103 protein-coding genes, 7 pseudogenes and 3 riboswitches are annotated in these 105,494 nt (G+C 39.5%); of the genes and pseudogenes, 77 read left to right on the top strand and 33 right to left on the bottom strand.

Annotated elements, in window-relative coordinates:
• Window positions 1-389: 389 nt before the first annotated feature.
• From LC033_RS04500 to LC033_RS16790, 3 genes are all read left to right on the top strand, one after another.
• Window positions 390-2,600, top strand: coding sequence for a PAS domain-containing sensor histidine kinase (locus tag LC033_RS04500; RefSeq protein ID WP_226567063.1), 2,211 nt, complete (start codon window positions 390-392; stop codon window positions 2,598-2,600).
• 1 nt (window position 2,601) lies between these two features.
• Window positions 2,602-3,093, top strand: a complete 492-nt coding sequence (locus LC033_RS04495) for a methylated-DNA--[protein]-cysteine S-methyltransferase (protein WP_226567062.1) — start codon at window positions 2,602-2,604, stop codon at window positions 3,091-3,093.
• 90 nt (window positions 3,094-3,183) lie between these two features.
• Window positions 3,184-3,318 (top strand): hypothetical protein, encoded by a 135-nt coding sequence (locus LC033_RS16790; protein WP_264188634.1) that lies wholly within the window; start codon window positions 3,184-3,186, stop codon window positions 3,316-3,318.
• A 132-nt stretch (window positions 3,319-3,450) separates the two neighbouring features.
• Here the strand turns inward: LC033_RS16790 and LC033_RS04490 are convergent, their stop codons facing one another.
• Together LC033_RS04490 and mtnK are read right to left on the bottom strand one after the other, a co-directional pair.
• A complete protein-coding gene (locus LC033_RS04490) occupies window positions 3,451-3,738 on the bottom strand; it encodes a translation initiation factor eIF-2B alpha/beta/delta subunit family protein (RefSeq protein ID WP_226567061.1) in 288 nt (95 codons plus the stop codon).
• Window positions 3,739-3,833: 95 nt separating this feature from the next.
• Entirely contained in the window at window positions 3,834-5,027 is a 1,194-nt protein-coding gene (gene mtnK / locus LC033_RS04485; protein ID WP_226567060.1) for an S-methyl-5-thioribose kinase, read from the bottom strand.
• An 80-nt stretch (window positions 5,028-5,107) separates the two neighbouring features.
• Window positions 5,108-5,265: riboswitch (SAM riboswitch) on the bottom strand.
• Window positions 5,266-5,431: 166 nt separating this feature from the next.
• Here mtnK and LC033_RS04480 point away from each other — a divergent pair.
• From LC033_RS04480 to LC033_RS04475, 3 genes and pseudogenes are all read left to right on the top strand, one after another.
• A complete protein-coding gene (locus LC033_RS04480; RefSeq protein WP_226567059.1) occupies window positions 5,432-6,622 on the top strand; it encodes a pyridoxal phosphate-dependent aminotransferase in 1,191 nt (396 codons plus the stop codon).
• A 44-nt stretch (window positions 6,623-6,666) separates the two neighbouring features.
• Window positions 6,667-6,768, top strand: a riboswitch (SAM riboswitch).
• A gap of 107 nt (window positions 6,769-6,875) precedes the next feature.
• Window positions 6,876-7,124: pseudogene (gene mtnW, locus LC033_RS17180) on the top strand (2,3-diketo-5-methylthiopentyl-1-phosphate enolase); the annotation flags it as partial.
• Window positions 7,125-7,707: 583 nt separating this feature from the next.
• Window positions 7,708-7,950, top strand: a complete 243-nt coding sequence (locus tag LC033_RS04475) for an aspartyl-phosphate phosphatase Spo0E family protein (protein ID WP_226567058.1) — start codon at window positions 7,708-7,710, stop codon at window positions 7,948-7,950.
• 47 nt (window positions 7,951-7,997) lie between these two features.
• On the opposite strand, the gene kinD is transcribed toward LC033_RS04475, so the two are convergent.
• On the bottom strand, window positions 7,998-9,503 hold the full coding sequence (gene kinD / locus LC033_RS04470) for a sporulation kinase KinD (RefSeq protein WP_281430307.1): 1,506 nt from the start codon (window positions 9,501-9,503) through the stop codon (window positions 7,998-8,000).
• Window positions 9,504-9,707: 204 nt separating this feature from the next.
• On the opposite strand from kinD, the gene mhqR reads away from it, so the two are divergent.
• Window positions 9,708-10,163: a MarR family transcriptional regulator MhqR gene (gene mhqR, locus LC033_RS04465; protein WP_226567056.1), complete on the top strand. Its 456-nt coding sequence runs from the start codon at window positions 9,708-9,710 to the stop codon at window positions 10,161-10,163.
• A 32-nt stretch (window positions 10,164-10,195) separates the two neighbouring features.
• On the opposite strand, the gene motB is transcribed toward mhqR, so the two are convergent.
• From motB to LC033_RS04450, 3 genes are all read right to left on the bottom strand, one after another.
• Window positions 10,196-10,960, bottom strand: a complete 765-nt coding sequence (gene motB, locus LC033_RS04460; protein ID WP_226567055.1) for a flagellar motor protein MotB — start codon at window positions 10,958-10,960, stop codon at window positions 10,196-10,198.
• Window positions 10,953-11,747 (bottom strand): flagellar motor stator protein MotA, encoded by a 795-nt coding sequence (gene motA, locus LC033_RS04455; protein WP_226567054.1) that lies wholly within the window; start codon window positions 11,745-11,747, stop codon window positions 10,953-10,955. Before motA ends, motB begins: the two co-directional genes overlap by 8 nt.
• Window positions 11,748-12,123: 376 nt before the next feature.
• Complete coding sequence (locus LC033_RS04450) at window positions 12,124-14,226, bottom strand: ATP-dependent Clp protease ATP-binding subunit (RefSeq protein ID WP_226567053.1); 2,103 nt, start codon at window positions 14,224-14,226, stop codon at window positions 12,124-12,126.
• Between the two features lie 245 nt (window positions 14,227-14,471).
• Between LC033_RS04450 and LC033_RS04445 the strand changes: the two genes are divergently transcribed.
• From LC033_RS04445 to queF, 5 genes are all read left to right on the top strand, one after another.
• Complete coding sequence (locus LC033_RS04445; RefSeq protein ID WP_226567052.1) at window positions 14,472-15,515, top strand: YkvI family membrane protein; 1,044 nt, start codon at window positions 14,472-14,474, stop codon at window positions 15,513-15,515.
• 72 nt (window positions 15,516-15,587) lie between these two features.
• Window positions 15,588-15,632, top strand: a riboswitch (PreQ1 riboswitch).
• A 150-nt stretch (window positions 15,633-15,782) separates the two neighbouring features.
• On the top strand, window positions 15,783-16,439 hold the full coding sequence (gene queC / locus LC033_RS04440) for a 7-cyano-7-deazaguanine synthase QueC (protein ID WP_226567051.1): 657 nt from the start codon (window positions 15,783-15,785) through the stop codon (window positions 16,437-16,439).
• Window positions 16,440-16,880 carry a 6-carboxytetrahydropterin synthase QueD gene (gene queD, locus LC033_RS04435; RefSeq protein ID WP_226567050.1) on the top strand — a complete coding sequence of 147 codons (441 nt, stop codon included), beginning with the start codon at window positions 16,440-16,442 and terminating at the stop codon, window positions 16,878-16,880.
• Window positions 16,873-17,604, top strand: a complete 732-nt coding sequence (gene queE, locus LC033_RS04430; protein ID WP_226567049.1) for a 7-carboxy-7-deazaguanine synthase QueE — start codon at window positions 16,873-16,875, stop codon at window positions 17,602-17,604. Before queD ends, queE begins: the two co-directional genes overlap by 8 nt.
• 15 nt (window positions 17,605-17,619) lie before the next feature.
• A complete protein-coding gene (gene queF / locus LC033_RS04425) occupies window positions 17,620-18,117 on the top strand; it encodes a preQ(1) synthase (protein WP_226567048.1) in 498 nt (165 codons plus the stop codon).
• 350 nt (window positions 18,118-18,467) lie between these two features.
• Here queF and LC033_RS04420 read toward each other — a convergent pair whose 3' ends face one another.
• Entirely contained in the window at window positions 18,468-18,923 is a 456-nt protein-coding gene (locus LC033_RS04420; RefSeq protein WP_226567047.1) for a GNAT family N-acetyltransferase, read from the bottom strand.
• A gap of 149 nt (window positions 18,924-19,072) precedes the next feature.
• A complete protein-coding gene (locus tag LC033_RS04415; RefSeq protein WP_003211747.1) occupies window positions 19,073-19,261 on the bottom strand; it encodes a YkvS family protein in 189 nt (62 codons plus the stop codon).
• A 208-nt stretch (window positions 19,262-19,469) separates the two neighbouring features.
• Between LC033_RS04415 and ykzS the strand changes: the two are divergent.
• The 6 genes and pseudogenes from ykzS to LC033_RS04390 form a co-directional block, all read left to right on the top strand.
• Window positions 19,470-19,623, top strand: a pseudogene (ykzS, locus tag LC033_RS17575) (protein YkzS); the annotation flags it as partial.
• Between the two features lie 266 nt (window positions 19,624-19,889).
• Window positions 19,890-20,558 (top strand): cell wall hydrolase, encoded by a 669-nt coding sequence (locus tag LC033_RS04410; protein ID WP_226567046.1) that lies wholly within the window; start codon window positions 19,890-19,892, stop codon window positions 20,556-20,558.
• Between the two features lie 113 nt (window positions 20,559-20,671).
• Window positions 20,672-21,988, top strand: a complete 1,317-nt coding sequence (locus LC033_RS04405; protein ID WP_226567045.1) for a polysaccharide biosynthesis protein — start codon at window positions 20,672-20,674, stop codon at window positions 21,986-21,988.
• 54 nt (window positions 21,989-22,042) lie between these two features.
• Complete coding sequence (gene stoA, locus LC033_RS04400; RefSeq protein WP_226567044.1) at window positions 22,043-22,531, top strand: endospore biogenesis thiol-disulfide oxidoreductase StoA; 489 nt, start codon at window positions 22,043-22,045, stop codon at window positions 22,529-22,531.
• Window positions 22,532-22,825: 294 nt separating this feature from the next.
• Window positions 22,826-24,745, top strand: coding sequence for a heavy metal translocating P-type ATPase (locus LC033_RS04395; RefSeq protein ID WP_226567043.1), 1,920 nt, complete (start codon window positions 22,826-22,828; stop codon window positions 24,743-24,745).
• 104 nt (window positions 24,746-24,849) lie between these two features.
• Window positions 24,850-25,944, top strand: coding sequence for a M24 family metallopeptidase (locus LC033_RS04390; protein WP_226567042.1), 1,095 nt, complete (start codon window positions 24,850-24,852; stop codon window positions 25,942-25,944).
• Window positions 25,945-25,995: 51 nt separating this feature from the next.
• On the opposite strand, the gene LC033_RS04385 is transcribed toward LC033_RS04390, so the two are convergent.
• The gene (locus LC033_RS04385; protein ID WP_226567041.1) at window positions 25,996-26,139 is read right to left on the bottom strand and encodes a hypothetical protein; all 144 of its coding nucleotides are present in this window, start codon (window positions 26,137-26,139) and stop codon (window positions 25,996-25,998) included.
• Window positions 26,140-26,232: 93 nt separating this feature from the next.
• Between LC033_RS04385 and LC033_RS04380 the strand changes: the two genes are divergently transcribed.
• From LC033_RS04380 to LC033_RS04335, 10 genes are all read left to right on the top strand, one after another.
• A complete protein-coding gene (locus LC033_RS04380) occupies window positions 26,233-27,222 on the top strand; it encodes a LacI family DNA-binding transcriptional regulator (protein ID WP_226567040.1) in 990 nt (329 codons plus the stop codon).
• A 61-nt stretch (window positions 27,223-27,283) separates the two neighbouring features.
• Window positions 27,284-28,132, top strand: a complete 849-nt coding sequence (gene glcT / locus LC033_RS04375) for a glucose PTS transporter transcription antiterminator GlcT (protein ID WP_226567039.1) — start codon at window positions 27,284-27,286, stop codon at window positions 28,130-28,132.
• A gap of 200 nt (window positions 28,133-28,332) precedes the next feature.
• Window positions 28,333-30,429 carry a glucose-specific PTS transporter subunit IIBC gene (ptsG, locus tag LC033_RS04370; protein ID WP_226567038.1) on the top strand — a complete coding sequence of 699 codons (2,097 nt, stop codon included), beginning with the start codon at window positions 28,333-28,335 and terminating at the stop codon, window positions 30,427-30,429.
• A 95-nt stretch (window positions 30,430-30,524) separates the two neighbouring features.
• On the top strand, window positions 30,525-30,791 hold the full coding sequence (locus LC033_RS04365; RefSeq protein ID WP_226567037.1) for a phosphocarrier protein HPr: 267 nt from the start codon (window positions 30,525-30,527) through the stop codon (window positions 30,789-30,791).
• Entirely contained in the window at window positions 30,791-32,500 is a 1,710-nt protein-coding gene (gene ptsP, locus LC033_RS04360; RefSeq protein ID WP_226567036.1) for a phosphoenolpyruvate--protein phosphotransferase, read from the top strand. The genes LC033_RS04365 and ptsP overlap by 1 nt, the downstream gene beginning before the upstream one ends.
• Before the next feature lie 121 nt (window positions 32,501-32,621).
• Window positions 32,622-32,849, top strand: coding sequence for a transcriptional regulator SplA domain-containing protein (locus LC033_RS04355; RefSeq protein WP_376776401.1), 228 nt, complete (start codon window positions 32,622-32,624; stop codon window positions 32,847-32,849).
• A 77-nt stretch (window positions 32,850-32,926) separates the two neighbouring features.
• Window positions 32,927-33,955 carry a spore photoproduct lyase gene (splB, locus tag LC033_RS04350; protein WP_226567034.1) on the top strand — a complete coding sequence of 343 codons (1,029 nt, stop codon included), beginning with the start codon at window positions 32,927-32,929 and terminating at the stop codon, window positions 33,953-33,955.
• Window positions 33,956-34,061: 106 nt separating this feature from the next.
• A complete protein-coding gene (locus LC033_RS17525; protein ID WP_226567033.1) occupies window positions 34,062-36,023 on the top strand; it encodes a methyl-accepting chemotaxis protein in 1,962 nt (653 codons plus the stop codon).
• Window positions 36,024-36,127: 104 nt separating this feature from the next.
• Window positions 36,128-36,364, top strand: a complete 237-nt coding sequence (locus LC033_RS17165; RefSeq protein WP_226567032.1) for an SDR family NAD(P)-dependent oxidoreductase — start codon at window positions 36,128-36,130, stop codon at window positions 36,362-36,364.
• A gap of 205 nt (window positions 36,365-36,569) precedes the next feature.
• A complete protein-coding gene (locus LC033_RS04335) occupies window positions 36,570-37,442 on the top strand; it encodes an NAD(P)-dependent oxidoreductase (RefSeq protein WP_264188639.1) in 873 nt (290 codons plus the stop codon).
• Window positions 37,443-37,473: 31 nt separating this feature from the next.
• Here LC033_RS04335 and LC033_RS04330 read toward each other — a convergent pair whose 3' ends face one another.
• A complete protein-coding gene (locus LC033_RS04330; RefSeq protein ID WP_226567068.1) occupies window positions 37,474-38,268 on the bottom strand; it encodes a CAP domain-containing protein in 795 nt (264 codons plus the stop codon).
• Window positions 38,269-38,606: 338 nt separating this feature from the next.
• Between LC033_RS04330 and LC033_RS04325 the strand changes: the two genes are divergently transcribed.
• Window positions 38,607-40,736 (top strand): peptidoglycan D,D-transpeptidase FtsI family protein, encoded by a 2,130-nt coding sequence (locus tag LC033_RS04325; RefSeq protein WP_226567031.1) that lies wholly within the window; start codon window positions 38,607-38,609, stop codon window positions 40,734-40,736.
• A 147-nt stretch (window positions 40,737-40,883) separates the two neighbouring features.
• A complete protein-coding gene (locus LC033_RS04320) occupies window positions 40,884-42,713 on the top strand; it encodes a PAS domain-containing sensor histidine kinase (RefSeq protein WP_226567030.1) in 1,830 nt (609 codons plus the stop codon).
• A gap of 25 nt (window positions 42,714-42,738) precedes the next feature.
• Here LC033_RS04320 and LC033_RS04315 read toward each other — a convergent pair whose 3' ends face one another.
• Window positions 42,739-43,911, bottom strand: a complete 1,173-nt coding sequence (locus tag LC033_RS04315; RefSeq protein WP_226567029.1) for an aminotransferase A — start codon at window positions 43,909-43,911, stop codon at window positions 42,739-42,741.
• Between the two features lie 294 nt (window positions 43,912-44,205).
• On the opposite strand from LC033_RS04315, the gene LC033_RS04310 reads away from it, so the two are divergent.
• Window positions 44,206-45,090 carry a cation diffusion facilitator family transporter gene (locus tag LC033_RS04310; RefSeq protein ID WP_226567028.1) on the top strand — a complete coding sequence of 295 codons (885 nt, stop codon included), beginning with the start codon at window positions 44,206-44,208 and terminating at the stop codon, window positions 45,088-45,090.
• Between the two features lie 94 nt (window positions 45,091-45,184).
• On the opposite strand, the gene LC033_RS17570 is transcribed toward LC033_RS04310, so the two are convergent.
• Window positions 45,185-45,307 (bottom strand): protein YkzT, encoded by a 123-nt coding sequence (locus LC033_RS17570; RefSeq protein WP_512699436.1) that lies wholly within the window; start codon window positions 45,305-45,307, stop codon window positions 45,185-45,187.
• A 279-nt stretch (window positions 45,308-45,586) separates the two neighbouring features.
• Between LC033_RS17570 and LC033_RS04305 the strand changes: the two are divergent.
• From LC033_RS04305 to LC033_RS04295, 3 genes and pseudogenes are all read left to right on the top strand, one after another.
• Window positions 45,587-45,670 (top strand): annotated as a pseudogene (locus tag LC033_RS04305) (RDD family protein); the annotation flags it as partial.
• 95 nt (window positions 45,671-45,765) lie between these two features.
• Window positions 45,766-47,076 carry an MFS transporter gene (locus LC033_RS04300; RefSeq protein WP_226567027.1) on the top strand — a complete coding sequence of 437 codons (1,311 nt, stop codon included), beginning with the start codon at window positions 45,766-45,768 and terminating at the stop codon, window positions 47,074-47,076.
• A 73-nt stretch (window positions 47,077-47,149) separates the two neighbouring features.
• Window positions 47,150-48,058: a chemotaxis protein gene (locus LC033_RS04295; protein WP_226567026.1), complete on the top strand. Its 909-nt coding sequence runs from the start codon at window positions 47,150-47,152 to the stop codon at window positions 48,056-48,058.
• Window positions 48,059-48,093: 35 nt separating this feature from the next.
• Here LC033_RS04295 and LC033_RS04290 read toward each other — a convergent pair whose 3' ends face one another.
• The 5 genes from LC033_RS04290 to LC033_RS04270 all read right to left on the bottom strand — a co-directional run bounded on the left by LC033_RS04290 (window position 48,094) and on the right by LC033_RS04270 (window position 51,688).
• A complete protein-coding gene (locus LC033_RS04290) occupies window positions 48,094-48,555 on the bottom strand; it encodes a YkyB family protein (RefSeq protein ID WP_226567025.1) in 462 nt (153 codons plus the stop codon).
• A 669-nt stretch (window positions 48,556-49,224) separates the two neighbouring features.
• Window positions 49,225-50,520: a M48 family metallopeptidase gene (locus LC033_RS04285; protein ID WP_226567024.1), complete on the bottom strand. Its 1,296-nt coding sequence runs from the start codon at window positions 50,518-50,520 to the stop codon at window positions 49,225-49,227.
• Window positions 50,521-50,554: 34 nt separating this feature from the next.
• Complete coding sequence (locus LC033_RS04280; protein WP_226567023.1) at window positions 50,555-50,824, bottom strand: hypothetical protein; 270 nt, start codon at window positions 50,822-50,824, stop codon at window positions 50,555-50,557.
• An 80-nt stretch (window positions 50,825-50,904) separates the two neighbouring features.
• Window positions 50,905-51,162 carry a hypothetical protein gene (locus tag LC033_RS04275; protein WP_226567022.1) on the bottom strand — a complete coding sequence of 86 codons (258 nt, stop codon included), beginning with the start codon at window positions 51,160-51,162 and terminating at the stop codon, window positions 50,905-50,907.
• A gap of 328 nt (window positions 51,163-51,490) precedes the next feature.
• The gene (locus tag LC033_RS04270; protein WP_226567021.1) at window positions 51,491-51,688 is read right to left on the bottom strand and encodes a hypothetical protein; all 198 of its coding nucleotides are present in this window, start codon (window positions 51,686-51,688) and stop codon (window positions 51,491-51,493) included.
• Window positions 51,689-52,548: 860 nt separating this feature from the next.
• Here LC033_RS04270 and LC033_RS17160 point away from each other — a divergent pair.
• Window positions 52,549-52,752, top strand: a pseudogene (locus LC033_RS17160) (hypothetical protein); the annotation flags it as partial.
• 52 nt (window positions 52,753-52,804) lie between these two features.
• On the opposite strand, the gene LC033_RS04260 reads toward LC033_RS17160, so the two are convergent.
• From LC033_RS04260 to LC033_RS04250, 3 genes are all read right to left on the bottom strand, one after another.
• Complete coding sequence (locus LC033_RS04260) at window positions 52,805-53,209, bottom strand: DUF3221 domain-containing protein (protein ID WP_226567020.1); 405 nt, start codon at window positions 53,207-53,209, stop codon at window positions 52,805-52,807.
• Between the two features lie 704 nt (window positions 53,210-53,913).
• Window positions 53,914-55,191 (bottom strand): Mef(A)/Tet(V) family efflux MFS transporter, encoded by a 1,278-nt coding sequence (locus tag LC033_RS04255; RefSeq protein ID WP_226567019.1) that lies wholly within the window; start codon window positions 55,189-55,191, stop codon window positions 53,914-53,916.
• Between the two features lie 73 nt (window positions 55,192-55,264).
• Window positions 55,265-55,762 carry a L,D-transpeptidase family protein gene (locus LC033_RS04250; RefSeq protein WP_226567018.1) on the bottom strand — a complete coding sequence of 166 codons (498 nt, stop codon included), beginning with the start codon at window positions 55,760-55,762 and terminating at the stop codon, window positions 55,265-55,267.
• Window positions 55,763-55,994: 232 nt separating this feature from the next.
• Between LC033_RS04250 and fadH the strand changes: the two genes are divergently transcribed.
• The 11 genes from fadH (at window position 55,995) to LC033_RS04195 (ending at window position 64,720) form a co-directional block, all read left to right on the top strand.
• Complete coding sequence (fadH, locus tag LC033_RS04245) at window positions 55,995-56,759, top strand: 2,4-dienoyl-CoA reductase (protein ID WP_226567017.1); 765 nt, start codon at window positions 55,995-55,997, stop codon at window positions 56,757-56,759.
• Between the two features lie 64 nt (window positions 56,760-56,823).
• Window positions 56,824-58,044, top strand: a complete 1,221-nt coding sequence (locus LC033_RS04240) for an EAL domain-containing protein (protein WP_226567016.1) — start codon at window positions 56,824-56,826, stop codon at window positions 58,042-58,044.
• A 260-nt stretch (window positions 58,045-58,304) separates the two neighbouring features.
• Window positions 58,305-59,201, top strand: coding sequence for a manganese catalase family protein (locus LC033_RS04235; protein ID WP_226567015.1), 897 nt, complete (start codon window positions 58,305-58,307; stop codon window positions 59,199-59,201).
• A gap of 182 nt (window positions 59,202-59,383) precedes the next feature.
• Window positions 59,384-59,626: a YkuJ family protein gene (locus LC033_RS04230; protein ID WP_226567014.1), complete on the top strand. Its 243-nt coding sequence runs from the start codon at window positions 59,384-59,386 to the stop codon at window positions 59,624-59,626.
• 142 nt (window positions 59,627-59,768) lie between these two features.
• Window positions 59,769-60,284: a ribonuclease H-like YkuK family protein gene (locus LC033_RS04225; protein ID WP_226567013.1), complete on the top strand. Its 516-nt coding sequence runs from the start codon at window positions 59,769-59,771 to the stop codon at window positions 60,282-60,284.
• 151 nt (window positions 60,285-60,435) lie between these two features.
• A complete protein-coding gene (abbA, locus tag LC033_RS04220; protein WP_003210802.1) occupies window positions 60,436-60,627 on the top strand; it encodes an antirepressor AbbA in 192 nt (63 codons plus the stop codon).
• Window positions 60,628-60,772: 145 nt separating this feature from the next.
• The gene (gene cbpB, locus LC033_RS04215) at window positions 60,773-61,216 is read left to right on the top strand and encodes a cyclic-di-AMP-binding protein CbpB (RefSeq protein WP_034281593.1); all 444 of its coding nucleotides are present in this window, start codon (window positions 60,773-60,775) and stop codon (window positions 61,214-61,216) included.
• Between the two features lie 99 nt (window positions 61,217-61,315).
• Entirely contained in the window at window positions 61,316-62,197 is an 882-nt protein-coding gene (ccpC, locus tag LC033_RS04210) for a transcriptional regulator CcpC (RefSeq protein ID WP_226567012.1), read from the top strand.
• 307 nt (window positions 62,198-62,504) lie between these two features.
• Window positions 62,505-63,215: a 2,3,4,5-tetrahydropyridine-2,6-dicarboxylate N-acetyltransferase gene (gene dapD, locus LC033_RS04205; RefSeq protein ID WP_226567011.1), complete on the top strand. Its 711-nt coding sequence runs from the start codon at window positions 62,505-62,507 to the stop codon at window positions 63,213-63,215.
• 33 nt (window positions 63,216-63,248) lie between these two features.
• Entirely contained in the window at window positions 63,249-64,427 is a 1,179-nt protein-coding gene (locus tag LC033_RS04200) for an N-acetyldiaminopimelate deacetylase (RefSeq protein ID WP_226567010.1), read from the top strand.
• 50 nt (window positions 64,428-64,477) lie between these two features.
• Window positions 64,478-64,720, top strand: coding sequence for a YkuS family protein (locus LC033_RS04195; RefSeq protein WP_226567009.1), 243 nt, complete (start codon window positions 64,478-64,480; stop codon window positions 64,718-64,720).
• Here LC033_RS04195 and LC033_RS17565 read toward each other — a convergent pair.
• A pseudogene (locus LC033_RS17565) lies at window positions 64,667-64,885 on the bottom strand (hypothetical protein); the annotation flags it as partial. The gene LC033_RS04195 and the pseudogene LC033_RS17565 overlap by 54 nt on opposite strands.
• Window positions 64,886-65,187: 302 nt before the next feature.
• Between LC033_RS17565 and ahpA the strand changes: the two are divergent.
• The 3 genes from ahpA to LC033_RS04175 all read left to right on the top strand — a co-directional run bounded on the left by ahpA (window position 65,188) and on the right by LC033_RS04175 (window position 67,529).
• Window positions 65,188-65,730 carry a biofilm-specific peroxidase AhpA gene (ahpA, locus tag LC033_RS04185; RefSeq protein WP_226567008.1) on the top strand — a complete coding sequence of 181 codons (543 nt, stop codon included), beginning with the start codon at window positions 65,188-65,190 and terminating at the stop codon, window positions 65,728-65,730.
• Window positions 65,731-65,812: 82 nt separating this feature from the next.
• A complete protein-coding gene (locus LC033_RS04180; protein WP_226567007.1) occupies window positions 65,813-66,271 on the top strand; it encodes a TlpA family protein disulfide reductase in 459 nt (152 codons plus the stop codon).
• Between the two features lie 676 nt (window positions 66,272-66,947).
• Window positions 66,948-67,529, top strand: coding sequence for a Rok-like winged helix domain-containing protein (locus LC033_RS04175; RefSeq protein ID WP_226567006.1), 582 nt, complete (start codon window positions 66,948-66,950; stop codon window positions 67,527-67,529).
• Between the two features lie 55 nt (window positions 67,530-67,584).
• Here the strand turns inward: LC033_RS04175 and LC033_RS04170 are convergent, their stop codons facing one another.
• Entirely contained in the window at window positions 67,585-68,502 is a 918-nt protein-coding gene (locus LC033_RS04170) for a V-type ATP synthase subunit I domain-containing protein (protein WP_226567005.1), read from the bottom strand.
• A gap of 84 nt (window positions 68,503-68,586) precedes the next feature.
• Between LC033_RS04170 and LC033_RS04165 the strand changes: the two genes are divergently transcribed.
• Genes LC033_RS04165 through moaD form a run of 6 tightly spaced genes read left to right on the top strand, consistent with a single transcriptional unit; the run spans window position 68,587 to window position 72,720 of the window.
• Entirely contained in the window at window positions 68,587-69,168 is a 582-nt protein-coding gene (locus tag LC033_RS04165; protein WP_226567004.1) for a molybdenum cofactor guanylyltransferase, read from the top strand.
• A gap of 29 nt (window positions 69,169-69,197) precedes the next feature.
• Entirely contained in the window at window positions 69,198-70,214 is a 1,017-nt protein-coding gene (locus tag LC033_RS04160; RefSeq protein WP_226567003.1) for a MoeB/ThiF family adenylyltransferase, read from the top strand.
• Between the two features lie 9 nt (window positions 70,215-70,223).
• A complete protein-coding gene (locus tag LC033_RS04155; protein WP_226567002.1) occupies window positions 70,224-71,501 on the top strand; it encodes a molybdopterin molybdotransferase MoeA in 1,278 nt (425 codons plus the stop codon).
• Window positions 71,483-72,010 carry a molybdopterin-guanine dinucleotide biosynthesis protein B gene (gene mobB, locus LC033_RS04150; protein ID WP_226567001.1) on the top strand — a complete coding sequence of 176 codons (528 nt, stop codon included), beginning with the start codon at window positions 71,483-71,485 and terminating at the stop codon, window positions 72,008-72,010. Before LC033_RS04155 ends, mobB begins: the two co-directional genes overlap by 19 nt.
• Entirely contained in the window at window positions 72,003-72,494 is a 492-nt protein-coding gene (locus LC033_RS04145; RefSeq protein WP_226567000.1) for a molybdenum cofactor biosynthesis protein MoaE, read from the top strand. The genes mobB and LC033_RS04145 overlap by 8 nt, the downstream gene beginning before the upstream one ends.
• Window positions 72,487-72,720, top strand: coding sequence for a molybdopterin converting factor subunit 1 (gene moaD, locus LC033_RS04140; RefSeq protein ID WP_226567067.1), 234 nt, complete (start codon window positions 72,487-72,489; stop codon window positions 72,718-72,720). Before LC033_RS04145 ends, moaD begins: the two co-directional genes overlap by 8 nt.
• A gap of 47 nt (window positions 72,721-72,767) precedes the next feature.
• On the opposite strand, the gene LC033_RS04135 is transcribed toward moaD, so the two are convergent.
• A complete protein-coding gene (locus LC033_RS04135; protein WP_226566999.1) occupies window positions 72,768-73,145 on the bottom strand; it encodes a Rok-like winged helix domain-containing protein in 378 nt (125 codons plus the stop codon).
• 512 nt (window positions 73,146-73,657) lie between these two features.
• On the opposite strand from LC033_RS04135, the gene yknW reads away from it, so the two are divergent.
• The 8 genes from yknW to lepB all read left to right on the top strand — a co-directional run bounded on the left by yknW (window position 73,658) and on the right by lepB (window position 81,969).
• Entirely contained in the window at window positions 73,658-74,284 is a 627-nt protein-coding gene (yknW, locus tag LC033_RS04130) for a YknW family membrane protein (protein WP_226566998.1), read from the top strand.
• Window positions 74,285-74,293: 9 nt separating this feature from the next.
• Window positions 74,294-75,400, top strand: coding sequence for an efflux RND transporter periplasmic adaptor subunit (locus LC033_RS04125; protein WP_226566997.1), 1,107 nt, complete (start codon window positions 74,294-74,296; stop codon window positions 75,398-75,400).
• Window positions 75,397-76,098, top strand: a complete 702-nt coding sequence (locus LC033_RS04120) for an ABC transporter ATP-binding protein (protein ID WP_226566996.1) — start codon at window positions 75,397-75,399, stop codon at window positions 76,096-76,098. The genes LC033_RS04125 and LC033_RS04120 overlap by 4 nt, the downstream gene beginning before the upstream one ends.
• The gene (locus LC033_RS04115; protein WP_226566995.1) at window positions 76,085-77,278 is read left to right on the top strand and encodes an ABC transporter permease; all 1,194 of its coding nucleotides are present in this window, start codon (window positions 76,085-76,087) and stop codon (window positions 77,276-77,278) included. Before LC033_RS04120 ends, LC033_RS04115 begins: the two co-directional genes overlap by 14 nt.
• Window positions 77,279-77,627: 349 nt before the next feature.
• A complete protein-coding gene (locus LC033_RS04110) occupies window positions 77,628-78,383 on the top strand; it encodes a DeoR/GlpR family DNA-binding transcription regulator (protein ID WP_226566994.1) in 756 nt (251 codons plus the stop codon).
• Entirely contained in the window at window positions 78,380-79,291 is a 912-nt protein-coding gene (pfkB, locus tag LC033_RS04105) for a 1-phosphofructokinase (RefSeq protein ID WP_226566993.1), read from the top strand. Before LC033_RS04110 ends, pfkB begins: the two co-directional genes overlap by 4 nt.
• Window positions 79,292-79,304: 13 nt before the next feature.
• A complete protein-coding gene (locus LC033_RS04100; protein WP_226566992.1) occupies window positions 79,305-81,188 on the top strand; it encodes a PTS fructose transporter subunit IIABC in 1,884 nt (627 codons plus the stop codon).
• 208 nt (window positions 81,189-81,396) lie between these two features.
• Window positions 81,397-81,969, top strand: coding sequence for a signal peptidase I (gene lepB / locus LC033_RS04095; RefSeq protein WP_226567066.1), 573 nt, complete (start codon window positions 81,397-81,399; stop codon window positions 81,967-81,969).
• Between the two features lie 29 nt (window positions 81,970-81,998).
• Here the strand turns inward: lepB and LC033_RS04090 are convergent.
• A pseudogene (locus LC033_RS04090) lies at window positions 81,999-82,273 on the bottom strand (hypothetical protein).
• Window positions 82,274-82,415: 142 nt separating this feature from the next.
• On the opposite strand from LC033_RS04090, the gene LC033_RS04085 reads away from it, so the two are divergent.
• Window positions 82,416-84,035, top strand: a complete 1,620-nt coding sequence (locus LC033_RS04085) for an ABC-F family ATP-binding cassette domain-containing protein (protein ID WP_226566991.1) — start codon at window positions 82,416-82,418, stop codon at window positions 84,033-84,035.
• Window positions 84,036-84,257: 222 nt separating this feature from the next.
• Here LC033_RS04085 and LC033_RS04080 read toward each other — a convergent pair whose 3' ends face one another.
• The 3 genes from LC033_RS04080 to mreBH form a co-directional block, all read right to left on the bottom strand.
• Window positions 84,258-85,490, bottom strand: a complete 1,233-nt coding sequence (locus tag LC033_RS04080) for an aminopeptidase (RefSeq protein WP_226566990.1) — start codon at window positions 85,488-85,490, stop codon at window positions 84,258-84,260.
• A 105-nt stretch (window positions 85,491-85,595) separates the two neighbouring features.
• Window positions 85,596-85,727, bottom strand: coding sequence for a protein YkpC (locus LC033_RS04075; RefSeq protein WP_226566989.1), 132 nt, complete (start codon window positions 85,725-85,727; stop codon window positions 85,596-85,598).
• 72 nt (window positions 85,728-85,799) lie between these two features.
• Window positions 85,800-86,807, bottom strand: coding sequence for a rod-share determining protein MreBH (mreBH, locus tag LC033_RS04070; protein ID WP_226566988.1), 1,008 nt, complete (start codon window positions 86,805-86,807; stop codon window positions 85,800-85,802).
• A 275-nt stretch (window positions 86,808-87,082) separates the two neighbouring features.
• On the opposite strand from mreBH, the gene LC033_RS04065 reads away from it, so the two are divergent.
• The 5 genes and pseudogenes from LC033_RS04065 (at window position 87,083) to ade (ending at window position 91,987) form a co-directional block, all read left to right on the top strand.
• Window positions 87,083-87,361 (top strand): AbrB/MazE/SpoVT family DNA-binding domain-containing protein, encoded by a 279-nt coding sequence (locus LC033_RS04065; protein ID WP_226566987.1) that lies wholly within the window; start codon window positions 87,083-87,085, stop codon window positions 87,359-87,361.
• A gap of 142 nt (window positions 87,362-87,503) precedes the next feature.
• Window positions 87,504-88,814, top strand: a complete 1,311-nt coding sequence (locus tag LC033_RS04060; protein WP_226566986.1) for an ATP-binding protein — start codon at window positions 87,504-87,506, stop codon at window positions 88,812-88,814.
• Between the two features lie 138 nt (window positions 88,815-88,952).
• A pseudogene (locus LC033_RS04055) lies at window positions 88,953-89,240 on the top strand (gamma-glutamylcyclotransferase); the annotation flags it as partial.
• A gap of 76 nt (window positions 89,241-89,316) precedes the next feature.
• Window positions 89,317-89,985, top strand: coding sequence for a potassium channel family protein (locus tag LC033_RS04050; protein WP_226566985.1), 669 nt, complete (start codon window positions 89,317-89,319; stop codon window positions 89,983-89,985).
• A gap of 271 nt (window positions 89,986-90,256) precedes the next feature.
• Window positions 90,257-91,987, top strand: coding sequence for an adenine deaminase (gene ade, locus LC033_RS04045; RefSeq protein ID WP_226566984.1), 1,731 nt, complete (start codon window positions 90,257-90,259; stop codon window positions 91,985-91,987).
• Between the two features lie 104 nt (window positions 91,988-92,091).
• Here ade and rnjA read toward each other — a convergent pair whose 3' ends face one another.
• On the bottom strand, window positions 92,092-93,759 hold the full coding sequence (rnjA, locus tag LC033_RS04040) for a ribonuclease J1 (protein ID WP_226566983.1): 1,668 nt from the start codon (window positions 93,757-93,759) through the stop codon (window positions 92,092-92,094).
• Between the two features lie 5 nt (window positions 93,760-93,764).
• Window positions 93,765-93,974 (bottom strand): DNA-dependent RNA polymerase subunit epsilon, encoded by a 210-nt coding sequence (locus LC033_RS04035; RefSeq protein WP_226566982.1) that lies wholly within the window; start codon window positions 93,972-93,974, stop codon window positions 93,765-93,767.
• 400 nt (window positions 93,975-94,374) lie between these two features.
• Between LC033_RS04035 and LC033_RS04030 the strand changes: the two genes are divergently transcribed.
• Window positions 94,375-95,154: a Cof-type HAD-IIB family hydrolase gene (locus LC033_RS04030; protein ID WP_226566981.1), complete on the top strand. Its 780-nt coding sequence runs from the start codon at window positions 94,375-94,377 to the stop codon at window positions 95,152-95,154.
• A gap of 37 nt (window positions 95,155-95,191) precedes the next feature.
• Here the strand turns inward: LC033_RS04030 and def are convergent, their stop codons facing one another.
• Window positions 95,192-95,749: a peptide deformylase gene (gene def / locus LC033_RS04025; RefSeq protein ID WP_226566980.1), complete on the bottom strand. Its 558-nt coding sequence runs from the start codon at window positions 95,747-95,749 to the stop codon at window positions 95,192-95,194.
• 112 nt (window positions 95,750-95,861) lie between these two features.
• Window positions 95,862-96,041, bottom strand: coding sequence for a YjcZ family sporulation protein (locus LC033_RS04020; protein WP_226567065.1), 180 nt, complete (start codon window positions 96,039-96,041; stop codon window positions 95,862-95,864).
• Window positions 96,042-96,266: 225 nt separating this feature from the next.
• Between LC033_RS04020 and LC033_RS04015 the strand changes: the two genes are divergently transcribed.
• The 5 genes from LC033_RS04015 to lpdA all read left to right on the top strand — a co-directional run bounded on the left by LC033_RS04015 (window position 96,267) and on the right by lpdA (window position 102,370).
• Window positions 96,267-96,935, top strand: coding sequence for a YkyA family protein (locus tag LC033_RS04015; protein ID WP_226566979.1), 669 nt, complete (start codon window positions 96,267-96,269; stop codon window positions 96,933-96,935).
• A 470-nt stretch (window positions 96,936-97,405) separates the two neighbouring features.
• Complete coding sequence (gene pdhA / locus LC033_RS04010) at window positions 97,406-98,521, top strand: pyruvate dehydrogenase (acetyl-transferring) E1 component subunit alpha (RefSeq protein ID WP_226566978.1); 1,116 nt, start codon at window positions 97,406-97,408, stop codon at window positions 98,519-98,521.
• 3 nt (window positions 98,522-98,524) lie between these two features.
• Window positions 98,525-99,502, top strand: a complete 978-nt coding sequence (gene pdhB / locus LC033_RS04005; protein WP_226566977.1) for an alpha-ketoacid dehydrogenase subunit beta — start codon at window positions 98,525-98,527, stop codon at window positions 99,500-99,502.
• Window positions 99,503-99,612: 110 nt separating this feature from the next.
• Window positions 99,613-100,953 (top strand): dihydrolipoamide acetyltransferase family protein, encoded by a 1,341-nt coding sequence (locus LC033_RS04000; RefSeq protein WP_226566976.1) that lies wholly within the window; start codon window positions 99,613-99,615, stop codon window positions 100,951-100,953.
• Between the two features lie 4 nt (window positions 100,954-100,957).
• The gene (gene lpdA, locus LC033_RS03995) at window positions 100,958-102,370 is read left to right on the top strand and encodes a dihydrolipoyl dehydrogenase (RefSeq protein ID WP_226566975.1); all 1,413 of its coding nucleotides are present in this window, start codon (window positions 100,958-100,960) and stop codon (window positions 102,368-102,370) included.
• Between the two features lie 154 nt (window positions 102,371-102,524).
• Here the strand turns inward: lpdA and LC033_RS03990 are convergent, their stop codons facing one another.
• Window positions 102,525-102,905, bottom strand: a complete 381-nt coding sequence (locus LC033_RS03990; RefSeq protein WP_226567064.1) for a hypothetical protein — start codon at window positions 102,903-102,905, stop codon at window positions 102,525-102,527.
• Between the two features lie 322 nt (window positions 102,906-103,227).
• Between LC033_RS03990 and LC033_RS03985 the strand changes: the two genes are divergently transcribed.
• Window positions 103,228-103,347, top strand: a complete 120-nt coding sequence (locus tag LC033_RS03985) for a GapA-binding peptide SR1P (RefSeq protein ID WP_003212464.1) — start codon at window positions 103,228-103,230, stop codon at window positions 103,345-103,347.
• A 41-nt stretch (window positions 103,348-103,388) separates the two neighbouring features.
• Here the strand turns inward: LC033_RS03985 and LC033_RS03980 are convergent, their stop codons facing one another.
• Window positions 103,389-104,861: an aminotransferase class I/II-fold pyridoxal phosphate-dependent enzyme gene (locus LC033_RS03980; RefSeq protein ID WP_226566974.1), complete on the bottom strand. Its 1,473-nt coding sequence runs from the start codon at window positions 104,859-104,861 to the stop codon at window positions 103,389-103,391.
• A gap of 177 nt (window positions 104,862-105,038) precedes the next feature.
• Between LC033_RS03980 and LC033_RS03975 the strand changes: the two genes are divergently transcribed.
• A complete protein-coding gene (locus tag LC033_RS03975) occupies window positions 105,039-105,308 on the top strand; it encodes a UPF0223 family protein (RefSeq protein WP_226566973.1) in 270 nt (89 codons plus the stop codon).
• The last annotated feature ends 186 nt before the right edge of the window (window positions 105,309-105,494 follow it).

Here is a 105,494-nt window from a genome sequence, read left to right as displayed (position 1 = left end):
AATATTGAAGTATACTTTTGTTCACGCCAATCTGTTTTGCAATTCTAAGCAAGCTCTCACGGTCAATGAGGTATCGTTTTACCGCTTTGATTTTATCTTCAATTGTAAATTTAGCCAAAGAAAAGCACCTCCAAATGTTAGACTGTGTCTAATATTTGGGGTGCACTTCACCTCATTTGCCCCATTTTAAAATAGATTTTGGCTCATTTCGCTATTTGATGTGAAATTGTAGAACGGTTGTAAAGACGGGTAAGAAAAGAGATTCATTATACAATCGTGTCATCCAAATGAAATAAAAAGTTATCTTTTTTTATGAGTCGAATGAAGGAACAATGAAAATATTGTAGAAATATTGTAGAGGAATGAGGCTGGAAAAGGGGTGTAAGAGAATGACTGAAACGCTCAATGGCAAGCAAGTAACCGCTGCGGAAGATACCAGAAAACTAGCAAAAGAGAATGAATATTTGCGAACTGAGTTGATGCAGCAGAAAAGGCTTTTAAATAAGACGTTAGATGCCATTTTTATATTTGATCAGCACCTCAACATTATTCAAGCCAATGAAGCGACATGCACGCTTGTACAGACACCGAAAGAAGACCTCCTCAATAAATCCGTTCTAGATTTCCTATACGGCATCCCGAAAAATAAAATTGATTGCTCACTCGAGATTTTTTTCCGAGAAGGAACATTGAAAAGAGAAATCTCCATTCAGCTTGAAAATAGGGAGACAAAATATATTGAATTTGTCGCAGAGCATGACATAGTGAATGAACAATATATTGTGATCATGCGAGATATCTCGTCAAAGAAAATTTTAGAACGAGAACGCTCCATGAATGAGCAGCTGTTCAAAGATTTATTTGACCGAGCAATTGATGGTATGGTCATTTTTGATCAGGATGGCTGCATGATTGACGCAAATCACTCTTTTTGTCAAAGCTTCGAGCTTCAAAAGACAGATTTAACAGATCGTTATTTAAATGAATTTGTTGAAGAAGAAAATCTTCCTGCCTTGCATCACCTTTTAACGTCACTAAAAGAAACGGGGAAAGCAAAGGGGGAGCTTCCCGTGACCCTTCAATCTGGTCAGCACAAATTATTCGAACTGACCATTACATCAAATGTCATGAGCGGTTTTTATATGTCCATCATGCGGGATATTACAGAAAAAAGATTAATGGAAGAGAAGCTGTTAAAAAGTGAAGAACGCTTTAGAGAAATATTTGAAAATGCGATGGATGCCATCATCATATGGGCGGACGATGGGGAGATTGTGAGAGCGAATCAATCAGCCTGCCGAATATTTGAATTACCGATGCATCAGCTGATTGGTAAGAAATTAACGGATTTTCTAGTCAAATCTGATAAGAGATATCGACCAACAATAAGACAATATATGAGAAATCATGAAATAAGAGAAGAACTATTGTTTAGAATGGCAAACGGTCAATTCAAAGAGCTAGAATTTACATCGAAGCATGCGGTATTTGAGGGTCAGCATTTAACCATTTTACGTAATGTTAGTGATAGAAAGCGAATGGAGCAGGAGCTGCGCGAAAGTGAGCTCAAATTCCGTAAAGTATTTAATGGGTCAATGGATGGCATTGTCCTTTTTGATAATCAATACCGCATGATTGATGTCAATCCCTCTGCGAGCGAGCTTCTTGGACTGAAGGATGATCATTTAACTGAAATGAGCCTTTTCCATATTCTTGCGCCATATCAGATCGAAAAATTGGCTCAGCCAGCTCAGACGATGTCATTAGATGAGATGGACAACGAAGTTCCGTTTGTGCTGAACCATCCAGATCAGCGCATACTGGAGTTCTCCTTTAAACGCAACATTATTCATAACATGAATCTGGCGATCTTTAGAGATGTGACAGAGCGGAAAGAATTAGAGGAGCGGGTGAGAAAATCAGATACACTTCATGTGGTCGGAGAGCTTGCTGCTGGAATTGCCCATGAAATTAGAAATCCGATGACGGCATTAAAAGGTTTCATTCAGCTGTTGAAAGGAAATATTGAAGGGGAGTATTCTCTCTATTTCAATGTCATCACATCAGAGCTAAAAAGAATTGAATCCATCATTACAGAATTTTTGATTTTAGCGAAGCCGCAAGCCATTGTGTATGAAGAAAAAAATGTGGTGCAAATTGTGAAAGACACGATGGATCTTTTGCACGCCCAGGCCAATCTTGGCAATGTCCAAATGCACCTGAATGTATTGGATGAGATTCCGCTTATCTACTGTGAACAAAATCAATTAAAGCAGGTCTTTATTAACATTTTAAAAAATGCGATTGAAGTGATGCCGCAGAAAGGAAATGTATACGTGAGTATTCAGCGGAAGGGCGACGAGCATATTGTCATCTCACTGCGTGATGAAGGATGCGGAATGACAGAGGATAAACTAAAGCGTCTCGGCGAACCATTTTATACAACGAAAGAAAGAGGAACTGGACTTGGTTTAATGGTCAGTTATAAAATTATTGAGGAGCATCAAGGAACCATTGAGGTTGAGAGTGAGGAAGGAGTAGGAACAGTTTTCCACCTCACTTTACCACTGAGACAACAAAGACAAGAAGGAGAGCTTTAATGTGTATTATACAGTCTATAGCGCACCAGTCGGGGAAATATACATACTAGAAAAAGACGGTTTCATCGTCGAAGTAATGTTTGATGATGAGCCGTTTATGACAAAAAAGCAGGTAGCCCATCTAAAAAAAGAAGATACGTCTGTATTACGAGAAGCGAAAAAACAGCTTCATGAGTATTTTCACGGTCATCGTAAAGTATTCGATCTTCCTCTCAAGCAATCAGGCTCTTCGTTTCAAGAGCAAGTATGGGAGGCACTTTCTGCTATTCCGTATGGTGAATCAAGAAGCTATGCAGATATTGCAGAAGAGATCGGCAATCCAAAGGCTGTCAGAGCTATAGGACAAGCCAATCGGCGAAATGCATTGCCTATTTTTATTCCGTGTCACCGGGTTATTGGTAAAGACCGGTCATTGACAGGCTATGCAGGAACGAAGACGGATATGAAAGCAGTTCTGCTTGAATTAGAAGGCATCCCTTTTGTTAAAAAATAAATCGATTGACCTGTTCCAAATGTTTGATAAGCGACATATCCTTTTATTAAGCTAAAAAAGTTGGTTGAGGGAAAAAGGAGGGATGCTAGGATGTTTTTGGGAAAAAAAGATAAAATGTATGCCGTGACGTCACTATGTGTCAAAATGAACGTCTTGACGGAGGAACAGAAGAAAGAAATATTAGCTAAAACGATCGAAACAAAAGAGCATGGTGCTCTTAAATGACAAGAACATGGCGCTTTTTTATATTAGAGTGTGATGCTTTCCGTGAAAAGAGCATAGATCTCCTCTGTATAATGCGAAGTGATGATTCCTTTCTTTGTAATCATACATGAAATGAGATGATGAAGAATAACATCAAAGGTCGAAAGCGGTGCTGCCACAAAAAATGGAATTTGCATTTTTATTCGCTGAAACGGTATCTAATGCCCAGGCAAGATTAACGGCTGTTGGACGAGCACGATATAAATATTCCTTTAGTCGAGCTACTACTTTTTTAAAGACATCAATCTCTTCTGTTTTAATCTCTTGGGCACTGAGTGCCAGCCTGAAAGCTTTTGTAATGCCAATAGCAGGTGCTCCGCACACTTTTAATGTCACGATTGCATAATAGACATCTTCTTTTGTATATAAGTGCTCAAACACAGTTTCCAGCCGGTCATATTTGTTGATTCAGAAATTTTAATTCGGTTTTCCCAATCGACGGAACGAAGAACTTCAAATTCTTTAGACAAAACCCGTCACGCCTTTACAGATTGCTGGAATAATGCGACGAGGTCAGACGCAGTTTCCACTGCAAGGTATTGTTTGATGAATGTTTTTCCGAGGGCCAGAGCTCCTTTTTTCTTCTGAAGCCTTCTAGATGTTGATGGAATCGTATCAAGATCAGCCGCATGAGCAAAACCAATTGTTCGTCGAACAAGCTCACAGCCAGCAAAGCCTGTCGCTTCTTTTAAAATACGGTCAAAGGTTGTGTCTAAAAAGCTGTTTGATCCACTGAACGCTTCAATGCTGTCTTCTTTCCAAGCTTTTGTGAACACTTCTTTGAATGTAGCCCATACATTGACAACATGGTTAAAAAGAGGCTGCTGTTCTTGTTCATTCTCACGAGATAAAGCATTCAAGAGTAGATTAGCAATAAAGTGACCGATATCAAATCCAAAAGGGCCATAAAAAGCGAATTCTGGATCAATAATCTTTGTTTCACTTTCACTTGTAAAAATACTGCCTGTATGAAGATCTCCATGAACAAGTGTTTCAGTTGAGGTTAAGAAGATGCGCTTCAGCTCTGCTGCTTTAACTTGCAGTTCAACATCAGCCCACAGCGCTTTCGCATCTTCTCTTAATTCCTCTTCGAAGTCATTTGTTTCGCTATCAAAGAAAGGGTCTGTGAAGACAAGCTTTTCAGTGATGTCACATAAATCAGGATTGGTAAACAGCTTTACGAATTGTTTTTTGATTTTAGGATTCGTAACAAAATCAGATGTGTAAAATAGTGTTTTGCCTAAAAACTCTCCGACATGACGGGATAAATGCGGATAATGTTTTCCGGCAATTAGCCCTTTTCTGACGATTTCTAAGTGTGATAGATCTTCCATTGCTGTCACAGCAAGAGCAGTATCGGAATAATAAACTACTGGCACGAAGTGCGGCGCAAACTCTGACTGCTTGATCAGTGCAGCACTTTCAATTCTTGCACGGTCTAATGTAAGAGGCCAGCTCTCCCCGACAACCTTTGCATAGGGCAAAGCTTGCTTCATAATCAGCCCTTTTTCGTGTTTGTGATCAAAAATATGAAAGACGTAATTTAAATTCCCGTCACCAATTTCGGTACATGTCAAATGACTGCTTTCTTGGATTAATCCAAGTCTAATTGCTAGTGCAACTGCCGAACTCTCTGTTAATTCTTCATATGATGCCGTAAGTGTAACCAATTACTTCCCCTCCAAATCATATAAAAAAGCCTCTTTCTCTTGAGAGAAAGAGGCTTGATGGCGTGTATACTCTAAGCCTCTCTTATCTCTCAGCACATACGACTGATGGAATTAGCACCGTGCCCTATAAGACAATTGTCTTGGCGCTTTACTTGCTGCGCCCCACTTCACAGTGGTATTAACGGTCGGTTGCTGTTGGGGTCAAAAGGCCAAATCCCTCGCCCAACTCTCGATAAGAGAAATCAATTATGTAATTGTTTCATGTCTGCATGTATTTCTTAATTCAAGATATTATCAGAGCTGCTCTTTACATGTCAATCTTTTTTCCGAAATGGCTTTACAATTAATAAAACAATCTATTACAGTGAGTGTATTGTCAAGTAACTTGAATAGAAGGTGAAGAGATGGAATTTCAACAATCAGATGTGTTGAAACATTTACCGAAACAGTTTTTTGCAGCGCTTGTCCAAAAGGTACAGAAAAAAGTGCAGGAAGGGGTAGATGTGATTAATTTAGGCCAGGGAAATCCTGATCAGCCAACCCCGTCACATATTGTGAAAGCCATGCAGGAAGCTGTAGCAAAGCCTGAAAATCATCAATACTCCTCATTCCGTGGAACAGCAAAATTAAAAAAAGCCGCCGCTGTCTTTTATGAAAGAGAATATGGCGTCACGCTTGACCCAATGACGGAGATTGCGATTTTATTTGGCGGGAAAGCGGGACTTGTTGAGCTGCCACAATGCTTACTGAATCCTAATGATACGCTACTTGTTCCGGACCCTGGTTATCCTGATTATTGGTCAGGTGCCGTGCTTGCTGGAGCCAACATGGTCACCATGCCTCTGCTTGAAAAACATCAATTTTTACCTGATTACAATCTATTGTCAGAGGATGATAAGAAAAAGGCAAAATTGATGTACTTAAATTATCCAAACAATCCGACTGGCGCCACTGCAAGTCGTGCATTTTTTGAAGAAACTGTTACTTTTGCGAAAGATTACAGGATGTGTGTTGTTCATGATTTCGCATATGGCGGTATTGGATTTGATGGTGAAAAGCCTATCAGCTTCTTGCAAGTAGAAGGAGCGAAAGAGACAGGAATCGAAATTTATACATTGTCTAAAACATTTAATATGGCAGGCTGGAGAGTAGGTTTTGCTGCAGGTAATCCGTCTGTGATTGAAGCCATTGAGCTTTATCAGGAGCATCTGTTTGTGTCACTTTTTAAAGCGACACAAGATGCAGCAGCAGAAGCACTTTTAGGTGATCAAACGTGCGTAAAGGTGCAAAATGATCGATATGAGAAAAGACGTAATACGTGGATCGCTCTATGCAAGGAGATTGGCTGGGACGTATGTGTACCGAAGGGGTCGTTTTTTGCTTGGTTAAAAGTGCCTGATGGGTATACATCTGAATCTTTTTCTGACTTATTATTAGAGAAAGCGCATGTAGTCGTTGCGCCGGGGAATGGCTTTGGTACACACGGTGAAGGCTACGTCAGAGTAGGCCTTTTAACAAGTGAGGAGCGGTTAAAAGAAGCTGCTGATCGAATCGCTTCATTGCAGTTGTTTGAAAAAAAGTCATTGTCAACGTAAAAAAATGGTGCGATAATTCAGCCAATATTTAAGAAAATTGAATATTCTTATTAAGCATAGGCAGAGGGACTAGCCTAATAAAGCCCGGCAACTGACTTCCATGAAGCATGGTGCTAATTCTTGCAGCAAGCGCTGAGAGATAAGATTCGGATGAATGAGACGAAACCTCTTTAAGGTGCTGACCAAGCACTTAAAGAGGTTTTTTTATTGACATAAGCAGGAAGCAATCGAAAAGGGGATTCCTAGTGAGTGAATTACAGCAACATATGTACAAACACACCGAGCGGATGAACAAATTGACCGAAAAGCGGAGCATATCGCGTTTGGATTAACGATCGGGTGAAAATGGCCTTTATCAATTAGAGGTGAAAATTGCTTGCCCTGAGGCAACTTTTCAGCTGACATACCCGCCGTTTTAACGTCGATTTTTGGAAAACTTTCACTAGATAGAAAAAATAAAGCTTGTCGGTATAGACTTTTCGGCAGATTTAAAAGAAGTCTGACTATTTAAAAAAAACATATGAAGAGAAAGGGTTCGCACGTTATATGCAGTCAATTTAGCTGGTAGAACCTTCGATTTTAAAGGTCGAGCAAGGAAGGCCGATTGGAGCTGATGCGAGAACACATTACTTGAGAACGAACAAGAGGCGGCAGTTTATTTAGAAAAGCAAGGGGTTATTTATGAACATTGGGATATTGAAAAACTACTAAATCAGTTATCATAAAAGTATAATTTAACATAACAGTAAAAATAAGTAATTTTGGCTGTTTTGCAAAAGGAAATTCGAGACATATACAAAGCGCAAGACGTGATCTCTTAATCTGCTTTTTTAGGAAATTAGGTATAAAATGAGAAAGAAAATAGTTGATATTGATCTTTTGCATAGGATAAAATTCTGTTTAATCCAATATGTCAGTCCTGCCTGTTCAAATTTGAAGTTTACCCAGATATGTTTGGGTAAAAGTTCTTTGGCTGTAAAAAATTAAATAAAATAAGCACATTTTATTTAATTTACAAATAAGGTATAATTTTGGTGTCGGAAATTTAGAGAGTAGCAGATGAATTCATTGCGGGAGCTGAGATAATGAATATGTATGTAAGGAAAGAACAGTTGCTAATGTCAATTGATGAGAAGAGAAAACAGATGGTAGAAGCTGCTCAAGTGGAAGGGTATACTGGTGAGACGACAATCAAATACAGTCAAGAACTGGACAATCTGATGAATGAGTACCAGCATCTTCTTTTTCATGAGAAACATTCTGTTACCTCCTTTCATGATCTTGTGTCCCAAATGAGTCTCTTATCTGTGAATCGTCCCTCTTACTGACATGAAAAAACCGGTCTTGCATAAGCAAAACCGGCTGTATGCTTCAGCTAAAAGGATTGAGCGGAAGGGAGAATGATCATAACCGTTGTTCCTTTATTCACTTCGCTATGAATATCGATTGTCCCGCCATACATCGAAATGATTCGCTTACACACGACAAGCCCAAGGCCGGTTCCTTTTTCCTTCGACGTAATAAATGGCTGGAAGATATGCTTTAGCATCTCTTCTGGAATGCCTTCACCCGTATCTTTCACTTTAATGATGACATGTTCTTTCTCAGCTTCAATCACAATCTTCAAATGACCGCCATTTGGCATAGCTTCTAGAGAATTTTTTGCTACATTTAATACGACTTGTTTAATGTGATCCTTCGTGCAATATACACCAACATCTTGAATTGTATTGATTTGCAAATCAACCTCGACATTATAAAGGTTAGCCTCAGAGAAAACGATCGGCATAATTTCACTCACAATTTCTTTCACCGAATTATTCTGCCATTTTTCTGCAGTTGGTTTTCCTAACACAAGAAACTCACTGACTATTTGGTTAATCCGTTTAATTTCTTCCTCTATAACAGAAAAATAGAGCTGATCTTCTTCTGAATGATACTTCTTTTGCAGTAGCTGTATAAATCCGCTGATGCCTGTTAATGGGTTGCGGATTTCGTGCGCCGTACTTGCTGCGAGTGTTCCAATCAATTCAAGCTTTTGCGCTTCATTTTGATGACGCTCCTGCTGGGTTTGCCTTCTTAAAATGATATATTGGACAAGTGTGAATAGAATATTTAATAAAATAAATGCACTGGATAAGGGAAACAACATAACAGACAGCACTTCACTTGTTGTAGCACGCTGAGGATAAACCTCTAGCTTCCAGCTGTTTTCATCTAAATATGTAGACACGGTGCTGCCTTTTTCTGATGCTGGCTGCGGTCCACTTGTAAACACAACATGGCCATTCTGGTTCAGCATCTTAAAATGAAGCTCTGGATTCAATACATTCATAATGTTTTTTAAATAATCAATTTGAATGGCTGCGACTAGCACATTTGTGACTTGTTCGTTTTCATCCAAAACTGGTACACAAATGGAGAGAATCCGCTGTTTTGTAATTCTACTCACATAGTTATCCGTGATCACGGTCTGCTTTGTCACTTGAATGCGCTTAAAATAATCTCTGAAGGATAGATTGATTTTTTCCTTTAACGGTGTGGTGCTTGCTGTTACATTTCCTTTTTTGTCTAGGAGATACAAGCCTGAAAAACGAGGTTCTTGTTTATAAATTTTATCTAGGATGTTCTTTACTTTTTTCGTTTCCAATGGCTGGTCAAATCCCATGGAAAGGGATGATAATCTCGCTTCTGTTTCACTAATTAAATAATTCATTTGGTTTTTGTGAATATTTAACATAATTGTAGCGGTTTGTTTGTTTTTTAAATCAATTTTTTCCGTTTCTTTTTCGTAGATAAAATAACTAATGATTAGGGTTGGAATCATCACCAAAATAAGGTATAGTCTGACCTTCTTCCAAAACCCTTTCAGTATTCTCATCATTCATCGCTCCAACGTTTTACCTAATAGACTTATTATAGCATTGAAACTATCTATATTACGATCACTTGTGTAATTTTTAAAAAATTAGGTGATTCGTTCTGGTCTCATTTTCATGCTAATAAAGAATCAAGATGTTGACATTTTACTTATTCTTTATTAATGTCACATTAGTGGGGTGCATTTTATAAAGGATGATAAAGAATGGAAAATCTTAATGTTGAGAAATCTTTGAAATTATTTATTGTATTATCACGTGCCTATCGTTCAATTAATCATCACATGAACAAACATATAGTTAAGCACGGTCTGAATCCGACTGAATTTGCTGTACTAGAATTGCTATATCATAAAGGTGATCAGCCGCTACAGCATATTGGCGATAAGATTCTACTAGCAAGCGGAAGTATCACATATGTGGTCGATAAATTGGAGAAAAAAGAACTTCTAAGTCGTAAGGATTGTGCGGATGACCGCAGGGTGACATTTGCACATATTACGGAACAAGGACGAGCTTTGCTTGATGACATCTTCCCAGATCATGCGAAAGAAATCCATGAGATGATTAGTGTGCTAAGTGAAGAAGAGCAGGATGCCTGTATTGATATGCTCAAACATGTGGGACTGCGTGCAAAACATTTATATGATCATAAAGAATAAACATATAAAAAAGAAGCCACTGGCTTCCTTTTTTATTTCCCTTTTTTCTCAATTGGTAAAATGAGTACTTCTACGCGTCTGTTTTTACTTCTGCCTTCCGCTGTATTGTTTGAGGTAATCGGCTTAAATTCACCGTACCCTTTTGTACTAAAATTCTCTTGGTCTAGGTTGCTGTTCTCTAGTAGAATATTTAAGAAGTTGACAGCACGAATGGCGCTTAAATACCAGTTGGATTTAAATTCTGAATTTCTGATGGGTACATTATCTGTATGTCCGCTAATGACAATGTCATGTGCGGGGTTAATGACGAGCAGCTTTGAAATTTCTTTTGCTAACGGGACATCTTGTGGACGAATGACCGCTCGGCCAGAATCAAAGAAAATACTGTCTTCAATTGTAATAAGCAAACCTTCATCTGTGAGCTTTGTTTCAAGTTTAGACTCAAGGTTTTTATTTGCAATGAATGAATCCACTTGTTTTTTTACCTTTGTGAGTACCGCGTGATCTCGGGATTTCGCTTTGGCTTCTTCATCTTCCTCTGCTGATTTCTTGATTTGATTACTGTTTTCGGTTTCCTCAGTGCTTTGCATGCTTGATTGATCCATAACACCAGTACCACCAGTAAAGACAACATTAAAAGACTTGGCCATCTGTTCATATTTTGCAGCATCAATGGAACTAGATGCAAAGAGCACAATGAAGAGGGCGAGAAGAAGCGTCAGAAGATCGGCATAAGGGATAAGCCAAGACTCATCTACATGTTCATCGTGATCATGTTTTTTACGTTTCCTAGCCATTCTGTTTTTCTCCTTCTTCAATGACAAAATTTGCACGTTCATTCGCTGGTAAGTACATCGAAAGTTTTTGTTCAATGACTTTTGGAGATTGCCCTTCAAGAACAGAAAGAATGCCTTCAATCATAATAAGACGAAGTTTGACTTCTTCTTTGGATTTACGTTTAAGCTTGTTCGCAAATGGATGCCATAAAACATACCCAGTAAAAATCCCAAGCAGTGTGGCAACGAAGGCAGCACTGATGGCGTGTCCTAGTTGTTCAATATCTCCCATGTTTGCAAGTGCAGCAATCAACCCAACAACTGCGCCAAGTACACCAAGAGTTGGTGCGTATGTTCCTGCTTGTGTAAAGATTAATGCACCTGACTGATGTCTTTCCGACATCGCATCGACTTCTTCTGTTAATACGTCTCGAATAAATTCTGCACTTTGGCCATCAACCGCCATGCTTAAGCCGTTATTTAGGAAATCATCATCTACTTCCTCAAGATTTGCTTCTAATGCTAAAAGACCTTCACGACGAGCAATTTGTGCCCAGTTTGAAAAAAGAGGGATCATTTCTTGAATCGTTGGTAGCTGGCTGTCTTTGAAAATTTTTCCGAACAATTTTGGCGTTTTCTTAATCTCACTAGATGGGAATGCAATGACAACAGCTGCAATGGTCCCGACAATAATTATCAATATAGCCGCCGGGTTGATAAGAGCGGTTAGACTCACACCTTTCAAAACTATACCGACACTCAGTGCAATAAATGCTAAAATAATACCAATTAACGATGTTTTGTCCATTATCTCACCAAATCCTTTAACTATCTTTTTCTATAGTTAATATCGGTGTGTTCTAGAAGGGTTTTAGTCAGAATATAAAATTAAGACAGTTTCTGTGAAGAAATTTTGACGAAACCGCTTTCTATACACCGTAAAAAGAAACCCCTTCTTTAATAGAAGGGAATTTCCAGTTCATTAATTTGAGTCGCTTTTATTTAAAAGTAGTTCTTTTAATTTTTCTTCATACATGATTTTGATAAGGTCATAACTCCAGTTCATCATGTGATCCACCTCCTTTTCTTTTATCGTAAAAGAAAAGAGCCAGGTGAGCGTCAGCTTACAGGTGGAACTTAGCCATCACAATATGATGGAGCTTTTCATCCTCCTTAGGATGTACTTATCCTTTTTTCACAACAATTTCATCATGTTCAACATCAACTGTAAAACCAGAAAGATGTTCTTCTTCAAGCAAGATCTCAGTCATTTGATCCTCGACGTGCTCTTGAATGGTTCTTCGTAATGGACGGGCACCAAATTGAGGATGATATCCAAGCTCTGCTATTTTTGCTTTTGCTTCGTTTGTAACGTGAACGGTTAGATTTTGCTCTTTTAATTGCTCTGATAGCTCATTGAGCAGAAGATCAACAATTTGAACTAAATCGTTTTTGTCTAATGAGACAAAATGAATGATGCTATCAAAACGGTTCAAAAATTCTGGTTTGAAATAGGTGCTGAGTGAATCAATTAGTAATGGTTCCTCAATCGATTCTTTCTGATCAGACTGGAAGCCGACTTTGACTGTTTTATCATTGCTGCCTGCATTACTTGTCATGATGATGACCGTGTCTTTAAAGCTGACGGTTCTACCTTGGCTATCTGTTAATCGGCCATCCTCCATGATTTGCAAGAACATGTGCTGGACATCAGGATGTGCTTTTTCGATTTCATCAAGCAAAATAATGCTATATGGTTTTCTGCGGACCTTTTCAGTGAGCTGACCAGCTTCATCATGCCCAACATAACCAGGAGGGGAACCGATGATTTTGGATACGGAATGTTTCTCCATGTACTCACTCATATCTAAACGTATGATGGCATCTTTTGAACCGAATAATTCTTCAGCTAACGTTTTGGATAATTCGGTTTTCCCGACACCTGTTGGTCCAACGAAGAGGAAGGAGCCAGTCGGTCTATGTTTTGCCTTTAAGCCAGCTCTGCTTCTTTTTACAGCTTTCGCCACTTTTTCAACCGCATGTTCTTGACCAATGACTCGCGCTTTTAGGCGGATGTCAATTTCTTTCAATTTTGTTTGTTCGTCTACTAGCAGTTTGCCGACTGGGATGCCTGTTTGTTCTTCCACAATGGCTTGAATGTCTTCAGTTGTGACGACATGTTCTTTGTGATTTGTTTTATTTTGAAGTCTTGATTCAATCGCTTCTTCTTCATCTCGAAGCTTCGCTGCTTTTTCATATTGTTCTTCTTTTAAAGCAGCTTTTTTTTCTGCGGCGATTTGCGCAAGACGGTTTGTCAGTTCATCTTCACTTGTTACATCAAGGGTGAGGTTCGCTTTTGAACCTGCTTCATCCATTAAATCAATGGCTTTATCCGGTAAATGGCGGTCTTGAATATACTGTGAAGATAACTGAACGCACGCCTTAATGGCTTCGTCAGAATAGGTGACACCATGATAGGCTACATATTTATCTTGAATTCCCTTTAAGATCTCGATTGCTTCGACCTGTGTTGGCTCGTCAACGATAACTGGCTGAAAGCGTCGTTCAAGTGCGGCATCTTTTTCAATTTGGCGATACTCTTTTAACGTGGTCGCACCTACTAGCTGCAGCTCGCCTCGTGCAAGGGCTGGTTTTAAAATGTTTCCAGCATCCATTGATCCTTCGGCAGAACCTGCGCCTACAAGAAGATGAATTTCATCTACAAACAAAATGATGTTTTTACGACTTTGCAATTCTTTGATTACCTGCTTCATTCGTTCCTCAAATTGACCACGTACACCTGTGTTAGCGACAAGTGAGGAAACATCTAATAAATAGATTTGTTTGTTTTTTAATTTATTTGGTACATCGCCATTTGCAATTTTCAGTGCAAGTCCTTCGGCGATTGCTGTTTTACCTACACCTGGTTCACCAATGAGAACAGGGTTATTTTTATTTCTTCTATTTAAAATCTCGATGACTCTTGCGACTTCTTTATCACGGCCAATGACTGGATCAATCAGACCAGCATGTGCGCCATTAGTTAAGTTCCGGCCAAGCTCGTCGAGTAAGCCTTTTTGTTTAGGCTGCTCTTGACTTGAGGCATGTCCTGTTGGTTGAGAGAAGAATGAACTTCCTCCGAACAGGTTAGGTCCCATTTTCATTTTTGACTGCTCCATCAAAGAGGTGTAGCAGTCTTCACATAAAGCCATTTGGCTGCGGGAAGAATTCACTTGCATATTCAGGCGAATAGTTGCTTCATTTACTTGACAATGTTGACAACGCATTTGCCATGACCTCCTTAAAATAAAGTTTGACCTTATTTGACCAATTAATGTTAAATAAAATGGTCTAATGTTTGACCATCTTTGACTATAGTATACTCTGACCTATTTTGACTTTCAACTGTTTTGCTCAAAGCTAGATGAAAAATCCTTTTTTGCATTTAATCATGGTTTGTCCTTCTTTTCAAGGAACTTGTCTCATAGGATATTTAATAGACAATCGAAAGTGATGGGTGCGGAGGGGTCACATGAAACGTTCAAATGAATCCGCTTTTCAGCTTGCCTTTGTATATGTAGGAACAGTGGTCGGAGCTGGGTTTGCGACAGGTAAAGAAATCGTAGAATTTTTTGTTCGTTTTGGCTGGATTGGATTAGTGGGAATCCTGATAAGCGGCGCTATTTTTACTGGCCTTGGCGCAAAAATGATGCTCATTTCTAAACGAATTGAAGCGGAGTCATATCAAGATATGAATCGGTTTTTATTTGGAGCAGCTGCTAGTCAATATATTAATGTAATGATGTTTTTTATTTTACTTGGCGTGACTTCAGTGATGATTTCAGGCGCAGGTGCCATTTTTGAGGAGCAGCTTGGCATATCGAAGGAATATGGTGTTTTGTTAACGATCATTCTGAGCGTCGTTGTGCTGTTTAAAGGATCAAAAGGGTTATTTGGTGTGAACGTACTCGTAGTGCCAATGCTTATTTTCTTTTCATTGATTGTGTTTCTTGATTCATTTATTTTTAGCAGCGGTGAAAGTCACGTCCTTGTGCTGCAAATGGGAGAGGGCGAATGGATTTTGTCTGCTATTTCATATGGTGCCTTTAATTTAGCGCTGTCACAAGCTGTATTAGTACCGGTAGCAAATGAAATGACATCTGAAGCTGTGATTAAAAAGGGAGCATTGCTTGGGGGCACCATGCTCACACTCATTTTGCTTGCTTGCTTTTTATCCCTCTCTTCATTAGATATGCTTGAGGCATATGATATTCCAATGGCCCAAGTGGTGTATCAAGTAGCAAACTCCATTCATCTTATCTATTTATTTGTCATCTTCGGCGAAGTTTTTACATCCGTCATAGGTAATTTATATGGGCTAGAGAGACAAGTGAGGGCGTATATACGAATGAAAAGCATCTATACGATATCCCTTATTCTTGTATGCTGCTATGGGATCAGTAAAATCGGATATGGTACACTGATTTCAACGGTTTACCCCATTTTCGGCTATGTCAGTATCTTTTTTATTCTCTTTCTTTGCCTAAAAAAAGTGCCTACATCGCTTGATAGGTAAAAGAAGGGATAGCCTGAATAAAAAATATATGGTACACTATCCTCTGTGAAAATTGAACAAAAATCCGTGAAGACGGGAGAGGTTCTAGCAAAACCCTCTATAAAAAACTAAGGACTTGCCGTATCCTTGGATGTGGCATTTTTTATTTTTTATGGCTAGGACACCTCATTAACATGTGAAGGTGTCTTTTCTTAATAGGGGTTTTCAGGTGCCTTTCAGATGAAGCTTTATACGGGTTGTACGGATCTGCAAAGGGGGAAACAGGAAATGAAAAATGAAAAAGCAGTCGTTGTCTTTAGCGGCGGACAGGACAGTACGACATGTTTATTATGGGCACTTCAACAGTTTGAAGAGATAGAAACAGTTACCTTTCATTATAACCAGCGCCATCAAGAAGAAATTGATGTAGCCAAAAGAATTGCTGACAAGTTAGGTGTGAAGAATCATCTATTAGATATGTCTCTTTTGAATCAGCTGGCACCAAATGCTTTAACAAGAGATGACATTGACATTGAGGAAAAAGAAGGAGAGCTGCCTTCGACATTTGTTCCAGGCAGAAATTTAGTGTTCTTATCCTTTGCATCTATTCTTGCATATCAAATCGGAGCAAGACATATTATCACAGGTGTTTGTGAGACAGACTTTAGTGGCTACCCAGATTGCCGTGATGAGTTTATGAAGTCTTGCAACGTCACAGTGAATTTGGCGATGGAAAAACCATTTGTTATCCATACACCACTTATGTGGCTGAATAAAGCAGAAACATGGAAACTGGCAGATGAACTTGATGGGCTAGACTTTGTGAAAAATGAAACGTTAACTTGCTATAATGGTATCATTTCGGATGGCTGCGGGGAATGTCCTGCTTGTAGGCTTCGGAAAAACGGTTATGACACTTATATGGAAATGAAGGAGGCGAAATAAATGCTTTCTCAAATCTATCCACAAACGAATCATTCATTTTTATTTGAATTGAACAAAGATATGCATCTGTCTGCAGCACATTTTATCCCAAGAGAGGATGCAGGTGCATGCAGTCGTGTACATGGTCATACGTACACGATCAATATCACGATCGCGGGAGATCAACTAGATGAATCGGGCTTTCTTGTCAATTTCAGTACGCTGAAAAAGCTCATTCATGGGCAGTACGATCACACTTTGCTCAATGACCATGAAGAATTTTCATCAAACGATCCATACGCCATGCCAACCACTGAGGTTGTCGCAAAGACAGTACATGACAAAGTGGCGGCATATTTATCGACTTTAGCGAACAGACCGACCTGTGTACAGGTCTTTGTCAGGGAGACACCAACAAGCTATTGCATTTACCGGCCGAAACGAGTTGAGATCAATGGCTAAAGCGATTCCTGTATTAGAAATCTTTGGTCCGACCATTCAAGGAGAAGGGATGGTCATTGGTCAAAAAACAATGTTTGTCAGAACGGCTGGCTGTGACTACTCTTGCAGCTGGTGTGATTCATCATTTACATGGGATGGGTCAGCCAAGCACGATATTCAGTGGATTCAAGCAGAAGACATTGTAAAAGAGCTGAAAAGAATAGGCGGACAGGCTTTTTCTCATGTCACCATCTCAGGAGGGAATCCTGCGCTTTTAAAACAAATGGAATCACTCATTGATTTGTTACATGAAGAAGGGATCGATACAGCGCTTGAAACACAAGGGACGATGTATCAGGACTGGTTTTTAAAAATAGATGATTTAACCATTTCTCCAAAGCCGCCAAGCTCAAATATGAAAACAGATTTTACGAAACTGACACGTATCATGGATGAATTGAAAAGTGGAAACAGGCTGAAGCATGCAAGCCTGAAGGTCGTGATCTTTGATGATCGTGATTTAGCCTATGCGAAGGATGTTCATGCGAAATACCCAGAGCTTCCTTTTTATTTACAGGTAGGAAATGATGATATGACGACAGTTGACGATGCTTCCTTATTAACGCATTTATTAAAGAAATATGAAGTGCTTGTAGATCAAGTGGCGCAAGATCCAGACTTGAATCGTGTGAGAGTCTTACCACAGCTCCACACGTTATTGTGGGGAAATAAACGAGGCGTATAGAAAGGAATAGGCGATATGACGACAAGAAAACCAGAAGAATTAGAAGGTGTCACTTTACTAGGAAACCAAGGAACGAATTATTTATTTGAATATGCACCACAAGTGCTTGAGACGTTCCCGAATAAACATACAAGTAGAGATTATTTCGTGAAATTCAATTGCCCAGAGTTCACATCTCTTTGTCCGCAAACAGGGCAACCGGATTTTGCGACGATTTATATCAGCTATATTCCCAATGAAATCATGGTCGAAAGTAAATCGTTAAAATTATATTTGTTCAGCTTCCGTAACCATGGTGACTTCCATGAGGATTGTATGAATATTATCATGAACGATCTAATTGAATTGATGGACCCAAGGTATATCGAAGTATGGGGCAAATTCACACCAAGAGGCGGCATTTCAATTGACCCATATACGAACTACGGAAAACCTGGGACAAAGTATGAAGAAATGGCGTCGTATCGTATGATGAATCATGATATGTATCCAGAAACGATTGATAATCGCTAATCATTTAGGAAAAGACATGCCGAGTGATATGAGGCTGAAAACATAAAAAAAGAGAAGAGTCATGTCACTCTTCTCATACCAATAGGAATAGAACTTGCTAGGACGGCTGGGGGCTATCAGCTCGTAAATGTATTATACAATACAGAACGTATGTTTGTAAAGGCGGTCGTGCTTTTTTTCCTTATCACGTTTTCCTTGAGATAAAATAGGAGCAACGAGTGAAAAACGGAGGCGTATGTGTTGTAAACAAAGAAGAGAAAACAGAGAAGTTGCTAATGGATCAATTATATGCTCGACCATCAAAACAAAAGCGGAAATGCAAACCTTTCATACGCAAAAAGACTGATGCTTCATCCAAACGATGTATCAAGACGAAATGAAAAACACTCCATCTTTTTGTACAAAGAAATGGCCTTTTGATTTGTAGAGAAAACGGATAAACAAATCTTTTCAATTGATGGGTTCTTTTCTGCCCAATCTAATAAGGCTGTTAGTAACATTTCCCCTACGCCTAAACCTCTATAGTTCTTATTAACCATCAACTCGAATGAACCTACATGAGAAGTTCGTTTTGTATTTGATGCATTTTCAAACGCTATCCAACCAATTACTTTCCCGTCTTTTTCAGCAACTATGTATGTCTCATTTTTGTTCTCTATTCTTTTCTGTACCCATTCTTGGTGTTCTAAAAGGGTTTTTTTGTTTTCTTCAGGCGATGTAAGTCGATATTTTGATTCAGCAATAACTGATTTCTGTATTTCTAAAGTAGTTACAGCATCTTCTATTTGACCAAGACGCACAATCATTTGATTTGAATTTTTAGAGCTAATACTGCATCTCATCACTTTATTTTAACTAAAAGGTATTTGAAATAGCCTTCACCTTTTTGATAGGATGTGATCAGCTTTGCTTCGTATATCTTTTTATAACGATAGTCTGATTTGAGGATTGCAAATTAATGTACGGAGTCTTTGATGATTTTATAGTTTTTATGATTAACGACTGTTAGTGAATCTAGTTCTAAATCTCTATAGTTGTCCATAATCGTGACATCCACAATGACAGAGTTTTCATTCACTTTTTCAACTACACCTGTTAAACCATTTCTAAATTCGATCACATTTCCAATTTTTGCAATCTTCAACAGATCCCTCTCCTTTAAAAACAGATTTCATTACCTATTAAAAAGTATTTTGCAATATTTTCATGCCAATGTAAAGGATAAAGACGTTTTGTTTCGTTTTCATTATACGCTTTTCATACGAATGGTATATTTATTATTTGATCATGGCAAAAAAGGAGCGGTTTTTTTGACTGAAGAACAAATCACACAATACTTGAATCATGACGGAATGGGACAGAGAAGCAAGTTTAACCATTCAAGAGATGATTTTTTATCTTTTCGTTCTTTCTGTTTTGGTAAAGCAAGATGATTTTAAACAATTTCGCAGAATGGCCAAACATGGTGGAGATGTTATTTTTGAATATCTTAAAGAAGCAAGAAGCTTTTTTGTCACGCTTCAAACCAGCCTGATACATATGAAAAGAAAATGTAATAACCCATAATCAGGATCATAAGGATGATTATAGGCTGAAAAGAGGCCTTTTTAAGCGCTAACATTTCCAGTTCGTGTGTATTACAACTAGGACATGCCAGTTAATGACGGAATTTGGACAGGCATGCAAATCTTTGTGCGTGAAAATAAAAGAAGCTCTTGTTAGAGTGGACAAGTATCTTACGTCCTACTTTGATGAAAGGAGGAATTAAGCAATTGATTAAAATTCATACAGCTCTTTTTGTCATCCTGATACTAGTCTCAGCGATGAAAATGGACAATAACAATATACAAAATCAGCAAGGCACATTAAGTCAGAAACTTGCACAAGCATCTGTTAAGCATCAGCTTTCATATATAGATCAAGATGATCATTACACGGACATCCCAGCATTTTCAGAGGAGAAGCATCAGCCGAAAGTCAAAATGCTAAGTACGCTAACGGAAGAAAAGGCTTTAAAACCGAAGCAAAAGAAAAAAGTAATGTCTGAAACGACGAAAGAGGTAAGCTCAAAAAATAAAACGCGTTATACGAATGAAGAGATGGACTTGCTTTCTAGATTGGTACATGCTGAAGCAAAAGGTGAATCGTACGAAGGAAAAAAAGCTGTGGCGAGCGTTGTCTTAAACCGGGTAGAACATGGCTCTTTTCCTGACAGTGTCAGAGGGGTTATTTATCAGCGAAATGCTTTCCAACCAGTTTCCAATGGAAGTATCAATGATAAGGCAGATCAAGATTCGATTAAGGCTGTGAAGCAGGTTGTGAAAGTAGATGATAGAACGACAAAGGCCATTTATTTTTACAATCCGAAAATTGCCACAGATAATTGGATTCGTTCTTGTAAAATTGTAGAGCGCATCGGCCGTCACGTATTTGCAGTGTAAAGAAAAGCAACGATCAACAGGTCGTTGCTTTTTTGTCTTCAATTATCAAAATATTTTCAGTACTTGTCTCATAGACTGGGAAAAGAATTTGCTTTTAGACAAGGGGAGGCTACATGAATCGATTTGTAAAAGGGGTCATTCTGCTATCTGTCGCAGCTTTCATAGCGGAGTGTATAGAGTTTTTAGTCAATATGATTTTAGCGAGAGAGCTTGGAGAACATGGAATGGGTCTTTATATGAGTATCCTTCCAATTATCATGCTTGTGCTTGTGATCGCTAGTTTAGAGCTGCCAGTCTCCATTTCTAAATTCATTGCAGAATCGCATGAGCGTCTTCATAAAAGTATGCTGCGTCATGCATTTAAAATGACGCTTGTGGTGACTTGCACAACTACAGGGATAGCAGCGGTTGTATTGCCGTTCATTCCAGTGTTTCAGTCGTATCATCCACTGATGAAAGGGTTGGTGCTGTCACTCATTCCTATTATCGCGTTTACTTCTATCGCACGTGGTTATTTTATGGGGAAGCAGGAAATGGGCAGAATCGCCCTAGCGAATATGTTAAAAAAAACAATCCAGCTCATCTGCTTGTTTTTGTTTTTTCATTGGTATTCCTTTGATATCGAAACAGCGGTACTTATCGCTATTGGAGTCATAGTTGCGAGTGATCTTGTTGTCTTTATCTATTTATACTCCCAATACGTTATGGCGAAAAATGCTGTAAACGTGAGATCTGTTGAATTAAGAGGGATAGATGTAAGAAAGCGCTTGTTGGCGGTCTCCATTCCAACAACTGGGATGCGCATTTTTCATGCCATCGCCAATGCCGTTGAACCCTTTTTAATCAAGGGATCCCTCGTTGCAGCTGGCATATCGGGAACATTAGCTGTTGATCACTACGGAATGCTTGCTGGTGTAGCGATGTCGATCGGTTTTTTCCCGGCATTTATCGCTCATTCGATCATGATTGTGATGATTCCAAATGTATCTGAAGCCTATGCTTTAGGGCAGTATCATCTTGTGAAAAAACGTGTAAAGCAGGCGATTTTGATTACATTTGGATATGGGGTGCCTGCCGTGATGGTGATGTATTATTTGGCTAATCCGCTCACGCAGCTCTTTTTTGATTCATCGCAAGCCGCTGTCTATTTACAGCTGCTCTGGCCATACTTTTTATGCCACCTGTTTGTAATGCCATTTCAAGCGTGTTTAATCGGTATGGGGCTGATTAAAGATGTGTTCCTACATAATATATGGGTGCATGTGGTCACGTTTTCTATGGTGTATTTCCTCGGATCAATGGAAGCTCTGAATATGATGGGGGTCATATTAGGGATGAACACGGGCATGCTGCTATTGACTGCTCTGCATTATGCAACGATTTGTAAGGAGCTCGGCGTTTCGATGTTTCTCACAATGAAAAAAGGTTGAATGTCATCTTCAACTAGAGGGCAAGCTATTAGAAAACTGGGAAGGAAGATCCTGATGAATCGTAAATATCTGCTCGCCAGTCTTCTGATCATGACTATTCTTTCATTTTTGATGAATACAGAGGTAAAAGCGAAACAGCCTGTTATGGCACCGAGGATAGAGGTTCCTACATTAACTGGCGAAACGCAATTCATACCGCCGAAAGGGAAACGAGCGATCCTTCATTTTTGGACAACATGGTGCCCGTCCTGCAAAATGGAGCTCCCAGCCTTTGAGCAGATCGTCAAAGAAAATCAGAGTGATGTTGACATACTGACTGTTAATTTACTAGGTGCTGAACAAAGTAAAAACGCTGTCGCCCAATTTGTAAAAGACAAAAAGTTTACATTCCCGATCGTTTTAGATGAACGCGGAGAGTTGATGAAAAAATACCAAATCATCACCATCCCAACGACCTTCTTCATTAATGAAAAAGGAGAAGTGGTAAAAAACCATGTAGGCCCAATGACGAAAAAACAAATCAAAGAATGGACGAATTCGTAAAATACATCCTTTCTGTAAAGAACCAATGGACATTCCTTTGGTTCTTTTTTGTGTTCCATTGCTTTCATTTGAATAAACTTTGCTTGAGGAGGATAGGAAAGGTCTATTTCAATAATGATAATTATTATCAAAAAGAAATTAAAATAATTATTAATTGAAAATTGATCAGAACCTGTTATAATGAGTTACAGACCTACAGGAAGCTTGAAAAATCATAAGAATATAGATGGAAAACGGAACGGGTAACGATTGATGATATGAAAATAATTATCAATTAGGGAGGAGAAAACGATCATGAATGAGAATTCATCACTATATCAAACGACAAATCAAAAGGAATCAAAAAGATATTTTCACAAGTGGGCACAGCACGGAGAATTAATTGCAGCAGGGATTTCGGGGATTCTCATCTTGATTGGATGGGTTTTAGAGGATAAAAGCATGTGGAGTATTCCTCTTTTCATCCTTGCTTTTGCCATCGGAGGATTTGCAAAGGCGAAAGAAGGAATAGAAGAAACTATTTCATCTAAGACATTGAATGTTGAGCTTTTGATGATTTTCGCAGCGATAGGTTCAGCTATTATTGGATATTGGGCGGAGGGTGCCATCTTAATTTTTATTTTTTCATTAAGTGGTGCGCTTGAAACGTATACGTCAAATAAAAGCAAAAAAGATTTAACGGCCTTAATGAGTATCGCCCCGGATGAAGCCACTTTAATTGAGGAAGATGGCACAACCATTCGAATCTCCTCTTCATCATTAACGCCAGGCGATCGTATTATGATCAAAGCTGGAGAACGTATTGCGGCTGATGGTGTAATCTTAAGCGGAAAAACAAGTGTGGACGAATCTGCACTCACTGGTGAATCTGTTCCTCAGGAAAAAGGGCAAGGGGAAGATGTGTTTGCAGGAACTGTCAACTTAAATGGTTCGTTAACAGTAAAAGTAACGAAACATAATGAAGAAACGCTTTTCCATAAAATTATTAAGCTTGTTGAATCAGCGCAAGAAAGTGTTTCGCCGAGCCAAGCATTTATCGAAAAATTTGAAGGAGCATACGTAAAAGGTGTATTAATCACCGTAGCTATTTTAATGTTTCTTCCTCATTTTGTACTCGGCTGGAGCATGAGTGAAACCTTCTACCGGGCAATGGTGTTTATGGTCGTCGCATCACCTTGTGCACTTGTGGCATCCATTATGCCAGCAGCTCTTTCACTTATCTCAAACGGCGCAAGAAACGGTATGCTTGTGAAAGGAAGCGTCTTTTTAGAAAAGCTCGGCACAAGCACGATGATCGCATTTGATAAAACGGGCACAATTACAAGCGGGAAACCAGCTGTAGAAAAAGTTGTGATAGCAAAAGGACAAGATGAACCTGCTTTTTATCAGACGCTCTATCAAATTGAAAGTCAATCCAACCACCCATTGGCTAAAGCGATTTCTGATATGGCAAAAGAGCATCAAGTGGAACAATCAGCACATGTAACCATTGAAGAAACCTCTGGTTTTGGTGTAAAAGCACAATTGAATGGAGAAACATGGCGTATTGGGAAGAAGGATTTTGCAGGAAAGGCTTCAATGGACCGTGAGATTGAAGAAATTGGTGACGATCTTTCATTAAAAGGATATACAGTGGTGTATGTTCAAAAGGACAAAGAGGTCGTTGGGTGTCTTGGTCTTAAGGATCAAATAAGGCCAGAAGCCAAAAAAATGATTCAAGAACTGAATGATTTAGGCATCCAAACTGTTATGCTGACAGGAGACCAGAAAAAAACAGCTGAAGCCATTGCAGAAGAAGCCGGCATCCAAACCGTGGTTGCTGAATGCCTTCCAGATGAAAAGGTAAACGAAGTCAACAAACTAAAAAAACAAGGTGATTCTATTATTATGGTAGGTGACGGAATAAATGATGCACCTGCACTTGCCACAGCAGATGTTGGGGTTGCGATGGGCGGGGGCACAGACGTTGCCCTAGAAACAGCGGATCTTATTTTAATGAAGAACAACTTAAATAACCTGACAAAGATGATCCGCCTTTCAAGAAAGATGAATAGAATCATTAAACAAAACATTATCTTTTCATTAACTGTAATTTGCCTCTTAATTTGTGCGAATTTCTCACAAGTCCTTGATTTGCCTTTGGGTGTTATTGGGCATGAAGGAAGTACGATTTTGGTTATTTTAAATGGGCTGCGTCTGCTTCGTGCATCTTAAGCAACTCATCATGGTGCACTGACATGAAGTCAGTGCGCTTTTGTGCGAAATGCAGCAAAAACTGATACAATAGATCAGTAGTAAAACCGTGTGAGGAGGATACGATGAACCGAATGAAAAACTTGTCTTCTTGGCTTCAGAAAAAAGACATTCAAGGTGCATTTATACATACAAAGGAAAATGTGTTTTATCTATCAGGATACTTCACAGAGCCGCACGAAAGAGTCATGGGGCTGTTTGTTTTTCAGGAAGCAGATCCATTTTTTATTTTGCCTAAGATGGAAGTAGAGCAGGCGAAGAATGCTGGATGGTCGGGCGATATCATTGGGTATGAAGACCATGAAAACCCATTTGAATTCATTCAGTCAGCGATAGAAAAACGAGGTATACGAGCGACTCGTCTTGCGATTGAAAAAGAATCAATTCCACTGCAACGAGCAGAGCAGCTACACGCTGTCACGGGTGCAGAAACATTCGTCCGGGCAGAAGAGGAACTAAACCAGCTAAGACTGATTAAGGACGAAGCTGAAATAGCGACACTGAAAAAAGCCGCTCAATTGGCTGATAAAGGTGTAAACATTGGGGTCAACGCCTTAAAAGAAGGGATCACAGAAACAGAAGTGCTCGCTTTCATTGAATATGAACTAAAGAAAAAAGGTATCCAAGGCATGTCCTTTTCAACAATGGTTCTTTTTGGTGAAAAATCAGGCGAACCTCATGGGAATCCAGGACAGACAGCCTTAAAAAAAGGCGATTTTGTATTATTTGACCTTGGCGTCATTGTGGATGGATATTGTTCAGATATTACGAGAACGTTTATCTTCCAAGAAGCATCTGAAAAGCAAAAGGACATTTATCACACCGTATTAAAAGCAGAAATGGCCGCACTTGAAATGAGTCAGCCAGGTGTGAGAATCGGTGACCTTGACTTAAAGGCAAGAGGGCTGATCACAGAAGCGGGATATGGAGAATATTTCCCGCACCGCCTTGGACATGGATTAGGAGTCTCTGTTCATGAATTTCCTTCCATGAGCCAAGCCAATGACGACCTTCTGCAGGAAGGTATGGTCTATACGATTGAGCCGGGTATTTATGTACCAGGAGTCGGCGGGGTTAGAATTGAAGATGATGTTCTCATTACAGCAGATGGTCCAGTCACCTTAACCAATTATCCAAAAGAGCTGACGATCATCCATTAAAAAAAATCACGATGAACATCCGAAATATGGAAATGTCATCGTGATTTTTTGTCACTCTTGCCTATCCTTATCAACAAAAAAATCATCAATTGATTGAAACGGTTTGATTTTATGTTCTTTTCCTAAAGGATGTAATGCGAAGCGAGCAGAAAACAAAACAGCCATACATAATATGATCCATATGATGATACCCATCTTGAATTCCCCTTTCCATCCAGTGATTTGTTCAGCTCATATACATCTTAAAGTATGAAACGCTTATCATATCAAGAGAAAGTAGGAGAAAAAATGCCAAACATAAGGGAGATTGCGAAAAGAGCGGGCGTTTCTGTAACAACCGTCTCACGTGTGATGAATCATCATCCTTATGTCAAAGATGAAAAACGAGAACGAGTTCTGAATGCGATGAAAGAGCTTAAATATACAAGGAATATCCACGCAGTGCATTTAGCTAAGGGCTATTCGAATATGCTCGGGATCGTTCTCCCAACGATTGATCACTCCTATTTCAGCGGAATTGTCACAGGTATTGCTGAGAAAGCACAGGCGAGCGGTATGCACTTTGCTTTGTTTCAAACGGTTTATGATCCATTAAAAGAAAAAGAAGCCTTGATGAGTTTAAAAGAGCGGCGTGTTGACGGGTTAATCTTTTGCTCAAATGCGTTAAGTGATCGAGACATTCTCAAGTGGCAAGATTTTGGACCAGTTATTTTTTGTCATCCTACGGCACATGATGAATGTTCTGCAGTATCTATTGCGCATGATCAAGCATTTAAAGAAGGGCTTGATCATTTAGCGTCATGCGGTCATCAGCGAATTGCGATCGTTCTTGCCAGAACAGAAGGAGCGAATAGCCAAACGCGCCTTCAGGCTTATCAAGAAATGATGCGATCGCTCGGGCAGGACATTGATGAGGAGTGGATCATCGAAGGAAAGCTGACACTTTTTGATGGAAAGCAATTATTTACAGAATGGCAGGGGATGAAAAATCGTCCCACAGCATTACTGATCACAAATGACGACGTATCTGCAGGCTTTTTATTAGAAGCACAGCGTCACCACATAAAAGTAGGGGAATCACCAGCCATACTCGGCTTTCAAAACGAACAATTGAGTGAGGCTCTAGGGATTTCTAGCATTGAAATACCAATCAAACAAATGGGTCAGGAAGCTTTCGACTTGTTTTATCGGGCATTAAAGGGAGAAGCGCCAGAAAAAAGAGTGCTGCCTTTTCGCCTTATCGAGCGAACAACCACCGTTTTAAAAAACAATCGTTGACGCACGTTTCATCTGTTTTGTACGATAAGAGGGATTGAATAAGAAGGAGGTGGGGATGTTCATGGAATCCTTCACCGTTGATAAAGCGTTAAATAATAATGTCATCATTGCAAGACACCCTTCTTATGAAGAAGTGGTTTTGATTGGAAAAGGGATCGGCTTTGTAAAAAAATCGGGTGATGTTCTCGATCAAGCGTCATTTGAAAAGATGTTTGTGTTAAAAAACACGAAAGAACAAACTGAATATAAACAGTTGCTTCATCACATTGATGAGAACATGATCGAGCTTGCCAATGACGTCATTTATCATATACGAGAAAAATTGGGACATCGCTTGAATGAGTATATTCATATTGCACTGACCGATCATATTGCCTTTAGCTTTAAGCGAGTACAACAAGGCTATGATATCACCAATCCTTTTATGTTTGAGACAAAGTCGTTATACCCGAAAGAATACGAGGTCGCAAAGGAAGTCGTTGAACTGATTAACGAGCGGCCGGATATCGAAACAAAGCTTCCAGAAGGGGAGATTGGCTTTATCGCTCTCCACATTCATTCAGCTTTAACGAATCGGCCTCTATCTGAGGTGAATCGTCATTCGCAGCTCATCACTCAAATGGTCCAAGTCATAGAAGATTCATTTCATATGAAGGTAGACAGAGAAAGTATTCATTATTTACGTTTATTACGCCATATTACGTTTTCTATCGAGCGTATTAAAAGGGAAGAATCAATAGAGGAGCCAGAAAAGCTGTTTCATCTATTGAAAAATGAATATCCGCTATGCTACAATACTGCTTGGAAAATGATCAAAATAATGCAACATGCATTGAAAAAACCTGTACATGATGCTGAAGCTGTTTATCTCACTCTTCACCTGTACAGATTGACTAATAAAATTTCATAGTTTCCATTGAAACGTGTAACTGATTCGATCAGGCATGAGTGACTTAAGGTAAATACAGGATAAGATCCTGTTATTTGCGCAATATCACCATGCCTTTTTTGTGTTTGAAAGTGAAGTGGAAATGTAAATGGTTAATTATGAAATGTACGTCAGGGATTGAAAATGTATGTTGTAAGCGAAAACAAAAGGAGGTTCAACCAGTGTTTAAATCACTTTTTGGTGTGTTGCAAAAAATTGGACGAGCACTTATGCTTCCAGTTGCCATCCTTCCTGCTGCTGGTATTTTATTAGCACTTGGAAATGCGATGCAAAATCCGCAACTAATTGATGTAGCTCAATTTTTAAGCAATGATACAATTCAGCTTGTTGCAAGTGTTATGGAAAATTCAGGGAACATTGTCTTCTCGAATCTTCCGCTCTTATTTGCCGTAGGGGTTGCGATCGGTCTTGCCAATGGAGACGGTGTGGCAGGGATTGCCGCAATTATCGGTTATCTTGTCATGAACGTTGCCATGAGTGCCGTTTTAGTGGCAAATGGATCGATCCCTTCAGATTCTGTGAAATTGGCTCAATTTTTCAAGGAAAGTCATCCAGAGTATATCAACATGCTCGGCATTCCGACCTTGTCTACCGGCGTTTTTGGTGGGATCATTGTTGGGGTTTTAGCAGCTTATATGTATAATAAATTTTACAAAATTGAGCTCCCACAATATCTCGGTTTCTTTGCTGGTAAACGTTTTGTTCCAATCGTCACATCCATTTCAGCACTTATTTTAGGCCTTTTGATGCTGATCATTTGGCCGCCAATCCAAAGTGCACTGAACTCTTTTTCAACAGGACTGCTTGCAGCGAATGAGCCGCTTGCTGCCTTTGTATTCGGTGTGATTGAACGTTCACTAATTCCATTTGGTCTGCACCATATTTTCTACTCGCCATTCTGGTATGAATTCTTTAGCTATAAGAGCTTATCAGGAGAGCTGGTACGTGGTGACCAGCGTATCTTCATGGCACAAATCAAAGATGGTGTCCAGCTGACAGCCGGAACATTCATGACAGGAAAATATCCGTTCATGATGTTTGGACTTCCAGCAGCAGCACTTGCGATTTACCATGAAGCGAAACCAAAGAATAAAAAGCTTGTAGCTGGAATTATGGGCTCAGCCGCACTCACATCTTTCTTAACAGGGATTACAGAACCGCTTGAATTTTCATTCTTGTTCGTTGCACCATTATTATTTGCGATTCATTGCGTATTTGCCGGAATATCCTTTATGATAATGGATATTCTAAACGTGAAAATCGGGATGACCTTCTCAGGAGGGTTAATCGACTTTTTCTTATTTGGTATCTTGCCAAACAGGACGGCTTGGTGGCTTGTGATTCCAGTAGGTCTCTTACTTGCTGTCATTTATTACTTCGGCTTTAGATTTGCAATTCGCAAATTTAATCTGAAAACGCCAGGTCGTGAGGATGAAGCGACAGATGGTGCAAGTGGAGCTAAGTCTGAAAAAGGTGATGACTTGCCGTATGAAATCCTTGAAGCGATGGGTGATCAAGAAAACATTAAACACCTAGATGCTTGTATTACGCGTTTGCGTGTCACTGTGAATGATCAGAAAAAAGTGGACAAAGACCGTTTGAAAAAGCTTGGCGCTTCAGGTGTTCTTGAAGTAGGGAACAACATTCAGGCAATCTTCGGCCCGCTCTCTGATAATTTAAAAACACAAATGCAAGACATCATTGCAGGCCGCATGTCTCGTCTAGCTAAAGACCCTTCCGCAAAAGAAGAAGTTAGCCAGCAGGTCGAAGAAGTGATTGCAAAGCCGCTTCAAAATGAGCAAGAGGAAATCTTTTCTTCACCAATTACAGGGGAGCTGTATCCAATTACGGATGTACCAGATCAAGTATTCTCAGGGAAAATGATGGGTGACGGTTTCGCCATCTTGCCAAAAGATGGAATGGTGATATCACCAGTGAAAGGGAAAATATTAAATGTTTTCCCAACGAAACACGCGATTGGCCTACAATCTGAAAATGGACTTGAAATCTTGATTCACTTCGGTATTGATACGGTCAGCCTAAAAGGTGAAGGATTTGAAGCATTCGTACAAGAGGGAGATCAAGTAAAAATCGGTCAAAAGCTCTTAGAAGTTGATATTGATAAAATTAAGTCTGAAGTACCATCTTTGATGACACCAATTGTATTTACAAACTTAAGTGAAGGACAATTTATTGACCTTCAAGAATCCGGTGAAATTAAAGCTGGTCAAGAAAACATCATGAAAATTTCAAAATAATTTTCATAACTGCCGTTCTTGTTAGATGACAAGCACGGCAATATGATATAATATTTTGTGGATGTATTAATTGTATAAAAAGGAGATTGATTAAAATGGCTCAACAAACATTCAAAGTAACTGCAGATTCTGGAATTCACGCACGTCCTGCAACAGTTCTTGTTCAAACTGCTAGTAAATATGATGCTGATATTAACTTAGAATATAATGGTAAAACAGTGAATCTGAAATCTATTATGGGTGTAATGTCTCTAGGAATTGCGAAAGGTGCTTCGATCACGATTTCTGCTTCTGGTTCTGATGAAAATGATGCACTTGCAGCTTTAAAAGACACAATGAAAAGTGAAGGCCTAGGCGAGTAATGCAACAACTGAAAGGAATCGGTGCTTCAGCAGGCGTTGTGATTGCAAAAGCATATCGTCTGGAAGAACCAGATTTAACTGTTCACCAAAAAGACATCAATGATCCAGAGACAGAAGTGAAGCGTTTTGAAGAAGCAATTCATGTTTCTAAACAAGAACTTGAAGCAATTAAAGAACATGCGCTAAAAGAGCTTGGCCAAGACAAAGCAGATATCTTTTCTGCACACCTTCTTGTGTTAAGTGATCCAGAGCTGCTAAACCCAGTAAAGGACAAAATCAAATCTGATAAAGTAAATGCTGAATTTGCTTTAAAAGAAACAGCGACGATGTTTGTCAAAATGTTCGAAGCAATGGACAATGAATACATGAAGGAACGTGCAGCGGATATTCGCGACGTAACAAAACGTGTAACTGGACATTTGCTAGGCGTTGACATTCCAAATCCAAGCATGATTTCTGAAGAAGTGATCATCATTGCTGAAGATTTAACACCTTCTGATACTGCTCAGCTGAACAGACAATTTGTTAAAGGTTTTGCGACAGATATTGGCGGACGTACTTCTCACTCAGCCATCATGGCAAGATCTATGGAGATTCCAGCAGTTGTTGGAACAAAAGAAGCGACAAAAACGGTGAAAAATGATGATGTCATCATTGTTGATGGTATTAGCGGAGACGTCATCATTCAGCCTTCTGAAGATGAAGTGAAAGCGTATCAAAAAAAGCATGAAGACTACTTAGCTCAAAAAGCGGAATGGGCGAAACTGGTTGACCAGCCAACGGTCACAAAAGACGGCGTTCACGTAGAGCTAGCGGCAAATATCGGAACACCTGAAGATGTAAAAGGTGTACTTGAAAATGGCGGCGAAGCAGTCGGATTGTACCGTACTGAATTTTTATACATGGGCAGAGATCAGCTTCCTACAGAAGAAGAGCAGTTCGATGCGTATAAAACCGTTTTAGAGAAAATGGAAGGGAAAGCAGTGGTTGTCCGCACACTAGATATTGGTGGCGATAAAGAACTTCCTTACTTGCAGCTTCCAAAAGAAATGAACCCGTTCCTTGGCTATAGAGCGATCCGCCTTTGCCTAGAAGAGCAGGAGATTTTCAGAACACAACTACGCGCGTTACTTCGTGCAAGTACATATGGAAACTTGAAAATCATGTTCCCTATGATCGCGACGTTATCAGAGTTTAGAGAAGCAAAAGCCATTTTACTTGAAGAAAAAGAAGCATTGGTTGCCGCTGGTACAGTCGTATCTGATTCCATTGAAATTGGGATGATGGTGGAAATTCCATCAACAGCTGTCATTGCAGACCAATTTGCAAAAGAAGTAGATTTCTTCAGTATTGGAACAAATGATTTGATTCAATACACAATGGCTGCTGATCGAATGAACGAACGAGTGTCTTATCTTTATCAGCCATACAATCCAGCTATTTTACGCCTTATTACGCTTGTCATTGAAGCAGCGCATAAAGAAGGCAAATGGGTTGGTATGTGCGGTGAAATGGCAGGAGATGAAATCGCAATCCCACTCCTACTTGGATTAGGATTAGATGAATTCTCAATGAGTGCAACTTCCATTCTTCCAGCAAGAACGCAGCTAAGCAAGCTTTCTAAGGAAGAAGCTGCATCATTTAAAGAGCATATTTTATCACTTAGTACAACAGAAGAAGTTGTTGAATTCGTCAAGAAAACGTTTTAAAAAACTTGGTGAATCAAACCAGGCAGGTTACACTGTCTGGTTTTTTTGTCGAATTTTATCATAATAAGTCATATCGAGCGAAGAGAAGGGCATTCTATAATAAAAAATGGAGGTGACCAGATTGCCTTTTTCAGACTATAAGCCAGGTGATCAAGTATATGTGATTTATCGCAATCCACATGCAGCAAATGTAGCACAAATTAAAGAAGCGGAAATCGTTTCACATCCATACAATGATCAAGAGCTTGCACTTTTTTTACTTGAAACATATCATCCATTAGCACCTGATGATGCTATATTTCCAACTTACGAAGAAGCTGAAGCCCTGTATCAAGATCTATTTGAATAAGGGAGATATTAGAAAGGATAAAAGCCATCCTGAGCGGTTAAAGTAAGGGAAACCTTAAAGGTAAGGATGTGCTAAATATGATCAAGCCTTTCGTCCCCCAGCTTGTTTACATTGAACCTCGTGCGTTAGAGTACCCATTAGGACAAGAGCTGAAGGAAAAGTTCGAAGATATGGGAATTGAAATAAGAGAAACGACTTCACATAACCAGGTGAGAAATATCCCAGGGAAAAATGACTTGCAAAAGTATCGTAATGCGAAATCAACGCTTGTCATTGGTGTAAGGCAAACATTGAAGTTTGATTCGTCTAAACCATCTGCGGAGTATGCGATTCCGTTTGCGACAGGATGCATGGGGCATTGTCATTATTGCTACCTACAAACGACTATGGGAAGTAAGCCGTACATTCGAACATATGTCAATGTAGAAGAAATATTAGATCAGGCAGAGCAATACATGAATGAGCGTGCGCCGGATATCACAAGATTTGAAGCCTCGTGTACCTCCGACATCGTAGGGATTGACCATTTGACACATATACTCAAACGAGCGATTGAATACTTCGGACAGTCCGATCTTGGCAAGCTTCGCTTCGTCACAAAATTTCATCATGTCGATCATCTATTAGATGCAAAACATAACGGACGAACAAGGTTCCGCTTTAGTATTAATGCCGATTATGTCATTAAATATTTCGAACCAGGAACATCACCGCTCGATCAGCGGATTAAAGCGGCTGAAAAGGTAGCCAAAGCAGGCTATCCACTTGGCTTTATTATTGCCCCAATATATCTTCATGAAGGCTGGCAAGGGGGATATAAAGTGCTTTTTGAAAAGCTCGATGCAGCTCTTCCTGAAGATGTGAGACAGGATATCACCTTTGAAATGATTCAGCACCGTTTTACAAAACCAGCGAAGCGTGTCATCCAAAAAAACTACCCGAAAACAAAATTAGAATTAGATGAAGAAAAAAGAAGATACAAGTGGGGTCGATATGGAATTGGAAAATATATCTATAAAAAAGATGAGGAACAAGAACTAAGACAGACGTTAGAATCATATATCAATCAGTACTTTCCATCTGCAAAAATTGAATATTTTACTTAAAACAAGCCTTTGTGGCTTGTTTTTTCTATTTAAATTTCTTGCAACTATTGAAAAGGTACCAATTTTACCGATATATAAGACGAAAGTAGGATGTAGGGGTGATGAGATGTTTAAGAAACTTCAAATGAAGATCGCTGTATTTATCTCAGTTATTTTAATTTTAACTGTCGTAGCGGATCAAGTTAGTTCCAACATAGTATTAAGACCACTCATTGAACGAAATGCGAAAACAACCACAACAGCAATGGTAGAAAGCATGAGAGACATCATTGCACTAAAGCTTGATAATTACAGCAATACAATTAACAAACTGGCAACAAGTACACTTACTGAAGATTTTGTACAAAAACAAACAAAACAAACATTGGCACTTGAAAACGATGAACTAAAAGGTTTGCAGGAGCAGGATGAACTTATCTCGCTTGCCTATATTGGAACAAGTGCCGGCAAAATGTTCGCTTTCCCAGAGTCTGATTTTGGCGAAGGGTATGATCCATCGAAACGAGATTGGTTTATTCAATCGGCTGAAAAGCCTGATGAGGTCTTGTGGACAGACCCATATATCGATAAAGCAACGAATGAAATGGTCGTCTCAGCGACTAAGGCGATAGTTCATAATGGAAAAGTCGTTGGGGTCGCTGGACTTGATTTGAAGCTGTCCTCCATTCAATCCTATATAAAGGAACAAAAGATTCCTTATATGGGCACCGCTTTCTTAGTTGATGGTACAGGAACTATTTTGGCACATCCAACTCATCAAGGAAAAAATATATCAAAAGTAGCTTCTTTGAAAAAAGCGATCGACAATTCTGGTATTGATGATGACAAAGAGCTGACTGTCATTTCTAAAATGAAAGAAGGGAATTTAACGATAGGGGTTAGCTTCGAGAAAAAGAAATTGCTTTGGATCACTGAACAAATGAATCAGACAAGTATCATCATATCTGTCATTGTCATTGTACTTGCCATGATTCTAAGCTTTTTATTAGCAAGAAGCATTACAACACCAATCCAACGTTTAGTAGAGCATGTTCGTAAAGTGTCTGAAGGCGATTTAACCAGCTCACTTGAAACGAAGTCCAAGGATGAAATAGGTTTCCTCACGAAAAGCTTTAATCAGATGACAGAGGGCATCAGAGAGTTAATCGAAAAAGTGAAAGGTGCTTCAGATCAGGTTGTGAAATCAACTGATGAAGTGACGCAAATTTCAAACGAGACCTTGCTATCTAGCGAACAGATTGCAACTGCCATTCAAGAGGTAGCTACAGGGGCGTCTAAGCAGGCATCAGAGGTTGAAACCATTAATGAGAAATCAGAGCATTTGTATGAAAAAGTTCGTCATATGGTTGAGCTTGCCTCGCAAATGCAAACCAACTCAAAATCATCTGAAGATGCAAGCTATAGAGGACTTGATGCTCTTGGTCAGCTCGTCCAAAAATCGACACAAGCAAGTGAAGAATCGAAGAAGGTAGAGCAAATGCTGCTTGACCTTGAGCATAAAACGAAAAATATTGAAAACGTCGTGACGGCAATCTCTGAAATCTCTGACCAAACGAACTTACTTGCACTAAATGCCAGCATTGAAGCAGCGAGAGCGGGAGAAAGCGGAAGAGGCTTCGCTGTTGTCGCAGAAGAAGTAAGAAAGCTGGCTGAACAATCTGTGCAATCAACTAAACACATTAGTGAAACCGTGAAACTCATTCAAGATGAATCAAAGAAGGCAGCAGAAGCGATGACAGCAGCAAGTAAAATGAATGAGGAACAAGGTGAAGCCATCAATGCAACAGGTGAGGCACTAAACAGCATCACAATGGAAATGCAGGCGCTTGTCGGCTCCATTGATAGCATTCATTCACAGATCAATGAAATGACAGAAGAACAGCAGAAAATGAATGATTCCATTCAAAGCATTGCTGCAATTTCAGAAGAATCTGCGGCTTCAGCTGAGGAAGTGCATGCTACTACAGACGAACAAGTGCAAGCTTTAGAAAGAACGAAAACCTCGACCGAAATGCTAAACGAATCAAGCGAGGCATTACGTCAGGCGGTTGACCGGTTTAAGCTATAATAGAGAGTGAAGGAACCTTGCAACGTGAGCAAGGTTCTTTTTGTATGATAAAATAAGAGCTAGGGGGTGTTGACATGGATGTCAATCTATTTTGAAAAAAAGCATTGGTTGCAGCAAGCAGTCAGGGAATTGGAAAAGCGATTTCCTTTTCTCTAGCAAAAGAGGGAGCAGACGTGACGCTCTCAGGGAGACATGAGCATCCGCTGAAAGAAAAGGTCAAAGAATTTTCCCCGCTCGTAAAAGGTCAGCTGACCTTCAAGTATGTGATGTGTCTAATGCGCAAACCAAGGAGCTTTTGGATACGGCTGCTGGTGAGTAAAATCGTCTTCACATTCTTGTGAACAATACAGGCGGTCCTAAAAGGAACGTTCGCTACCTAAACGGATCAAGATTGGGAACGAGCTATCCCGCTTGGCCGGTACGGACAGCCCGAAGAATTTGCTACATATGCGGCTTTTCTTTTATGAAGCCAATACATATATGACAGGTCAAACACTTGTGAATGATGGTGGATTCATACAAAGTCTCTTTCAGGAGGAACACGTGATGGTAAAAATCAAAACAGTTGGTTTTATTGGAATCGGTGTAATGGGAAATAGTTTGGCAAGACATTTAATGGCTGCAGGATATGAGGTTCTCATTTATACAAGAACAAAAGCAAAGGCAGACGCATTGATTGAAAAAGGCGCTTCGTGGAAATCGACATTGAAGGATATGGCAAAAGATGCGGACGCCGTCATCACAATGGTTGGATATCCATCAGATGTGGAAAAGATCTATTTAGGAGAAGAAGGGCTCGTGACACATGCTGCGCGAGGTACATATCTCATTGATATGACAACATCGAAGCCTCAGCTTGCAAAAGAGATTGAAATGAAGGCGAAGGAAAGAGGACTATTTGCGTTAGATGCGCCGGTATCTGGCGGAGACGTAGGGGCAAAAAACGGAACGCTGGCAATTATGATTGGTGGAGAAAAAGCAGCCTATGAAGCTTGCCTGCCGTTATTTCATCAAATGGGCGAAAACATTCAATATCAAGGGCCTGCAGGAAGCGGTCAGCATACTAAAATGTGTAACCAAATTGCCATCGCTGCAGGCATGGTAGGTGTCGCAGAGGCAATGGCCTACGCAACAAAATCAGGTCTTGATCCAGAGCAGGTGCTCAAAAGCATCACAACAGGTGCTGCAGGAAGCTGGTCCTTGTCAAACCTTGCACCACGAATGCTGAAAGGTGATTTCGAGCCAGGATTTTATGTGAAACATTTTATTAAAGATATGGGCATTGCGCTTGAAGAAGCTGAGCTGATGGGAGAAGAGATGCCGGGCTTGTCACTTGCGAAGTCTCTTTATGAAAAGCTTCGTGAAGAAGGCGAAGAAAACAGCGGAACACAAAGCATCTATAAATTGTGGGTAAAATAAGAAAGCCTGTCCCCATTGGGGACAAGCTTTTTTATTTTCCGATGAATTGCTGCGTCCAGTAGTTACCATCTTTCACATAACCAACACCGATATGTGTATAGTTTTTGTTCAAAATGTTCGCTCTATGGCCTTCACTGTTCATCCAAGCTGTCATAACTTCTTGAGGTGATCTTTGACCTTGGGCAATGTTTTCACCTGCTGTTTTATATGTGATACCGAATTGCTTCATTTGATCAAATGGAGATCCGTAAGTTGGGCTTGTATGAGAGAAATAGTTTTTATCTTTCATATCTTGAGATTTTGCGCGAGCAGATTTGCTTAATTTTGTATCAACAGAAAGCGCCTTTAATCCTTGTTTTGCACGTTCTTTATTTGTTAGCTCAACGACTTCCTTTTCAAATGCATTTAAGCTGCTGTCTTCTTTCGTTGTTGGTTCTGTTTGGTCAGCTTTTGTGTTGTTATTGTTTGTGTTTTGTTTTGACGGAGTGCTTGGTTTAGAATCAGTTGGTTTGTTCACTGATTCTTGTTTTTGTTCATTTTTCGCTTTATTTACTTCCTTTACCACTTCTGTACCAGTGACAGGTTGACCGCTCTTGATCAGCTTGTTTAATAGAGCTTCAATCTCTTTTTGATTTGATTTACTTAGCTTGTTTACATCTGATGAGATATGTAATTCTGTAGCTAAAGTATGAAGATCAATAGCTTGATGCTGTTCGTGTAGGGCTTGTTTTAGATTACACTCCTTTGCATCAGCTGAATACCCTCCAGTGAACGTGATCAATGCAGCAGCTGTTAGTGCTGAAAAAAAGAATGATTTCTTCTTCATCATGTAACTCCTCCTCAAATCTTTTGTTTTGTTTTCTCACATAAAATCGTAACACGGACTTTTTGTTATAAACGTACCAGCATCCTCCATTGACAAAGCGTGTTTGTCATTTTTGTTAAAGTCATAGAAAGAGTCTCTTCATATCAAAGAATAGAAAATAATTCTATTTAAAGAAAACGACATAAACATACCAATATTTTAAAGTGTTAGTATTTTTTTTTTGTAGAATAGGGATTGACAGCTTTTTTTCACTTGTTTCGCTGTAACAACTATTACAAAAGTGTTACAATAATGAGTGGTAATTGTAAAAGATTGAAAGGATGAGAGGAGCTACATAAGTGGGAGAGAAACAGCATCAAGGTGCTGCCGAGCAGAAAAAAATCAAGCGTCGGAACGCCTGGAGGATCAATCTCTTTTTCTTCGCTGTATTTAGTTTATTTGCTGGCCTGGTGATCAAGCTTGGTGTGCTGCAAATCGTCAATGGTGAGGATTATAAAAAGCAAGCAAACCGAACTGAGGTCAAAACAGCATCATACCCGTCTCCAAGAGGAAAAATGTATGACGCGAGAGGAAGAGTCGTCGTTGATAACGAGAGTGTACCTGCCATCGTTTATACATCAGAAAGCGGTGTGAAAGCGGAGGATAAGATTAAGGTAGCAAGAAAACTTGCGACTTATATAAAAATGGATACTGATTTTTTGAGAGAGCGAGACATTCGAGATTTTTGGCTAGCCAGTCACCCAAAAGAAGCGGATCAGCTAATATCAAAAGCGGAAAAAAAGGATATCGATGCAAAAGACGTCTATCCGCTTCAAGTAGAGCGTGTGCCAAAGAAAGAAGTAAAAGCGATTGAAAACGATGCAACCGAAAAAGCAGTTGCAGCCATCTACCGAAGGTTTACTGGCGGATATGCCTTTGAGCCTCAAATTGTCAAAGCAATGGATCCGAATGAAGAGAAAAAAGGGGACGAAAAAGTTGCTTTACTCGATGAAACAAAAGAATCAAAACAAACATCTTCAGTGAGTTTGACATACGAAGAAATTTCACTTGTATCAGAGCACCTTGATGAACTGCCTGGCGTGAATGTCATCAATGACTGGACAAGAAAATATCCATATGAAAAGACACTATATAATGTTCTTGGCGGTGTGACTACACCTGAGCAAGGGATTATTAAAGAACGTGAAGATTACTATTTGGCAAGAGGCTACTCGAGAAATGACCGGGTAGGAAAGAGCTATTTAGAATATCAATACGAGGATTTTCTAAATCCAGAAAAAGCAACCGTTCAATATACACAAGTCGGCGGGAAGCTGCTTGAAGAAATTAAGCGGACAGAGGGCCGAAGAGGACTTGACCTTGCGCTGACGTTTGACATGGAGCTGCAAAAGGAAGTCGACAAGATCGTCGAATCAGAGCTTAGATCTGCTAGTGCAAGAAACTATATGATGGACCGGGCATTTGTTGTGATGATGGACCCTAACACAGGTGATATTCTCGCCATGTCAGGAAAGAAAATGGACGGCAGAGAAGTCACAGATTATGCCATCGGAACATTTACGACCCAGTACGAGATGGGCTCTGTCGTCAAAGGGGCTACAGTACTCGCCGGTTATCAGGACGGAATGTCACACAATCAATCCTATATGGATACACCGCTCTATTTTGGGAGGAATGGAAAGCCGAAAAAGTCTTATAGTAATCTTGGTTGGGTCAATGACCTTCGGGCCCTTCAAAAAAGTTCAAACGTCTATATGTTCCATGTAGCGATGAGAATGGCAGGTATCACCTATCAAAAGAACGGTCCGTTACCAGCAAGACCTGAACATTTACAAAAAATGAGAAATTACTATGCGCAATTCGGTCTTGGGGTAAAAACAGGAATCGACCTGCCGCAGGAATCAAGCGGAATGCAGACGCATCCTAAGACGGTCGGCGGACTCTTGCTTGATGAAGCAATTGGTCAGTATGACACGTATACACCTCTTCAGGTCGCACAATACATGTCGACAATCGCAAATGGAGGCAATCGCGTTCAGCCAAGAGTGGTGAAAAGCGTTCACCTACCAACGAATAAGGAAGAAGTAGGCTCGGTTGTGAAAAAATATGAGCCGAAGGTGCTGAACACCATTAACAACTCGAAAACAGATATTGACCGCGTCAAAATGGGACTGAAAATGGTCACATCAGCCGGCGGAACTGCCAATGGCCGGTTCGGTAAGCATGATGTAGCAGGAAAAACGGGCACGGCCCAGACTTTTTATTATGGCGCCAACCGCAGCTGGTGGGGGAATGCTACGTACAATTTAACCTTTGGAGGATATTATCCATCTTCTAATCCAAAGGTGGCTTTTAGTGTCGTGACACCTTATATAACAGATAAAGACCCTGTCATTAAAAACATTCCAAGTAAAATTGTTGATAAGTACGTTGAATTACAAAAGAAATATGAAAACAATAAACAGTAGGGAGCACAGCAAACAAAGTGCTCCCTTTTTACTGAAAATATGGACGTTTCACACGAGTTTGGAAGGAAATTACGGTTTTTCTAGCGAATCCTTTTTATACATCAAACTAAGGACAACCCTAAAAAATAAAAGGAGGGTCGGACGACGATGGAACAAAAAATGAAAGATTCGAATCAGCTTTACTCGAATATTGATTTACATGCCGTTCTTTCTTCTAATGGCCGTTTTCTCTACATTTCTTCCAATTGTAAGCAGCTTTTGCTCTATGAACAAAAGGATGTAATAGGGTGTTTTATGAAAGACTTTGTTCATACCGAAGATCAATTTCTCATCGAAAGTTATTTCTATAATCAGCACATGCTAGAGATTTGCCACTTTAGACTGCTTAGAAGTGATCTTACAGCTGTTTGGGTAGAAGCAAGCATTGACTTTGTTGCTTGTAATGGTTTGGACAACGAATTAGGTAGAGAAATGATCCTGAAAATGAGGGTGCTGGACGCTGAGCCCCAGAAAGCAGCATTTCAAACAAAAACAGAAGTGTCAGAACAGTCGTTAGGCAGTCTACCGGCTTTCCAAGATGTCAGTGAAGCTGAAAAATTGATTGCCATGCTGCCAAATCCGTTATGTATTACGACGTTAGGGAAAATTGTGTATGCGAATGATGCGATGCTGCAATTAATGGGGGTTTGCACAAGAGATGAAATGATTGGCAAGTCTGTGTTTGATTTTATTGCAGAGGAATACCATAAGATTGTCAGAAACCGCATTACAAGGCTACAGCAGGGCCTTTCAGTCGGAATGATTGAACAAATATGGAAACGAAAAGATGGGAGCAGCATTCACATTGAAGTAAAGTCATCGCCTACGATCTATCAAAATCAGCGGGCAGAGCTTTTGCTCTTAGTGGACATCTCATCCCGTAAAAAATTCCAAACTGTCCTTCAAAAAAGCAGAGAGCGGTATCAGTTGCTTATCCAAAATTCAATTGATACGATTGCGGTCATCCATGATCATAAATGGGTGTTTATGAATGAATCGGGCATTAAATTATTTGAAGCCGAACATTACGATAAATTAATAGGAAAGGATATCTTTCATCAAATCCATTCTTGTGATCAGCAAAAAGTCAAACAGAGCTTATCGCGTATTATTGAAAGAACATCAGATTCTGAGATTGTCACAATGAGCTGTCATACGTTTAAACATCGGCTTATTTATACAGAAATGGTTTGTATCCCGACGACATTCTTTGGAGAAACAGCCGTTCAAATTATTTTAAGAGATATATCCGAACGAAAGCAGACAGAAGAACTGATGCTACGCTCTGAAAAATTATCAATTGCAGGTCAATTGGCTGCGGGTATTGCACATGAAATAAGGAATCCATTAACAGCGATCAAAGGCTTTTTACAGCTCATTAAACCAAAAACAAAAGACCGTGATCAATATTTTGATATTGTCTTCTCTGAGCTAAGCAGAATTGAGATTATTTTAAGTGAGCTGTTAATGCTGGCGAAGCCACAGCAAACAGCATCGATGCAGACGCTTGATTTGAAAAAAATCATCAGCGAAGTCACAGCTTTGTTAGAAACACAGGCCAACTTAAATGGGATTTTGATGAACACAAGTGATATCGAGGAGGATCTCCTGATAAATGGGGATCAAAATCAGCTGAAGCAGGTGTTTATCAATTTAATCAAAAATGCCGTAGAATCCATGCCGGACGGAGGAAAGCTAGACATTATGGCCAAAGCAGAAAGAGATGGGATACTTGTCACGATTAGAGATGAAGGGGTCGGCATTCCTGAATCAGTGATGAAGCGGATAGGTGAGCCCTTTTTGACCACAAAAGAAAAAGGCACAGGGCTCGGGCTCATGGTGACATTTAACATTTTAGAAAATCACAATGGGACGATCCGTGTCGATAGTCAGCCTAAGAAGGGGACTGTGTTTCACATCATGTTTCCTGCAAAATAAAAACAACGGCAAGAGAGCCGTTGTTTCATCCGTCTGTTGAACGTATGGAACGTTTTTTAAGTACAAAATGTTCTAGACGGTCAAGTCCTTCTTTTAGCGTTTCAAGTGAATATGCATAGGAAAGGCGCACATATCCTTCCCCTAATGGAGAGAAAGCAGAGCCAGGTACGACAGCAAGTCTTGTACTTTCTAACAGCTCCATGCAAAAATCAAATGAACTCATCCCAAACAATTCAATGGATGGAAAAATATAAAAAGCGCCAGAAGGCTTAATGACCGGAAGCCCCATAGAAATGAGCCGATCATATACATAATTAAGTCTCTTCTTATATTGCTCTCTCATGATGAGTGCATCATCTACACCATTTGTCACCGCTTCAAGTGCCGCCTTTTGTGAGACAGACGAGGCACAAGACACATTATATTGGTGTACTTTTAATACATGTTTAGCAATAGGAGCTGCAGCAAATAAAAAGCCAATTCTCCATCCGGTCATGCTATGAGATTTTGATAGTCCGTTGACCACAATGGTCTGTTCCTTTAAGAAAGAGGCGATTGAATGATGCGGCCGATCAAATGTCAGCTCACTATAAATTTCGTCGGATAGAATAAAAATGTCTTTTCCTTCAAGCAACTGGGCAATTTCTTTCAATTCTTCTTCTGAAAGAGTGACACCTGTTGGATTTGAAGGATAAGGAAGGACAACACACTTTGTCTTTTCTGTTAATGCCTCCTCAATCAACTTGGCATTTAATTTAAAGCCAGCATTCGTTGTGTCGATATGTACTGGCGCCGCACCGCACATTCGAATGATGGGTTCATAGCCGGGGTAAACAGGTCCTGGTAAAATGACCTCATCCCCCTCAGTCAATATGGTTCGAAACGCAGCATCAATCGCCTGACTCGCGCCTGTTGTAACAATGATTTCTGACTTTGCATCATAATCAAGATTGACTTTCTTCTTGATGTATTGCTGGATTGCTTGTCTCAGCTCTAAAAAACCAGCATTATGGGTATACGAGGTGAAGTTTTCGTTGATGGCTGTTTTGGCAACTGTTTTGACATGATGCGGCGTATAAAAATCGGGCTGACCAATGGTCAATGAAACGACATCCTCATATGACGATACAAGATTTGAAAATGTTCGAATGCCTGAAATTTCAATATCCTTTACTCTTGGATTCAGCAAATGTTCCATTTCTCATCACCTTAAAAAATTTATGTTTTTATCCTATTTTACCATTCACTGCATAAATGTCACCTGTGAAAGGGTGTGGGATATCATGATATGTAGTCTATTCTCCTATCCATCACAGCATGAGAGATATTTTAAAGAAAGAGCAACATTTATTATAGCGTAACCTGCTCGGAAAATACAGACTATGATGAAGATGATTAGAGCACGATAAAACTGCGTAACCTGAAAGAACGTGAGAATCAAGTCATGGGAATTGCTTTCACAGACATACGATTTCGTGAAGGAGTACGATGCATGGAACTATCAGCGAAGACATCTAAAATAGCGTTTCTATCTGTGGTGAGTAATACGTTTGTTGTGGTCCTTAAAATCATTATCGGGCTATTAACTGGATCTGTTGCTGTTTTATCAGAAGCCATTCATTCCTTTCTCGATTTAATGGCATCTTTTATTGCATTTATTTCTGTTCGTATTTCAAGAAAGCCAGCAGATTCGAAACATCCGTATGGCTATGGGAAAGTCGAAAATATTTCTGGAACCATTGAGACCCTGTTAATTTTTATTGCCGGTATTTGGATCATATACGAATGTGTTCACAAAATTTTGCATCCAGAGCCTGTCAAACTGCCTGTACTTGGAATTGGCGTCATGCTGATAGGAGCGCTCATTAATTTTGTTGTGTCGAGAGTCGTGAATAAAGAGGCAGAGCAAGTTCACTCGGTGGCCATGAAATCTAATGCGTTGCATCTTTTAACAGATGTTTATACGTCATTAGGGGTGGCATTCAGTTTATTGCTCGTTGCTTTAACAGACTGGTACTTCCTTGATCCAATCATAGGAATGGTTCTTGCACTCTTTATTATGCGTGAAGCATTTAAGCTCATGAAGGAAGCCTTCCCGCCACTTGTCGACGCACGATTAACCCCCGAGGAAGAGCAAGCAATAGAAGCTATCATTCAAGGATTCAGCCAAGAATTTATTGAATATCATGACTTTCGAACAAGACGATCTGGTGCAGAGGAATACATTGATTTCCATTTGATTGTTGATGGGAAAACAACTATTGAAGATGTTCATCAATTATGTGACCGAATTGAAGAGAGAATTCAGCTAGAATTTCCGCATGCGCAAATCTTTATTCATGTGGAACCTGAAAGTGAAAAAAGTTCACAAACGTAAAAAGGCGATCAACCTATTCTATGGTTGTATCCCTTTTTCACCCTTCATCTATGAAATGAAATCAATACCCATAAGCTGTATCGTAATCTTCATATCAAGAGAGATAAGTTGCGTCTTCTTCATTTGACAAACCATGTTTCATGTCTAAAAAATCAGCTTCGCAAATACCTTCAATCACAGTCATTTCGTTGTTCTTTAATAGTATGACAGTTCCCATCATGAACAGCTTTCTTTAAAAAATCCTTGCCTATTTTACCATGTGAAATACGATTGTCAACACAAAATAAGATAAAAATATCACAAAATGTTAAAAATACGGTCAAAAAGAACTGGAAGCGCCATAACTTTCACGAATTTTCAGTTTTTATTCACATGAATGGATCTAAAAAAACTGCTCTAAATATATGAAAAAGTGTAAAGCTCCATTGATCTTGCTATATTGATAAGATATAATAACGAATGATTAAAAGAAAATTATAGAAAACATACATAATAAATTTTATATATTGGCTACACCATTGTATTCTTCACAGAGAAGAAACAAGCACTTCACGATTTAATTGCAAGTACTATTGTTTAGAAGAAATCATGAGAAGAAGCACCTCTGCTATATAGTAAGGGGTGTTTTTTGAATAGATAGATTGTAAAAATAAGGAAGGGAAGGGAGATGATAGATTGAGAAGGGGAAATAAGACCGTACAGAAAAAAAGAGCAGGCTTCGGGCTGTTTTTGACAGCACCTGTTTTGGCCTGGGCCTTGTATGATTTTGCAAACACGATTTTTTCGTCGAATATGATCACCATTTTCTTCCCGTTCTACTTGCAGGAAACCATAGGAGACAGTGCGAGAATGGACCAGATCGCCAGTACATTTATCTCTTATGCGAATGCATTAGCAAGCTTTTTCCTTGTGATTTTTACACCATTATACGGAGTGCTGATCGATCATACAGGTAAAAAGAAGCGCTATATCACTGTGTTTACCCTTGTTTGTATCGCTTGTACGTTTATGATGGGAATCTTTGCTGGAATTGATTTCTCAAGTGAGTGGTTTGGGCTGCCTGTCTCCTTATTGGTGGTGGTCACCTTATTTGTGATCGCGAAATTTTTCTATCACTCTAGTCTTGTTTTTTATGACACCATTTTGCCTGATCTTGGGACAAAGGATGAAATCCCACTCATTTCTGGATTCGGAATTGCCGTTGGCTATTTAGGTACACTTGTTGGTCTCTCTGTTTATTTACTTTTAGGAAATGACCAGTTTCATGAAGCCTTTATCCCGACAGCTCTATTATTCTTTCTCTTCTTTCTCCCCTTTCTCTTTTTTGTGAAAGATCCTCAACCGCTGCCACAGCAAGTGAAAAAAGCATCCTTTTTTAGCGGGTATAAAGAGATTATTCGCACGTTTAAAGATATGAAGCAATACAAGCCAGCTTTTATTTTTATGATTGCTTTCTTTTTTATGAATGATGCTTTGCAGACAGCGATTGCGATGATGGCCGTTTATGCCAAAATCATTGTTGGCTTTACCGCTGGGCAATTTATTTTGCTTTATCTTGTGTCCACCGTCTCAAGTATCATCGGGTCCTTTCTATTTGGATATATCACAAAAGCGATCGGGGCAAAGCGCTCGATTACAGTCGTTCATGTCATTTTAATCATTGCACTTATACTGGCTGTGACAGCTTCTACCGAATGGGTCTTCTGGGTCGCGGGAAGTTTATTTGGGATATCACTTGGCGCGAGCTGGGGGGCATCCCGGATATTGATTATTGAGTTAACACCTAAAGAAAAACGAGGACAATTCTTTGGACTCTTTGCGTTTTCTGGGAAAGTGTCCTCAATTGTCGGACCCATCATTTATGGCTCAGTCACACTGCTATTTGCAGCGCACGGAAATCTCGCAAGCCGCCTTGCGCTTGGGTCTTTACTTATCCTTGCAGCGATAGGACTTGTGATTCATCAATTCGTGGGAGAGAAAGCGTAAAGAAACGTCAACTTTTGACCCATGCTGCCGATATAAAAAGTACAATCTTATATTGAAGAATAGAGGGATTTCCGTGGCTTTAAACAAACAAGACATTTTACTTGACTCTGGTACAAATGAATTGGAAATTGTGAAGTTTGAAATTGGTTCAAATCAATTCGGCATTAATGTGATGAAAGTAAGAGAAATCATTCAGCCAGTTAAGGTAACGGTTGTTCCGCACTCTCACCAAGATGTAGAAGGTATGATTAGTTTACGAGGCGAAATTTTACCAGTCATCAATCTATTTTCCTTTTTTAATGTCGAGTCAGATCAGTCAGAACAAGAAAAATACATTGTGACTGAATTCAACAAACGGAAATTTGTGTTCCATACAGGAACGGTTTCACAAATTCACCGCGTCAGCTGGGAAGAGATTGAAAAGCCAACTGCACTCAATCAAGGGATGGACCGTCATTTAACAGGTATCATTAAGCTTGATGGGAAAATGATTTTCCTTCCAGACTACGAAAAAATCATTTATGATATTGAATCCGCTTCTGGCGTAGATTCGTATCATATGTTTGACGGTGAGAAAGACGAGAGAAGAACAGGGAAGAAGCTGTATGTCGTTGAAGATTCTCCGCTTCTCATGGGATTATTAACAAATGAATTAACGGAAGCAGGCTATAAAAATATTGTCACATTTGAAGATGGCAAACAGGCATATGATCACGTCATGGATCTTGTCAGCAAAGGGATCAATTTGACAGAAGAAATTGATATGATTATTACAGATATTGAAATGCCAAAAATGGATGGTCATCGATTAACAAAACTGCTAAAGGACAATCCTTTAACGCAATCCATTCCGATTCTCATCTTCTCTTCGTTAATCACTGAAGATTTAAGACATAAAGGGGAAACAATCGGTGCAGATGATCAAATTAGTAAGCCAGAAATTCATCAGCTTATTGAAAAGGTAGATCACTTTATTATTTAATGAAAAAACCACTCGGCCCGAGTGGTTTTTTCTGTTTAAAAGTAACTTTCCCCGAGTCGTTTGAAGACGGGTTTCGTATTATGTGATTTTTGTTTTGTAGCGACAGTTTTTTCTTTTAAACCGACATACGTTTGAAGGATTTGTTTTGCTCTGTTTAATGACATATTCGCTTTCGGATTGCGATATGATTGATTTAAATTTCCTAAGTGTGGCAAAAATTCGAAGTCTTCTTTGGTTGGAGGCAGGTGAAAATAATAATCTCCAATTTCAATCAGCACGTCGGACTGTTGTTGACTATATTTGGGGTTGTTAGAGAAATGTAGGCCCACTTTTCTTCCTTTATCTTCTTGCAATATTTTTTGCAGTGCACGCTTTTTCAAAAGATAAAGGAACTTGGGGTTTGGTGCGGTTTTAGCATGGCGGTTAACAGTATAAACGGCTTTTGCGATGTTTTCTGCTGTAGGTTCTATGTCTTTAGTATGAGCATAATCGTCCATCTTTTCTCTCCTTTGTCTTTCGTCTTCTTGTGCTTAGTATAAATTATACGTTTTTATTAGTAAATTGCAAATAGAGTGATTGTAAAAAGAAAACCTTTGGTATAAAGGGGTTAGGGAGGATTATAATCTTAACATTATAGAATCCACCCCAAAACCTCCCCCAAATTATAAATTCATCGCCTATTTAAAAACTTCAACTGATTCTATTTCTAATTCTTCGAACGATTTGAGGGGCAACTGTATCAGCATAATTTAATTGAGTTAGGAGATATAGGTTTTCCATTTGTTCGCCTAATTAGTACAAGATCATTTTCTTTTAAAGGATGACCAAAGGAAAGCTTTAATTCTTTACACCAATTTTGTTCTCATTTTTTTTATTAGCATCCTCCCTTCTCTTATAGTGCGATAACTATTATTAGTTTTAGGGGGACGCAAACCATCATCATCATAGGTTTGTTTATTGTTATCATGCAATTAATAAAATTCAATGTCTTTCCATGTCAAACCTAACGTTACGCATTACTGTACGGTCTAAAATGAGAAGGCAGCATAATTTGAGATACTTTTAAGCGTTTGAGCAGCTTCAAGAAAAGCGCTTAATTGTTCGCAAGCGGTTCTTCTTCATTCATTTGGAATGGTACAGTTTAGTCTTCACATAATCACCTTGACTTAATTCGTTTTCTTTATGTTCTCAATTCGTTTTTTGAAAGAGGGATGACTTTCACGCCATTCAGATTTTCTTCCATAATCTCCATCTTCTCCTTCAATAAGGTTACTTAATTTAATCAAAGTATTGAGATACAGTGTTTTATTCTCAAGATGGGAAACAGCAAAGTGATCAGCCTGAATCTCAAATAACCGGCTGATTTTCTTTGGCAACCATTCCGTAATGAAGATCATGAGAATTACTCCTATTGGGAAAATAAGAACATATTGCCACCATCCGTTGGCAAGCATAACCTGTCTTGCATAATACATACTGATGCCCATAAATAATGTTACGATCAAAGTTAGGAACATGGTGTAGTGTGCATGTTTTAACTTCGCATGCCCCATTTCATGGTATAAGATAGCACGAATTTCATCTTTATCAAACTTATCTAACAACCCTTCTGTCACATACACATCGACTCTTCTTTTACATGGAAGTTTAAAAGAATATATCCAGGCATTCACACCCTGTTGAGAGTCTTTTTTCACCCAAATATTTACCTTTTGGTTTGTCTTATACTCAATATCCTTGCGAATATTCATGAATGCTTCCGTATTTAAAACTTCATATTTGTTTATTATTTTTTGAATGATTGAGTAACCAATAATAAATAATATGATTAGGGCGAAGTACCAGCCACAAAATAGAAAAAGGTTATCCATGATCTTCGCTTGAAACGACAAAGGAAGTAATAAATATGATCCGAAATATAACAAAGATAATGTGGCGGCACCAAACAAAACAAGTTTCTCCCTAACATTCATTAAGAACGAATTTCCGGACGCGTCTTCATTTTCTTCTAAATCTTCAGGTGTATCTTTTGTAGTATACTCAAACGAATAAGCTGTCAATAAAATTGACAGGAAACTAGGTACAAGTATAGAGAGAATAATGCTTAATACATAAGAGCCTGTTATTGATAGCACATATCCCATTAAGAAATAATAATTTAATCCCAAGGGAAGAAAAATGGCTAAAACAAAGGGAATAAATAATGTGAATAGGTTTTTCATAGATTCATGAAGATTAAAAAATAAAAATAACATAGCTGGAAAAAGAATTCCCATTAAGGTTATTAATATAATAAATGTGGTATTATGCTTAAAACCTGTTTTGACCTTAGTAGTTTCTGTTAAATTCGTTAGGTTGTATTTAGAGAAAAAAGGATTTTGCGATACCTGTTCCATCTTGATTTTATCATCATGAATAGGTACAAAACCTCTTCTTAGAAAAACTGTTGCCTTATCTTTCATTAATTTGTTAGTTTCAATTTTGCTAATTCCATCCCTAGATGGAATCTCCGTGAAATGTATTTGCTTCCCCCCCCAATTGAATGGCTGCTTCTGAACGATCTTTGGAGGAACCATCTTGATAGGTCAATAAAAAATCACCCTGATAAAGAGAATGGGAGATGAATACTTTTGGATTGTTATCTTTGTTCGAATCAAGTAGAACAAATGGAGAAACAACTGCTGAACGGATACCAACTTCAATCAAAATGACTATGATTGTAATAATGCTTGCAATAAAATAAGAAAGTGAGGCTTTTCGTACCATTTCATCACATCCTGCTGATATATAGGTGGTAGATATTCAGTAAATTAGTGGCTTTTTTCCTATGGTATGGGTCACTATGGTTACTTGATTGTAATAGAACTATATGTAGTGGATGGCAAGTTTATTTCAGTCACACCTAGTGAAAACATGTTATCTCTTTTTTCAACACCAATAATTCCGACTCGTCTACATCCAAGAAAGTCTGCATCTGAAAGTGGCCGGTTATCCTCAATAAGGATTGGCTCAAATTGAAGATAGTTTTGATTGATCTCTGATGTCCATTCAAATTGCTGTTTTTTATACCTGAATGTCTTGAAGTCTGTATTGAGCCCAGGCACATTTTTTACCCATTGAAGGAAAGGTTTAAAAATAATAATGTATCATTACATGTAACCTATGCATGTAAAGGTAAAACAAATATTTCATATTAGACATAATATTTCAGAAGTAAGGATTGAAGGGCCAACTGTCTTATTTTTGTAGAAACATGAAAACCATTCATTGGTTCTTGAAGGGGTTAAGCCTAAAGAAGCTAAAAAAGACTCGCATCCGCCTATCAAATAGGTTTTCTGTATATAGCCTTCACCTCATGAAATTAACGGACCGAAGACGAAACTTGAAGCTCTGTTAAAGTAAAAAAACGTTTTTGAGATATTTTAAATTCTTTTATGACACATTAAAACTGAATACGACGTATATCGCAACTTCAGCTACAAGTAAATAAATCATATACCTTGCGTATCTGAACACATCATTATCGTAAGCGCTTTTCTTACTTCTGAATGTCCATGCAAATAAACCTAAAACAGTTAAGGCTAAGATCACTTCAACTATTGTTAATGGAGACATTTTTATCACTTCCATCGACATTTCCATCCATAGTATCTCAACTCTATTGCAAGAGATGCTGCATTAACTTTCATCCCAGATGCATTATGCAGATAATTCATATTGCTTAGTTTTGATATATGTAAAGATGACACCATTCAAACATTGGCGGGCTATATTACCATAACTACCAATCATTTTTTTACAACACATTTACCAAAAGACGTTGCACTAGCAACCTGAAACCCAGACTTCTGAAAAGAAGAGTCCGACGCGATCAACTCTTTCAATTTCAAAGCAGCAGAGTCACCCGCCAGAACTTTTGCATCAAACAGTTCATTTTTTTAATCACATATCCTTCAACAGTCTTCTTTAATTAAAACTTTAATACTTTCTCAACTTACTTTTCTGAATAATACCATAACGGAATAGCTTTTTACCTAGGATAATGTATTTGACATATAGATTACCATAAAATGCGTTATGACATCCTTTGATATTGAAAAATAGTAAAAAAGATACATTTTAATAAGATGAATATCTTTACTTCAGACCTAGTGATTGTAATGTAAGAGGGTTTCTTTTTTACGTAGTAATGTTTTGCAGCTGAAACTGGACTTGAAGCCGGCCGGAAAAATACCAGCCGTATAATGATTGAAGTAATTCCAACTGAGAGAAGGGATATGTTTTAAAGTTTAAATACGAAAATATGTTTTATAGAAGAGGAAACGGTTGTTTGGTATAATTATCATAGAAAAAACAAACCAATGAGGGGGTTACTATGAAAAGAACCGAACAAAGATTACAAGCTATAGACGAACTAACTAAACAAAAGTTTCCCGCTATCTGTTAAAGAGGTTTGTTTAAAATCTTCAAGTACAGCAGAAGGTCATCTTGACCGGTTTCGTAAAAAGGGGCTTGTTGATTGGGAAGAGGGTAAGCCAAGAACATTCATTTATTACGTAAAGAAAAGCCGCCATTTGAATAATTGGTGGCTTTGTTGTTCTTATTTCGGTTCAATGTTTATCATGGTATGCTGGGAAACAAAGCAAGAAGTTTGTAGAAAACATGGGTTTCTCTATAAGCTGAGGACACCCTAAACAAGAAAGGTGTCCTTTGCTTTTGAAACAACATTTAGCAAATCATTCAGTATTATTCTGATATTCTTTCAATAGTTGGCATACCAGCAATTGGTGGAATAGAAGACGTCCACATTTTTGAAAATACATTTAATTTTTCACCTATTTCATAATGATCATCTATAGAAATAGGAACTCTTAAAATTTTCCCTTGAGCAGCAAGCTCCCACCAATTATTTTGGTAAAGGAGTGCCTCCTCTTTTGTAGGTGTATCTGCAACAATCATATATTTGTTATCTACTGAGATCACATACCCTGTAAAAGGGATCTGTTCTTGTTTTTGAACAGAAGAGATTGGGGAAGAATGATTTACCCCTTCTTTCGACTCCGCGAATGCTGGAACCCCGCCTAAAGTTAATCCACATCCCAGAGCTAAAGTTGTTGCGACTGTCGCAAGTTTTTGTTTTGTTGAAATCATATGTATAGCCTCCTTTTGTATTTTGCTACACTTATACATTTCTAAATTGGAAATTTAATCCCTTTATAAATTGTATTATTTAACAAATATGTCACAATTTCTTCTGTTTTGTCAGATTTTAAGTAGGCACTAGAAACCTCAATCTTACCTGTTTTTTTGTTTGTGGTTGTTCCAAGTTCATTTTTAAAAGTGAGTCCCATGTTGAGAAGAATTTTCCATTGTTTTAATATTTGTTTTAATCCGTTTCATTCTTCGGTGAAATCTTCACGATTTTTAATCAGCTGCAAGACTTGGGGGAACAGAGGTCAAAACCAGGGACAAGGACAACTTAAATAGTAAACAACGCCCATTTTTTATGTAATTCCCCCTATGGTAAATATAGTTTTACAACACCACTTTATCTTTTTCAATAAATTTAGAACACAGACTAATATTCCATTTAGCTTTGCAGATTGGATGGGCTTCGCTACTACTGGTTGAGGGGATAACGAAATGTGAGGGAACAAGTTCTCCTCACAGCCGCTTGCCAGAATATGAAGAAGATTGCCAGACACCTAGCGAAGCTAAGCTAGGGGTGTGGGAGGCATTATTCAATCAAATCCATTCAACATACATATGTTACAAACAAAAAAACTTGTAGAAAAACATAGGTTTCTCTACAAGTTGAGGACTTTCTCATCAAGAAAGTCCTTTTATCGGTTCATTTATTGAACTCCCTGGCCTTTTAACTCACGCTGTACATCTAAGTCGGCAGCTTCTCTGCTGAACTTTGGAAGTGTAATGAAGTAAAAAAGGAAGACGAGTAAAATAATAATGCCCATTCCGTAATAAATATATGAAATGTTCGTGACGAGCTTTGGAAAAATGACCGCAATCAGACCTAAGGTCATGGATTGGGCAAACATCGTGAGCGGATCAACCCAGCCTGACACACGTCCCATCAGGCGAGGATGGACGATTCTTGGCATCCAGCCGCCAATGACAATGTTGATTGGCCCGATGCACGTTCCAATGACAAATGATGTGACATAAAATAACCACAATGTATGGGTAGAACCAAGTACAAAAATGAGAATGCCTGCAATCAGAATCGGAATCGACATCAGATATTGCATCTTCACTTTTTTAGCGAGGACTGTGCCAATTCCACTTCCAACAAGAAGTCCTGCACCGATCGCAATTGTGAAAAAGGATGTATGCAATTCAAAGTCATCTGGCGACAGACCATATTTCATTGTAAACATCGGCAGAACTGCAAATGCGCCATTAACAAGACCAAAAACAAAAAATCCAAAAATTAAGGAAGCCAGTAATTTATTTTTTAAAATATAAATAATGCCTTCTTTAAAATCCTTTAGAGAAGTTTTAATGGTCATACTTCTCCAGCCTGCTTGTCCATTTGGCTGACGCGCTTCAATTGGAATGTTGCATGATCGAATCAAAATACCTGAAATCATAAAACTAACCAAATCAATGGTAATGGCACCATGAAGTCCAATGGTCTTATACATAATGGCACCTAGTCCAACACCAAATACCATAAACAGGCTAAATAGCATTTGATTTAAGCCAGCAGCTTTTGCATATTGATCTTTATTTAAGATGGCCTGAACGAGAGAGGCTTCAGCTGGATAGAAGAACTTCGTAATGGCACTTCGTATAAACAAGATCAAGAAAATAAGAGGCAGTGAATGAAAATAAATGACGATAAATAAAACAATCGTCAGCCCAGCTCGTATCCAATCACAATTCTCTGCGACTTTTTTACGATCAAAACGGTCTGCGACCACACCCACCATAAAAAAGACAAAGATCGTAGGCAGTGAATACATTAACTCTGCCAATGTGGCGTAGGCGGGCTGATGACTAAAATGGTCGAGCAAATAAAAGGCAAACGCCATATTGCCTACCGTTGTCCCCATTTGCGAGGCAAGTGCTGCAAAAAAGAGACGAACAAAATTTCTGTTTTTAAAGATATCCATAAATACGCTCCTTAACCTGAAGATCCCACTTTATATCATATAAAATTTTAACCATTCATACAATTGATTTCTCCTACTGGCTAATGGTCACAGGTGTTCCATTCGGAACGAGTGAAGCAAGTTCGATGACATTCTGATTATACATGCGAATGCACCCTCTAGAAACAGCTTTACCAATTGAAGACGGGTTATTCGTCCCGTGGATGCCGTAATGAACTTTCGAAAGGCTCAGCCAATAGGCGCCAAAGGGACCTCCTGGGTTTGGCTGTCTGTTGACAATATAATAAGAACCTGTCGGTGTCATATTTAATATTCTTCCTGTTCCAATCGGGTACGAGCGTATGAGCTGTGATCCAGAAAATAGAACGAGACGTTTCGTTGAAATTGAAACAGATATGCGGTAAGGGATCGTGCTAGGATCGGGTAACCCGGGAATGATAATGACCTCATTTTGTTCTGGCTCACGAGATTGAAGTGACGGATTTGCAGCCTTTAAGGCATCTGTCGTTGTTCGAAAATCAAGCGCTATAGAAGCAAGTGTTTCTCCACTTTTCACCGTATATCGTAGCACCAAGGACACTCCTTTTGCTTAAATATACCCGTCACCAGATATATGATATGGACGGAATCAGGGCCCATTAAGGTTTCTCCTAACATTTGTCATGAGAAATATCTTTGTTTATACATATGCAAGAGCATGATATTTGATATATCTCCTATATGGTGCAGGAAAGGGAAATCATGGTATGATAGAAAAATAATGAATGAATAGTCATTCAAATTGTACAAAGGGGGACAAAAATATGACGAAGCAAACAGTAATTGTCACAGGAGGATCTAACGGAATGGGGAAAGCGATGGCTACCCATTTGGCACTTGGGGAGTGGAATGTCGTGATTACAGGAAGAACAGAAGAAACGCTGGAAAAGACCACAAGTGAGATTAAGCAGAAAGGCGGTTCTGTAGCTTATTTTCAAATGGATGTGCGAAATCCAGAGGATGCTGATCAAATGGTGAAGTTTGCGGTTGATACATTTGGCGATGTGGATGCCCTCATAAACAATGCGGCGGGGAACTTTTTAGTTCCGACAGAAAAACTGTCTCCTAACGGCTGGAAGGCTGTCATTGATATTGTCTTAAATGGTACATTTTTTTGCAGCCATGCAGTCGGCAATTACTGGATTCGACAAAAGAAAAGAGGAAGTATGATTAATATGGTGGCGACTTATGCATGGGGTGCTGGTGTAGGTGTGGCTCATTCAGCAGCAGCAAAGGCAGGCGTTCTGTCTCTTACGCGAACGCTTGCAGTGGAATGGGGAAAGCAATATCGAATTCGTGTCAATGCCATCGCTCCAGGGCCAATCGAGAGAACAGGCGGTGCTGATAAACTATGGGAATCCGAAGAGGCAGCGCAAAGAACATTAGACAGTATCCCTCTTGGCAGACTTGGTACACCAGAGGAAATTGCAGAGCTTGCGAGCTTTTTATTATCTGAACATGCTTCGTATATTAACGGAGATTGTATCACAATGGATGGGGGTCAATGGCTCAACCAGTCCCCATTTTGAATGACCGCGTAAGACCTGCTTTTGATGTGGTATAATCACACAAAGAGAGAAGCAGGTGATGAAAATGGTCGATCCATTGGATATTTTAACGAATATTGAAGATGTTTTACCGCACTATCAAGCGATCTTCAGTGCGGAAGAACAAAAAGTGATAGGCTATGAGATTCTAGGAAGAATGAAGCTTGAGTCTGAAACGGTTAGTCTAGGCTCCTTCTTTACGGATTCATCTATTCCTGACGAATATAAACTGGAAGTAGATCAAAAAGTACTTAGTCAAGCATTAACTCTCTTCACAACAGCGGATGAAGATTTGCTCATTTTTATTAATCATGATGCCAATGTCCTCATGTTGGATCATGGCGAAAGTTTTTTAGAACTTTTAAAGGAATATGAAGGAAGGGGCATTCAGCTTAACCGGTTTGTCATTGAATTTACTGAACATACATTTAGCGGTGACATTGAACAGCTTTACCATACGTTGACGTATTATCGTACATATGGGATTAAAATCGCCGTATCGAATATCGGAAAAGAATGCAGTAACCTTGACCGGATTGCCCTGCTTTCACCCGATCTGTTAAAAATTGATTTAGAGGCCTTAAAGGCTTTGTCTCCTTCACCTTCCTATGAATATGTCTTGTACAGCATTTCATTGCTTGCGAGAAAAATAGGGGCTGCCCTAATTTATGAAGACATTGAAGCGAATTTCCAACTGCAATATGCATGGAGAAATGGAGGGAGATATTTTCAAGGGTTCTACCTTCACGAGCCTACGGCGGAATTAATTGACCGCAACAAACGAAAAGATCAGCTTAGAGAAGAATTTCAGCAATTTATTGCTCATGAGAAAAAGAAACTTCAATCTGTCTACGAACATTCTGAAACATTTTATAAACGAATTCATCAAGCTGTCACGACCTTAAAAAAATCATGCAACACAAATAATGAACTCATACAAAAGCTGTCATTAGAACTAACCGATTGCAGTTTTCGGATTTATATGTGTAATGAGGAAGGGTTTCAAATTACTGGAAACGTATTTAAGAAAGAAAAGGAATGGCTGTTTCAGCCGGAGTATGTAGAGAAAAACTGGAGCTGGCGGCCTTATTTCCTATCAAATATTCTCCAAATGAGAATTAGCGGGAAAGGATTTTTTAGTGATATTTACAGTGATTTAGAAACTGGAGAGCGGATACGAACGTTTTCCTATCCATTAGAGGGAGATATGTATTTGTTTATAGATCTTCCGTATGCCTATCTATATGAGCAAGATGGATTGATTTAAAAGCAGTCTTAACGGCTGCTTTTTTTAATAGAAAAAAGAAATAAAAAATAGTTGACAATGAAACTGATAATCATTATCATTTAGTTATAGAGAGAAGCTACTCTCTGTTCCCCAATCCCTCTATCAGATCAAGATCCAAAAAACTTGGCGCTACCCCCGCCAAGTTTTTTTTGTACTTTAATCTTTCTCTTCATGCATAGGACATCCCAAATCCTCCATACATCTTAAATGATGATAGTTAGACGGTAGGAGGGAACATCATGATCAAACGCGACAAACGGCTGCTGATTGATTTACCAAGGCCAGATCACCCAGATGCAAATGGTGCTGCTGCTGTGCAAGAATTACTCGGTGGGAAATTCGGTGAAATGTCCACTTTAAATAATTACATGTTTCAATCCTTTAACTTTAGAGGGAAACGAAAACTCAAACCATTTTATGACCTCGTAGCAAGTATTACAGCTGAAGAATTCGGTCATGTCGAGCTTGTGACCACAGCTGTGAATCTGATGATTACGGGAACCACCCATGGAGGAGATCCAGATACGACACCGATGAAAGCGGCTGTCGATAAACGAAATACGCAGCATTTTATTCAAACGGCTCAAACAGCTTATCCGTTTGATTCAATGGCAAAACCTTGGACAGGAGAGAATGTGTTCTCAAGTGGTAACCTGATTCTTGATCTTCTTCATAATTTCTTTCTTGAATGCGGGGCTCGTACGCATAAGATGCGCGTATATGAAATGACGGATCATCCTACAGCAAGAGAGATGATCGGTTATTTACTTGTCAGAGGCGGTGTGCATGTCGTGGCGTATGCAAAAGCGCTTGAGGTGGCCACTGGAGTAGATATAGGGAAGATGCTGCCGATTCCAAACCTCGACAATAAATACTTTGACTCTGCGAGAAAGTTTGAAGATCAAAACATTCATACAAAGCTGTATACATTTAGTGATACAGATTATAAAGATATCAATAAGATTTGGAAAGGGAGCCACCCGATTGATGGAAAGCCGCTGACAGTCATTGAGGGTACCCCGAAAGGTGCACCTGTACCAGATTATAGAGAATTGCCGGAAGAATTTGCGCCAGGCATTTCAAAAGAGGATTTTGACGAAATTGCCAAACGGCTCACGAGATCTGCCGGTTTATAAAAACATGGTGCATGATATCAGAAAAAAGACTCAAATAGAAAAACAGATTCTTTTTCTTTTTTTGAATTCAAGAGGAAAAATATCATCTGAGAACACTTTATGGTATGATGCTTTGTAGGACTTGTGTATAATCAATATGGGTTCATCTTGAGTTGTTTTTTTGAAAGGAGTCTTTTTTTAGAATGTCACAATTAATGGGTATCATTACAAGGCTGCAAAGTCTTCAAGAGACAGCAGAAACTGCAAACGAGCCAGCACAGCGCTATTTCGAAGTGAATGGTGAGAAAATCTGTAGTGTTAAGTATTTCGAAAAGAATCAAACGTTTGAATTGACTGTTTTTCAACAAGGGGATAAGCCAAACACTTTCCCATTTGACAACATTGATATGATTTCGATTGAGATTTTTGATCTTCTACAATCCTAAGCTGAATCGTATGAAATGTTTTTTCTAAGAATTCCTTGGTTTATTACAGCAATATACACTTGTTCATAGGCGATGTACAAATAGAAGATGATCAATCAGCGCATTTTTCGGATAAGAAACCATTAAAAAGGAGTTCCTTTCTGTGAGTGATTCTTTTTTCTACAATCTTTCTGAAGATCATTTAGCGTTTTCTGATGTCGTCATGAGAATGAAAGACTTTATTCGAAAAGACCCTAGATCTGTCTATGTGCTGTCAATTGGCACGGACTCACAGGTCAATCAGAATGTCACAAAGTTTATGACTGCGATTCATCTTCACCGTATGGGCAAAGGAGCCTGGGGCTGCCTGACACAACAAGTGGTCAGTAGAGCTGTGCAAAGTCTTAGAGAAAAAATTTCATTAGAGACAGCATTTAGCCAAAAGGTATGTGCAGACATCCTTGACGGACCTTTAACGGAACTGATGGATTTGCTTCTTCCGTTTGCTGAGGAAGGGGCAGACCTCCGTTTTGAAGCCCATCTTGATATTGGGAAAAACGGAAGTACGAAAGAGCTGATTCAGGAAATGACCGGAATGATCACAGCTATGGGAATTGAAGCAAAAATAAAGCCCGACTCATATGCAGCATTTTGCTATGCCAATCGATACACAAAATAAAATTTCCGTCAATTTTCTTCAAACCTTGTCGAAACGTGCGGTTGACGATTCGATTCTAGTTCCTTATTCTAGCTGTATAGAGAGGAAGCAGACATTCAAAAGCCTGCTAATCAATATAAAAGCATATATGAAACAGGGGGCCTGATGTTGAATGAGCGTCATCGAAAATCGTTTTAATGAAGAAGAGAAAAAGCTATTATTAAACGTATTGCTGAATCAGGAATATGCTGTCGAATTACTAAGCAGTGAGATCAATGATATAGAATGTGGAACAAAAAATGTCGATGACAATACGTATAAGCAATTGATCACATTGTATGACAGAGTAAGGTTTGAGAATTAATATCGGTTTAACATTCTATTAGATACTCGAGGCTGAGTATCTTTTTTATGCAGAAAAAAATCTTTCGACAAATTTCGTTTTAGTTTATGCTTAATAGTAAAGGGGAATGAATGATTGATGATCGAGAGAAAAGGGGTCGAGGAATATGATCGAGATCGAACCGACTCAATTACTTGAGTCAACAGTAGCAGAGCATATGATTGATGCAGATAAAGTGGCACATGTTCAAATTGGAAATAATCTTGAGCACGCTCTATTGGTCCTGACAAAAACAGGATATACAGCAATACCTGTTTTAGATGCTTCTTATCATCTTCATGGGTTAATTGGAACGAATATGATCATGGATAAAATCTTTGGTTTAGAACGAATTGAATTCGAGAAACTGGACCAATTAAAGGTAGAAGAGGTCATGTTAACAGATATTCCAAGACTCAAAACGACTGATCCTGTACTAAAAGGTGTTCACGCTGTGACGAATAATGGATTTGTTTGTGTAGAAAATGAAGAGCAAGTATTTGAAGGAATTTTTACTCGACGTGTAGTATTAAAACGCTTAAATGAGGTCATTCATTCCGCGAAAAAATGAGCTGTAGCCCAGCTTATTTTTTTTGCCTTCATAAGCTGAAATTTATATAATGAACATATAGAATAAGAAAAACTTATAAAGAGATAAGGGAGGACGCCCATGCAGCTTCAAGAGTTACATATGCTTGTTGTGCTAAGTGAAGAATTGAATATGAGAAAGGCTTCGGAGCGGCTCTTTGTATCTCAGCCTGCATTATCTCAAAGATTGCAAACGATTGAAAAGGAATGGGGAACAAAAATTTTTTTTCGTTCACAAAAAGGGCTGACAGTGACTTCAGCAGGCGAACAGATTATTCAATTTGCTAAAGAGGTCACGACTGAGCAGGATCGAGTGAGAGAGAGAATTGATGAGCTTGAAGGGGACATTCACGGTACACTCAAGCTTGCAGTTGCGTCCATTATTGGACAGCACTGGCTGCCGAAAGTGTTAAAGCGGTATGTCGAAAAATATCCAAATGCCAAAGTGTCATTGGTCACCGGCTGGAGTAGTGAAATGCTCAAAAGTTTGTATGAAGACCACGTGCACATTGGGATTATTCGCGGAAACCCTGATTGGAAAGGGACAAAGGAATATTTGATGACAGATCATTTATATTTAGTCGATTCCGTAATCAAGGATGTGGGTGAGTTAATCAAGACAGAACGGCCATTTATCCAGTTTAAAAGTGACAGCACCTATTATCAGGAAATCCAGCACTGGTGGCATCAAAAGTTTAAAGTGTCACCAAAGCAGACCATTCTTGTGGATCAAATTGAGACATGTAAACAAATGGCTTATCATGGAATTGGCTATGCCATTTTGCCTTCTGTCACCTTGTATGACCATGAAAAAAGTGTTCATAAAACCCCGCTCGTTGACGTAAATGGAGAGCAAATCGGACGTGACACATGGCTTTTAGGATATGAAGCGTCCTTTCAATTAAAACAGGTTCAAGCATTTGTTGGTGTGGTGAAAGAAATGCTTGAAAGTGAGGCAGTGTAAGTACCTTCTTCAAATAGGAGGTGCATTTTTATAGGATTAATGAACGTTCTTGGGTGATTTGACATGAAGCAGTGACCTAATTTATTTACCTATGAAAGTACTTAAAGATTTTCATTGTAGGAGAGAGGAATTTTCATCATATTATGAATATTTTTTGGCAAACAATTTGTTCAACTTCACCAACAAGAAACGGAATAAAGGTACCCGCTTGTTTTATATGCAAATGCGCAGTCAATTCTTTCACTTGTCATTAAAACTCTCCTTTGGTACAGTAATGAAGTATAAATTAAGAGGAGGACATACATACATGAAACAAATGGACGCTAATGAAATTATTTCATTTATTCAAAATAGTACAAAATCAACACCTGTCAAAGTCTATATTAAAGGCGACTTAGAAGGTATTGAATTTGGTGAACATGCAAAGACTTTCATCACGGGCAACACAGGAGTTGTCTTTGGTGAGTGGAGCGAAATTCAAGAAGCTCTAGCATCAAACGAAGACAAGATTAAAGATGTTGTCGTAGAAAATGACCGCCGTAATTCTGCGATCCCTATGTTAGATTTGAAAAACATTAAAGCGCGTATTGAACCAGGTGCAATCATTCGGGATCAAGTTGAAATCGGTGATAATGCAGTGATCATGATGGGGGCTTCTATAAATATCGGTTCAGTCATCGGTGAAGGTACAATGATTGACATGAACGTGGTTCTTGGTGGCCGTGCAACAGTAGGGAAGAACTGTCATATCGGTGCTGGATCTGTTCTTGCTGGCGTCATTGAGCCGCCATCTGCTAAACCAGTCGTAGTAGAAGATGATGTTGTTATCGGTGCGAACGCTGTTGTTTTAGAAGGCGTAACAATTGGTAAAGGTGCGGTTGTAGCAGCTGGCGCAATCGTTGTCAACGATGTGGATCCTTACACAGTTGTAGCAGGTACACCTGCAAAGAAAATCAAAGACATTGATGAAAAAACAAAAGGTAAGACAGAAATTAAACAAGAACTGCGTCAGCTTTAATTATATAATTTGCAGATGTAGACATAGACGTGGATGATATTTCCACGTCTTATTCGTATAGAGGAAAGGAAGCGAGTTCACTTGTTAAATCGTGAGCAATTGATATCCATTCGAAGAGATTTGCACAAAATTCCTGAGCTTGGTTTTCAAGAGTTTAAAACGCAAGCGTATCTCATCAAACATCTCGACACATATCCAAAAGATCGAATAGAGATTGAAACATGGCGGACTGGGCTGTTTGTGAAAGTGAAGGGGATAAGTCCCTCGCGCGTATTTGCTTATCGTGCAGATATGGACGGCCTATCCATTCCTGAGGAAACTGGGTATCCATTTCAATCTGTGCATGAAGGAAAAATGCATGCGTGTGGACACGACCTTCATATGACCATTGCCCTTGGCATTATTGATCATTTCGTTCATCAGCCAATAAAAGAAGAATTACTATTTATTTTTCAACCGGCAGAAGAAGGACCAGGCGGAGCGGAACCAATGCTTACAAGTGACGTCCTGAAAAAGTGGACCCCAGAGTTTATTACAGCGCTGCATATTGCACCTGAGTATCCTGTTGGAACGATTGCAACAAAGCCGGGTCTATTGTTTGCCAATACGAGTGAACTTGTAATCGATTTAGAAGGAAAAGGTGGACATGCTGCTTATCCTCATTTAGCGAATGACATGGTGGTTGCTGCAAGTGCACTTGTAGGTCAGTTGCAATCAGTCATTTCACGTAATGTCGATCCTCTTGATAGTGCGGTGATTACGGTGGGCACGATTACTGGAGGAACTGCTCAAAATATCATTGCTCAGCACGCAAAACTCGATGGAACCATTCGTACGCTCTCACCAGAGTCTATGGAAAAGGTGAGAAAGCGAATTGAAGCACTCGCAAAGGGAATTGAAGTCGGCTATGAGTGCAAAGCGACAGTACGTTATCCTTCATCCTATTACGAAGTGGACAATTCAAAGGATCTGACAGAGGAATTTATGTCCTATGTAGCCGAAGAAGGACTGGCGAATGTGATTGAATGTAGAGAAGCCATGACAGGAGAAGATTTCGGCTACATGCTGAAAAAGTATCCTGGGTTCATGTTTTGGTTAGGTGTAGATTCAGAATATGGTCTGCATCATGCAGAACTGAAACCTGATGAAAAGGCCATCGAAACGGCAGTGAGCGTCATGACGGCTTATTTTAAAAAGCAAGCGGGTGAATGAATAATCGATAAACCTCCTGTACACCTTATGAACAGGAGGTGTTCTTGATTATGACAAGAATTGGTGTAGAACCATCTTTATCTGATGTAGAAGAACTTTTGAAGCAAAAAGGGTATGACGTGGTACGTATTCAAAATGAACAGCAAATGGATCAGTGCGACTGCTATGTAGTAACAGGACTAGATTCAAATGTTCTTGGTATGTCAAACACAGAGACAAAGGCATCCGTCATTAAAGCGTCAGGTATGACCGCTGATGAGGTTTGTCAAGAAGTAGAACAGCGTGTTCAATAAGGTAAGCAAAAGAGAACCGGAAGATGATGATCCCGGTTCTTTTTGACCTTTATCTAAATCAAATACTTCTTTCATCCTTTTGCGCAGAATTCGTTCCACCCGCCATTGCTCCAAAGTTTCTGTTTTCGCAATGATACGCAGCACGGAGGAAGAGGAACCGAACGCATAACATTAGCAATTAATTTTAGAAAAATCATACTGATATAGAGGATGATGGAAATTCAAAAAGAGAAGCTAATCATTTGTTCCTTTATGCAAGACATGTTAAACTTTTGTTAGTTGAAGTAAGAGATTGTGATTAGTCTTTAATTAAATTTATTATTAATTAATATTGACTAAAAATCGCTTAAGTATTATAATTGTACTTGTGAAGTTATTAACTAAATGAGAATTTCATCTTTTGATTCTCATTTTATATACAGCTAAGAAGTCTGTATAAAGATATTATTTTATGGAGGGATTTACATATGGCAGAGCGTTTTGTAGGAAAACAAGCTCCACGTTTTGAAATGGAAGCAGTACTTGCTAACAAAGAATTTGGTAAAGTAAGTTTAGAGGAAAACATGAAGAATGACAAATGGACAGTTCTTTTCTTCTATCCAATGGATTTCACATTTGTTTGCCCAACTGAAATTACGGCAATGAGTGACCGTTATGATGAGTTCAAAGACTTAGATGCAGAAATCATTGGTGTATCTACTGATACAATCCATACGCATCTTGCTTGGATCAACACAGATCGTAAAGACAATGGTCTAGGTGAATTAAAATACCCACTAGCTGCTGATACAAACCACACAGTATCAAGAGAGTATGGTGTTTTAATTGAAGAAGAAGGAATTGCACTTCGCGGATTATTCATCATTAATCCAGAAGGCGAACTTCAATATCAAACAGTATTCCACAACAATATCGGTCGTGATGTAGATGAGACATTACGTGTTCTTCAAGCATTACAAACTGGCGGACTTTGCCCAGCGAACTGGAAACCTGGTCAAAAAACACTTTAATTGATAACTGCAGAAACAGGAGGGTCTAACTGATGTTAGACCTTTTTGTTTCGACACATACAATGGATGGAGGCGCTTAATAATGAAATTACGTCAACCAATGCCAGAACTAACTGGTGCAAAAGAATGGTTAAATGGAGAAGTATCAAGAGAAGAACTGATTGGCGATAAACCTACATTGATTCATTTCTGGTCAGTTAGCTGTCATCTTTGTAAAGAGGCGATGCCACAAGTTAATCAATTCCGTGATGAATACAAGGATCAATTAAACGTTGTAGCTGTACATATGCCGCGCTCAGAGGATGATTTGGACCTAGATAAAATAAAAGAGGTTGCCAATGAACATGAAATCACACAGCCAATCTTTGTGGACAGTGAGCATCAATTAACGGAAGCCTTTGAGAACGAATACGTACCAGCATATTATGTGTTTGATAAAACAGGTGCTTTACGTCACTTCCAAGCTGGTGGAAGTGGTATGAAAATGCTTGAAAAACGAGTGAATCGAGTTCTTTCTGAGTCTGAAAAGACTGTAGAATAGGGCTTTTACCCCCATGAATGGGGGTTTAGATTGTTGACAAAGGGCTAAAATGATCTTTATTTTAGCCCTTTGTCTTCTTTTCAGCGTGATTGAAAACCTTTGAAGTCTAGGAAGGACGAGTACTGGAGCGGAGCAAATTTTAGATTCGTGAGCACCGGCACGCAGGGCTGACAACGAATGCGAGGGTTTGTCTATACGCTGTACCCCCATGAATGGGGGTTTTTCATATTCAAAAATAGGATACATATTGCACTGAATGGGATTTTATTGTTGGTGTTATGCTTAAGAAAAAAGAAAGTGAGGGATTACATTAAAAAATATTCGTGATGTAAAAAGGTATTATGACCTATTTACATTTTTGTTTTGAAATGAAAATGTAAAAAAATCAACCTTTACTCTTTAGAACGTTTTTGCACAAAAGAAATTTCATTTTGATAAATAACTATATAAATCAAGTATTTTAAGTGTTTATTCAAATTTTTTACAATATTTTAAGTCTTGATTAAAGCCTGTATTGGCAACGAATGGTTGCCTATTTTTCGTATTTGACAAAAAAATAGTTAAAAATACCTATCTGTTAGCAAACTGTAAAATGATAAAAAATAGTTGATAAAATTAGTTTTCTAATCTAATATTTACTATAGAGTATTTTTTAATATGATGAGGGGGAAATCCATTGTTTAATGAGAGGGAAGCGTTACGTTTAAGATTGGAACAATTAAACGAGGCAGAAGTGAAGGTCATTCGTGAATATCAAATCGAACGAGATGCGATTTATGCAAAATTAAGAGAATTAGACCGTCAAGGAACAGGACTAGTGACAGATACAAAAAAAGAAGTGCGTACAGAGAGAAATACGGATTCATTGCCTGTTTTAGCTGAGCTAGCTGCACAAGAAATGAGAAGCTATCAACAGCCGACGCAATCGCAATCAGCCACTACATCTTCTTTAGGAACAAGTCATCTAAGCGGTGCACCTGTAGGTATTCCTGAAGTATCTACAAGACGCAGAAGAGGAACAGCTCGACCTGGTTCCAAGGCAGCTAAGCTCCGTGAAGCGGCGATCAAAACGTTAAAGCGTCATAATGCGGCGATTAAGAGCTCAGAGCTTCAAAAAGAGATTGAAAAAGAGAGCGGTCTTGAAATCCCCAATATGACAACGTTTATGCAAAGCTTAATAAAAATGTATCCTGAAGTGAAGAAGCCTTATCGCGGACAGTATATTTTAGAAGGTGACATTCAAACAGAAGACGAATAAAAAATAAACTGCTAGGCGTAAAAGCCAGCAGTTTTTTATTTCTTACAAGAGCAGATCACTTATTTTGATCAACTGTATAGACAATTCGTCGCTCCTTAGGCATGTCATCACGCTGCTTTTTAAATCCGTCGATTTTGACTGTCATGACCTCTCCATTTCGCTGCACTGCGTCGACTTGTGCCTGGAGTGTTTGTACTTGTTCGTTCAGTTTCTTCAAAATAGGTTCAATTTCTTCTGTAGTTTGCAGAATGCGATCTCGTGAGAATGGCTGGGGATTTGTTTGAACTGACTGGTCAATATCAGCAAAGTGAGATGCGATCCATTCCTCGCTTTCTGCTAACTGTTTTTGATAGCTTGTGAGCGTTTCATAAAAAATGGTTTCTTTTGCTTTTTCAATTTGCAGTAATTTTTCTTGTGTTTCATAAAAGCGCTGCTGAAGATTTCGAACGCCTTCCTGTAATAAATGTAGCTCTGCGTTTTTATCCCCTATTGTTTGCTGTAGCCTTTTAACAACAGTAGATAACGAATTACCTTTTTTTTCCTCTTTTGAAAGCCTCTTGTCTTGATCCAGTAACCGTTCGTTTAATTGTTGAGAGATTTCCTTATATTTTACAACCTTCAAATGCAATCGATGCTTTTCTTCTGTTTCTTTTCTTTTTTGATAGGTTTCCTTTTGCAGCATTTCATGGAGAAGGACGATTTTATGTAATAATTCTGATTTGCTATAGGAGAGATCCTGTATTTTAGAGGCTGCATCTTCTTGGTAAATGGTCATTTCTACCAATTTTTGTTTTAATTGAGTGAAATTCTTTTTCATCTCATGATATTCTTGAGTTAACTTCTTATTTTTAGAATACGTATACGTGGACTGTAAATCTGAAATCATTTGTTGATATTTGGCAGTTTCAGCTTTTAAGTATAAATTTTCTTGAGATAGATCATGGAATAGGGGAGAAGCATAGCGGCTTTTCATAGGTAGACCCTCCTTATTCATGTTACAAATAACGTATGCAAAATGAGTGTGGTTAGAACAACCATGTATAAGGAGGATGAGATGGTGAGTGTAGTGAATGTCATTTTAGCTGGAGGAGCTTCTAAACGTTTTGGAGAGCCAAAAGCAAGTCATTTGTATCAGGGAAAACCACTATATGAGCGTGTCAAAAAGCAGCTTTTGGAGGGGCAAATCATCATCATCAGTCATCCAGAGCTAGTGCCTTTTTTCAAAGCAAGAGGTGAACAAGATGTCTGGTTAGATGATGAAAAGGTCCGCGGGTGCGGTCCGCTTGCAGGCATGTATACTGCTATGAAAAAAAAAGAAGCGGACTGGTATTTGGTGACTGCATGTGACATGCCTTTCATTCGAAAAGAGACAGCGCGGACATTATCGTCCTATTGCAAGGAGCATGTAGATGCCGTTGTCCCGTTTGTGCAGGGAAGGTTACAGCCTTTGTTTGCACTTTATCACCGCCGCTGCTTTCCGATTATTCACGCGTGTTTAAAAGAGAATCAACTAGCCATCAAAGAACTTCTTCAAAAGCTTAACATGCACGTTGTGCTAGAAGACGAATTGGCCGTGACATCAAAGGAATTTCACAATATCAATAAAAGAAGCGATTTACCTGAAAACGGTATGATATGATACATAAAAACGATGAGGAGAGAACAACATTGAAGGAGCGATATTCAAGACAAATCTTGTTCCCTCCGGTAGGGGAAAAAGGCCAGCATGCGTTGGCTAAAAGTCATGTCCTGATTGTTGGAGCAGGTGCACTGGGAACTGCCTCAGCCGAAGGGCTCGCTAGGTCTGGGGTCGGCACTTTGACGATTGTGGATCGTGATTATGTGGAGTACTCAAATTTACAGCGGCAGCAGCTTTATACGGAACAGGATGCAAAGGCACATGTACCAAAAGCAATTGCGTCGAAAAAACGTCTCCAAGAGATTAATCGTGAAGTGACCATACACGCTTTCATTGAAGATGTAGATGCTGAGCGGTTAAGACCTTTATTTCACAAAGCGGATATCGTTATTGATGCGACAGATAATTTCGAGACGAGGATGGTGATGAATGATTTATCTATAGAAACGAATACTCCTTGGATATATGGAGCCTGTGTGAGCAGTCAGGGGATGTATATGACCATTTTGCCAAATAAAACACCGTGTTTATCATGTGTATTTACGACAATGCCAGTTGGTGGTCTAAATTGTGAGACAGCGGGTATTATTTCACCTGCAGTTCAAATAGTTTCTGCTTATCAGCAAACAGAGGCACTAAAATATTTAACAGGGCATGAGGAGCAAATAGAGCGGAAGTTTGTCAGCTTTGATGTCTGGCAGTCAACATCTTTTAAAATGGATTTATCTCGTATTAAGCAGCAGGACTGTCCATCTTGCGGCATGAAAAGAACCTATCCGTATTTATGTGATCAGCATAAAAAAACGACGGTCCTTTGCGGACGAGACACCGTACAAATCGTGTCAAAGGATTTAGCGAACCTTTCATTTCAGCATTTGAAAGAGCAGCTGTCCTCTATTTGTGAGGTAGAAGCGAACGACTTTTTAATCCATGTACGCTATGAAACTTACCGGATTGTCTGCTTCAAAGGAGGACGTGCACTAATCCATGGAACAAATGATGAAAAAGTAGCAAATTCAATACTAGCAAGACTGCTGGGTATATAGGAGTGAGATGTGATGGAAAGACGGCAGGCAATTCCAGTAAAAGAGGCAATAAAGAAAGTCCACCAATATCGAAGATACGGTGAAGTAGAATGGATTCCTTTAAAGGATAGCCTTGAGAGGTTTATTGCAGAGGATATGTTGGCAGACCATGATGTTCCTGCCTTTGATCGTTCTCCGTATGATGGCTTTGCACTTCGGGCTGAAGATACAAAAGAAGCATCAAGCGAGCAGCCGATTGAATTTGAGGTCATTGATCATATTGGTGCAGGAATGGTTTCAACAAAAACCATCGGCCCCTTTCAAGCCATTCGTATCATGACAGGAGCAAAGATTCCGGATGGAGCAAATGTTGTCATCATGATTGAACTGACTAGGACCTTTGAAAAAAATGGAAAATATTTTATGTCGTTAAAAAGGCCGCTTCAAAAGGGGGATAACATTTCTCGTCAAGGAGAAGAGACCTTCAAAGGGAAAGTGATGGTCAAAAAAGGAACAAAAGTGACTCCAGGCGTCATTGCCTTATTGGCGACATTCGGCTATGCGGTTGTACCAGTTGTAAAAAAGCCGGTCATCGGTATCATCTCAACAGGCACAGAGCTTCTTCAAGTAAGTGATGCAATGGTGGACGGTAAAATTAGAAACAGTAATCTCAGTATGGTCTACGCACAGGTTCTGGTTACTGGAGGAGAGCCGCTTGATTTAGGGGGTGTATCCGATGATTTCGATCAAAGCTATGAAGCAGTAAAAGTAGCCTTGAGCAAGGTAGACATGCTTATCACAACAGGCGGTGTGTCGGTCGGGGATTTTGACTTTCTGCCTGCCATTTATAAAAAGCTTGGTGCAGAGGTTTTGTTTAATAAAGTCGCCATGAGACCAGGAAGTGTGACAACCGTTGCTGCACTGCCAAATGGTCAATTGCTGTTTGGGCTGTCAGGAAATCCAGCTGCCTGTTTTGTTGGCTTTGAATTACTTGTGAAACCTATCGTGTATAGATGGTGCTTAAAAGAAAATCCATATCCTGCTTTTGCCGAGGCGAAGCTGACACATGATTTTCCAAAAGCCAATCCATTCACTCGTTTTGTCAGGGCATCACTTCAGTTCACTGGTAGTCAGCTGAGTGCGACGCCAACAGGTCTTGATAAATCAAGTGCGGTAACATCGGTTGCTGATGCTGACTGTTTCATCGTTTTGCCTGGGGGAACAAGAGGGTTTCAAGCAGGTGATCAGGTCGTTGTCCTGCTGTTTCAGTACGAAGGCGGTGGCTCTAAATGCTGGATGATAAATTAAACATGTTACAAGTGGTCGGCTATCAAAACAGCGGCAAGACCATGTTGATTGAAAAATTATGTCAGCTAGCTGATCATGAGCAGCTTAAGCTAGGCTGCTTTAAGCATCATGGGCATGGTGGGAAACCGGATAGACTTTTCAAAGAAAAAGATACCAATCGCTATGTTCAAGCGGGTGCATTTGCCGCTGGTGTAGAGGGAGAAGGCGAATTCCATTTTTCGATGCAGCACATGACGTTAGAGCAATTGCTCAAACTGTGTCAACATCTTCCGTTAGATGCCATCCTCATCGAGGGATATAAACAGGCGCCTTATCGCAAAATCATTTGCGTAAAGAATGAGAAGGAGCTCATCAACCTTTCAACACTTTCTCACATACAAGCAGCAGTTTATTTTTCTAACGTATTTCAGCTAACCGAGAATTACTCATTTCCTGTATTTTCAGCGTCTGATAAGCGTGGGACTACATTTGCTTTTAACTTATTGAAGGGAGGAGCCTCACATGAATGAACTTTTTAAAATAACAATAGAGCCGATTAATGTGAATGAATTGATTCAGCATGTGACTAGACGAAAAGCAGGGGCTATTACGACTTTTATCGGGACGGTAAGAGAGTGGACAAATGGAAAAAAAACATTGCGTTTAACCTATGAAGCATACATTCCAATGGCCGAAAGCATGCTTAGTCAAATTGAACAAGAAATAAAGAAGCGGTGGCCTGATACTAAAGTCGCCATTATGCATCGTATTGGGATGCTTGAGATATCTGACATTGCTGTCGCGATAGCCATTTCGGCTCCTCATAGGAAAGCAGCTTATGAAGCAAATGAATATGCCATTGAACGAATCAAAGAAATTGTTCCAATTTGGAAAAAAGAGTACTGGGAAGATGGAGAGGCATGGATCGGTGATCAGCTTGAAACGGTTTCTTATCCAGAAGGAAAACCGAGTGCTCTTCAACTTAGCAAGAAAGAAGGTGATCGGCATAATTAGTGTATTATTGTTCGCCAGCCTTGCTGAGAAGGCCGGTAAACAACAAATCATCATTCAAAAAGATCAAACAACGGTTGATGAGATTATAATAGAATTACAGGAGGTATATGGCGTCGATGCTGCACAAAACGTGATGGTTGCAGTCAACGAAATATATACGAGGGGAAAAGCTGAAGTGCGTAGCGGGGACACTGTTGCACTCATTCCTCCTGTAAGTGGTGGATAATAGATATTAGAGGATTTGGTTATGGCTAGCGGCTGTAACCAATTTTTTTATGTGTGAAAAGCTTGTAGAGGTACTTGGGTGTGATCTTCATAAATAAAACATCCCCTTCGTGCCTTTGAAATATGGGGATCGAGCTGTTTAATAAGATCATACAATTCGCTAATTCGTCTCACATTGAAATCTGTTCTAGCTTGAAGCTGTTCTTTTAATTCTTTTGTGCTCACAATGCTTCCCTTTTTCTCTTTAATAATATCTACACACCTTGCAGCGTAGTATATTTTGTCATTAGAGGGGCTACTTTCTTTCATATCAAGTAATTTGAGCTCATGATAAATCAGTTCCCTTTCCTTTCGAAAGTATTGCCATGCTTCTTGTTCCTTTTCATAAAGTAAAATCAATTGCATTTTCAATTTTTCTCTTAACATTCACTTGACTCCATTTCCACTATCATTTAACTTACCTCTATTTTACATTATATGAAAAAATAACTTTTGATCAAGTAAAATCCTTTTATTTTTATTTTTTTAATATGAAAGTATTGATGCTAAAGGCTTATTTGTTCTATGGGAGAAACCAATGGTAGGCTTATAAAGTCGGGAATTGTAGAAATTACTAGGCTTATTTTAACAAAAAAATGTTGTGTCTAACTGAGGCCATCCGAATCCAAAGGAAAAGCATATTTATTTCCAAATGCATTTATTTAATGAATAAAATGTTTTTAGGTAAGTAAAATCAATACTTTTTAATATGAATATGGTCGGATCATGGTGTCCTTTGGAAAAAGTGATTCATAAAAATAGAATAATAGATACAAGCCTCCTTCAATGAAAATAACAAATGATCTATCACTTATTGGCAATCTTTTGATAAAATAGAAAGAACAAGAGCTTGAATAGCCTTTTGCATATCTCGTGTGACATAGAGAGGATGACAATTGATGAAAGAAAAAATTCAAAAGCCCACGATTATAGGAGTGAGCATAAGGCCGGCCGAGCATCTGAGAAGAGTGTGGGAAAACCCGGTCGTTTGGTGGCCTTTATGCTGCGTGCTTGTTTTAACAGTCATCGTCACTTATTTATCTGAGCTGGTGAATGCAGAAATGTGGACAGAATTAAGCTTCCCATTACAAGCTGTGTATGTGGTGACACTAATGGGCCTTATACTGGGGATTGTCATCAATGCTGCCATATATAAGCTCATCGTATTTTTAGCAAAAGGTGATGCATCGTTTCAGCAACTTTTTTCAGCAGTTCTGTTTATCACACCAATCACGATCATTGGGACAATTATTTCTCATTTGGCAGTTATTCTTTTTCATGTTTCAAAAGAGATAACTGTCACATCATTAAACGCACTTATGCGACTCCCTGATCAATGGCATTTCGTGTTAGCCAATATTGATCTATTTGTGATCTGGAGTCTCATTTTAACAGGCTTTTTATTCATCCAAGTCGGTCGAATATCGAAGAAAACAGCTTGGATCATTGTAGGAGTCTTTTATATACTTTCTTTAATTTTTCAATATTTAGGAACCACAATCAACATGTCAGTAAGCTGGAGGTAGAATGTATTTATGAGAAAGAAAATCATCATTGGGTCCATTTTTATTATTGTGATTGGTCTATTTATTGGATTTAACATTGCAAAAAACCAGTCAAAACCTGCTTCTACAGCAGCATTTAAAACAATCAAACTCAAGCCAAAAGAAGTAACATCTACGGTAATGACACCTGGAAGCCTTTCTTTCTCGGAGGAGCAATTCATTTACGTAGAAGAGGAAAAGGGGAAGCTGAATGAGATTGCAGTAAAAGAAGGGCAAAAGGTAAAGACTGGAACGCTGCTACTTACATATGAAAATAAGGAACTGGAGCTTGAAGAGCAGCAGCAAGCACTAGCGGCTGAAACAAGTACATTAAAACTCGAACAATTGCGAAATAGACTCGGCGAATTAGATGAAACAAAAGCAGGCGAGCCGAGCTCTCATTCCAAAAACGAACGAGATCAGCTTGAATTAGAATTAAAGGCAGCTGAATTAGAGCAAAAGCAAGCCGAGCTTAACAAAGAAAAAGTAAAGGCACAAATAGAAGATTTAACGATACATAGTAAAATTGAAGGGACAGTGATATCGATTGAGCGAGAGGCTGTCGCAGGTAAGTTAGAAGAGAGACAGCCGCTCATACATATTGGCAATGAGAAAAAAATGATCGTGCGAGGCTTGGTCTCTGAGTATGACGCCATAAAAGTTAAAAAGAAACAAAAAGTAAGGGTGACGTCTGATGTCATTCACGGTAAGAGTTGGCAAGGAGTCGTTAAGAAAGTGGGCGCTGTTCCAGCTCAAGCAGCATCAGAAACGACTACGGGAGATCAAAGCGTTCAATATCCTGTTGAAATTGAAATAAAGGGAAAAAACCCTGATGCAAAACCAGGCTTTAAAATGATCATGGAAATTGAAACAGACAAGCGCCAAGCGCAAACCGTTCCTGACTCAGCAATAAAAAAAGAGGATGGTGAACAATACGTATATATTGTGGAAAAGAATATATTAAAAAAAGTAAAGGTAGAGCTTGGAGAAACGACAGGGAATGATCTTGAAGTAACAAAAGGATTAACCAAAGAAGATCAAATCATCGTAAATCCATCAGATGATATGTATGATGGAATGGAAGTGAATGCTGAATGATTCAGCTTTCAAATGTCACTAAAAGCTATGAGGTAGCACAAGAAACTTTTGATGTATTAAGTGAGATTGACCTTGTCATTGGAAAGGGAGAGTATATGTCGATCATGGGGCCGTCTGGCTCTGGGAAGTCGACGTTAATGAATATCATCGGCTGTTTAGATCGCCCAACCTTAGGACAATATCATTTTCAAGGAGCAGAGCTGTCAGCAGCAAAGGATCAAGAACTTGCAGTGATTCGAAATCAATCCATTGGGTTTGTTTTTCAACAATTTCATTTGCTGCCTAGATTAAATGCGAGGCGAAATGTTGAACTTCCGATGATTTACGCTGGTATCAGTCAAAAGGAAAGAAAAGAACGTGCGGAAATTGCACTTGAAAAGGTTGGTTTGACTGATCGAATGAAACATATGCCAAGCGAGTTGTCAGGAGGTCAAAAGCAAAGGGTGGCCATTGCACGTGCAATTGTCAATGAGCCTCAGCTCATCTTAGCAGATGAACCAACAGGTGCTCTTGACTCAAAAACAAGTTTCTCAATTATGGAACAGTTTACACAGCTAAATGAGGAAGGGACGACGGTTGTTCTCGTCACTCATGAAGAAGAAATTGCTGCGTATACAAACCGAACGATAGTTGTGAGAGATGGCCGCCTAGTTGAAGATAGATTGAAGCAAGGAGACGCTATGAATGAAACTCTTTGAAAATATCAAAATAGCGCTGAATTCTGTTTTAGCTCATAAATTACGTTCAATTTTAACGATGCTAGGGATTATAATTGGTGTTGGGTCGGTGATTGCAGTCGTTGCCATCGGTCAAGGCGGTGAGCAAATGTTGAAAGAATCGATTTCAGGGCCAAACAATACCATTGATATGACGTATACGCCTTCTGATGAAGAGTTAAATGCAAATCCAAACGCCTTATTTGAAGCCTCATTTACTGAAGAAGACATACAAAGCATTAAGACGATGAACGGGGTAAAACAGGTCGCCTCCTCAACTGCACAAGGGATGCAATTGAGGTTTCAAGATACAACAGTTGATGCTACAGTAAACGGTATTAATGAAGGTTATACGAATGTACATTCATTACGAATAGCAGAAGGACAAGATTTACGGGATATTGATTTTAGAAGTGGCAGAAGGGCCGCTATTATTTCAGAAGGTCTAAAAAAAGAACTTTTTAACGGACAAAAGGCAATAGGTGAAATGATATGGATGAACGGACAGCCAGTTGAAGTCATCGGAGTTTTAGCAAAACAAAAAGGACTACTTTCATTTCATATGAATGAAATATATGTGCCATTTGCTATGCTCACTGCCACATTTGGTTTAAATAAATACGATAAGTTGTCTATTCAAGTCACACACGCTGATCAAATGAAAGAAGTAGGAAAGAATGCTGCTGCACGTTTAAATGAAAATCACCATACAGAAGATGCTTACGAAATGATCAATATGGAAGAAATCGCTGCAGGCATCGGTCAAATTACGTCTGTCATGACAACAATTATTGGCTCGATTGCTGGTATCTCATTACTTGTCGGCGGCATCGGTGTCATGAACATTATGCTCGTTTCTGTGACAGAGAGGACAAGGGAAATCGGTATTCGAAAGGCGCTTGGCGCAACCAGGGCTCAAATACTCGTTCAGTTTTTAATCGAGTCTGTCGTTTTAACACTCATCGGTGGGCTGATGGGGATCGCACTTGGTTTAGGTGGTGCCTCGCTTGTATCCCTCTTTGCTGGCTGGCCATCTCTTGTGTCGTGGCAAGTGGTGTGCGGAGGTGTGCTGTTTAGTATGCTCATTGGTATTATTTTTGGCTTAATTCCTGCGAATAAAGCAGCAAGACTTGATCCTATTGAATCCCTCAGATATGAATAATCATGAAGCCCATCTTTCCAAGATACTGACAATAAGAAAAAGAGATTACATATAGTGTATCTTCGCCATTCATCAACCCACCTGAAGCTTTTATGCAAACAGCATAAAAGCTTTTTTTAGTTGAAATGAATGAAATGAAAAATGATAGAAATGCTAATATCATGACTTTCATCTCAATGTCACATATTTTTCAGTTTACAAATGGTACATATAAAGGTAAGATGACCATTGTGAAAGATTTTGATAATTTTTGAATGCATTTGATCGTTTTGTATTGATAATGTTGAAAAAAGCGATTACAATAAAGATGCGCGCAAAATGAATACGTTTTCAAAAGGGGGTGTTTTTAATGTTAACACCAGAAAGACATCAACTCATTATTGACTACTTAGAAGAGAATGGTGTCATCAAAATACAGGACTTAACGATTATGACGGATGCTTCTGAGTCTACAATCAGAAGAGATTTATCAGCTCTTGAAGAAAAAGGCTTTCTGAAAAGAGTTCACGGAGGAGCGGCCAAAATATCTAGTATTCGTCTTGAACCCGATGTATTTGAGAAATCTGCCAAAAACCTTCATCAAAAGTCATTGGTTGCAGAGGCAGCTGCGTCTCTTTTAAAACAAGGGGATTGTATTTATTTAGATGCTGGTACGACGACACAGCAAATGATTGAATATATAGATCCAGATCAAGATATTGTTGTGGTGACAAACGGTGTGATGCACATTGAAGTACTCATGAGAAAAGGGATTTCTTTTTACCTGATAGGGGGATCAGTGAAACATCGAACAGGAGCCATGGTGGGGGCCGCAGCTTTAACAGCTATGGAAAATTACCGTTTTGACAAAAGCTTTGTTGGGACGAACGGCATTCATCCCGAGGCGGGGTTTACAACACCTGATCCAGAGGAAGCACTCATAAAAAAAAGAGCCATGAAGCAGGCGAAGAAAACCTATATCTTATCAGATGCCTCAAAGTTTGGCGAAATATCGTTTTCAGCCTTTGCTAGTTTACAGGAAGCCACCATTATCACAAACGACGCAAAAGAGGATTTATTCGATAATTACCATGAAAAAACGGTTATAAAGGTAGTGAAAACATGATTTATACAGTTACTTTAAACCCATCAGTTGATTACATCGTACACGTGGAGAATTTTGCTGTCGGCAGCTTGAATCGTTCAACCTATGACAAAAAATATCCAGGTGGTAAAGGAATCAATGTCTCAAGGCTTTTAAAACGTCACGGTGTTGAATCAAAAGCACTTGGATTCATTGGCGGATTTACAGGTAAATATATTCAAGACTTTTTACAAAATGAACAATTACAAACAGCCTTTCATGAGATGTCGGAAGATACACGAATTAATGTGAAATTAAAAACAGGTGAAGAAACGGAAATCAACGGGCTCGGTCCAAGTATTACTGAAAATCAATTTGAGTCGTTTCTATCCCAATTTACTTCATTGACTGAAGGAGATGTAGTTGTATTAGCAGGCAGCATTCCTTCCTCATTGCCTCATAACACATATGAACGTATTGCAGAGGTTTGCGTCCAACATGGCGTAGGTGTTGTGCTTGATATTTCAGGTGAAGCCTTAAAAAAGGCTGCAGACATGAAACCGTTCTTAATGAAACCAAACCATCACGAGTTAGGTGAGATGTTTGAGACAAGCATTTCATCAGCTGAAGAAGCCATCCCTTATGGGAAAAAGCTGTTAGAACAAGGTGCTGAGCATGTCGTCGTATCCATGGCAGGAGATGGAGCCCTTTTATTTTGTCAAGAAGGAATCTATCAGTCAAATGTTCCAAAGGGCACGCTCATCAACTCAGTTGGTGCTGGGGATTCAGTCGTTGCAGGGTTTTTAGCAGGTGTTTCTAAAGGTCTTTCCATCGAAGAATCATTTAAGCTCGGCGTCACATCAGGAAGTGCTACAGCATTTTCTGAGGAACTTGGCACAAAAGAGCTAGTCGACACACTATTACCACAAGTAAAAGTCACACGTATTTAAAGGAGGAGTCATCATGAAAATCACAGAACTACTCACGAAGCATACGATTAAGCTTCAATTAGATAGCCAGCAGAAAGAAGCAGTTATTGAAGAGCTGGTGACTGTATTAGATACAGCAGGCAAATTAAATGATAAAGAAGGCTACAAAGAAGCTGTCATCAATCGTGAAAAACAGAGCTCTACAGGGATTGGCGAAGGAATTGCCATCCCTCACGCTAAAACAGCAAGTGTGAAAGAGCCTGCCATTGCATTTGGCCGCTCTACTGCTGGTGTAGACTATGAATCACTAGATGGACAGCCAAGTTATCTTGTCTTTATGATTGCAGCCACTGAAGGCGCAAACAACACGCATTTAGAAGCACTTTCTCGTTTATCCACACTTCTCATGCGTGAAGAAATTCGAAAGCAGCTGCTTGAAGCGGCTACTGAAGATGAAATCATCGACATCATCAATACGCATGATCAAGACGATGAAGAAGAAGTAAAAAAAGAATCAGCTATAGAAGGAAAGACTGCTAAAATCTTAGTGGTGACAGCTTGTCCAACAGGTATTGCACATACATTTATGGCAGCAGATGCGTTAAAAGAAAAAGCAAAAGAAATGGGCGTAGACATTAAAGTTGAGACAAACGGCTCTAGCGGAATTAAGCATGCTCTGACAGCAAAGGAAATTGAAGAAGCAACAGCCATCATTGTGGCAGCTGACAAGCAAGTTGAAATGGAACGCTTTAAAGGCAAGCATGTCATTGAAGTCCCTGTTACAGCTGGAATTCGTCGTCCGCAGGAACTGATCGAAAAAGCGATCAATCAAGATGCGCCGATTTATAAAGGCTCAGGCAGCGGTTCTTCAAAAGATCAAAATGAATTGTCTGGTAAAAGAAGTGGATTTTATAAGCATTTAATGAGCGGTGTGAGCAACATGCTTCCATTTGTTGTCGGAGGCGGTATCCTCGTTGCAATTTCATTCTTCTGGGGAATTAACTCAGCCGATCCAAATGATCCTTCCTTTAATTCATTTGCCGCTGTGTTAAAAGGAATTGGCGGTGATAATGCACTTGCCTTAATCGTTGCTGTGTTAGCTGGATTTATTGCGATGAGCATTGCAGACCGTCCAGGTTTTGCACCAGGGATGGTCGGTGGATTTATGGCCTCTGCTGCGGGGGCGGGATTCTTAGGCGGACTGATTGCTGGTTTCCTTGCTGGTTACATCGTGGTGCTATTGACAAAAGTATTCATATTTGTCCCTCAGTCACTTGATGGCATTAAACCTGTTCTGCTTTATCCGTTGTTCAGTATTTTCTTCACAGGTATTATCATGCATTATGTTGTCAACACACCAGTTAAAATGGTGATGGACGGATTAACACATTGGCTTGAATCACTAGGTACTGGAAACCTTGTATTAATGGGAATTATTTTAGGTGGAATGATGGCGATTGATATGGGTGGTCCAATTAACAAAGCTGCTTATACATTTGGTCTTGCTATGATCGCTGCAGGAAACTATGCACCGCATGCAGCAATTATGGCAGGCGGAATGGTGCCACCACTAGGTATTGCCCTGGCTACAACGATCTTTAGAAATAAATTCTCAAAACGTGACCGCGAAGCAGGTATTACATGCTATTTCATGGGAGCTGCTTTCATCACTGAAGGGGCAATTCCGTTTGCAGCGGCAGATCCTCTGCGGGTGATTCCTTCAGCCGTTATTGGCGCAGCAGTCGCTGGTGGACTAACGGAATTCTTTAGAGTCACGCTTCCTGCACCGCACGGCGGACTATTCGTTTTATGGGTAACAAACCATCCAGTTCTTTATATCATCAGCATCTTAATCGGTGCCGTTGTAACAGCGCTTTTACTTGGTATTTTGAAAAAACCGGTCAAACAAGAAGCGTAATTAGATGAGAAGCATCGTGAAACGGTGCTTCTTTTTGTTTAATCATCAGCAATTTAGGAAAAAATATCTAATTGAACGGCTGTCTTGTGAATTTTTAAATGACATGTGATAAAGTAAAGTTATTCAATTCACGTTTCAAGTCTTTTAGCAGAAAGTCTTAGGAGGAAGCAATATTTTGAACGAAGAAAACAAACAAAACGAAAATGACATTCAATCTGAAGCGAAGCAAGTCAAAACAGAGAAGAAAAGCTCTCTGTTTGAATGGGTTAAAGCCATTTTGATTGCACTTGCACTCGTCTTGCTCATCCGTACGTTTATTTTTGAGCCGTATGTGGTGGAAGGGGAGTCAATGGATCCAACCCTTCATGATGGGGAAAAGTTGTTTGTAAACAAAACCATTAACTATTTCGGTGGTGTCAAACGTGGAGATATCGTCATTATTAATGGAAAAGATGGTCAGAAAATTCATTATGTGAAACGATTGATCGGCCTTCCAGGAGACACGATTGCAATGAAGGATGACACCCTTTACATTAATGGTAAAAAAGTAGACGAACCTTATTTAAAAGAAAACAAGGCGCATGCGAAAGAGTATGAGGTGCATTTGACAGGAGATTTTGGTCCAGTGAAAGTACCGAAAAATAATTACTTTGTGATGGGAGATAACAGACTTAATTCCATGGACAGCCGAAATGGACTCGGACTCATTGAAAAGGATCGCATTGTCGGGACATCAGAATTTGTTTTCTTCCCATTTGGCGACATTCGACAAACACAATAAATGCACCCTTCTCCTGAGAAGGGTCGTTTTTAATTTGGCGTGAGCACCGTGACAATAATTACAATGGCTAAAACAGAAGCGAACACGGACCCTGTAATGGCTAACACGGATTGAAACAAACCGATCTTCTGATTTTCTTTTCCTCGCTTTTTTAAAAAGCGTTTTGAAAAGATGTGGACCAGTGTGTAATGAGGACAAGCCCAATATAAAGGCCAAAGTCCTTCGCGTTAAAGCCTGTTGCAGATAAATAAATGCCCATAAAAAAAATCAATAAACAGTATTCCATGAGTGTGAGTAATCTCAAATCGTACGAACTCCTTCAACTAATCATTCTCGCTTATTATACCATAATGGAAAAAAGCCTCTGTTCTTAGAGAGAGACGTTTCTATCAATCGTTATTCATGTTATACTTCATAATGATGAATGAGTGATGGAGGATTAATAAATGATTGCAGTGAATAATGTTAGTTTGCGCTTTGCTGATCGTAAACTATTTGAAGAAGTAAATATTAAATTCACTCCTGGTAACTGCTACGGATTAATTGGTGCCAACGGAGCTGGTAAATCAACGTTCTTAAAAATCCTATCTGGAGAAATCGAGGCTCAAACTGGTGATGTTCATATGAGTCCTGGTGAACGTTTAGCGATTTTAAAACAGAACCACTTTGAATACGAAGAGTTTGAAGTGTTAAAGGTCGTTATCATGGGTCATAAACGTCTATATGATGTGATGCAGGAAAAAGATGCGATCTATATGAAACCTGATTTCTCGGATGAGGATGGGATACGTGCAGCGGAGCTTGAAGGTGAGTTCGCTGAGTTAAACGGCTGGGAAGCAGAAAGTGAAGCAGCGATCCTATTAAAAGGTCTTGGCATTCCAGAAAGCCTTCAGTCGAAGAAAATGTCTGAGCTCGGCGGTTCTGAAAAGGTAAAAGTGCTATTAGCCCAAGCTTTATTCGGTAAACCTGACGTTCTTCTTCTAGATGAGCCAACGAACCACTTGGACTTACAAGCGATTCAGTGGCTGGAAGAATTCCTCATTAACTTTGAAAATACCGTTATCGTCGTATCGCATGATCGTCACTTCTTAAACAAAGTATGTACTCATATTGCGGATCTTGACTTCGGAAAAATCCAAATATATGTCGGAAACTATGATTTTTGGTATGAGTCTAGCCAGCTAGCGCTGAAACTAAGCCAAGAAGCAAACAAGAAAAAAGAAGAACAAATTAAGCAGCTCCAAGAGTTCGTTGCTCGGTTCAGTGCGAATGCTTCTAAATCGAAGCAAGCGACGTCAAGAAAGAAATTGCTTGATAAAATCTCTCTAGATGATATTAAGCCATCTTCACGTAAGTACCCGTATGTTCATTTTGCGCCAGAGCGTGAGATAGGGAATGATGTCCTTCAAGTAGAAGGCCTATCCAAAACAATCGATGGCGTGAAAGTACTTGATAACGTCAGCTTTATCATGAATCGGGAAGATAAAATTGCGTTCTTAAGTCGTAATGAGCTCGCTGTGTCTACTTTATTTAAAATCCTTGCTGGTGAGATGGAGCCAGACAGCGGGATGTTTAAATGGGGCGTCACAACATCTCAAGCCTTTTTCCCGAAAGACAATAGTGAATACTTTGAAGGAAGCGACTTAGATCTTGTTGATTGGCTTCGCCAATATTCTCCTAATGATCAAAGTGAAAGCTTCTTACGCGGATTCTTAGGTCGAATGCTTTTCTCTGGGGAAGAAGTAAAGAAAAAGGCAAGTGTCCTATCAGGAGGAGAAAAGGTTCGTTGTATGCTTTCAAAAATGATGCTGTCTGGAGCGAATATTTTACTGTTAGATGAGCCGACGAATCACTTAGATCTTGAGTCGATCACAGCGCTGAATAACGGTTTAATGAGCTTTAAAGGGGCAATGCTCTTCTCATCTCATGACCATCAGTTTGTTGAAACAGTCGCAAACCGTATTATTGAAGTAACGCCAAGTGGCATTGTCGATAAACAAACAACATATGATGAGTTTTTAGCAGATCAAGACATTCAAAAAAGACTTCATGAGCTTTATGGTTAATAATGAAGAAAAGACATCCACATGTCATGTCTCAGGGTGTAGACAAACGCTCGCATTCGTTGTCAGCCCTGCGTGCCGGTGCTCACGAATCTAAAATTCGCTCGTCCTTCCTAGACTTCAAAGGTTTTCAATCACGCTGAAAAGAAGACAAAGGGCTAAAATAAAGATTATTTTAGCCCTTTGTCAACAATCTAAGACATCCACATGTGATGTCTTTTTCATTTAAAAAGCCCAGTTTCCATTTCGGAAGATCGGTTCACGTTTACCATCTTTTGTGATCCCATCTATATTCATTTCCTTCGAACCAATCATGAAATCGACGTGTGTAATGCTGCTGTTGACACCAGCTGCTTCTAATTCCTCACGTTTCATCTCTTTTCCGCCTTCAATATTAAACGCATAACCGCTGCCGATGGCAAGGTGGTTCGATGCATTTTCATCGTAAAGTGTATTGTAATAGAGAATATTCGAGTTTGAAATTAGTGAATCATCTGGTACGAGGGCGACTTCGCCTAAATAATGAGAGCCTTCATCTGTTTCAACCAGCGATGTTAAAATGTCTTCGCCTTCTTTTGCTTTTATATCAACAATACGGCCATTTTCAAAGGTTAAAGTAAATCCATTAATGATATTTCCGGCATAACTGAGTGGCTTTGTGCTTGATACAATACCGTTCACACTGTCTTTTTTAGGCACGGTAAACACTTCTTCTGTCGGCATATTGGCCATGAAAGATACGCCGCGCTCACTCACACTGCCAGCACCTACCCAAATATGCTGCTCTGGAAGCTCAATCGTTAAGTCTGTACCTGGTGCTTCATAGTGCAGTTTGTGGTAGTGACGCTCATTTAATAATTTTACTTTTTCATTTAGTGACTCATCATGCTTCTTCCAAGCTTCAACAGGATCTGGCTGATCAGCGCGAGCAACTTTAAAAATTTGGTCCCATAATAAAGCGACAGCTTCTTCATCTGCATGCTCTGGGAATATCTTTTTCGCCCAATCTTTTGATGCAGCACCTACGACCGTCCAAGCGACTTTGTCCGATTGAACGTATTGACGATATGTATGAAGTGCTGAACCAGCAGCCTTTTGCTGTGAAGCAATTTTTTTCGAGTCAATGCCTCGCAGAAGGTCAGGGCTTTCTGACAAGATGGTAATAAAGGTGCCACCTCGTTTTGCGATGGTTTCCATCATTTGAGATTCCCATTCAGGAAATTGCTGAAAAACATCTTGTGGTGCATGTTCATATTTTAAACGTGTAAGTACACCATCACTCCAGCGGATATGTACGTTTTTCGCCCCGCGCTCATAGGCGTGTTTTGCCACAAGACGAACAAGGTCAACAGACTCAGTAAATGCAGATACGACCACTTCTTGTCCTTTTTGAACATTCACACCGACTTCAACGATGGTCTTTGCATATTGATCTAGTTGTTTTTCGAATGAACTCATAAAAAACCCTCCTTTAGTCATGTTCATCATATCAGATTTATGACTGAAAAGGAAAATTGGGAATCTCTCTAAAGCAAATGAAAAAAGCCGCTTTCGTGCGGCTTTTTAGCGGTCCAGTTGTTTCACAGGCTGTGCATTAGAAGGGGGCATATGTGAAAACGACAGGCTCATTCCTCCTAAAATAATACCGGTTAGAATGACTGTGACAACCACCCGTTTACCTAAATCAAGTAACATGTTCTTCCTCCTTCACGTTTATCCATTTCACGATATGATCGAAATGATGAAAAAAGAAGTAGAAAAAGAAGATTATTTTAACGTTTTTTGCAATTTGTCGATAACTTCTAATGAACGACCCGTTCCAATGGCTACAGATTCAAGTGGATTTGCCGCAATATGAACTGGAACAACAATTTCTTGGGAGAGCCATTCTTGAATCCCATTTAAAAGAGCACCGCCGCCGGTTAAAATCACGCCGCGGTCTACGATATCGCCACTCAGTTCTGGAGGGCTGTCCTCTAACGTGGCACGAATCGCCTCTAAAATATGGAGAAGTGATTCTCTCATGGCGTCTTGAATTTCATGAGATTCAAGTGTAATCGTTTTTGGAAGACCTGTGACAAGATCCCGTCCACGCACCTCTAATGATTCAGGATCATGCTCAATAAGTCCATAACCAATCTCTATTTTCACCTGCTCAGCTGTCCGCTCTCCAATCAGTAGATTGTATTTCTTTCTCACAAACGTAATGATATCTTCATCCAGCTGATCTCCGCCAATACGAATGGAATGACAAGAGACAACACCGCCAAATGAAATGATTGCCACTTCTGTTGTTCCCCCGCCAATATCTACAATGACGTTCGCAACAGGCTCGTCTACTGGTAGATCAGCGCCGATTGCAGCTGCGACAGGTTCTTCAATTAAATGCACATGCTTTGCCCCGCAATTCTTCACAGCATCGCTGATCGCGTGGCGTTCGACAGCTGTTGAACCAGAAGGTGTGCATACAACCACGGTCGGCTTTCTATAGGTAAACCCAATATTTTTCCCTGCTTTTTTCATGATTTGTTTGAGTAAATCTGTTGTCATATCATAATCAGCGATGACACCGTCTTTCATCGGGCGAAGTGCCACAATTTTTCCAGGTGTTTTCCCAATCATCGCTTTTGCTTCTGCGCCGACTGCAAGCACAGTCTTTGTTTCTGTATCTACTGCAACAACGGAAGGTTCATTTAGAATAATTCCCTTGTTTTTACTATAAACCAATATGTTAGCTGTTCCTAAATCAATTCCAATTTCGGCATGTTGAAACATGTTTTCACCCAATCTCTATTTTTACTGTTTTAATCAATTTACATTTAAAAGTTCAAAGGATAGAGGTCATTTGTGGGGGTTTGTGATGATCTTGAAATGAATCTGTAAAATTGAAGTCTCATTTTGACAATCACAATAAATTTTCCCTTTGTTTTTTCTTTTATGGAAAAATTTTTTAAGTAGAAGAAACCTTTTGAGAGCCTCTTACGTCTACGATATATCAATTGGTGAAAAACAGATTGATCTTGAGCTAACGAAAGAAAGAGGGAACGAAATTGAAATCTATCGGAGTCGTAAGAAAAGTAGATGAACTAGGGCGTATTGTCATGCCAATCGAACTGAGAAGAGCACTTGATATCGCAATTAAAGACAGTATGGAATTTTTTATAAATGGAGAGAAAATCGTCTTGAAAAAATATCAGCCTCAAGGCGTTTGTCTCATGACTGGTGAAATTACTTCTAAGAATCAGCAATATGGAAATGGTCAAATCACATTAAGCGCTGAAGGCGCAGAACGACTGCTAAAAGAGCTTCAAGAAGCCCTTGAGCAGTAAATAAAAATAGCCTGCTCTCTTCCTTTGGCTGAGAACAGGCTATTTTTTCTGAAAAGTTTCTTAAAAATGCCGCATCACCCTCAAAAATCAAGTGGAAAATGGTACAATTGACAAAGAATCTCAGGGCGGAAGGTGGAATCATTTGAACAAAACATACCAAGTGCGGATCGTGTTATCTGCTCTTGCATTTATCTTAATTTTAAGCTGGGATTTCTTTTATTATCTAGGCGGCTATCACATTAATTGGCCGTTCGATCTAGCCTTCACTGTCGTTGTTTTAGCTGGTATTTGGATCTTCTCAGGCTATGTGGACCGGTTAAATTTACTTGTGTCGGATTTAAACAAAAGAGAGAAAGAAGCTCATGAACTGACAGAGCGGCTGAATCGAATTACAGATAACTTGCAAGAAATCGTCTTTGAAACAAATGAAAAGGGTCAAATCGTATTCTTAAATCAAGCATGGAAACAAATGACGGGTTACGACATAGAGGAATGTCTTGGGACGATGTACAATCAGTACTTTAATCAGGAAGAGCATGTCGTACAGCATTTGTTATCTGTTATAAAAGAGCATAAGGATGAGGGGCGAGTTGAACTGCAGCTTCTCCATAAAGACGGAAAGAAGGTATGGGGTGACGTTCATTATAAGCTCTACTTTGATGAGCAGCATCAGTTTACTGGTGGCATTGGAACAGTTGCTGATATCACGAAACAAAAGCAGGCAAAGCTCGAGCTTGAAAGATCTAATCAGCAATTGCAAATGCAGGCACAAAAGCTAGCGGTTGCAGGACAAATAGCTGCTGGGATTGCCCATGAAGTCAGAAATCCACTCACATCAGTCAACGGATTTTTGCAGCTGATGAAAACACAATATCCCGAAAGAACCGATTATTTTGACATTATCTTTTCAGAAATTAAACGGATTGATTTTGTTTTAAGTGAGTTGCTTGTGTTAGCAAAGCCTCAATCGGTCAACTTCCAAGAAGTACAGCTTCATGAGCTGTTAGAACAGGTCATTACCCTTTTAAAAACAAATGCAGTTCTTTCTAATATTGATCTCAAGCAGCCATTTAAAAAGCAGGATGCTGGGGTTATCTTAGCAGACGCCAATCAAATGAAGCAGTTATTCATTAATTTAATTAAAAATGCCATTGAAGCGATGCCTGAGGGGGGCTGCATATACATATCAACAGAAAAAATGATGAATGAATGGGAAATTACCATTCAAGATGAAGGAAAAGGGATGTCTGAAGAGGATATTCAGAAAATATATGACCCGTTCTTCTCAACCAAAAAAGAAGGGACAGGACTTGGTCTGACCATATGTGCGACGATTTTAAAGGATCATCACGGAAGAATGGATGTATCTAGTGAGCTAGGAAAAGGCACAGCCTTTCATATTTATTTACCTGTGTATCAAAAGAGTAGACAGAAGCAAGGCGAAAGGACTTGATTTGTGATGACGATGAAGACTTTATTTGTATATGGAACGCTTTTAAACATGAAGAGCATCACGAGGCGTATTTGACGTTAATAAGATAGACGAGCTAGAGGAGGGTGATGACATGCAGGAAATAGATGTCATGACTGATCATTGGTGCGACCTCATGGATTACGAGCGGATATGGTAGAAGACGGGGGAGAAACTGAGGGTGTTCTATATGAGGTGCCCTTTGATAGGTATTTGTACAAACGAGAGGGCGTATATGAGGGCACATATCTTCCAGCTTTTGTCGATGTCAAAATAGGTAATCAAATATATGACGACGGCTTAACTTTTCTCGTCTTACAAAAAAGTGAAGAAATCGCTCGGCCAGGTCATTATCGTATCGAGATAGAAAAAGGAGCAGACCTCTATTTAAGTGAGGCGTTTCCGTAAAAAAATTCGTTTTCTATGGATTCATTAATCAAATCATAGTAAAATGCATGGTAAGTGATATAAAAGGAGTCAGAACATGAAAAAGGAATATGCAGTCATTGGTCTTGGACGGTTTGGAGGAAGTATTTGCAAGGCGCTGAGTGAAGAAGGACTTGAAGTAATGGCCATGGATATGAATGAAGACCGAGTGAACGAATACGCTAAAATTGCGTCACATGCGGTGATCGGTGATTCAACGGATGAATCGGTTTTAAAAAATCTAGGGATTCGCAATTTTGATCATGTCATCGTCGCTATTGGAGAGAATATTCAGGCAAGTATTTTAACAACCATTATGCTGAAAGAGCTTGGCGTCAAAATGGTTACAGTGAAAGCACAAAATGACTATCATGAAAAGGTACTCAACAAAATTGGGGCGGATCGCATTGTTCATCCAGAGCGAGATATGGGCAAACGGATTGCACATAAAATCATTTCCAACAATGTGCTGGATTATTTAGAGTTGTCAGATGAGTATAGTCTCATTGAAATCGTTGCAAACACCAGACTTGCAGGGCATACTCTTTTGGATCTCGATATTAGAGCGAGATACGGCATCAATATTGTGGCGATTAAGCGTGGGAAAGAAGTCATTGTTTCACCGTTAGCTGATGAAATGATACAAAAAGAGGATGTTCTCATCGTCATTGGATCAGTAGCAGATATTGGACGCTTTGAAAAACGAGAAATGCAGAACGAAAATTAAGCACTCCGAAAAGGGGTGTTTTTTATATGAATGTGTACATAACAAATGGACAGTAAAGGGTGAGAAAGAAAGTGAAAGGAGTTTATTTTTTTAGAAAAAGGAATGAAAAGAGCAAAAGTGATCAGCAACATTTTTCATGTAATTATCACATATTGAGAAATAAAAATCAGCCCTTTTATAAGGTTGATTGTCTCTAAATGTCATTGACTGGGCAAACAGATTCGTTTACGATAAGAAACATTATATTGTTAACTTGGAGGAGGCAGTGTCGTTGGATAAGGAGTTTTTAAGACGTCAAATTGAGGTAGCTGCAAAGAGAAAAAAGGCAGCCCTAGTGATTAAACATGCGAAGGTGATGGACGTGTTTAACCAGGAATGGATAGAAGCTGATGTCGCTGTTGAAAATGGAAAAATAGTGGGAATTGGAGAGTGCGAGGGAGAGCGGGAGCTAGATGCAGCTGGCCAAATGCTTGTACCTGGTTTTATTGATGGTCACGTTCATATCGAGTCCTCAATGGTCACCCCTGTTGAATTCTCCAAAGCTGTCGTTCCTCACGGTGTGACAAGTGTCGTAACAGACCCGCATGAAATTGCCAATGTTTCAGGTATTGCAGGAATTCGTTTTATGATGGAAGAAGCAAGAAAAGCTGCCTTAAATATATATTTCATGCTGCCATCCTGTGTGCCAGCAGTCAGTTTTGAACGATCAGGTGCTACTCTAAAAGCGAAAGATTTAAAGCCTCTTTATCAAGAGAAGGAGGTTCTTGGTCTTGCCGAGGTCATGGATTATGTCGGGGTGGAGCAGGCGGAAGAAGATATGCTTCAAAAACTGCTTGATGCTCAAAAAGAGAATAAATTGATTGATGGACATTTGGCAGGCTTAACGGACCGATTAATTAACGTGTACCGGACAGCCAATGTGCAAACAGATCATGAGGTGACAACGGCTCAGGAGGCCCTTGAACGTGTAAAACGCGGCATGTATGTCATGCTGAGAGAAGGGTCTGTCGCCAAAAACGTGAGAAACGTTTTACCCGCTGTTAACGAGAAGAATGCGAGACGCTTTTTCTTTTGTACCGATGATAAACATCTAGATGAATTAATGGCTCAAGGAAGTATTGATGAACAAGTACGTATGTCCATCAAAGAAGGATTGAATCCCTTCTTAGCGTATCAAATGGGGAGTTTAAACGCAGCAGAGTGTTTTGGCCTTAAAACAAAGGGAGCGATTGCACCAGGCTTTGACGCGGATTTTATGCTCATTTCTAACCTGCAAGAAGTAGATATCACAAGCGTCTTTATTGCAGGACAGTTGGTCTCCCAGCATGGGGAATATCAGCTAAGTGTAGAAAAAATTGCACCGAGTTCTGTATTATTGCAATCTGTACACGCTGTGGATGTTCAAGGTCAAGATCTTGCACTGCCTATGACAGCCCATCAAAAGATGAACGTCATTCGGATTATTCCGAATCAGCTTGAAACAAAATTAGAACAAGTATTTCCTTCAGAAATCAATGGACAATTTACTAGTGATATAGAAAGAGATTTATTAAAAATGGTGCTTGTAGAACGTCATCAAGGTCTATCTGAAATGGGGATAGGGATTGTCAGTGGGTTCGGCTTAGAAAAGGGTGCCATTGCAACAACTGTAGCGCATGATTCTCATCATTTAATTGCTGTCGGCACAAATGATGATGATATGACGAAAGCCATTGAGACGTTAAAAGAAGCTGGTGGTGGTTTGACCGTTGTAAAAGATGGACAGCCTCTTCATACGCTTCCATTACCGATCTCTGGTCTATTATCAGATCAACCCGCACATGTGGTAAAAGAAAGCCTTCATGCACTCCATGAAGTGTTAAAAGAAACGGGTTTCGATTTAGACTTTAATCCATTTTTGACGTTATCCTTTTTGGCACTTCCAGTCATTCCGGATGTAAAAATGACGACAAAGGGATTGTTTGATGTCAGAAGCTTTCAGCATCTTCCCATTCAATCATAAAATGAAGAAAGAAGCCGCATTCTCAGGTATCTTCGTATATGTGGTTTCTTTAAATATTGACGAAAAAAAGAGACACAGCCTAAGGGCGTGTGTCTCTTTTTTTATTACACTTCCATAATAATCGGTAAGATCATTGGGCGGCGTCTTGTTTTTTCATAAAGGAAAGGTGCAAGAGTGTCAGTAATTTCGTTCTTAATTTCTGACCATTGTGTCGTCTTGCGTTCCATTACTTTTTCAAGATGCTTTGAAATTAAATCCTGTGCGTCATTAATGAGATCTCCAGATTCTCTCATGTAGACAAAGCCTCTTGAGATTAAATCAGGACCAGCAGAAATTTTGAATTCTTTCATGTCCATGCTGACGACAACAATGACAAGACCTTCTTCTGAAAGAATGCGGCGGTCTCTTAATACGATGTTGCCGATATCGCCAATACCGCTTCCGTCGATATATACGTTGCCTGATGGAATTTTGCCAGCGACACTTGCTTCGTCACCTTTCAGTGCAAGCACTTCACCGTTATCCATGATAAAGCAGTTTTCCTCAGGAATTCCGCAATCATTCGCAAGTTTAATATGCGTTTTTTGCATGCGATATTCACCGTGAATCGGCATGAAGAATTTTGGTTTAATCAAACGGAGCATCAGCTTTTGCTCTTCCTGTCCACCGTGACCCGATGTATGAATATTATTCAGTGAGCCATGAATGACCTCAGCACCAGCACGATAAAGCTGGTTAATGGTACGGCTTACGCTAATATTATTACCTGGGATCGGAGAAGATGAGAACACAACAGTGTCTCCAAGATTAATGGAAATCTGGCGGTGTGTACCGTTGGCAATTCGGGAAAGAGCTGCCATCGGTTCACCTTGGCTACCAGTACAAAGAATGGTGACTTTGTTTGCTGGAAGACGATTGATTTCATTATGTTCAATGAACGTGTTTTTTGGACATTTAATATAGCCGAGTTCTTGTCCAATATCAATTGCAGACTCCATACTACGTCCGAATACAGCTACCTTTCGGCCGTTGGCGACAGCAGACTCAATCACCTGCTGAAGTCTGTGAATGTTGGATGCAAAAGTTGCAAAGATGATACGTCCATCTACTTTTCTGAAGATGTCATCAATACTTTCACCTACGCGTCTTTCAGACATCGTAAATTCTGGGATTTCACTGTTTGTACTGTCAGATAAAAGACAAAGAACGCCTTCTTTACCGATCTCAGCCATTTTCGTTAAATTGGCAGGCTCGCCAACAGGGGTAAAGTCAAACTTGAAATCACCTGTATGTACGATGTTACCTGGAGGTGTCTTAACGACAATTCCATAAGAATCTGGAATACTGTGCGTCGTTCTAAAGAAAGACACAGCTGTTTTCCTAAATTTAATGATATCTTCTTCTTCAAAAATGTGTAGCTTCGTTTGTCTTAGTAGACCATGCTCTTCCAATTTGTTACGAAGTAGGCCGATTGCGAGTTTGCCTCCGTAAACTGGAATATTTACTTGCTTGAGAAGGTAAGGGATACCGCCGATGTGGTCTTCATGTCCGTGAGTAATGAAAAGACCTTTGATTTTATCTTCGTTTTTAACTAAATACGTATAGTCAGGGATGACGTAATCAATCCCAAGAAGCTCATCTTCAGGGAACTTAATACCAGCATCAATTAAAATGATTTCATCTTGAAATTGAACGCCATACGTGTTTTTACCGATCTCGCCTAATCCGCCTAGCGCAAAAACTGCCGCCTGATCGTTTTTAACAAATTTCATTCCTCTCATAGCTCCAATACTTTAAAATTTTCACTTTCTCGTTCATAGTCTAAAAAAGCACCGTCTACAGGCTGAATGAATTCAATATTGTAGTTATGTTTTTTCAACTTTTCGCGTACGTCTCTTTCAGAAACCGCCTCAACGTATAGTGAATCTGTGTTTTCTCTTACAGGTACCTCCGTAGTACTTGCTTGAAAGAATACCTTATATATCATCCAAATCTCTCCTTAAATACCGTATGTTACACTCGCTTATTCTATTATATTAAAAAAACGCGCATAAGAAAAGTCTCAGAGAAAAAAGTACCTTCAGCAAATGTACGGAAGATCCTTTTAAGCAATCGATTTTTTACGAAGCATGTCCTTCCATTGTCTTCGAATTTTCTTACGCAGACGACGAAGCATCACAGGTCGCCTCCTTTCAGTATGAGGTTAAGGTTATATGAAACAGCGAATTCCGTTCTCTCTTTATACTTGTATTATATGATGTTTCCATTAAATGTTACATGGTTATATGTGGGAAATGGGCTTTTAAAAGGAAGTGGTTTCGTCAGCGGGAATCTTTCTGTATGATGAAGGGGATAGGGTATACATAACGAGAGACAGGTGACGAGATATGAATAAAAAAATTATCTTCTTTGATATCGACGGAACTTTATATGATCATGATAAAAAAATACCTCAATCAACGAAGCGAGCTGTTCGTTTATTAAAAGAAAAAGGGCATCATCTATTCATTGCATCCGGCCGTTCGCCTTTTCTGATTCAACCTATTTTAGAAGAATTAGCGCTTGACTCATTTATTGCTTATAACGGTCAATATGTCATGTATGAAGGACAAGTCATTTACCGTAACCCGCTCAAACAGAAGCTGATGGAGCAAATATACGAGACTGCGGATGATCATGATCACCCGCTTGTTTTTATGGGGGAAGAAACGATGAAGGCCTCTGTCCCGAATCATCCGTTTATCCATGAAGGGATCGGAACCTTAAAAGCAGAGCATCCCGAGCATGATTTGTCTTTCTTTAAAGAAAATGAGATTTATCAGATGCTTCTATTCTGTAAGGCAGAAGAGGAAAATCAATATGAGGCACTCCGTAAAGGGATTGACCTTGTCAGATGGCACGAGCTGTCAACAGACGTCTTGCCAAAAGGCGGATCAAAAGCCGAAGGAATTAAAAGAGTCATTGAAAGACTGCCTTACGATCAAAAGGATACGGTTGCTTTTGGAGACGGACTGAACGATAGAGAAATGATTTCGTTTGTTGGAACAGGCGTTGCCATGGGAAATGCCGTGAGTGAATTAAAAGCATTGGCTGATTTTGTGACGAAACGAGTGGATGAGGACGGCATATTCCATGCAGTAACCGAATTAGGCTTCATTGAAGAATGAAAAAAGAAGACCCGTTGATTGTTGGGTCTTCTTTTCATTAAGATTTGCCAATCGCAACAGCATTGTCTGGCTCGGCGAATGGCCGATCCTTTTCAATATGATCATAAAACATAATGCCATTTAAATGGTCAATTTCATGCTGAAAGACGATAGCTGGGAATCCCTTTAAGCGGATATCAATGTATTCGCCTTCAAGCGTTGAGGCCTTGACCCTGATCTTTTCGTAACGCGGGACAAATCCAGGGATGGACTTATCAACAGATAAGCAGCCTTCTCCAGTAGCTAAATAAGCTCTTTTGACTGAATGACTGACAATACGAGGATTGAAAAGAGCATAGCTGTATAGATGACCGTCCTCATCCTCACAGTGAACAGCAATCATTCGTTTACTAATATTGATTTGCGGAGCTGCTAGTCCAACGCCGGGTCTTAGTCCATATTTTTCAGCAATGTCTTCATCCTGACTATTTTTGACAAATTCGATCATGTCAGCTAGTTGCTGTTTATCCCGCTCTGTTGGCGGGAGTTCGACCGCTTCAGCGGTTTGTCTTAGGACGGGATGCCCGTCTCGTACGATATCATCCATGGTAATCACAAAACTTCACTCCTATTTCCTTTGTATGTAAAGTATATAAAATGATACACAACATATGCAATGAAATAAAGAAGACCGGTCGTCAGAGACCGGTCAGAGGTTTAGAGAGCCATTAGCAGCAGCCACCACCGCCGCCGCCTAAGAATGCTGCGCCTACAATGATCAATAGGATGAAAAGGACGACGATTAAAGCGAATGTACGTCCACCACCATATCCGTATCCACCACCATAACTTGGATAGCAGCAGCCACCGCCGTATCCATATCCGTAACCGCCGTATCCACCATACATACTTCCATGACTAAAATTAGACATACTTTTGACCTCCTTTGGAAATACACTCGGCCTCTCAGAAGTAAAGGCGAAGCGTGTAATATAAACTATGTATGAATACACTATTTGTATAGTCATGAGCCTATGGCATGAAAAAAATCTTCTTCAGCCTACTCTCTTTCCTTGTCACAAAAGACGATAGAAATTATAGTGGTATGTGGAGATGTAAAGGGGGACCCTGGAATGAGACAGGTGAATAGAAGCAGCAAAGCACGTGCTACTTTGGCGGGGATATGTGTCCTTGTTTTGGCCGGCTGCGGAGGGCAAAGTCCGCTCAAGGACATGCAAGATGCCATGACGAAAATGAGTGAAAAAGAGGCCTTATTTGAAAAAGAGCAAGATACATTGCAAAGGTATGAAAAAAAAGAGCAGCAGCTGTATTCTAAGATGGTTCAGACAACGAAGGACCATACAAAAACAGTATCAAGTTATTCTGACCAGGCATTAGCATCGGCAACGAAGCGTGAAGAACATTTGAAAACAGAAAAAGACAGTATGGATCAATCGAAAAAAGAATTTCAATCTGTAAAGGAGTCTGCCGGGCGGATAAAAGATGCAGCATTAAAAGATCAAGCAGATCAAACGGTGAAATTAATCGAGAAGAGATATGCGTCATACGATCAGCTATACCGTGAGTATCAAAAGGCGCTGAAACTAGATCAGCTTTTGTATCAATCCTTAAAAAAGAAAGATAAAGGATACGAGGATCTGAAATCCAAGCTGAAGACAGTGAATCGTTCTTACAGCAAAGTCAGAAAAGAAAGCAAGAAGTTCAATCAATATACAGACCAATTGAATGAGCATAAAAAGGCTTTATACAAAGCAGCAGATAAAGAGGCGAAAAATAGCTGAAAAGAAGACAAAGGGCTAAAATAAAGATCACTTTAGCCCTTTGTCAACAATCTAAAAGAGCTGAAAACAGCTCTTCTTTTATTTTTCGACAAAAACAAACATTTGCTATTGTAGTACAGTAGCAAAGTCTATACTATTACAGTTTTTGCTGTTTGTTAAACAGATTGATACAGTTCTCTATAAAAAGTAAAGCGAATACATTTATTTAAATAAAGCCGTTAAATCAATTGACGGACTATTTTTCTTGTTGTAAACTATTCTTTGTTAACAGAAGTTGTATTAGTTTTTTGTGAACTATCATTAATACAGTTGAAGAACTCAAAAGCGAGCGATCGTCCGATGTTTCGACAACGATCTTTGTGGCTATTATATACAGGAGTCATATGAGTATTTTGGGTTATCCTAATCTGTATGTATAAATGGATTCACGACAAATTGACTGTTAAAAGAAAGGAAGAGGTGACTTTAGAATGGCTGCAAAAACAAAAAAAGCAATTGTTGATAGCAAAAAGCAATTTGATGCCATCAAAAAGCAGTTTGAAACATTTCAAATTTTAAACGAAAAAGGCGAAGTCGTAAACGAAGTGGCAATGCCGGATCTTTCAGATGACCAATTAAAAGAATTAATGCGCCGTATGGTGTTTACACGAGTATTAGATCAACGTTCAATTTCATTGAACCGTCAAGGACGTCTAGGTTTCTACGCACCAACAGCTGGACAAGAAGCTTCTCAACTTGCAACTCACTTTGCACTTGAGAAAGAAGATTTCATTCTACCGGGATATCGTGATGTACCACAATTAATCTGGCATGGTCTTCCACTAACAAAAGCTTTCTTGTTCTCTCGTGGACATTTTGTTGGTAACCAAATGCCTGAAGATGTGAATGCACTTTCCCCTCAAATCATTATTGGTGCACAAATCATCCAAGCTGCTGGTGTAGCTCTTGGATTGAAAAAACGCGGTAAAAAAGCTGTTGCAATCACTTACACTGGTGATGGTGGAGCTTCACAAGGTGATTTCTATGAAGGCATTAACTTTGCAGGAGCTTACAAAGCCCCAGCGATTTTTGTTGTCCAAAACAACAGATATGCGATCTCTACGCCTGTTGAAAAGCAATCTGCTGCTCAAACGATTGCACAAAAAGCAGCAGGAGCTGGTATTGTCGGCGTACAAGTTGACGGTATGGATGCATTAGCTGTATATGCAGCGACTGCTGAAGCTCGTGAGCGTGCTGTAAATGGTGAAGGTCCAACATTAATCGAAACTCTTACATTTCGTTACGGCCCACATACAATGGCTGGTGACGATCCAACAAGATATCGTACAAAAGAAGATGAAAACGAGTGGGAGCAAAAAGATCCATTAGTTCGCTACCGCAAATTCTTGGAAAACAAAGGCCTATGGTCTGAAGAAGAAGAGAATAAAGTCATCGAAGATGCAAAAGAACAAATCAAACAAGCAATCAAAGAAGCTGACGAACAGCCTAAGCAAAAAGTCACTGACTTGATTGAAAACATGTACGAAGTTCAACCATACAACCTAGTTGAACAGCTTGAAATTTACAAACAGAAGGAGTCGAAGTAAGCCATGGCGCAAATGACAATGATTCAAGCGATCACTGATGCGTTACGCACAGAACTGAAAAATGACGAAAACGTTCTCGTTTTCGGAGAAGACGTTGGTGTAAACGGCGGCGTATTCCGTGCGACTGAAGGATTGCAAAAAGAGTTTGGTGAGGATCGCGTATTCGATACTCCACTTGCTGAATCTGGTATTGGCGGTCTTGCAATTGGCCTTGGACTACAAGAATTCCGCCCAGTAATGGAAATTCAATTCTTCGGATTCGTTTACGAAGTATTAGATTCTGTTTCTGGACAAATGGCTCGAATGCGTTACCGTTCTGGCGGACGCTGGCATTCTCCAGTGACAATCCGTTCTCCATTCGGTGGAGGGGTTCATACACCTGAGCTTCACGCGGACAGCTTAGAAGGTCTTATCGCACAACAGCCTGGTATCAAGGTTGTTATTCCTTCAACACCTTACGATGCAAAAGGACTATTAATTTCTGCAATTCGCGACAACGATCCAGTTGTGTTCCTTGAGCATATGAAACTTTATCGCTCTTTCCGTCAGGAAGTTCCTGAAGAAGAGTACACAATTGAAATCGGTAAAGCTGACGTGAAACGTGAAGGTTCTGACCTTTCTATTATCACTTACGGTGCAATGGTTCACGAATCACTTAAAGCTGCTGAAGAACTTGAAAAAGAAGGCGTTTCTGCTGAAGTGATCGATCTTCGTACAGTCAGCCCGCTTGATATTGAAACAATCATCGCTTCTGTGGAAAAAACAGGTCGTGCGATCGTTGTTCAAGAAGCACAAAAACAAGCGGGTATTGCTGCAAACGTAGTAGCTGAAATTAATGATAGAGCAATCCTTAGCCTGGAAGCACCAATACTTCGTGTAGCTGCACCGGATACTGTATTTGCTTTCTCTCAAGCTGAAAGCGTATGGCTTCCAAACCATAAAGATGTACTTGAAACAGCTAAGAAAGTTCTTGAATTTTAATTAAATGATAGTGGGGGAAAAGAATTTATTTCTCTTCCCCTTTATCAATTTACATGATGGTGTAATGATTACACAAAAAGGGTTCAATAAAATCTAGGAGGCGAAAAACAGTGGCATTTGAATTTAAACTTCCGGACATCGGAGAAGGTATCCACGAAGGTGAGATCGTTAAGTGGTTTGTAAAACCAAACGACGAAATCAATGAAGATGACGTTTTAGCAGAGGTACAAAATGATAAAGCAGTTGTAGAAATTCCTTCACCTGTTAAAGGAAAAGTATTAGAATTAAAAGTTGAAGAGGGAACAGTTGCAACTGTAGGACAAACAATCATTACGTTTGATGCACCTGGTTACGAAAATCTTCAATTTAAAGGCAGCGAAGAAGAAGGCGAAGCGAAAACTGAAGCTCAAGTACAAGGTACTGCTGAAGCTGGTAACGAGCCTGAAAAGAAAGAAGTGGCTCAAGAAGAAGCGGCAGCAGCAACTGGTGCTGGCGCACAAGAGCAAGTAGATGCCGATCCAAACAAACGCATCATCGCTATGCCTTCTGTACGTAAATATGCTCGTGAAAAAGGAGTTGAAATTTACAAAGTTGCAGGTACTGGTAAACATGGCCGTGTCTTAAAAGAAGATATCGACAGCTTCGTTAATGGTGGTTCTGCAAGTCAAGAAGCAGCACCTCAAGCAGCTGAAAGTGTGAAAGAAGAAGCAGCTCCAAAAGCGGCAGCAGCTCCAGTTCTAGAAGGAGAATTCCCAGAAACTCGCGAGAAAATGAGCGGAATCCGCAAAGCAATCGCGAAAGCAATGGTGAACTCTAAGCATACAGCTCCTCACGTAACATTAATGGATGAAGTTGATGTAACAAACCTTGTTGCACATCGTAAACAATTCAAACAAGTTGCAGCTGATCAAGGAATCAAGTTAACTTACTTGCCTTACGTTGTAAAAGCTCTAACTTCTGCTTTGAAAAAGTACCCAGTACTTAACACTTCTATTGATGATAAAACAGATGAAGTTGTGCAAAAGCATTACTACAACATCGGAATTGCAGCTGATACAGAAAAAGGCTTGCTTGTTCCAGTTGTGAAAAATGCAGATCGCAAAGCAATTTTCGAAGTATCTAACGAAATCAATGAGCTTGCAACAAAAGCACGTGATGGTAAATTGGCTCCGGCTGAAATGAAAGGTGCATCTTGCACAATCACTAACATCGGTTCTGCTGGTGGACAATGGTTTACGCCAGTCATTAACCACCCTGAAGTAGCGATCCTTGGTATTGGCCGTATCGCTGAAAAAGCGGTTGTTCGTGATGGCGAAATCGTTGCAGCTCCAGTCTTAGCTCTTTCCCTAAGCTTTGACCATCGTATGATTGATGGAGCTACTGCGCAAAATGCCCTTAACCACATCAAGCGTTTATTGAATGATCCACAATTAATTTTAATGGAGGCGTAATGTTATGGTAGTAGGAGATTTCCCAATCGAAACAGATACTCTTGTCATCGGTGCAGGTCCTGGTGGATATGTAGCTGCTATTCGTGCTGCACAGCTTGGACAAAAAGTAACAATTGTTGAAAAAGGTACGCTTGGCGGTGTATGTCTAAACGTCGGCTGTATCCCTTCAAAAGCGTTAATCAATGCTGGCCATCGTTTCGAACATGTAAAGCATTCTGAAGACATGGGTATCAAAGCTGAAAACGTAACAGTTGACTTTACAAAAGTTCAAGAGTGGAAAGCTTCTGTTGTTAACAAATTAACAGGTGGAGTTCAAGGTCTTCTAAAAGGAAATAAAGTCGACATCGTAAAAGGTGAAGCTTATTTCGTAGACAGCAACTCTGTACGTGTCATGGATGAAAATTCAGCACAAACTTACACGTTCAAAAACGCAATTCTTGCAACTGGATCTCGTCCAATTGAATTGCCTACATTTAAATACACTGATCGTGTGATCAACTCAACTGGTGCTTTGGCACTTAAAGAAGTACCTAAAAAGTTAGTTGTGATCGGAGGTGGATACATTGGTACTGAGCTTGGAACGGCTTATGCAAACTTTGGAACTGAAGTTATCATCCTTGAAGGTGGAGACGAAATCCTTCCAGGCTTTGAAAAGCAAATGAGCTCTTTGGTGAAACGTAACCTCAAGAAAAAAGGAAACGTTGAAATCCATACAAACGCCCTTGCAAAAGGCGTTGAAGAAACATCTGATGGTGTTACTGTTACTTTCGAAGTAAAAGGTGAAGAAAAAACAGTTGATGCAGACTACGTTCTTGTAACAGTTGGTCGTCGTCCAAATACGGATGAGCTTGGCCTTGAGCAAGTTGGTGTTGAATTGACAGATCGCGGAGTTGTTAAAACTGACAAACAATGCCGTACAAGCGTATCGAACATCTATGCAATTGGTGATATCGTTGATGGACCACCACTTGCACACAAAGCTTCTTACGAAGGTAAAATTGCAGCTGAAGCAATCGCTGGAGAGCAAGCTGAAATTGATTACCTTGGTATTCCTGCTGTTGTATTCACTGAGCCAGAACTTGCAACTGTTGGATACACTGAAGCAGAAGCAAAAGAAGAAGGAATCGAAATCGTTGCAGCCAAATTTCCATTCGCAGCAAACGGACGTGCACTTTCTCTTGACGCAACTGATGGCTTCATGAAAATCATCACTCGGAAAGAGGATGGTCTAGTCATCGGTGCACAAATTGCGGGTGTTGGGGCTTCTGATATGATTTCAGAGCTTAGCCTTGCAATTGAAGCTGGCGTGACTGCTGAAGATATCGCAATGACAATTCACGCTCACCCAACACTAGGAGAAATCACAATGGAAACGGCTGAAGTAGCAATTGGAAGCCCAATCCATATCGTAAAATAATAAACCTATCAAATTTTTAGAAAGTATTCTTCCTTATGAATGAAGTGACCCCTGTCAAGTAGACAGTGTTAAAAAGACACTAAGCAGCCTGAGTCCTGTATTGATATGGGCTCAGGCTGTTTGATATAAATATATAAGTGGAAGGCACATTTCATTAATTTGTATTCATACGGTCTAATGCATGACATAAGGGCGATAAGATATCCTTTTTACTTCGGACATTTCCCTCAACCTTCACAATGACTTTATCATTATTGACAAGTAAAATAGCCGGTAACTCGTCTACTTCATTTTTCCAACCTTTACGATCCTCTTTCACAATCATCTTTGACATTTCCTTTGGGTACTGATTTTTTAAATCGAGCACTGCATCATAATAAGGACTTTCTTTATCAAGGTTTTCTGCATCAGTAAAAAAGAGAATCCTCGGTTTTTGAATATGATGGAGTTGGTCTGTCTGATTCGGTATGATATACGCAAATGAGCATGAACTAAATACAAAGAGCATAGGGAATATAATGAGAAGTGTCCTCATAAAATTCAATCTATTCACCTCAAAATCCTTTGGGGTTGTACCAACATTTTTAGGAGCTGATTCTTTGTTAGCCAATCTAGTGTATCACGTCCGTTTTCACAATCTTCAATTGTTACTCAATTGTTATAGAATTGATATGAAGCAAAATACAATTGAAACGTTCCCTCAATATGATGAGGAAAAAGCATATATTTATAAAAAATGATTAAATGTGTCATACAATTAACCGTTGACAACTTAAATATGACATCATATTATAGAGATAAGAAATACATTAAACGTTTTCAAACTATGAGTGAAGAAAAGGGGAATGTACGTGTACGTGGGTACAATTATTTGTCAAGATTGCAATGAAACCATTGATCAATTTGAGAATGAAAAAGTGACAACGCTTTATGGAACGTGTGGTCACTGTCATTGCTGTGATGAAGCCTCTGAATAAATAAAAAAGCATGCAGCTCCCTACGGGGCTGCATGCTTCTTTTATAAAATTGTTTTTTGCTCTTTAATGACAAGAATCATCTCTAACGTTGAATCTTCAGGTCCTTGAACAGGGAGACCTATTTCGATATTTTTAAAGATATACGATATGTTTTCTTCTGTGATGATTTCACCTGGTATAAAAATCGGAATGCCTGGCGGGTACACCATGATAAACTCTGCAATAATGCGGCCAGCCGCTTCTTTAAATGGAATCACTTCCGTTATGGCGTAAAAAGCGTCACGAGGCGTCATGGCAAGTGATGGGATCTCAGGCAGTAAAACTTCCGTGACCGCTTGTTTGTTGCCTTCACGTGTAGAGGTTACTGCAATTTCTTTCATAGCCGTCACAAGCGTATCAATTGTCTCGTCAGAATCGCCAGGCGTCACGATACATAGAATGTTGTATAGGTCAGAGAGTTCCACTTCAATTCGGTGGCTTTCTCTGAGCCAATTTTCCACATCATGGCCATTTAGTCCAAGATCTTTAATCGAAATAATTAATTTCGTTGGATCGTAATCGTAAGTAGAAGCTGAGCCGAGTATCTCCTGACCAATACAGGTTATGCCGTCAATTTGATTCAAACGGCTTCTTGCTGATTCAGCTAAACGAATCGCTTCATCTACGAGTGCCTTTCCTTCAGTGGCTAATCGTTTTCTAGCAACATCAAGTGATGCTAACAGCAAATAAGAAGTGGACGTTGTCGTCAGCATGCTCAAAATTGATTGTACACGATCCTTTGAAACAAGCCCTTCCTTCATATTTAAAATAGAGCTCTGGGTGAGGGAGCCGCCAAGTTTATGGACACTTGTTGCCGCCATATCAGCACCTGCTTGCATCGCAGACAGCGGAAGCTCATCGTGAAAATGAATATGTACACCATGTGCTTCATCAACAAGGACAGGCACATCAAATGAATGAGCAATCTCTACGATCGTTTTTAAATCAGCTGAAATGCCAAAATACGTAGGGTTAATTACAAGCAAACCCTTTGCATCTGGATGCTCGGTTAGCGCTTTTTTGGCTGACTCTGGTGTAATGCCGTGAGAAATGCCAAGCTCTTTGTCGATTTCTGGGTGGATAAAAACAGGAATTGCACCAGAGAATACAATAGCCGACATAATCGACTTATGAACGTTACGTGGAACAATAATTTTATCTCCTGGTCCGCATACGGTCATCACCATTGTCATGATCGCGCCGCTTGTTCCTTGGATGGAGAAAAACGTATGGTCAGCACCGAATGCTTCTGCTGCTAACTCTTGTGCTTCTTTTATCATCCCTCGAGGCGAATGTAAATCATCAAGAGGTTCTATATTAATGAGGTCAATGCTTAATGCATTGTCTCCAATGAATGCTCTAAATTCAGGATCCATTCCAGCTCCTTTCTTATGGCCTGGAATGTGAAATTGAACTGGATTGGTTGAAGCATGTTTTTTTAGTCCAGTAAATAAGGGTGTATCATGTTGTGACAATTGCATTCCCACCTTCATCGAAATACCTGCTCTTATTTTCCCAATAACAGCAGATTTCATTGCATAAAACAAAAGAATTATATTATGAACTGATCGGAATGTAAAGCATAAAATCGATCGGTTTCTGATAGATTAGATGCTATAATAAAAGTTCAAAAAGAAAAGTGAGGGACAGAAATGGAATATCAATATCCACTGGATGTCGACTGGACAACAGAGGAAAAAATGGCGGTCATTTCGTTTTTTCAGGCCGTTGAAAAAGCATATGAAAAAGGAATTGCCAAACAGGAAGTGTTAGATGCGTATAAACGATTTAAAGAGGTTGTGCCATCGAAAGCAGAGGAAAAGACGCATTGTGCGGCGTTTGAAAAAGGAAGCGGGTATTCTCCTTATCGCACAGTGACAAGCGCAAGAGAGGCAGTAGAAACAGCGATCATACGTATGTAAAAAAACGAGCCAATCTGAAGTGCACCCCAAATATTAGACACAGTCTAACATTTGGAGGTGCTTTTCTTTTGGCTAAATTTACAATTGAAGATAAAATCAAAGCGGTAAAACGATACCTCATTGACCGTGAGAGCTTGCTTAGAATTGCAAAACAGATTGGCGTGAACAAAAGTATACTTCAATATT

The sequence above is a fragment of the Bacillus stratosphericus genome, assembly GCF_020524495.1.
GTDB classification, from domain to species: domain Bacteria; phylum Bacillota; class Bacilli; order Bacillales; family Bacillaceae; genus Bacillus; species Bacillus stratosphericus_B.
This window is presented reverse-complemented; position numbering and strand designations above follow the sequence as displayed.

Coding starts and splice junctions, on each gene's coding strand:
- LC033_RS04050 (WP_226566985.1), top strand. CDS start 89,317: ATGAAAAAGGAATATGCAGTCATTGGTCTTGGACGGTTTGGAGGAAGT.
- cbpB (WP_034281593.1), top strand. CDS start 60,773: ATGATCGAGATCGAACCGACTCAATTACTTGAGTCAACAGTAGCAGAG.
- LC033_RS04195 (WP_226567009.1), top strand. CDS start 64,478: ATGACAAGAATTGGTGTAGAACCATCTTTATCTGATGTAGAAGAACTT.
- LC033_RS04180 (WP_226567007.1), top strand. CDS start 65,813: ATGAAATTACGTCAACCAATGCCAGAACTAACTGGTGCAAAAGAATGG.
- LC033_RS04310 (WP_226567028.1), top strand. CDS start 44,206: ATGGAACTATCAGCGAAGACATCTAAAATAGCGTTTCTATCTGTGGTG.
- queD (WP_226567050.1), top strand. CDS start 16,440: ATGCTTTCTCAAATCTATCCACAAACGAATCATTCATTTTTATTTGAA.
- LC033_RS04135 (WP_226566999.1), bottom strand. CDS start 73,145: ATGTTAAGAGAAAAATTGAAAATGCAATTGATTTTACTTTATGAAAAG.
- LC033_RS04230 (WP_226567014.1), top strand. CDS start 59,384: ATGTCACAATTAATGGGTATCATTACAAGGCTGCAAAGTCTTCAAGAG.
- lpdA (WP_226566975.1), top strand. CDS start 100,958: ATGGTAGTAGGAGATTTCCCAATCGAAACAGATACTCTTGTCATCGGT.
- queE (WP_226567049.1), top strand. CDS start 16,873: ATGGCTAAAGCGATTCCTGTATTAGAAATCTTTGGTCCGACCATTCAA.
- fadH (WP_226567017.1), top strand. CDS start 55,995: ATGACGAAGCAAACAGTAATTGTCACAGGAGGATCTAACGGAATGGGG.
- pfkB (WP_226566993.1), top strand. CDS start 78,380: ATGATTTATACAGTTACTTTAAACCCATCAGTTGATTACATCGTACAC.
- queF (WP_226567048.1), top strand. CDS start 17,620: ATGACGACAAGAAAACCAGAAGAATTAGAAGGTGTCACTTTACTAGGA.
- pdhA (WP_226566978.1), top strand. CDS start 97,406: ATGGCTGCAAAAACAAAAAAAGCAATTGTTGATAGCAAAAAGCAATTT.
- LC033_RS04475 (WP_226567058.1), top strand. CDS start 7,708: ATGAATATGTATGTAAGGAAAGAACAGTTGCTAATGTCAATTGATGAG.
- ptsP (WP_226567036.1), top strand. CDS start 30,791: ATGCAACAACTGAAAGGAATCGGTGCTTCAGCAGGCGTTGTGATTGCA.
- mobB (WP_226567001.1), top strand. CDS start 71,483: ATGCTGGATGATAAATTAAACATGTTACAAGTGGTCGGCTATCAAAAC.
- LC033_RS04420 (WP_226567047.1), bottom strand. CDS start 18,923: ATGATTGTGCGTCTTGGTCAAATAGAAGATGCTGTAACTACTTTAGAA.
- LC033_RS04085 (WP_226566991.1), top strand. CDS start 82,416: ATGATTGCAGTGAATAATGTTAGTTTGCGCTTTGCTGATCGTAAACTA.
- LC033_RS04255 (WP_226567019.1), bottom strand. CDS start 55,191: ATGGATATCTTTAAAAACAGAAATTTTGTTCGTCTCTTTTTTGCAGCA.
- motA (WP_226567054.1), bottom strand. CDS start 11,747: ATGGACAAAACATCGTTAATTGGTATTATTTTAGCATTTATTGCACTG.
- LC033_RS04015 (WP_226566979.1), top strand. CDS start 96,267: ATGAGACAGGTGAATAGAAGCAGCAAAGCACGTGCTACTTTGGCGGGG.
- LC033_RS04235 (WP_226567015.1), top strand. CDS start 58,305: ATGATCAAACGCGACAAACGGCTGCTGATTGATTTACCAAGGCCAGAT.
- LC033_RS04330 (WP_226567068.1), bottom strand. CDS start 38,268: ATGAAGAAGAAATCATTCTTTTTTTCAGCACTAACAGCTGCTGCATTG.
- ccpC (WP_226567012.1), top strand. CDS start 61,316: ATGCAGCTTCAAGAGTTACATATGCTTGTTGTGCTAAGTGAAGAATTG.
- LC033_RS04020 (WP_226567065.1), bottom strand. CDS start 96,041: ATGTATGGTGGATACGGCGGTTACGGATATGGATACGGCGGTGGCTGC.
- LC033_RS04500 (WP_226567063.1), top strand. CDS start 390: ATGACTGAAACGCTCAATGGCAAGCAAGTAACCGCTGCGGAAGATACC.
- LC033_RS04445 (WP_226567052.1), top strand. CDS start 14,472: ATGAAACGTTCAAATGAATCCGCTTTTCAGCTTGCCTTTGTATATGTA.
- LC033_RS04315 (WP_226567029.1), bottom strand. CDS start 43,911: ATGGAACATTTGCTGAATCCAAGAGTAAAGGATATTGAAATTTCAGGC.
- LC033_RS04395 (WP_226567043.1), top strand. CDS start 22,826: ATGAATGAGAATTCATCACTATATCAAACGACAAATCAAAAGGAATCA.
- rnjA (WP_226566983.1), bottom strand. CDS start 93,759: ATGAAATTTGTTAAAAACGATCAGGCGGCAGTTTTTGCGCTAGGCGGA.
- LC033_RS04110 (WP_226566994.1), top strand. CDS start 77,628: ATGTTAACACCAGAAAGACATCAACTCATTATTGACTACTTAGAAGAG.
- pdhB (WP_226566977.1), top strand. CDS start 98,525: ATGGCGCAAATGACAATGATTCAAGCGATCACTGATGCGTTACGCACA.
- LC033_RS16790 (WP_264188634.1), top strand. CDS start 3,184: ATGTTTTTGGGAAAAAAAGATAAAATGTATGCCGTGACGTCACTATGT.
- mhqR (WP_226567056.1), top strand. CDS start 9,708: ATGGAAAATCTTAATGTTGAGAAATCTTTGAAATTATTTATTGTATTA.
- LC033_RS04335 (WP_264188639.1), top strand. CDS start 36,570: ATGGTAAAAATCAAAACAGTTGGTTTTATTGGAATCGGTGTAATGGGA.
- LC033_RS04480 (WP_226567059.1), top strand. CDS start 5,432: ATGGAATTTCAACAATCAGATGTGTTGAAACATTTACCGAAACAGTTT.
- queC (WP_226567051.1), top strand. CDS start 15,783: ATGAAAAATGAAAAAGCAGTCGTTGTCTTTAGCGGCGGACAGGACAGT.
- LC033_RS17525 (WP_226567033.1), top strand. CDS start 34,062: ATGTTTAAGAAACTTCAAATGAAGATCGCTGTATTTATCTCAGTTATT.
- LC033_RS04200 (WP_226567010.1), top strand. CDS start 63,249: ATGATATTTCCACGTCTTATTCGTATAGAGGAAAGGAAGCGAGTTCAC.
- dapD (WP_226567011.1), top strand. CDS start 62,505: ATGAAACAAATGGACGCTAATGAAATTATTTCATTTATTCAAAATAGT.
- LC033_RS04390 (WP_226567042.1), top strand. CDS start 24,850: ATGAACCGAATGAAAAACTTGTCTTCTTGGCTTCAGAAAAAAGACATT.
- LC033_RS04270 (WP_226567021.1), bottom strand. CDS start 51,688: ATGGAAGTGATAAAAATGTCTCCATTAACAATAGTTGAAGTGATCTTA.
- LC033_RS04285 (WP_226567024.1), bottom strand. CDS start 50,520: ATGAAAGATAAGGCAACAGTTTTTCTAAGAAGAGGTTTTGTACCTATT.
- ahpA (WP_226567008.1), top strand. CDS start 65,188: ATGGCAGAGCGTTTTGTAGGAAAACAAGCTCCACGTTTTGAAATGGAA.
- LC033_RS04260 (WP_226567020.1), bottom strand. CDS start 53,209: ATGATTTCAACAAAACAAAAACTTGCGACAGTCGCAACAACTTTAGCT.
- LC033_RS04240 (WP_226567016.1), top strand. CDS start 56,824: ATGGTCGATCCATTGGATATTTTAACGAATATTGAAGATGTTTTACCG.
- LC033_RS04035 (WP_226566982.1), bottom strand. CDS start 93,974: ATGATATATAAGGTATTCTTTCAAGCAAGTACTACGGAGGTACCTGTA.
- motB (WP_226567055.1), bottom strand. CDS start 10,960: ATGGCTAGGAAACGTAAAAAACATGATCACGATGAACATGTAGATGAG.
- LC033_RS04365 (WP_226567037.1), top strand. CDS start 30,525: ATGGCTCAACAAACATTCAAAGTAACTGCAGATTCTGGAATTCACGCA.
- LC033_RS04125 (WP_226566997.1), top strand. CDS start 74,294: ATGAGAAAGAAAATCATCATTGGGTCCATTTTTATTATTGTGATTGGT.
- LC033_RS04145 (WP_226567000.1), top strand. CDS start 72,003: ATGAATGAACTTTTTAAAATAACAATAGAGCCGATTAATGTGAATGAA.
- LC033_RS04290 (WP_226567025.1), bottom strand. CDS start 48,555: ATGGACGATTATGCTCATACTAAAGACATAGAACCTACAGCAGAAAAC.
- LC033_RS04080 (WP_226566990.1), bottom strand. CDS start 85,490: ATGAGTTCATTCGAAAAACAACTAGATCAATATGCAAAGACCATCGTT.
- LC033_RS04115 (WP_226566995.1), top strand. CDS start 76,085: ATGAAACTCTTTGAAAATATCAAAATAGCGCTGAATTCTGTTTTAGCT.
- LC033_RS17570 (WP_512699436.1), bottom strand. CDS start 45,307: ATGGGAACTGTCATACTATTAAAGAACAACGAAATGACTGTGATTGAA.
- abbA (WP_003210802.1), top strand. CDS start 60,436: ATGAGCGTCATCGAAAATCGTTTTAATGAAGAAGAGAAAAAGCTATTA.
- LC033_RS04280 (WP_226567023.1), bottom strand. CDS start 50,824: ATGGTACGAAAAGCCTCACTTTCTTATTTTATTGCAAGCATTATTACA.
- LC033_RS04100 (WP_226566992.1), top strand. CDS start 79,305: ATGAAAATCACAGAACTACTCACGAAGCATACGATTAAGCTTCAATTA.
- glcT (WP_226567039.1), top strand. CDS start 27,284: ATGGAATCCTTCACCGTTGATAAAGCGTTAAATAATAATGTCATCATT.
- yknW (WP_226566998.1), top strand. CDS start 73,658: ATGAAAGAAAAAATTCAAAAGCCCACGATTATAGGAGTGAGCATAAGG.
- LC033_RS04030 (WP_226566981.1), top strand. CDS start 94,375: ATGAATAAAAAAATTATCTTCTTTGATATCGACGGAACTTTATATGAT.
- splB (WP_226567034.1), top strand. CDS start 32,927: ATGATCAAGCCTTTCGTCCCCCAGCTTGTTTACATTGAACCTCGTGCG.
- LC033_RS04450 (WP_226567053.1), bottom strand. CDS start 14,226: ATGCGTTGTCAACATTGTCAAGTAAATGAAGCAACTATTCGCCTGAAT.
- LC033_RS04120 (WP_226566996.1), top strand. CDS start 75,397: ATGATTCAGCTTTCAAATGTCACTAAAAGCTATGAGGTAGCACAAGAA.
- LC033_RS04170 (WP_226567005.1), bottom strand. CDS start 68,502: ATGAAAAGCCGCTATGCTTCTCCCCTATTCCATGATCTATCTCAAGAA.
- LC033_RS04320 (WP_226567030.1), top strand. CDS start 40,884: ATGGAACAAAAAATGAAAGATTCGAATCAGCTTTACTCGAATATTGAT.
- LC033_RS04380 (WP_226567040.1), top strand. CDS start 26,233: ATGCCAAACATAAGGGAGATTGCGAAAAGAGCGGGCGTTTCTGTAACA.
- kinD (WP_281430307.1), bottom strand. CDS start 9,503: ATGAGAATACTGAAAGGGTTTTGGAAGAAGGTCAGACTATACCTTATT.
- LC033_RS03990 (WP_226567064.1), bottom strand. CDS start 102,905: ATGAGGACACTTCTCATTATATTCCCTATGCTCTTTGTATTTAGTTCA.
- stoA (WP_226567044.1), top strand. CDS start 22,043: ATGAATCGTAAATATCTGCTCGCCAGTCTTCTGATCATGACTATTCTT.
- LC033_RS04405 (WP_226567045.1), top strand. CDS start 20,672: ATGAATCGATTTGTAAAAGGGGTCATTCTGCTATCTGTCGCAGCTTTC.
- LC033_RS04075 (WP_226566989.1), bottom strand. CDS start 85,727: ATGTTACTTGATTTAGGTAAACGGGTGGTTGTCACAGTCATTCTAACC.
- mreBH (WP_226566988.1), bottom strand. CDS start 86,807: ATGTTTCAACATGCCGAAATTGGAATTGATTTAGGAACAGCTAACATA.
- LC033_RS03975 (WP_226566973.1), top strand. CDS start 105,039: ATGGAATATCAATATCCACTGGATGTCGACTGGACAACAGAGGAAAAA.
- LC033_RS04385 (WP_226567041.1), bottom strand. CDS start 26,139: ATGGGTATCATCATATGGATCATATTATGTATGGCTGTTTTGTTTTCT.